At 39.2% G+C, this 100,344-nt stretch carries 93 protein-coding genes and 1 pseudogene (1 of these 94 cut by a window edge); 51 read left to right on the plus strand and 43 right to left on the minus strand.

Translation table 11 applies throughout. From position 1 onward, the window contains the following. From B9Y87_RS15695 to B9Y87_RS15750, 12 genes are all read right to left on the minus strand, one after another. Positions 1 to 393: the 5' end (the start) of a hypothetical protein gene (locus B9Y87_RS15695; protein WP_085499932.1), read on the minus strand. 531 nt of this gene lie to the left of the window's left edge; the window shows 393 of its 924 coding nt (coding positions 1–393); its start codon is at positions 391 to 393; its stop codon lies off the left edge, out of view. Beyond that, positions 390 to 1,694: a lipopolysaccharide biosynthesis protein gene (locus tag B9Y87_RS15700; RefSeq protein ID WP_085499933.1), complete on the minus strand. Its 1,305-nt coding sequence runs from the start codon at positions 1,692 to 1,694 to the stop codon at positions 390 to 392. Before B9Y87_RS15700 ends, B9Y87_RS15695 begins: the two co-directional genes overlap by 4 nt. Beyond that, entirely contained in the window at positions 1,687 to 2,901 is a 1,215-nt protein-coding gene (gene wecC / locus B9Y87_RS15705; protein WP_085499934.1) for a UDP-N-acetyl-D-mannosamine dehydrogenase, read from the minus strand. Before wecC ends, B9Y87_RS15700 begins: the two co-directional genes overlap by 8 nt. Positions 2,902 to 2,993: 92 nt before the next feature. Beyond that, on the minus strand, positions 2,994 to 4,151 hold the full coding sequence (gene wecB / locus B9Y87_RS15710) for a non-hydrolyzing UDP-N-acetylglucosamine 2-epimerase (protein ID WP_085499935.1): 1,158 nt from the start codon (positions 4,149 to 4,151) through the stop codon (positions 2,994 to 2,996). Between the two features lie 18 nt (positions 4,152 to 4,169). Beyond that, on the minus strand, positions 4,170 to 4,970 hold the full coding sequence (rfbD, locus tag B9Y87_RS15715; protein WP_085499936.1) for a dTDP-4-dehydrorhamnose reductase: 801 nt from the start codon (positions 4,968 to 4,970) through the stop codon (positions 4,170 to 4,172). Beyond that, complete coding sequence (gene rfbC, locus B9Y87_RS15720) at positions 4,949 to 5,494, minus strand: dTDP-4-dehydrorhamnose 3,5-epimerase (RefSeq protein WP_085499937.1); 546 nt, start codon at positions 5,492 to 5,494, stop codon at positions 4,949 to 4,951. Before rfbC ends, rfbD begins: the two co-directional genes overlap by 22 nt. A 30-nt stretch (positions 5,495 to 5,524) precedes the next feature. Continuing rightward, complete coding sequence (gene rfbA, locus B9Y87_RS15725; protein WP_085499938.1) at positions 5,525 to 6,382, minus strand: glucose-1-phosphate thymidylyltransferase RfbA; 858 nt, start codon at positions 6,380 to 6,382, stop codon at positions 5,525 to 5,527. Positions 6,383 to 6,439: 57 nt separating this feature from the next. After that, positions 6,440 to 7,447, minus strand: coding sequence for a dTDP-glucose 4,6-dehydratase (gene rfbB / locus B9Y87_RS15730; protein WP_085499939.1), 1,008 nt, complete (start codon positions 7,445 to 7,447; stop codon positions 6,440 to 6,442). Positions 7,448 to 7,450: 3 nt separating this feature from the next. Continuing rightward, positions 7,451 to 8,509 (minus strand): hypothetical protein, encoded by a 1,059-nt coding sequence (locus B9Y87_RS15735; RefSeq protein ID WP_085499940.1) that lies wholly within the window; start codon positions 8,507 to 8,509, stop codon positions 7,451 to 7,453. Positions 8,510 to 8,512: 3 nt separating this feature from the next. Further along, entirely contained in the window at positions 8,513 to 10,198 is a 1,686-nt protein-coding gene (locus B9Y87_RS15740) for a DUF6909 family protein (RefSeq protein ID WP_085499941.1), read from the minus strand. Positions 10,199 to 10,345: 147 nt separating this feature from the next. Beyond that, on the minus strand, positions 10,346 to 11,854 hold the full coding sequence (locus tag B9Y87_RS15745; protein ID WP_085499942.1) for a GH3 auxin-responsive promoter family protein: 1,509 nt from the start codon (positions 11,852 to 11,854) through the stop codon (positions 10,346 to 10,348). Between the two features lie 6 nt (positions 11,855 to 11,860). Continuing rightward, positions 11,861 to 12,730 (minus strand): M23 family metallopeptidase, encoded by an 870-nt coding sequence (locus B9Y87_RS15750; RefSeq protein WP_085499943.1) that lies wholly within the window; start codon positions 12,728 to 12,730, stop codon positions 11,861 to 11,863. A 198-nt stretch (positions 12,731 to 12,928) separates the two neighbouring features. Here B9Y87_RS15750 and B9Y87_RS15755 point away from each other — a divergent pair, with 198 nt between their 5' ends. From B9Y87_RS15755 to B9Y87_RS22380, 3 genes are all read left to right on the plus strand, one after another. Further along, positions 12,929 to 13,114 carry a Sec-independent protein translocase subunit TatA/TatB gene (locus B9Y87_RS15755; RefSeq protein WP_072860090.1) on the plus strand — a complete coding sequence of 62 codons (186 nt, stop codon included), beginning with the start codon at positions 12,929 to 12,931 and terminating at the stop codon, positions 13,112 to 13,114. A 559-nt stretch (positions 13,115 to 13,673) separates the two neighbouring features. Next, positions 13,674 to 16,322: an OmpA family protein gene (locus B9Y87_RS15760; RefSeq protein ID WP_085499944.1), complete on the plus strand. Its 2,649-nt coding sequence runs from the start codon at positions 13,674 to 13,676 to the stop codon at positions 16,320 to 16,322. Positions 16,323 to 16,736: 414 nt separating this feature from the next. Then, positions 16,737 to 16,907 (plus strand): DUF6747 family protein, encoded by a 171-nt coding sequence (locus B9Y87_RS22380; RefSeq protein ID WP_317045136.1) that lies wholly within the window; start codon positions 16,737 to 16,739, stop codon positions 16,905 to 16,907. Positions 16,908 to 17,134: 227 nt separating this feature from the next. Here B9Y87_RS22380 and B9Y87_RS15765 read toward each other — a convergent pair whose 3' ends face one another. From B9Y87_RS15765 to B9Y87_RS15775, 3 genes are all read right to left on the minus strand, one after another. Beyond that, complete coding sequence (locus tag B9Y87_RS15765; RefSeq protein ID WP_085499945.1) at positions 17,135 to 18,127, minus strand: DUF4837 family protein; 993 nt, start codon at positions 18,125 to 18,127, stop codon at positions 17,135 to 17,137. 12 nt (positions 18,128 to 18,139) lie between these two features. Further along, positions 18,140 to 19,777: a lytic transglycosylase domain-containing protein gene (locus B9Y87_RS15770; protein WP_139827259.1), complete on the minus strand. Its 1,638-nt coding sequence runs from the start codon at positions 19,775 to 19,777 to the stop codon at positions 18,140 to 18,142. 113 nt (positions 19,778 to 19,890) lie between these two features. Then, positions 19,891 to 21,081, minus strand: a complete 1,191-nt coding sequence (locus B9Y87_RS15775; protein WP_085499946.1) for a phosphoglycerate kinase — start codon at positions 21,079 to 21,081, stop codon at positions 19,891 to 19,893. Between the two features lie 231 nt (positions 21,082 to 21,312). On the opposite strand from B9Y87_RS15775, the gene B9Y87_RS15780 reads away from it, so the two are divergent. The 3 genes from B9Y87_RS15780 to B9Y87_RS15790 all read left to right on the plus strand — a co-directional run bounded on the left by B9Y87_RS15780 (position 21,313) and on the right by B9Y87_RS15790 (position 24,085). Further along, positions 21,313 to 22,464 (plus strand): DNA polymerase III subunit, encoded by a 1,152-nt coding sequence (locus B9Y87_RS15780; protein ID WP_085499947.1) that lies wholly within the window; start codon positions 21,313 to 21,315, stop codon positions 22,462 to 22,464. Between the two features lie 29 nt (positions 22,465 to 22,493). Further along, positions 22,494 to 22,892, plus strand: a complete 399-nt coding sequence (locus B9Y87_RS15785) for a DoxX family protein (protein ID WP_085499948.1) — start codon at positions 22,494 to 22,496, stop codon at positions 22,890 to 22,892. A 407-nt stretch (positions 22,893 to 23,299) separates the two neighbouring features. Then, entirely contained in the window at positions 23,300 to 24,085 is a 786-nt protein-coding gene (locus tag B9Y87_RS15790) for a patatin-like phospholipase family protein (RefSeq protein WP_085499949.1), read from the plus strand. Positions 24,086 to 24,132: 47 nt separating this feature from the next. On the opposite strand, the gene B9Y87_RS15795 is transcribed toward B9Y87_RS15790, so the two are convergent. After that, positions 24,133 to 25,182 (minus strand): ferredoxin--NADP reductase, encoded by a 1,050-nt coding sequence (locus B9Y87_RS15795; protein ID WP_085499950.1) that lies wholly within the window; start codon positions 25,180 to 25,182, stop codon positions 24,133 to 24,135. A 128-nt stretch (positions 25,183 to 25,310) separates the two neighbouring features. Here B9Y87_RS15795 and B9Y87_RS15800 point away from each other — a divergent pair, with 128 nt between their 5' ends. The 18 genes from B9Y87_RS15800 (at position 25,311) to B9Y87_RS15885 (ending at position 42,737) form a co-directional block, all read left to right on the plus strand. Then, complete coding sequence (locus B9Y87_RS15800) at positions 25,311 to 26,783, plus strand: DUF5687 family protein (RefSeq protein ID WP_085499951.1); 1,473 nt, start codon at positions 25,311 to 25,313, stop codon at positions 26,781 to 26,783. Positions 26,784 to 26,795: 12 nt separating this feature from the next. After that, positions 26,796 to 27,491 carry an ABC transporter ATP-binding protein gene (locus tag B9Y87_RS15805; RefSeq protein WP_085499952.1) on the plus strand — a complete coding sequence of 232 codons (696 nt, stop codon included), beginning with the start codon at positions 26,796 to 26,798 and terminating at the stop codon, positions 27,489 to 27,491. A gap of 246 nt (positions 27,492 to 27,737) precedes the next feature. Continuing rightward, positions 27,738 to 30,281, plus strand: coding sequence for a type IX secretion system periplasmic lipoprotein PorW/SprE (porW, locus tag B9Y87_RS15810; protein WP_085499953.1), 2,544 nt, complete (start codon positions 27,738 to 27,740; stop codon positions 30,279 to 30,281). A 19-nt stretch (positions 30,282 to 30,300) separates the two neighbouring features. Beyond that, the gene (locus B9Y87_RS15815) at positions 30,301 to 30,732 is read left to right on the plus strand and encodes a bactofilin family protein (RefSeq protein ID WP_085499954.1); all 432 of its coding nucleotides are present in this window, start codon (positions 30,301 to 30,303) and stop codon (positions 30,730 to 30,732) included. Further along, positions 30,710 to 30,940, plus strand: a complete 231-nt coding sequence (locus B9Y87_RS15820; protein WP_085499955.1) for an AtpZ/AtpI family protein — start codon at positions 30,710 to 30,712, stop codon at positions 30,938 to 30,940. The genes B9Y87_RS15815 and B9Y87_RS15820 overlap by 23 nt, the downstream gene beginning before the upstream one ends. Then, positions 30,940 to 31,326: a DUF6168 family protein gene (locus B9Y87_RS15825; RefSeq protein ID WP_072860079.1), complete on the plus strand. Its 387-nt coding sequence runs from the start codon at positions 30,940 to 30,942 to the stop codon at positions 31,324 to 31,326. The genes B9Y87_RS15820 and B9Y87_RS15825 overlap by 1 nt, the downstream gene beginning before the upstream one ends. 124 nt (positions 31,327 to 31,450) lie before the next feature. Beyond that, positions 31,451 to 32,527 carry a F0F1 ATP synthase subunit A gene (gene atpB, locus B9Y87_RS15830; protein ID WP_085499956.1) on the plus strand — a complete coding sequence of 359 codons (1,077 nt, stop codon included), beginning with the start codon at positions 31,451 to 31,453 and terminating at the stop codon, positions 32,525 to 32,527. A 31-nt stretch (positions 32,528 to 32,558) separates the two neighbouring features. Beyond that, positions 32,559 to 32,750, plus strand: coding sequence for an ATP synthase F0 subunit C (gene atpE / locus B9Y87_RS15835; protein ID WP_031446173.1), 192 nt, complete (start codon positions 32,559 to 32,561; stop codon positions 32,748 to 32,750). Between the two features lie 90 nt (positions 32,751 to 32,840). Next, positions 32,841 to 33,341 carry a F0F1 ATP synthase subunit B gene (locus B9Y87_RS15840; RefSeq protein ID WP_085499957.1) on the plus strand — a complete coding sequence of 167 codons (501 nt, stop codon included), beginning with the start codon at positions 32,841 to 32,843 and terminating at the stop codon, positions 33,339 to 33,341. Between the two features lie 10 nt (positions 33,342 to 33,351). Next, complete coding sequence (gene atpH / locus B9Y87_RS15845; protein WP_085499958.1) at positions 33,352 to 33,891, plus strand: ATP synthase F1 subunit delta; 540 nt, start codon at positions 33,352 to 33,354, stop codon at positions 33,889 to 33,891. Positions 33,892 to 33,949: 58 nt separating this feature from the next. Then, positions 33,950 to 35,524, plus strand: a complete 1,575-nt coding sequence (gene atpA / locus B9Y87_RS15850; RefSeq protein ID WP_085499959.1) for a F0F1 ATP synthase subunit alpha — start codon at positions 33,950 to 33,952, stop codon at positions 35,522 to 35,524. A gap of 108 nt (positions 35,525 to 35,632) precedes the next feature. Then, complete coding sequence (gene atpG, locus B9Y87_RS15855) at positions 35,633 to 36,493, plus strand: ATP synthase F1 subunit gamma (protein WP_085499960.1); 861 nt, start codon at positions 35,633 to 35,635, stop codon at positions 36,491 to 36,493. A 368-nt stretch (positions 36,494 to 36,861) separates the two neighbouring features. Next, on the plus strand, positions 36,862 to 38,325 hold the full coding sequence (locus B9Y87_RS15860; RefSeq protein WP_085499961.1) for a lipopolysaccharide biosynthesis protein: 1,464 nt from the start codon (positions 36,862 to 36,864) through the stop codon (positions 38,323 to 38,325). Next, a complete protein-coding gene (gene dut / locus B9Y87_RS15865) occupies positions 38,322 to 38,756 on the plus strand; it encodes a dUTP diphosphatase (protein ID WP_085499962.1) in 435 nt (144 codons plus the stop codon). Before B9Y87_RS15860 ends, dut begins: the two co-directional genes overlap by 4 nt. A gap of 163 nt (positions 38,757 to 38,919) precedes the next feature. Next, entirely contained in the window at positions 38,920 to 39,852 is a 933-nt protein-coding gene (locus B9Y87_RS15870) for a tetratricopeptide repeat protein (protein WP_085499963.1), read from the plus strand. A gap of 4 nt (positions 39,853 to 39,856) precedes the next feature. Further along, positions 39,857 to 40,642, plus strand: a complete 786-nt coding sequence (locus B9Y87_RS15875) for a lipoprotein insertase outer membrane protein LolB1 (protein WP_085499964.1) — start codon at positions 39,857 to 39,859, stop codon at positions 40,640 to 40,642. Between the two features lies 1 nt (position 40,643). Beyond that, positions 40,644 to 41,888, plus strand: a complete 1,245-nt coding sequence (locus tag B9Y87_RS15880) for a murein hydrolase activator EnvC family protein (protein WP_085499965.1) — start codon at positions 40,644 to 40,646, stop codon at positions 41,886 to 41,888. 12 nt (positions 41,889 to 41,900) lie between these two features. Further along, on the plus strand, positions 41,901 to 42,737 hold the full coding sequence (locus B9Y87_RS15885; RefSeq protein ID WP_317045137.1) for an aldo/keto reductase: 837 nt from the start codon (positions 41,901 to 41,903) through the stop codon (positions 42,735 to 42,737). Here the strand turns inward: B9Y87_RS15885 and B9Y87_RS15890 are convergent. Both B9Y87_RS15890 and B9Y87_RS15895 read right to left on the minus strand, forming a co-directional pair. Beyond that, on the minus strand, positions 42,734 to 43,246 hold the full coding sequence (locus tag B9Y87_RS15890; protein WP_085499966.1) for an acyl-CoA thioesterase: 513 nt from the start codon (positions 43,244 to 43,246) through the stop codon (positions 42,734 to 42,736). The genes B9Y87_RS15885 and B9Y87_RS15890 overlap by 4 nt on opposite strands. A 57-nt stretch (positions 43,247 to 43,303) precedes the next feature. Further along, on the minus strand, positions 43,304 to 44,251 hold the full coding sequence (locus tag B9Y87_RS15895) for an HU domain-containing protein (protein ID WP_085499967.1): 948 nt from the start codon (positions 44,249 to 44,251) through the stop codon (positions 43,304 to 43,306). Positions 44,252 to 44,355: 104 nt separating this feature from the next. Between B9Y87_RS15895 and dprA the strand changes: the two genes are divergently transcribed. Then, entirely contained in the window at positions 44,356 to 45,459 is a 1,104-nt protein-coding gene (dprA, locus tag B9Y87_RS15900; protein ID WP_085499968.1) for a DNA-processing protein DprA, read from the plus strand. 240 nt (positions 45,460 to 45,699) lie between these two features. On the opposite strand, the gene trpS is transcribed toward dprA, so the two are convergent. Next, the gene (gene trpS, locus B9Y87_RS15905) at positions 45,700 to 46,668 is read right to left on the minus strand and encodes a tryptophan--tRNA ligase (RefSeq protein ID WP_085499969.1); all 969 of its coding nucleotides are present in this window, start codon (positions 46,666 to 46,668) and stop codon (positions 45,700 to 45,702) included. 72 nt (positions 46,669 to 46,740) lie between these two features. On the opposite strand from trpS, the gene B9Y87_RS15910 reads away from it, so the two are divergent. Further along, positions 46,741 to 47,481 carry a lysophospholipid acyltransferase family protein gene (locus B9Y87_RS15910; protein ID WP_085499970.1) on the plus strand — a complete coding sequence of 247 codons (741 nt, stop codon included), beginning with the start codon at positions 46,741 to 46,743 and terminating at the stop codon, positions 47,479 to 47,481. 50 nt (positions 47,482 to 47,531) lie between these two features. On the opposite strand, the gene B9Y87_RS15915 is transcribed toward B9Y87_RS15910, so the two are convergent. The 4 genes from B9Y87_RS15915 to recA all read right to left on the minus strand — a co-directional run bounded on the left by B9Y87_RS15915 (position 47,532) and on the right by recA (position 51,296). Beyond that, positions 47,532 to 49,025, minus strand: coding sequence for an outer membrane beta-barrel protein (locus B9Y87_RS15915; RefSeq protein WP_085499971.1), 1,494 nt, complete (start codon positions 49,023 to 49,025; stop codon positions 47,532 to 47,534). Between the two features lie 38 nt (positions 49,026 to 49,063). Continuing rightward, positions 49,064 to 49,606 (minus strand): RNA polymerase sigma factor, encoded by a 543-nt coding sequence (locus tag B9Y87_RS15920; protein ID WP_085499972.1) that lies wholly within the window; start codon positions 49,604 to 49,606, stop codon positions 49,064 to 49,066. Between the two features lie 20 nt (positions 49,607 to 49,626). Continuing rightward, complete coding sequence (locus B9Y87_RS15925) at positions 49,627 to 50,100, minus strand: hypothetical protein (protein WP_085499973.1); 474 nt, start codon at positions 50,098 to 50,100, stop codon at positions 49,627 to 49,629. 188 nt (positions 50,101 to 50,288) lie between these two features. Next, the gene (gene recA / locus B9Y87_RS15930) at positions 50,289 to 51,296 is read right to left on the minus strand and encodes a recombinase RecA (protein WP_085500165.1); all 1,008 of its coding nucleotides are present in this window, start codon (positions 51,294 to 51,296) and stop codon (positions 50,289 to 50,291) included. Between the two features lie 576 nt (positions 51,297 to 51,872). On the opposite strand from recA, the gene trhO reads away from it, so the two are divergent. From trhO to B9Y87_RS15970, 8 genes and pseudogenes are all read left to right on the plus strand, one after another. Then, positions 51,873 to 52,904, plus strand: coding sequence for an oxygen-dependent tRNA uridine(34) hydroxylase TrhO (trhO, locus tag B9Y87_RS15935; RefSeq protein ID WP_085499974.1), 1,032 nt, complete (start codon positions 51,873 to 51,875; stop codon positions 52,902 to 52,904). 313 nt (positions 52,905 to 53,217) lie between these two features. Further along, positions 53,218 to 54,387 carry a PSP1 domain-containing protein gene (locus B9Y87_RS15940; RefSeq protein WP_072860059.1) on the plus strand — a complete coding sequence of 390 codons (1,170 nt, stop codon included), beginning with the start codon at positions 53,218 to 53,220 and terminating at the stop codon, positions 54,385 to 54,387. Beyond that, complete coding sequence (locus B9Y87_RS15945) at positions 54,380 to 54,862, plus strand: gliding motility lipoprotein GldH (RefSeq protein ID WP_085499975.1); 483 nt, start codon at positions 54,380 to 54,382, stop codon at positions 54,860 to 54,862. Before B9Y87_RS15940 ends, B9Y87_RS15945 begins: the two co-directional genes overlap by 8 nt. A gap of 7 nt (positions 54,863 to 54,869) precedes the next feature. Continuing rightward, a complete protein-coding gene (locus tag B9Y87_RS15950) occupies positions 54,870 to 57,212 on the plus strand; it encodes a penicillin-binding protein 1A (RefSeq protein WP_085499976.1) in 2,343 nt (780 codons plus the stop codon). 119 nt (positions 57,213 to 57,331) lie between these two features. Next, positions 57,332 to 58,033 (plus strand): CoA transferase subunit A, encoded by a 702-nt coding sequence (locus B9Y87_RS15955; RefSeq protein WP_085499977.1) that lies wholly within the window; start codon positions 57,332 to 57,334, stop codon positions 58,031 to 58,033. A 95-nt stretch (positions 58,034 to 58,128) separates the two neighbouring features. Then, positions 58,129 to 58,409, plus strand: a pseudogene (locus tag B9Y87_RS15960) (four helix bundle protein). A 186-nt stretch (positions 58,410 to 58,595) separates the two neighbouring features. Then, the gene (locus B9Y87_RS15965) at positions 58,596 to 59,249 is read left to right on the plus strand and encodes a 3-oxoacid CoA-transferase subunit B (RefSeq protein ID WP_085499978.1); all 654 of its coding nucleotides are present in this window, start codon (positions 58,596 to 58,598) and stop codon (positions 59,247 to 59,249) included. Positions 59,250 to 59,706: 457 nt separating this feature from the next. Next, positions 59,707 to 60,222 carry a GNAT family N-acetyltransferase gene (locus B9Y87_RS15970; RefSeq protein WP_085500166.1) on the plus strand — a complete coding sequence of 172 codons (516 nt, stop codon included), beginning with the start codon at positions 59,707 to 59,709 and terminating at the stop codon, positions 60,220 to 60,222. 27 nt (positions 60,223 to 60,249) lie between these two features. Here the strand turns inward: B9Y87_RS15970 and B9Y87_RS15975 are convergent, their stop codons facing one another. From B9Y87_RS15975 to B9Y87_RS16000, 6 genes are all read right to left on the minus strand, one after another. After that, on the minus strand, positions 60,250 to 61,407 hold the full coding sequence (locus B9Y87_RS15975; protein WP_085499979.1) for a methionine aminotransferase: 1,158 nt from the start codon (positions 61,405 to 61,407) through the stop codon (positions 60,250 to 60,252). A gap of 30 nt (positions 61,408 to 61,437) precedes the next feature. Next, entirely contained in the window at positions 61,438 to 61,911 is a 474-nt protein-coding gene (locus tag B9Y87_RS15980; RefSeq protein WP_085499980.1) for a very short patch repair endonuclease, read from the minus strand. Between the two features lie 103 nt (positions 61,912 to 62,014). Then, positions 62,015 to 62,761 (minus strand): succinate dehydrogenase/fumarate reductase iron-sulfur subunit, encoded by a 747-nt coding sequence (locus tag B9Y87_RS15985; RefSeq protein WP_085499981.1) that lies wholly within the window; start codon positions 62,759 to 62,761, stop codon positions 62,015 to 62,017. A 109-nt stretch (positions 62,762 to 62,870) separates the two neighbouring features. Continuing rightward, positions 62,871 to 63,233, minus strand: a complete 363-nt coding sequence (locus B9Y87_RS15990) for a four helix bundle protein (protein WP_085499982.1) — start codon at positions 63,231 to 63,233, stop codon at positions 62,871 to 62,873. Between the two features lie 38 nt (positions 63,234 to 63,271). Beyond that, positions 63,272 to 65,287 (minus strand): fumarate reductase/succinate dehydrogenase flavoprotein subunit, encoded by a 2,016-nt coding sequence (locus B9Y87_RS15995; RefSeq protein ID WP_085499983.1) that lies wholly within the window; start codon positions 65,285 to 65,287, stop codon positions 63,272 to 63,274. 12 nt (positions 65,288 to 65,299) lie between these two features. Beyond that, the gene (locus B9Y87_RS16000; RefSeq protein ID WP_085499984.1) at positions 65,300 to 65,977 is read right to left on the minus strand and encodes a succinate dehydrogenase cytochrome b subunit; all 678 of its coding nucleotides are present in this window, start codon (positions 65,975 to 65,977) and stop codon (positions 65,300 to 65,302) included. A gap of 388 nt (positions 65,978 to 66,365) precedes the next feature. Here B9Y87_RS16000 and B9Y87_RS16005 point away from each other — a divergent pair, with 388 nt between their 5' ends. Further along, a complete protein-coding gene (locus tag B9Y87_RS16005; protein ID WP_085500167.1) occupies positions 66,366 to 66,740 on the plus strand; it encodes a hypothetical protein in 375 nt (124 codons plus the stop codon). 61 nt (positions 66,741 to 66,801) lie between these two features. On the opposite strand, the gene B9Y87_RS16010 is transcribed toward B9Y87_RS16005, so the two are convergent. Then, entirely contained in the window at positions 66,802 to 68,523 is a 1,722-nt protein-coding gene (locus B9Y87_RS16010) for a M28 family peptidase (protein WP_139827260.1), read from the minus strand. Between the two features lie 185 nt (positions 68,524 to 68,708). Here B9Y87_RS16010 and B9Y87_RS16015 point away from each other — a divergent pair, with 185 nt between their 5' ends. Together B9Y87_RS16015 and B9Y87_RS16020 are read left to right on the plus strand one after the other, a co-directional pair. Further along, complete coding sequence (locus B9Y87_RS16015; RefSeq protein WP_085499985.1) at positions 68,709 to 70,007, plus strand: aminopeptidase P family protein; 1,299 nt, start codon at positions 68,709 to 68,711, stop codon at positions 70,005 to 70,007. Positions 70,008 to 70,259: 252 nt separating this feature from the next. Further along, on the plus strand, positions 70,260 to 70,937 hold the full coding sequence (locus B9Y87_RS16020; RefSeq protein ID WP_085499986.1) for a hypothetical protein: 678 nt from the start codon (positions 70,260 to 70,262) through the stop codon (positions 70,935 to 70,937). A 120-nt stretch (positions 70,938 to 71,057) separates the two neighbouring features. On the opposite strand, the gene brnQ is transcribed toward B9Y87_RS16020, so the two are convergent. Next, on the minus strand, positions 71,058 to 72,332 hold the full coding sequence (gene brnQ / locus B9Y87_RS16025) for a branched-chain amino acid transport system II carrier protein (RefSeq protein ID WP_085499987.1): 1,275 nt from the start codon (positions 72,330 to 72,332) through the stop codon (positions 71,058 to 71,060). A 266-nt stretch (positions 72,333 to 72,598) separates the two neighbouring features. Here brnQ and B9Y87_RS16030 point away from each other — a divergent pair, with 266 nt between their 5' ends. After that, positions 72,599 to 72,850, plus strand: a complete 252-nt coding sequence (locus B9Y87_RS16030) for a hypothetical protein (protein ID WP_072860043.1) — start codon at positions 72,599 to 72,601, stop codon at positions 72,848 to 72,850. 179 nt (positions 72,851 to 73,029) lie between these two features. On the opposite strand, the gene thiL is transcribed toward B9Y87_RS16030, so the two are convergent. Both thiL and B9Y87_RS16040 read right to left on the minus strand, forming a co-directional pair. Further along, positions 73,030 to 74,073, minus strand: a complete 1,044-nt coding sequence (gene thiL / locus B9Y87_RS16035; RefSeq protein ID WP_085499988.1) for a thiamine-phosphate kinase — start codon at positions 74,071 to 74,073, stop codon at positions 73,030 to 73,032. A gap of 301 nt (positions 74,074 to 74,374) precedes the next feature. Further along, a complete protein-coding gene (locus B9Y87_RS16040) occupies positions 74,375 to 75,829 on the minus strand; it encodes a Gfo/Idh/MocA family protein (RefSeq protein ID WP_085499989.1) in 1,455 nt (484 codons plus the stop codon). 309 nt (positions 75,830 to 76,138) lie between these two features. On the opposite strand from B9Y87_RS16040, the gene B9Y87_RS16045 reads away from it, so the two are divergent. The 11 genes from B9Y87_RS16045 (at position 76,139) to B9Y87_RS16095 (ending at position 87,811) form a co-directional block, all read left to right on the plus strand. Continuing rightward, positions 76,139 to 79,072, plus strand: coding sequence for a PA14 domain-containing protein (locus B9Y87_RS16045; protein ID WP_139827261.1), 2,934 nt, complete (start codon positions 76,139 to 76,141; stop codon positions 79,070 to 79,072). A gap of 394 nt (positions 79,073 to 79,466) precedes the next feature. Continuing rightward, entirely contained in the window at positions 79,467 to 79,796 is a 330-nt protein-coding gene (locus B9Y87_RS16050) for a HesB/IscA family protein (protein WP_072860040.1), read from the plus strand. Positions 79,797 to 79,894: 98 nt separating this feature from the next. After that, positions 79,895 to 81,340 (plus strand): Fe-S cluster assembly protein SufB, encoded by a 1,446-nt coding sequence (gene sufB / locus B9Y87_RS16055; protein ID WP_085499991.1) that lies wholly within the window; start codon positions 79,895 to 79,897, stop codon positions 81,338 to 81,340. Between the two features lie 132 nt (positions 81,341 to 81,472). Continuing rightward, positions 81,473 to 82,225, plus strand: coding sequence for a Fe-S cluster assembly ATPase SufC (gene sufC, locus B9Y87_RS16060; protein WP_031446219.1), 753 nt, complete (start codon positions 81,473 to 81,475; stop codon positions 82,223 to 82,225). A 60-nt stretch (positions 82,226 to 82,285) separates the two neighbouring features. Further along, the gene (locus B9Y87_RS16065) at positions 82,286 to 82,648 is read left to right on the plus strand and encodes a four helix bundle protein (RefSeq protein WP_085499992.1); all 363 of its coding nucleotides are present in this window, start codon (positions 82,286 to 82,288) and stop codon (positions 82,646 to 82,648) included. 48 nt (positions 82,649 to 82,696) lie between these two features. After that, on the plus strand, positions 82,697 to 84,013 hold the full coding sequence (sufD, locus tag B9Y87_RS16070) for a Fe-S cluster assembly protein SufD (RefSeq protein ID WP_085499993.1): 1,317 nt from the start codon (positions 82,697 to 82,699) through the stop codon (positions 84,011 to 84,013). A 40-nt stretch (positions 84,014 to 84,053) separates the two neighbouring features. Beyond that, on the plus strand, positions 84,054 to 85,280 hold the full coding sequence (locus tag B9Y87_RS16075) for an aminotransferase class V-fold PLP-dependent enzyme (RefSeq protein WP_085499994.1): 1,227 nt from the start codon (positions 84,054 to 84,056) through the stop codon (positions 85,278 to 85,280). Positions 85,281 to 85,386: 106 nt separating this feature from the next. After that, positions 85,387 to 85,809, plus strand: a complete 423-nt coding sequence (locus B9Y87_RS16080; RefSeq protein WP_085499995.1) for a SufE family protein — start codon at positions 85,387 to 85,389, stop codon at positions 85,807 to 85,809. A 61-nt stretch (positions 85,810 to 85,870) separates the two neighbouring features. Beyond that, complete coding sequence (locus tag B9Y87_RS16085; protein WP_085499996.1) at positions 85,871 to 86,203, plus strand: SUF system Fe-S cluster assembly protein; 333 nt, start codon at positions 85,871 to 85,873, stop codon at positions 86,201 to 86,203. 98 nt (positions 86,204 to 86,301) lie between these two features. After that, positions 86,302 to 86,805, plus strand: coding sequence for a DUF2480 family protein (locus B9Y87_RS16090; RefSeq protein ID WP_085499997.1), 504 nt, complete (start codon positions 86,302 to 86,304; stop codon positions 86,803 to 86,805). 73 nt (positions 86,806 to 86,878) lie between these two features. Beyond that, positions 86,879 to 87,811, plus strand: coding sequence for a DUF3078 domain-containing protein (locus B9Y87_RS16095; protein WP_085499998.1), 933 nt, complete (start codon positions 86,879 to 86,881; stop codon positions 87,809 to 87,811). Between the two features lie 709 nt (positions 87,812 to 88,520). On the opposite strand, the gene hflX is transcribed toward B9Y87_RS16095, so the two are convergent. Continuing rightward, positions 88,521 to 89,732 carry a GTPase HflX gene (gene hflX, locus B9Y87_RS16100; RefSeq protein ID WP_085499999.1) on the minus strand — a complete coding sequence of 404 codons (1,212 nt, stop codon included), beginning with the start codon at positions 89,730 to 89,732 and terminating at the stop codon, positions 88,521 to 88,523. Between the two features lie 77 nt (positions 89,733 to 89,809). On the opposite strand from hflX, the gene B9Y87_RS16105 reads away from it, so the two are divergent. Both B9Y87_RS16105 and B9Y87_RS16110 read left to right on the plus strand, forming a co-directional pair. Then, a complete protein-coding gene (locus B9Y87_RS16105; RefSeq protein WP_085500000.1) occupies positions 89,810 to 90,784 on the plus strand; it encodes an endonuclease/exonuclease/phosphatase family protein in 975 nt (324 codons plus the stop codon). A gap of 151 nt (positions 90,785 to 90,935) precedes the next feature. Further along, positions 90,936 to 93,140 (plus strand): S8 family serine peptidase, encoded by a 2,205-nt coding sequence (locus B9Y87_RS16110; protein WP_085500001.1) that lies wholly within the window; start codon positions 90,936 to 90,938, stop codon positions 93,138 to 93,140. A 26-nt stretch (positions 93,141 to 93,166) separates the two neighbouring features. Here the strand turns inward: B9Y87_RS16110 and B9Y87_RS16115 are convergent, their stop codons facing one another. From B9Y87_RS16115 to hemF, 9 genes are all read right to left on the minus strand, one after another. Next, positions 93,167 to 93,880 (minus strand): 3'-5' exonuclease, encoded by a 714-nt coding sequence (locus B9Y87_RS16115; RefSeq protein ID WP_085500002.1) that lies wholly within the window; start codon positions 93,878 to 93,880, stop codon positions 93,167 to 93,169. Between the two features lie 306 nt (positions 93,881 to 94,186). After that, positions 94,187 to 94,660: a methylated-DNA--[protein]-cysteine S-methyltransferase gene (locus tag B9Y87_RS16120; RefSeq protein ID WP_085500003.1), complete on the minus strand. Its 474-nt coding sequence runs from the start codon at positions 94,658 to 94,660 to the stop codon at positions 94,187 to 94,189. Beyond that, entirely contained in the window at positions 94,660 to 95,781 is a 1,122-nt protein-coding gene (locus tag B9Y87_RS16125) for a CNNM domain-containing protein (RefSeq protein WP_085500004.1), read from the minus strand. The genes B9Y87_RS16120 and B9Y87_RS16125 overlap by 1 nt, the downstream gene beginning before the upstream one ends. Before the next feature lie 48 nt (positions 95,782 to 95,829). Then, positions 95,830 to 97,149, minus strand: coding sequence for a serine hydrolase domain-containing protein (locus B9Y87_RS16130; RefSeq protein ID WP_085500005.1), 1,320 nt, complete (start codon positions 97,147 to 97,149; stop codon positions 95,830 to 95,832). Between the two features lie 10 nt (positions 97,150 to 97,159). Further along, positions 97,160 to 97,672, minus strand: a complete 513-nt coding sequence (locus B9Y87_RS16135; protein ID WP_085500006.1) for a DinB family protein — start codon at positions 97,670 to 97,672, stop codon at positions 97,160 to 97,162. Positions 97,673 to 97,742: 70 nt separating this feature from the next. Then, positions 97,743 to 98,717 (minus strand): porphobilinogen synthase, encoded by a 975-nt coding sequence (hemB, locus tag B9Y87_RS16140; protein WP_085500007.1) that lies wholly within the window; start codon positions 98,715 to 98,717, stop codon positions 97,743 to 97,745. A 75-nt stretch (positions 98,718 to 98,792) separates the two neighbouring features. Further along, the gene (locus B9Y87_RS16145; protein ID WP_085500008.1) at positions 98,793 to 99,179 is read right to left on the minus strand and encodes a YchJ family protein; all 387 of its coding nucleotides are present in this window, start codon (positions 99,177 to 99,179) and stop codon (positions 98,793 to 98,795) included. A 50-nt stretch (positions 99,180 to 99,229) separates the two neighbouring features. After that, complete coding sequence (locus B9Y87_RS21975; protein WP_176225649.1) at positions 99,230 to 99,406, minus strand: hypothetical protein; 177 nt, start codon at positions 99,404 to 99,406, stop codon at positions 99,230 to 99,232. A gap of 19 nt (positions 99,407 to 99,425) precedes the next feature. Beyond that, entirely contained in the window at positions 99,426 to 100,328 is a 903-nt protein-coding gene (hemF, locus tag B9Y87_RS16150; RefSeq protein WP_085500009.1) for an oxygen-dependent coproporphyrinogen oxidase, read from the minus strand. Positions 100,329 to 100,344: the final 16 nt, after the last annotated feature.

Genomic DNA, 100,344 nt, shown 5'->3' on the forward strand with positions numbered 1-100,344 from the left:
ATGTGCATTATATTCCAAGGGTTCTATAATAGACTTTCGAATAATAGACATATAAAGTTCGGGAATGCCAACGACACTACCCCTATTTACAATAAATTTATACATACTTCTGACACAGGCCCTAGGAATATTTATTTTGGTAATTCTAGTTCTAACCAATTTTTCGGTTATAATTCTTTGGTATGAAAAAAGGGTTGTCTTAACTATTTCAACATTCTTACTTGGCCTATCAAATTCTACCAGCACAGTTTTTTTTGAGGGTTTAATTTCGCTAATTGACCAGTTTTTGAATAGTAATTTAATATAAAAAGACATTAATATTCCTCCCTTTACATGGATTTCTATATTGCCACTGCTCCATTGTGTTGAAAATATTCCTTTATATATACTCATGATTCCTTCAATTTAAAATAGATCAATACTGATATTCCATAAACCGAAAGTGCAAAAAAGTAAGAATAGAGTTGTGGGCCGAACAAATATTTGGACCCAATAAAAATTATAGTCAATAGGCCTAAGGGAAAAGTATGTTTCATTCTATCCGTTATGAAATTCTTTTCATTTAAGGATTTGATGTTTAAAATTGACAAGGTAATTTCACCGATCAACACTGAAATAGAGATATATGCCGGATTGTGTTTCATGAAAACTGAAAATAATATGCCGGATATTACAGTAAGAAGCGCAGCGATAATTAAATTCCAACTATATGCCTTGTCTTTTTTTTGCAACAATAATCTGGTCCCTGAACTCGTCGTAAAAGATGATAGGAATCCGGCTAATCCAAGAATAATAAAAGTCGTGGTGTAGGATGAATATCTTTCACTAAATAGCAGTGATATTATTGCATTGGGATAAAAAAGCAATGTGCTAAAAAATACTAACCCGGCGACCATAGCAAAGGAGTCAACTTTAAGGGAAACGGAATCTTCCATAAGTTCTTTGAAAAATGTCTGTACAATAATTCTTCTTACACCTTTGAAAATCATGTAAAACTTTAAAGCAATATAGGCAATGGCTATAGCCTCGTCATCATTAAAATATGAAACCACATTGATTATACCAATACCAATAAAAAACATTGAAAAGCTGGCAATGCCTATGTCAATATTACCTAAATACTTTTTTAAACTCTTGAATTTAGGTCTTACAAAGTAATTGACCTTTAACGTAATGGACACTAATAGTCCTGTAATAAAATATGAGAAAACAATACTTGTTACAAATAGGAATACAATATAATTGGAAAAATAAACTGATGCAATTACTAGAACAATCGATGGAATCAGGACTCTTATTAAAGATACAAAAGCACCCATAATCGGCATTCCTCTTCCGTACAGTGCATAATCGGCATTCAAAGCAATAATTGGAGCGAAAAAACACACATAGTTTTTGGTATAAATAAAACCTGATAAACCTACAACTATTAAAAGCATCGAAAGAGTTACCCTTGCGGATTGTGCCTCAATCAACTCGGTTTTCCAATTCTCTAGCAAAGCAATATCCCTGGTTGACGATAATTGAAGCCCAAAGGCGATAATTGCAACAATAAGCAAAGTTAAAGAGTCAATTTCCCCTATCAAGGCAATAGTATCGTTTTGGATATATTTTGCTATATACTTTAAAGAAAGTAAGGTAGTTAAATGCCCAAGCCCTGTTAAAGAGGCTATTATTAATAGTCTTTTAATCATTTAATACACCACAAAAATCCAATACCATTTTGTCTTTTTTCAATTTTAATGTTTTAAATTCTTTATGGGCTACCAAAAACACAATAATGTCCCCTTTTTCAGCTGCATCCTGATAGGGTGTAAGTTTAAATACCTTATGTTCATGTATATTAGGCTCTACAATGAAATACTCCTCATTGTTTGCATTTTGTAGCACCTTTTGGGCAATATATTTTGCAGGAGATTCCCTTAAATCATCAATATTGGGCTTAAAGGCCAAACCCATAATGGCAATGCTGGGTTTACGTCCGTGTTGTATTTCAAATTGCAACTTGGCTGTTTGCACCTTTTCGGCGCACCAAAAGGATTTGTAGTTATTTATTTCCCTGGCTTTTCCAATAATTTGGGATTCCATAGGGTAGTCAGATACTATAAAATAAGGATCTACTGCAATACAGTGTCCTCCTACCCCACATCCAGGCTGCAGTATATTAACTCTAGGGTGCTTATTGGCCAAGGCTATTAGTTCCCAAACATTAATATCGGCCTTATCACAGATAAGTGATAATTCGTTGGCAAAGGCAATTTGTACATCCCTGGAAGAATTTTCTACCAATTTGCACATTTCGGCCGTACGGGCGTTTGTTTTATGTAATTCTCCTTTAATAAATCGTTTATAAAAAGCCACTGCCTTTTCTGTGGAAGCCTGGTTAACACCACCTATAACCCTATCGTTATGCACTAATTCGTACATGACATTTCCAGGCAAAACCCGTTCGGGGCAATAAGCGATAAATAATTTTCCTTCCAATTCTGGGCGTTGGCTATATATTAGTCCCATCATTTTTTCAGTGGTACCCACTGGAGAGGTAGATTCTATAATATACAGATCATTTTCCTTCAATAAAGGCAAAACAGCCTTTGTGGCAGCTTCTACAAATGAAATATCCGGTTCGTTTTTTCCTTTGAAAGGTGTAGGCACTACAATGAGGTAGGTATTGGCCTTCTTGGGTGAAATGGCTGCCTTTAAAAAGCCTCCTTTTACTGCATTGGCGACTGCCAAGTCCAACTCCGGTTCAATAATATGAATTTTTCCAGCATTTATAGTTTCCACCACCTTTGGATTAATGTCCACACCATGGACATGGGTGTTATTTTGGGCTATTAGTGCCGCTGTAGGGAGGCCAATATAGCCTAAACCCATCATTACTACTTCTGGTTTGTTCATATTAGAATTGTATTGTTTCAAATGTGTATTTTGTCCTTTTGGATTTTAAACCTTTTTAAACTTGGCTCGGTAAATGCCTTTCCTATTATAAATTAAGTGTTTTGTTCAGTTTTTAGTAGTAAATTTAACCTCAAAATATGGTCAACAATCCTTTTACAGGCTTTTCCGTCCCCATATGGATTATGTAATTTGCCCATTCTCTCATAAGCTTCGGTGTTGTTTAGAAGTTTGGAGGCCTCCTCAACAATTTTCCCTTTATCAGTGCCTACCAAAACTACGGTTCCTGCATTTACGGCTTCTGGACGCTCCGTTGTGTCCCGCATTACCAAAACGGGTTTACCCAAACTAGGTGCTTCTTCCTGTACTCCGCCACTATCGGTAATGATTAGATAGGATTTTTCCATCAGCCAAACAAAGGCAGGATAGGAAAGAGGAGCAATTAGTGATATATTATCGATATTTGCTAGCAATTCATAAACGGGCTTTTGTACATTTGGGTTTAAATGTACCGGATATACGATTTGTGTATCTGGATTTTCTAGAGCAATTTGTTTTAAGGCTTCGCAAATGTTTATGAAACCTAGACCGTGATTTTCCCTTCTATGACCAGTAACTAATATCAATCTTTTATTGTCATCCAAAATAGTTTTTAACTGAGCAACCTCTGAATCCCTAAAAGAGTTGTTCTTTACCTTGTTTACACTAAATAATAGGGCATCGATTACTGTATTTCCTGTTATAATAATACTTTTTTCCTGTTTATTTTCGCGTATCAAATTGTCCCTTGAGGTTGTCGTAGGCGCAAAATGTAGGTTGCTCAATACTCCAGTAACACTTCTGTTCATCTCCTCGGGGAATGGGGATTGCATGTTAAAGGTTCTTAGACCAGCTTCAATATGGCATACTTGCGCTCCCGCATAAAACGCAGCCAAACTGGTAGCCATAGTTGTTGTTGTATCCCCATGAACATACACGTAATGGGGTTGAAACGCCTCTAAAACCGGTTTTAAGTTGTTGATTATATCGGCCGTAAGAGTAAATAAATTTTGATTGGGTTTCATTAAATCCAAGTCAAAATCTGGAATAATTTCAAAGAAATCCAATACTTGGTCCAACATTTCCCTGTGTTGTGCTGTAATACAGACTTTGGTCTCAAAATTATCTTGAAATTTTAGAAACTCTTTTACCAAAGGTGCCATTTTGATGGCTTCTGGCCGGGTACCAAAAATTATTAAGTTTTTTATTTTCATTCTTATAAATGATTTTAGCTACATACTTTGTAACACACTAAATTTCGGTCGGTTGGCAAAACTACGATAATTATTGTCCTTAACAATATTTGTAGTATTTTTCAATCCGTTTTCTTCAATTATATTCTGTGCAAATCCAAACCAACTCATAGCTTGTCCGTCCGTGTAGTGGTAAATGCCATACTCCTGATTTTCAGTTAATATAAGCTCCATTAGAAATTTGGCAAGGTTAGCTGCATTGGTTGGGCTGCCAATTTGCTCATCTGTAATTCGCAACACTTCCCCTTTTTTTGCCTTTTTCAATATGGTCTTATAAAAGTTGTTGCCATATATTTTATGATACAACCAAGAAGTACGGACAATAAAATACTTATCCAATATTTCCTGTATGTACTTTTCCCCCTCCAATTTTGAACGGCCGTATGCGTTAAGGGGGTTGGGCAGGTCAATTACAGTATAAGGGGAGCCTTTTTCTCCGTCAAAGACATAGTCTGTAGAAATGTGTATTAGCGTTACTTTGTATCTACTGCAGACTAGAGCTATATCCTTAACCGCCTCTGCATTCACTTTAAAGGCCATTTCCGAGCTTTTCTCTGCTTCATCAACTTTGGTGTAGGCTGCACAATTAATACAATAGTGAAAACCGTCTGTTGAGAAAATTTTGTTGACCTTATTCTTATCTGTAATGTTTAATTCAGTGGAGTTTTTAAAAACGAATTCCATATCTGGATATTCTGAAGCCAAATCCTGGAGACTTAAACCTAATTGTCCAGATGCCCCAGTAACCAATATTCGTTTTAAATTTTGCGATCTTTCCATAATGGCAATTTTAGATCTTTTTCAGAAAGGATCATTCCGGCTTCATTAAATTCCCATTCAATATCCAAATCCGGGTCATTAAACAAAATTCCTGCTTCGGATCGTGGATCATAGTATTCGTCACACTTATAAGCAAAAATGACCTCTTTGGTCAAGGCAAGGAAACCATGTGCCATACCCTTTGGAACAAATATGGATTTACGATTTTCGGAAGAGAGCCTTAATTTGAAATGCGCTCCAAAGGTAGTACTCTGCTTCCTTAGGTCCACGACCACGTCCAATACTTCTCCTTTTAATACCTGCACTAATTTTGCTTGGGAATGTTCCCCAGTTTGATAGTGCAAGCCTCTCAACACTCCTTTTTTTGAAATGGAGATATTGTCTTGGACAAAATTGATTTTCTCACCAATATATTCTTCCAATTTGTTCTGGTGGTAGGACTCAAAGAACAAGCCCCTTTCGTCTTGGTGAACCAAGGGTTCCAAAACATAACATCCTTGCAATAAAGTGTTTGTAATTTTCACGATTTAACTTAGGGCTCTAAAGAATAGAACTTATTTAAGATTAAGTAAATACCTTCCATAACCACTTTTTAAAAGGGGTTCTGCTAAAATTTGAAGTTGTTCTTTTGAAATATACCCCATGGTGTAAGCAATTTCTTCTATAGCACCAATTTTAAGGCCTTGCCGTTCTTCGATTACTTCTACAAATTGTGAAGCCTGCATTAAGGAGGCAAAAGTACCAGTGTCCAACCAAGCTGTTCCCCTGTCCAAGATACTTACTTTTAGTTTACCTTTATCCAAATATGCCTTATTGATATCAGTAATCTCAAGTTCTCCCCGATTACTTGGTTTTATACTTTTGGTAATTTCTATGACTTCGTTGTCATAAAAATATATTCCTGGAACTGCGTAGTTCGATTTTGGATGGGTTGGCTTTTCTTCAATACTGATGGCTTTACCATCTGCATTAAATTCCACCACGCCATATCGCTGGGGATCTTGAACATGATACCCGTAGATAATTCCACCATCCGGATCATTATTAGCTTGTAGTAGATCAGCTAAACCGGACCCATAAAAAATATTATCGCCCAAAATCAGGGCTACTTTATCCTTTCCAAGGAATTCTTCCCCTATTATAAACGCCTCTGCAAGTCCTTTTGGCTCTTCCTGACAGGCGTACTTAAAATCGCAGCCCAATTGGTATCCATCTCCCAACAATTTTTCAAAGAGGTTCCTGTCTTGCGGCGTAGTAATAATCAGTATTTCCCTGATTCCGGCCGACAATAAGGTGGCCAAGGGGTAATAGATCATGGGCTTATCGTAAATGGGCATGAGTTGTTTGCTGATTGCCAAGGTAATGGGGTATAACCTGGTTCCTGAACCTCCTGCCAATATGATGCCTTTCATGTTTTTGTTTTTATGTTACTCAATCCTTTTCTGTGAAGGCCAAAAACCGAGTTATTTTTAATTATATTTATTAATATACCAACCGACTGTCTTTTCCATTCCAGTATTTATATTTTGCATTGGATTCCAACCTAATTCTTCGGATACCTTGGAGAAGTCTATGGCATATCTAAAATCATGTCCGGCGCGGTCTGTTACAAAAGCCAATTGATCCAGATAACTTCCTTGTTTTTTAGGGAGTAAACGGTCCAATATTTGACAAATTTGATTAACAATTTCAATATTGGTTTGTTCCGAGTTTCCACCCAAAAGATAAGTTTCCCCTGTTTTGCCGTGCTTAAAAATAGTTGATATTCCTATACAATGATCTTCTACATAGAGCCAATCTCGTACATTGGTCCCATCTCCATATATTGGAATATCTTCCCCTTTCAAGGCTTTTCTAATGATAGTTGGTATCAACTTTTCGTCGTGTTGATGTGGTCCGTAATTGTTGGAACAATTACTGGTAACAACATTTAGTCCATAGGTGTGATGGTAACTTCTTACCAAGAAATCAGAAGAAGCTTTTGAGGCGCTATAGGGACTGTTGGGGGCATAAGGGGTCTTTTCGGTAAAAAAGCCTTCAGACCCTAAACTTCCATAAACCTCGTCGGTAGAAATATGGTGAAAACGGGAATTTGCATACCCTTCCTTGGGTTGATTCACAGATTTCATCCAAAACTTTTTAGCAGTTTCCAAGAGTACAAAGGTACCTTCAATATTGCTTTTAATAAAATTTTCAGGATTTTCAATTGACTTATCTACATGCGATTCGGCAGCAAAGTGTATAACGTTATCAACTTTGTATTTTGTAAATACACCCTCAACTAAGGAAACATCACATATGTTACCCTTAATGAAGTGATAGTTGTCATAATTTTCTACTCCTTTGAGATTTTCTAGATTCCCTGCGTATGTAAGAAGATCCAAATTGATAATTTGGTCATTGGGATTGGCGTTAAGAAAATAATGGATAAAATTACTTCCTATAAACCCAGCCCCACCTGTAACCAATATGTTCATGGATTATTCCTTTTTGTAGTTCTTTAAGTAGGTATTTAAGTCCAATAGACTAAGGATTAATAAGGTAATCCCGATAAATCCAAGGGGAATCCAAAATTTATAGCTATTCAGTATTCCCTTTACCTCTACACCCCTTCTAGGGAAGGCAGAGATAACATTTAGTATGCTCGATTTATTGGCCCTTTCTTCATTGAGCAATACCAAGTTTTCCTTTAACTTATCCACTTGGTTGATCAAGGCTAATTCTTTATTTTCCTGGCCTCCGTTTTCCCCTAAACTAATATTGGTACCCTGTTGCGGTTTTTCAGCTTCCTTTTCCATCACACGCTTGTAAAGATGTTGTAAGGAATCTACCTCCATTAATTGTTTTTTGTATAGGCTGTCCTGTAGGCTTATATTTTGGTCACTAATACTTTGTTGCAACTGAAAATATTCATTTCGGGAAATCGATTTGATAATTGAAGGTTGTATAGCTTTGGCAACTGTGCTATTTGTTGCTGTGACAGATATGGTATGGAAACGGGCGTCCATGGAGTTGAAATTTTTCAAATAATTCTCCATGTCGATGGCCTTTTTTGTGGTGGAATCCAAACTGCGTACAAACTTGTCGAACAATTGCACCTTTTGGTTTTCATCCGAATAGGACTCCACTATAAACTTTTTTAGTTTGGAAGCTTCGGAGACGCTAACATCCAAAGCCTCTGCCAAGGCGGTGGAGTCTTCTGCCTCCGCCAATTCATTGTAGAAATTTACGTTGTTGTACAATTGTTGCACACTGTTAAAATTGGGTTCAACCACCATTGTGGAAATAAACTTAGGCTCTTTTACCATGTCTAGGTATATGCCTAAGGCTAATCCTACTACGGCTGCAACCACAAATTTTATGAAATGCTTTTGTAAAAAAAGCAGGAATAGTATAACTGTATGGAAAATACCTTTGAAAATATTACCTATAAAACGGAAGAATTTCTTGAACCCGTTACCAATTAATTGAAAAAGTTGACCCAAATCTACTTCATCGGAAGAGGATGAGCTACTATTCGTCGGTTGTTGATTAGCCATAAACTAGGAATTAAATATTTGTGTTAGTATTTTATCCGTTATTAAATAGGTAGGCTTTACCCCTGTGGTCCCCAAACCACCGGATGCCAAGGTACTCCCCGTTTCCAGAGGGTTATCGGAGGCATAATAGGCATAACGCACTTTAACATCTTCCCGTATACTTTTTCTAATTTTGGATGCGGATTGTATTGCCTTCTGATAATGCACTCCCTCCATTTCCAACCCAATTACGTTCCAAGTGGATTCATGAAAGAATTTCAGGATGTCCCTATTTTGCAAAGAGGTTCCCAAGACGGTCACCATAGCTCCCTGTAAAACTTTTAGTCCGTTGCCTTCAAAATCTTCTTTTCGCAATTCATTGTCAAAAGGGTAATTATCTGCCGTTCCTTCAAAAATATGGGCGTCGGGAATCATTATATCCCCTTTGCCACCTTCAAGAATTCCTGCCTTTCCCATTATGGTAATCGAAGCCACATTTAAAAATACCTCTTGGTTTTTTTTAACTCTATAAGGCTTCAATAATTCATCAATGGTTTCATAGGCCTGTTCCCCAAAGGCGTAATCCATAACAAAGATAACAGGTTTTTCATTTTCTGGACAGTTTGCGTGCAAATCGTAACAACAGGCACCTTTACCCAATTTTGACATGTCAAAAATTTGTACATCTATATTGGTACCGGAAACGTCATCAATGGCTATCATACCGTTTTTTTTAGCCTGGGCAATCACCTTATCCCTTAAGAGGGAATTTTTGGGGATACTCAAAGCCTCATATGTCTCCAATTTTGTCTTTCCTGCCAACGTCTTGGACAATGCTTTTTTGGCGAACAATGAATTCATTACGCTGTGCATATTGGCACTTATGATATGAATGGGACGTTCCATAAGTCCGTTTTCCTGTAATACCTCTTTTATCCTGTTGGCCCAACGTTCCCCATGAATGTGATGTCCTAAACGCTCCCGTAACATGGGACTAAAGGTAATGGCCCTTTTGTTTCCTGTGGTTTCTTCTTCTATGGCCAGTTTTCCCAACCAGTAGATAATCTTTAAAAATCGCTCTGGCTCCAAAGCCGTTGAGAGTTTTTTGTGGATCGCCATTACCTCAATAAACGGTCTTCCCAAAATATTGGCCATATGTATTAGGGCTACTTCCCTTTCCCTCTGGCTAAGTTCCTCCTTATTCGCGGCTTGTTCCAATTTTACCCAGTCACGTATAGTTTTATCCGTATCCTCTATAATAACCTTCTTACTAATTTTCTCGGATTCGATAAACAAAAAGGTGAGATGGGTTAGAATATCGTAAATATCAGATCTGCCTCGGGTAATCTCTATGTTCATCTGTTCATCATCGATCCTGTAACAGTTTCTCCGTCTTTTGGGTGGAATAATTGGTTTAAATTGGGAACCCGCATAGCCTTCGTCTGAGGTGAGGTTTATAAACCTACATTGTTCTATTCCTTCCGGCAATCTTTCCAAAACATACATAAGTCCGTTAAGTTCAGCCTTTTCCTCGGCAATGGAACCATATATTTCTGGGCGTAATTGTAAAAGGGATTGTCTTAAGGTTGCTCCAGAAACACCTGAAGGCTTGTAAAATCCACGGTTAAAAAGATGCCGCATTGTTATGTACAAGCGCTCAATGGCATTGGTGGAATCTTGTGCCCTAGTAGTGTTAACGGATTTACTCATAAGCGGATTTCGTGCAAAACTACAATTTATATTGTTTATTTTATTTCCTGTGTAGCTTTTATAAGTTTCTTGCCAACACTAAAATTATAAATTTAAACTTTTAGGGTATCAATAATTGTAAATATTGAAAAATAATGGCTGGCTTTTTTATGAGTTATTCATCATTGACCAGCTTTTCAATCCATCGGCTACTTTTCGGTCATTGGACAAGCGCTGTACCTTGTTCTGACCTCCCAACTTTCCAATGGACTTCATATATTCTTGAAACCCATCTTTTTTTATTTGGGTAATTTTCAAAGTTTGGAGAATTTTGCCCTCAATTAAATCAAAATAATAAGTGTTTTGCTGCTGCAAAGACTCGTCCAAGATGGTAATGAACTTTTTAATGTCTGATGGGGGGCGTTCAAATTCGATCAGCCATTCGTGATATGGAAGTTCTTTTTCTTCTGGATTAATTTGGGGGGCTACTGTAAATTCGTTTATCCTGGCATCTGTTGCCTCTATAGCCTGTTTCATTGCTTCTTCCACCTCCTTACCAATAACATGTTCCCCAAAGGCGGAGATAAAATGTTTAATTCTTCCGGAAACTATAATTTTAAAGGGCTTCAATGAAATAAACTGAACGGTATCTCCGAGATTGTAAGCCCATAAACCGGCGTTGGTAGAGATGATCATGACGTAATTTACTCCCAGTTCAACATCTTTAAGGGTAATACGTTTGGGGTTTTCCACAAAGAATTCATCGGCCTTGACAAACTCATAGAAGATGCCCGAATTTAATAACAAAAGCATCCCATTTTCCTTTTGGGAATTTTGGTAAGCGAAAAATCCTTCACTGGCGGGGAAGAGTTCTATACTGTCTACACGGCGCCCGATGAGGTTCTCAAATTTTGCACGATAGGGCTCGTAGTTAACCCCTCCATAAATGAATAGTTGAAAATTTTTGAAGAGATCTCCTATTTTTTTGTCCGTTTTTTTGTTCAGCTTTTCAAAATACATTTGAACCCAAGAGGGTATTCCCGCAATAACGGTCATGTTCTCATTTACGGTTTCCTCTACAATTTTGTTCACTTTGGTGTCCCAATCCTCCAAACAATTGGTTTCCCAACTTGGCAATCGGTTTTTTTGTAGATAATTGGGAACATAGTGCGCGGATATACCTGATAATCTACCAATCTTTATCCCATTTTTTTCTTTCATTTCGGGACTTCCTTGAAGAAAGATCATTTTTCCATTCACAAAATCTGCATTTCCTGTTTCATGGATATAATTCAAAATGGCATTTCGGGAAGCTTCAACCTGGTACTTAATGGATTCGTGGGTGATGGGGATGTATTTAACCCCGGATGTGGTCCCCGAAGTTTTTGCAAAGTAGGCAGGTTTACCAGGCCATAATACATCTTTCTGGCCTGCTACCACCTTTTCCACATATCCCTTTAACTCTTCATAGTCCCTTATGGGGACGTTTTCAATAAATTGGGCATGGGTTTTTATATTCGAAAAATGATGATCCTTACCGAAGTCGGTATTTTTGGCAGTAGCTAGGAGCGATTGGAATACTTTTTCCTGAGTTTGAATAGGGTTATTTACCCATTCGGCAGTTTTTTTAGCGATATTCTTGGCGAATATTTGTGCGGCAAATGATTTTAAACTCATCTAGAACTATTTAAAATCTATAAAATTTAGAGGGTCTATTGGGCTACCATTGCTCCAGAGCTCAAAGTGAAGATGTGGTCCCGTGGTCAATTCCCCTGTATTTCCTGCCGAAGCAATTACCTCTCCTGATCGTACTACATCACCCTGCGCCTTGTTTAAGGATCCATTGTGCTTATATACGCTTAAAAGTCCGTCCATATGTTCCAAGATAATTACATAACCGGTTTCCGCCGTCCATTCGGCAAAAATGACAGTGCCATTGGCTACTGCTTTAATGGGACTGTCCATTGGAGCCACCACATCTACGGCAAAATGCTTGTTTTCAGTATTAAATTCTTGGGAAATGGTTCCAGAAAGGGGAGAAAAAAGTACCTGTCCGGGATTATTGATATTTCTTTCAAACAAATTGTATTTATCCTCCAAGGCTACCTGTTCCCTTAGCAGGGAATCTTCCCTGATCGGTGTTAAATCTATGGTAGAGGGATCCAGTTTGTATTGATCGAATAAGGAATCCCTATTAATTTCATTATTTTCAATATCACCTCTGAGCACCTTTCGAATGTTATCTAAATACCTATTGGTATAATTTAATGTAGCAACCAAAGAATCAGTCCTATAGGTAAGCTCTGTGGCCTGTCGTTTTAATTTAGTGGAGGAGTATCCTGGAATATATTCCCTTAAAGGTGTAAACGCGATTAATAGTATAGTGAATCCAATAAGGCCAATTATGAACAAGGAACCCGTTACAAAAACATTCATCCTGCTCAGCTTGAAAGAAATTTTTTCCTCAAAGGTACTTTCATTCAAAATCACCAGACGATACTTATGGAGAAGTTTCTGTTTAATTTCTTTTCTTTTCTTTACCTTTTTGGCCATAATGAACAAAGATAAGCTTAGTATTTAACTTTAATTCTACTACTACTCAAATTGATTTCCTACACTTTTTATAGTACAAAAGTATCTATTAACGAAAGATATACTAATTTAGAATAATTAAAATATCTTAGAAGCGTTAAAATTAACAGCAATCTAACAACTTTTTTAGTACCTTTGTTTTTCTTAAATCATCATACTATGATATCTTTAAACACATTTTTAGCCATTGGGCCAATGCAAATCGCTTTGGTTGTGGCCATCGTCCTATTATTATTTGGAGGAAAAAAAATTCCTGAATTGATGCGTGGATTGGGAAGCGGCATTAAAGAATTTAAGGATGCTTCCAAGGAAGACGATAAATTGGAAGAGAAGAAAGAAAAATAGATCATCTTTAACATATTTTCAAAGAACATCTGGCATTAGTCAGGTGTTTTTTTGTTTATAGGGCTAATTGTATCACACTCCCAATAAATTTATGCATTTGCAAACCGAAATAGTAAATATTTTAGGATACTAAATTAAACCACTGGAAAAGGGGTATTTCATATAAACATGAAACTAAAATACCAATTGGAATTTTAAATTTGGATGTTCCCTTTAGCTATGTAAACAGAACTTTATTACCAAACCTTTCAAGTCTACATAAATGAACCAATAATAGGGAAACGACATATATTAAGAACTGGCTACATTAGAATTCCAATGTGAATGTAGTGGCCTTTTTCTTTTTCGAGCTATGTAAATCCCTGTAAATGGTAATTACACCATTGAAAACATTGCATTCACAACAAATAATTTTATAACGGTACTAAGCGCTTTAGTTTTAGCGTTGGTAATAAAATATATGGTGTTTGCAATTCACTATGGAAGGTAATGTCGATTTTACATTTGCCGCTATATTGTTTTGAATATTGGACCCCCAAGATTTTTTAATAGATTAAACATGAGACATCTTCTAACAGCCTGCTTGCTATTTCTTACTCTTATTGGCAGTGCCCAGGGAATTAGGAATAACGTTGCCTCCGATATGGATAAACGGTTTGCGGATTTAGATATAAGCATAAATAATAATTCCAATGCATTCAACACTAGGGTTACCCCTGAAATGTTTAGAAAGAGGGCTGCATCAAACCGCATAAAAAGTAGGACATTTAAAAACCTTGAAGGGATAGAAGAAGGCTTTTATATTGTCTCTGGTGTATTTTCCGATTTGGGAAATGCTCAAAATCTGGTACAAACTTTAAAGGGTAAGGGTTTTGATGCAGGTTATATTAGCAATCCCGGCAATGGTCTTAATTATGTCTATTTAAGTAAGTATGATAATTTGGATAGCGCTATTGCTGCTTGTAATTCCAAGTTGAATGGTACCTATACCGATCCATTTTGGTTAATGAATGTGGATAATGGGGGTTCATCAAAAAAAATAGAGATAAATGGCAATGGTACAGTTTCAAATTTGCCTTTACCCAAAACAGCATTGGACAATAATTCAGATCAAGAGGTAAAGGATTATCCTAAAGGGGTTAAAACTTTAGAACAAGATGAAAAACCCGAGCCTAAGACCAATAACACTACACCAAAGGAGGAATTATCCTTGGAAGAGGTTACTTATGACATGCTAAGTCCTGTTGAGGAGGAACCAATGGTAAATAGTATTGAAAGGGGAAACAGTTTAAATGAAAACTCAAACCCCAATGCATCAAGGCTTATAAAAAAAGCTGATGAATATTTTGATAAAATGTGGTATGCGGAAGCTGCCGAATTATACGAGGAGGCACTTAAAAAGGACTCCAATAATTATTCCCTCGAAATACTTCAAAAAGCAGGTGACTCCCATTATTACAATACCAATATGGAAAGGGCCTACTATTATTACAATATCATATTCGAAAGATATGAAGAGGAAGTGTCGCCCGACCAAATTTTCAAATATGCCCATACCTTAAAAGGTACCGGTAAATACGGCAAATCCAAAAGAATGATGCGGCTTTATGACAAGCAGGTGGAGAAAGGTAATATAGGTTCCAGGTTGGATTTTAGGGCAGACCAAAAAGAAGTCATCTTGGACAATATTCTGAATATGGAACTTAAATACGGACTCAAAAACTTGGCCATAAACACCAAGTATTCAGAGTTTTCCCCTATGTTTTATAAGGATGACGAGATTGTATTTGCATCGGCCAAAGACTCTTCCATATTTAATACCAGGCGGTATAAATGGAACAATCAACCTTATTTAGACCTGTATGTCTCTAAAGTAAATAAGGAAACCCAGGACCTTAAGGAAGCCATAAGGTTTTCAAAAAAAATAAATACCAAGTACCATGAGGCTTCAGTTACTTTTACCCCTGATAATTCAACCATGTACTTCACCAGGAATAATTATGGTAAAAAACTAAAAAGGGATAAAAATGGGGTCAATCATTTGAAAATATATGTTTCCAAGAAAGTTAATGGGGAATGGACCGAAGCCGAAGAAGTTCCCTTTAACAGTGATGATTATTCTACCGGGCATCCAGCCTTGAGTCCGGATGGGAAAAAGCTGTATTTTGTTTCGGATATGCCGGGAACCATTGGTGATACCGATATTTTTGTGGTAGATGTATTGGATAATGGTAGATATTCGGAGCCCAAAAATTTAGGTCCTGGTATAAATACGAAGCAGAAAGAAATGTTTCCATTTATCAATGATAAGAAGTTATACTTTGCTTCCAATGGGCATGTTGGACTTGGTGGTCTGGATGTATATGAAGTGGCTTATGACGAGGAAGGTTTTAAAGAAGTTGTTAATATGGGGCAGCCCATAAACAGTAATAAGGATGATTTTTCCTATATCGTTAATGAAGAAGACCAAAAAGGATATTTTGCCTCCAATAGGCGTGGCGGTAAAGGAGACGACGATATTTATTCTTTTGAAAGACTGGTACTGGAAGAAGTGGTAAAGAATGCCATTTCGGGTGTGGTTACCGAGTTGATTACGGGCGATTTAATGCCTAGGGCCTTGGTGACCCTCTTGGATGAGAATAACATTAAATTAAAGGAAATGGTTACGGAAGATGACGGTTCATTTGTCTTTGAAGATTTGGACTCCAATACCAAATACACCATTAAAGCAACTAGAAGTGAATTCTTTGAAAATGTAGTTACGGCCGAAACAAAGAAAAATGAGGTGGTAAATGTAGATATTACTATGAAAAAGTTAAAGGAACTCATAGTCATTGAAGACGGGATTAAAAAGCTTAAGACCGATATGATTTTCTTCGATTTTGATAAATCCTACATAAGAAAGGATGCCTCCCTGGAACTTGATAAATTGGTGGAAGTGATGACAGAGTATAAGGATATGGTCATAAAGATTGAATCCCATACAGATTCCCGAGGTCCCGATGTCTACAATAAGTATCTATCGGATAAAAGAGCCAAATCTACAAGGGCCTATCTTATTTCCAAAGGTATTTCGGCAGACCGGATTGAAAGTGCCATTGGATATGGTGAGGAGCGTTTAATCAATGAATGTGGAAATGGAGTTCGTTGTAGTAGGGAGAAACACGAACTTAACAGACGTTCAGAATTTATAATAGTAAAGATGTAATTTAGGAGATACACTTAAACATTAGCATTATAGCCGCCTTTCCTTTGGGAACAAGGCGGTTTTTTTGTACTTAATATTTCCTTAAATATACTTTTTGAGTATGATTATTGAGTTTACAAACAACGTCCTTTAAAGTAAACGATATCGGATTAATATGAATTTTCGGTTTTGGGAAAATGCATGGCAGTGTTAAGGATCTTGCCTCCAATACTTGTATAATGAAAAGGCGGAATCTATTAGTTTCCAACTGGCACAATGCTTTGTTTATGTGATGGTAGTTGTACTTATTAAAGGTTAAAGCCATTTTCACAACGTATAGGCGTTTATTTACAACAAAAAAGTCCGATGAAATACCTAACCGTAAGATTTTGAGTTATATATCTAATAACCAACCAAATAACCAAACCAAATATTATGAAAAACGTATTATTAGTCAGAGAGATTTATTTAGAGGCATTTAGAAATCTGGGTCATGCTTTTGTTAAAACCTTTTTTAAGGCGATGAGCTGGTTTTGTTTTGCAAGTTTCATAATCGTACTATATGCCTTTATATTCAGAATTACAACGGGCTTTGCCTTTGATTAAAACCATAACCAACCAACCAAACCAGAAAACGCCCGTGAGGGCGTTTTTTTTGTTGCTTATAGGCCATCATCCGCCTCACTCTATTTTAGATCGATATGAGGATTGGGCTTCAATGTTGTTTTGATAGGTTTTCTCGGTGTTTGTATTATGATCTGGAGATTGTATAGTGGCCAAAGAATAGGGCCCGTTAGAGGGCCCTTTATAACATATTTTTGTTGCCGATGTACTTATTTATCGTCCGAGAACTTCACGGTTTTTAAAATGGCTTCAAGCTGGAACATATCGTCCCTTTTTTCGGTAGCGGGAGCAAAAACAAAACCTTCAATAACCACCTTCCGATTGTTTTTATCGTCGTTGATGATATAAGTCAGAAAAGGTCCTGCCATAGGATATCCGTTGATTTCCCATATCCCCCTAACTTCGGCAGCCTTTCTGTTGGCGACTTCCACGGGGAAAACATAAGGGGCAAAGGCCTTTTCGGTCATCATATAGGTTATTTTTCCCGGTACATCAGGCCCAGGGATATATTGTTTTCCTATGGAATCACGCATGGCCACAATATCCTTGACAAAGGTGGAGTCGTTTTTAAAATAATCATTGGGAATATCATACGCTATAATGTTCATGCTCCCTTTTTGAATCTGCCTATCGATCCAGATAAAATTGTTCTCCTGCTTTCCTACTTTATAAATAGAGGGTAGGGACAGGGTTATTCCCAATTTATCGTTCAATACGGTTTCCTTGCTAAGCGATTTTAAGAAACGCTTTTGTGATTCTTGAATTTCGACCTCCTTAAAAGCTTTGATAATCTCATCGGCTTTGGCATCCAAATTTGAAATAATTTCTTCATCTGTACTTCCTTTAATGACACCAACTTTTTGGGGAGTGGCATAGACATCGGTTTTAATGTGGGCAAGGCTCAATGTATCCTTGTCGACAAAAAGTACAGAACGGGTTTGTAAAATAGTGCCAGAAAAGACTTTTTGGGGCATTTGATTGATAGTGAACAAGGGCTCCTCCCATGAAAGGCCCAAAACAGGTGCTGCAAAATGTTGCCTTACGCGATCCCCGACTTTTCCTTCCCAAAGTTCATTTTCCATTACCACGGCCAAAGAATTTATGGCACCAATGGATTCTGGCAGATATTTCTTTTTCTCTTTTTCTTCACAAGAGACAATAATTAAAGAAAGTAATAATACTACTGCGCCAATTTTTTTCATATAGTTATTTATTTACGAAGAACAATCGCACAATTTTAACTTTGTGCCCGGTTTTATGTCATTACCACTAATACCGTTCCATTTTCGTAAATTATCTATACTAATTCCAGGATATTTTTTGGAAATGGTCCAAAGAGAGTCTCCGCTTTTAACCGTATGTACCTTGGCACCTGCCGCGGCTACTGAATTTGTTGAGTTTTTGTTGGTATTGGATGAGCTTATTGACGAAGGAAATTTTCTTGGATAAATAGTCAACCTTTGACCAATTCTAAGGTTGTTGCTTCGTAGACCGTTCCAATTTTTGATTTGGCTAACACCCACTCCGTACCTTTCTGCAATTTTTCCCAAGAAATCGCCACTTCGTACCTTGTATGTAATTTGATCTTTAGACTGTACTATTTGCGGTAATGGCTCTTCTTTGGATTTTAGTTGATTCTGTACGTGGGCATAGATGGCCTCCTCATTGGCGACAAATTTCCCCAATGCATCAACGGGGAGTCGAAGGGCATAATTCTTGCCCTTTACAAAAGGGATTACCTTTAATTTATAGGCCGGATTCAAGAACATAAGTTCCTCTTCGCTAACATCTACCAATTCCGAAATTTGATTAAAGGTAATAGTGCTCTTCACATGTATGGTATCGGTCTCAAAATATGGACGATCTGTGACTTGTCTTGTAAAACCATGTTCTTCCGCATATTCAAAAATATACATGGTAGCCAAAAATGCCGGTACATATCCTGCAGTTTCCCTAGGAAGGTTTCTTCTTATATTCCAGTAATTCTTGTAGCCCCCAGATCTTCTAATAGCCTTGTTTACATTACCGGGCCCAGAATTATATGCCGCTAATGCCAAATCCCAATCGTTAAAGATGTCATGTAGCTTTTTAAGATATAAACTGGCAGCCTTGGTAGAATTTATGGGGTCGCTGCGCTCATCCACATAGCTGCTAACATCCAAATCGTACATTTTACCGGTACCGTACATAAATTGCCACAATCCAGTGGCACCGACCCGTGAACGGGCCCTCGGATTTAGTGCAGATTCAACAATGGCCAAATATTTAAGTTCCAGGGGTACATTTTGATTGTCCAATTCCTGTTCGAACAAGGGGAAATAAAACTGGCTAATAGTTAACATCCTGCTCATCATATCCCTTTTTCGGGTTAGAAAGTAGCGTATTACATTCTCCAACGAAGGATTGTAAACAATGTTGAAGGGTGTTTTTTGATTTAGGAGTTTCAGTCTGGCTTTTAAGGTATCCGTATCAACATTGAAGTGATAAGTAGAATCTATTTCCAGGGTAGTTATGTCCTGATATATGGAATCGAATAAGGAGGAACTGTCGTACAATTCCTTCATCCAAAGGCTATCGAACTTGGCAGTTTCCGGACGGTCCCTTAAATCGTATTTTTTTTGCCCTTTCACTAAAAGTAACGGGTTGTCCTGAATGTCATCCTGGGCCTCCATAGTTTCCATCTGTTCAACACCTTCCATATCCATGGCTGTGGTATCCACAGAAATTTCCTGTAAATTTGGAGCGTTTAAACTTTTTTTTGCAGTAGGTATTGAATCAAATTCCTGTGCTACACCAGTAACCAAGAAACCCATAGACAAAACCCCCAATAGCATATGTTTGGATGTTTTCATAAGGTTTGTTTTTTAAGTGGGGCGGACTAAAATCGTGATTTTTTTCTAAACTTTAAAATTTAATTTTTAAAAGCAGATAAAAAACAATTAACCCATATTAAATAACGTCGTATTTATGCCAATATTGCCGCTATTCCGGGAAGGGTTTTGCCTTCAAGGCTTTCCAACATGGCACCTCCGCCAGTAGAAACATAGCTTACCTTGTTTTCAAAACCGAATTGTTTCACAGCAGCGACAGAATCACCGCCACCCACTAAAGAAAAGGCGCCTTTTTTTGTTGCTTCATCAATATAATTTCCTATGGCAATGGTACCTTTGGCAAAGCTTTCCATTTCAAAAACGCCTATAGGACCATTCCATAAAATGGTTTTCGATTTTAAGATAACCTCCTTAAATATTTCCAAGGTTTTGGGCCCTGCATCCAAACCTTGCCAACCATCGGGAATCTCATTGGAATTTACAATCCTAGTGTTCGCTTTGTTGCTAAAGTCGTCTGCTGCCAATACATCTACTGGGATATGCACTTTAACTCCTTTTTTCTTGGCCTTGTCCAAAATTTCCAAGGCCAGATCCATTTTATCATCTTCACAGATAGAATCCCCAACCTTACCTCCATTGGCCTTCACAAAGGTATAGGTCATTCCACCACCAATGATGAGATGGTCCACTTTATCCAGGATGTTTTCAATGATCGTAATTTTTGAGGATACCTTTGCCCCTCCCAAAATAGCGGTCACAGGCTTTTCCCCTGTTCTCATTACTTTTTCTATGGCCTCGATTTCTTTGGCCAACAAGAAACCAAAACATTTTTTATCTGGAAAAAATTGGGCAACTATGGTAGTTGAGGCATGGGCCCTGTGTGCAGTTCCAAAGGCGTCGTTTACATAAATGTCCCCTAGTTTTGACAATTGCTCAGCGAAGTTCTTATCTCCTTTTTCCTCTTCGGCGTGAAACCTCAGGTTTTCCAATAGCAGCACTTCCCCGCTCTTTAATTCGGCCACAGCCTTTTCGGCAATAGGCCCAATGCTTTCCGTTGCGAATTTTACACTCACACCAAGCACTTCGGATACCTTATGGCAAATGTGTTTTAGGGACAGTGCAGGATTTGCATTTCCATCTGGCCTTCCTAAGTGGCTCATTAACACGGCACTTCCGCCATCTTCCAGTACTTTTATGATAGTAGGCTTTGCAGCTTCAATCCTATTGTCGTCGGTTACATTAAAATCCGCGTCCAATGGAACATTAAAATCTACCCTAATTAATGCTTTTTTACCTTTAAAATTAAAATCGTTGATGGTTTTCATTTGCCACTTATTTTTAGAGAGTGACAAATGTAAAGATTTATAGGTAGTGTTTAAAGAGACTATTCCATTTATTTACGCGTATTAGGACACAATATTGGTTTTAGACTAGTATATAATTGTATATCAGGTAAAATGTGGAGTGGTTTTATGAAAAGTAATGACCTTTGTTTCTATAATTTCCAAAGACTGCGCAGCAAGTGAATATCGGATAAAAACCGCTATATTTGGGCCATGCTATTCAAGGATATTTTAGGACTTTCCCATATAAAGAATCATCTGGTATCCAGTGCCGATGCAGGTCGTATACCCCATGCCCAATTATTCGTTGGCCCAGAGGGCTGTGGCACTTTGCCCATGGCTTTGTGTTATGTGCAGTACTTGCTTTGTGGCAATAGTGAGGGCGAAAATAGTAACGGCAATAGCGCCTGCAACGCCAAATTTAACTCCTTGGCCCATCCCGATGTGCATTTTGCCTTTCCGGTATCCAATTCGGACAAAGTAAAAAGTCATGCCGTTAGTGATCATTATTTGGAGGAATGGCGCCAGTTTATAAAAGAACAACCTTATGGAAATCTTTTTGATTGGTATAAATTAATAGGGATTGAAAATAAGCAGGGACAGATTGGCGTGGATGAGGCCCAGGATGTGGTAAAGAAACTGTCGTTGAAATCCTACGAAGGCGGATATAAGGCCCTGATTATTTGGATGGCCGAAAAAATGAATACCGCCACTGCCAACAAACTTCTGAAATTGATTGAAGAGCCACCGGACAAAACGGTTTTGATTTTAATTGCCGAAGATGAGGAGCAAATAATTCAGACGATACGATCTAGGTGCCAAATATTGCATTTTCCAAGGCTGTCGGAAGAAGCTATTTCACAAGCACTTATAGACAGGGGGGTTTCCAAGGAGGATGCCCATAGAATTTCTCATGAAGCCAATGGCAATTTTAATAAGGCCCTGGATTTCATGAACAACGATTCCGAGGATTTGGTATTTGAAAAGTGGTTTGTGCAATGGGTGAGAAGTGCCTTTAAGGCCAAGGGCAATAAGGCCGCGATCCACGACCTTATTTCATGGAGCGAAGTGGTGGCAAAGACCGGTAGGGAGACCCAGAAAAAGTTCTTGAGCTATTGCATGTCCGTAATGAGGCAGGCGCTTATGATCAACTATAATACCCGTGAATTGGCATTTATGAGGATACATGTGGAAGGGTTTCAATTGGAAAAATTTGCACCATTTGTGCATGAAAATAACATTGTTCCCATTGTCAAGGAATTGGAGGATGCCATATATCACATAGAAAGAAATGGCAATTCCAAACTAATATTGATGGATTTATCTATAAAACTAACGCGATTGCTACACAAAAAAGCCGCGTAAAGGAATTGTATAATCTTAAAGTCATTAACATGGACAACATATTAAACTATCCCACAGAGTTACTTCTTCTTCTTTTTCTAATTATAACCTTTCTTCAAAGTGCCTTGGACAAAATTTTGGATTGGAAGGGCAATTTATCATGGCTAAAAAGTCATTTTTCCAAAACGCCTTTTAAGAATATGGTTCCCTTTTTATTGGGTACGGTAATGGTAACGGAAATTGTTGCAGGAATACTGTGTGCCATAGGATTATTTTTGCTAATTGTTCAAGGAGATGGTTCCATTGCCTTGGCCGGTGCTATTCTTTCATGTCTGGCTTTGTTGATGTTGCTCTTTGGTCAGCGTATGGCAAAGGATTACGACGGGGCTAGAACCATAGCCATATATTTTATGCCGGCTATTTTCCTGGTGTTTTTGTTGCATTCCTAAATTTGTCTGCTCAAGTATTTTTTCCTGCTTGAGCCAACAAAAAAATACTGTATTCCACCAATTTAAACTAGTCATATATTATTTCTTGGGCACTACAGTGTCTTTTCTTAACCTAAAAATTGAATTATGGCAATACGTAAGCTAAACATACTGTATAGTCGGTTTTATACGCTTAAACCATGAGGTGATCACCATAAAAATCCGATTTAAGGACCTAATGGGTCGATTAAGAGTGAAAATTCGTCAAAATAGGCTTGGCCAGCGTAATCTTACCAACTTACTGGTTTGTGGAACAGTATTTATTTATAATTGCAATTTTTATAGTTAGGGTTGTTATAGGTAATTTTGAGCTAATGTTCGGCAGGGATAATCTTGTTCCAAAACAGCTGTGTTAAACTAGGACTGTAATGGATTTATCGCAAATTAAATCAAAATCGGTTGGACTGGTATTGTCCGGTGGGGGTGTAAAGGGTATGGCACATATAGGGATGATCCAAGCCCTTAACGAATTTGGCATTAGTACCCAGTCCGTTTCGGGCACTAGCGTTGGAGCCTTGGTCGGGGCTTTGTACGCCAATGGTAATTCTGTTGAGGAAATGCTACAGTTCTTTAAGGAAACACCCTTGTTCCGTTATAATTTTATGACGATTTTAAAGCCTGGTCTTTTGGATACAGAAAGGTATTTTGATCTTTTGGCTCGATACCTTCCCGGAAACACCTTTGAGTCTTTGGAACGCAAGCTTTTTGTAGTGGCCACCGATTTACAAAAAGGGGATGAAAAAATATTTTCTGAAGGGGAATTGATTAAACCCTTGTTGGCTTCTGCGGCACTGCCGCCTGTTTTTAGTCCGGTGTCTATTAATGGACGCTTATATGCGGATGGGGGTATTATGAATAATTTCCCCTATGATGAAGTTGCAGTTTCATCAGATTTTGTCATTGGCAGTAATGTTTCCGGTATCAGGGAAATTCCTAAAGAAGGAATAAAGTCGTCCCTACAGTTAGCCAATAGGACTACCTCTTTAATGATCTATGCCATAAATAGGAACAAGGTCAATAAATGTGACCTATTATTTGAGCCAAAAGCACTGGAGCTAATCGGTATTTTGGACAAAAAGGGAATTGAAAAAGCCTATACCATTGGTTACGAACATGCCGTAAGGGTAATGGAACAATTGTTTAAGCAGTCTTAGTTGTCCATATAGCGAGGCATTGGAATCAGCCAATCAACCCTAAATGTTTAGACGTCGTCGTAATCCACTGTTAAAGTAGGGGTTGTAGGGTGCGCCTGACAAGTAAGGATCAATCCTTCCGCTATTTCACTATCCGTTAGAATTTGGTTTTTTACCATGTCTGCCTTTCCTTCCTTAATACGGGCAATGCAACTACTGCACACACCACCTTGACAGGAATAGGGTGCGTCTATATTCTCCTTTAATACGGCATCCAGTACCAAGGTATTTTTGTCCATGGATAGGGAAAATTCCTCATCATCTACAATGACCTTGAGTTGGGTCTTTCCCTCCGGTTTCTCAGGGAGTTCGTCCTTGATCTCTGTGGAGGTAAACAATTCAAAATGAATCTTATCTTCAGAGATGCCCTTTTCCTTTAAATTTTCGGTTACCAACTGTATCATTGCTTCCGGCCCACAGAGATAGTAATCGTTAAACTCTAGATTTTTATGCTTGTTTTTAAGTACGTAATTCACCGTGGAGGCTTCTATACGACCAAAAATGGATTCATCCTCTTGGGTTTGACTCAATATAAAATAGATATGAAACCTATTGGTATATTCCAACTGAAGCTTAACCAAGTCTGTATAGAACATGGTTTCCTTATAGGATTTATTCCCATATACCAACACAAAATTGTTCTTGGAATTGGATTCCAAGACGGTTTTGGCAATACTCATGATCGGAGTAATACCGCTACCCGCCGCAAAGGCCACGATGTTCTTTGGATTAGGAGAGGGTTTAAAGATAAATCGGCCTTCAGGAGGCATTACCTCCAATACATCCCCTACCTTAAGTTTGTTATGTGCAAAATCTGAAAATCCCCCCTTATCCACTTTTTTTACACCAATCGTAATGCCCTCACATTTTGGAGAGGAGCTGATAGAATAGGCTCTTCGCAATTCCTTGCCCTTTATTTCCTTTTTAATGGTGATGTACTGACCTGCGGTAAAGGCAAAGGTTTGGATCAGTTCTTTAGGAATGGCAAAAGTTATTGCTACTGAATTTGGGGTAAGAGGTTTAATTTTTTGAACGGTAAGCGAATGAAAGTGGGCCATATTAAATCTTTGGTGCAAAATTAAGCAAAGCTGGTAGTATTTAAAACGGGAAACTAAAAAAATCAGAGTTGTTTGTAACAAATACCTTAAATTGAATACTAATTCGGCAGGTTTAACTATCCAAATACATGTTAAAGCACTTTCTTAGGCTTGAATGGAAATCCTTTTTTAGATCCGCCTCTTTTAGAGGCAATCTTGTCATAAAGATTTTTATGGTCTTTGGGGCACTTTATTTTATGGCCGTTTTTCTGGGCCTGGGCATAGGGGCTTTTTATATGATTGAAAATCAAGGTTGGGGAGATCCGCTCGTGGTAGTTAATCGGTATATGATTTATTATTTGGTGGGAGATCTATACATCAGGTATATGTTACAAAAAATGCCGATTACCAATATTAAGCCTTTGCTCTACCTTCCTATCAACAAAAGCAAGATAGTGGGGTATTCCTTGGGGAAAACGGTAGTTTCATTTTTTAACTGGGGGCATGCCTTTTTCTTTGTGCCTTTTTCTGTTGTACTATTGGTAGAGGGTTACTCGCCCATAGGAGTTATTGGTTGGCATTTGGGAATGATGGCGCTTTTTTTCTGCAATAATTTCATAAACGTACTGGTCAATAATAAAGACAATGTTTTTTATATGCTGCTGGGCCTTTTTTCTGTCCTAGGAATATGTCAGTATTACGAACTGTTCAATATAACTACCTATACCTCGCCATTTTTTGACGCGCTTTATGCGCAACCTTGGATGGCCCTTTTTACATGGGGTTTGCTAATAGCACTGGCCACTTCCGCTTTTACCTATTTTAAAAGGCATATGTATCTGGATGCCGGACTGGCAGGAAAAAAATCTTTGGCCAAAACGGAGGACTATGCCTGGCTCAACCGTTTTGGGAATTTGGGAACTTTTTTAAAGAACGATATAAAATTGATCAGGAGGAACAAGCGGTCCAAAACCGCTGTAATCATGAGTTTTTTCTTCATTTTTTATGGATTGTTCTTTTTTACTGGTGCCGTAGAGGCTTATGATGGTCCCGTTTGGAAGATATTTGCCGGTATCTTTATTTCCGGAGGGTTCTTATTCAGTTTTGGTCAGTTTGTACCCAGTTGGGACAGTTCCTATTATCCATTGATGATGAGTCAGAATATCAGGTATCGGGAATATTTAACTTCCAAATGGTATTTAATACTATTGGCCACTGTAGCAAGTACTATTCTAGCTTCCTTTTATTTATACTTTGGTTGGGATGCCTATTTGGCGGTCATTGTAGGGGCCATTTATAATATTGGGGTTAATTCCTATTTGGTGCTATGGGGTGGCGCTTATATTAAAACACCCATAGATCTTACATCCAATAAAAAAGCGTTTGGTGACAAACAGGCCTTTAATTCAAAAACCTTGTTGTTGACATTACCTAAGCTTATATTGCCCTTGGGAGTTTATGCACTGGGCCATTATATAATTAGTCCAACTGCGGGATATATTTTTGTAGGTATGGCGGGTGTTATCGGATTTGGATTTAGGAATAAGGTGTTTGCCATGATTGAGTCTATCTATAAGAGGGAAAAGTACAAGACGCTTGCGGCCTACAAACAAAAAGCATAAAAGAAAATAATCATGATCACAGTCCAAAATTTAACTAAAAAGTACGGGGATGCCATTGTTCTGAATATTGAAAGTTTGGAAATCCCAAAAGGTCAGAGTTTTGGTTTGGTGGGCAATAATGGTGCTGGTAAAACTACTTTCTTTAGTTTGATGCTCGATTTAATTCAGCCGACTACCGGACATATAGTTAATAATGGGGTGCAGATAGATTCCAGTGAGGCGTGGAAGCCTTTTACGTCGGCATTTATTGATGAAACATTTTTGATAGGGTATTTGACCCCGGAGGAGTATTTCTATTTTATCGGGGAAATTAGGGGACGGAACAAGGCCGATGTAGACCAGCTATTGGAGGGGTTCGAGGATTTTTTTCACGATGAAATTTTGGGCCAGAAAAAATATTTGAGGGACTTGTCAAAAGGAAATCAGAAGAAGGTAGGTATTGTTGCTTCCCTAATTGGTGATCCCGAAGTAATTATATTGGACGAACCTTTTGCCAACTTGGATCCAACGACCCAGATTAAGCTAAAAGGAATTATCAAGGAATTGGCATCCAGTAAAGAAGTTACCGTTTTGGTTTCCAGTCATGACCTTATTCATGTTACTGAGGTTTGCGAGCGAATCGTAGTGCTTAATAAGGGAGAACTGGTAAGGGATATACAGACTTCTAAGGAAACCCTTAAAGAGTTGGAGGTTTTTTTTGGAGGATAATATGTCTTGTCTTCCATGACGGTATTACCAATCTTCCCAATTTTCGCTTTCACCTTTCAATATGGTTACTGTCCGTTTTAAGTACGGCAAGTGCGAGGAGCATTTTTTATCAGAATATTTTCCCTAATGATTACTTTGGCCATGTTCAGAATTGCCCAATAACTTAAAATATTACCTTTTTTGTCGACCAACTACATAATAATCCGACTGTTTTTAAGTTAAGGATACGTACGAATACATAGAATTTTGAAGCTTCGCAATAGACTTATATTTTCAGTTGTTTTTGGAGGATTGGTTTTTAATGCCTGTTCCACCAAGAAAGATGCCTTTTTAAACCGTAATTGGCACGCCCTAAATACCAAATACAATACCCTGTATAATGGTAACATAGCTTTTGAGGAAGGGCGCGAAGGTCTCAATGCTGTTTACCAGGATAATTATTGGGAAATATTACCCGTAGAACGGCTGGAGGTTACTGAGGATATAAAGTTGGACTCCGAGGATAACAATCCCAATTTTCTTATTGCCGAGGAAAAGGCTACCAAGGCCATACAAAAACACAGTATGGATATTAAGGACGAGGAGCGCAATCCCCAAACCGATGAGGCTTTTCTGCTTTTGGGCAAGGCCAGGTATTTTGACCAGCGTTACATGCCCGCCTTGGAATCGTTCAATTATATTCTAAATAAATATACACAGAGCGATAAGCTTAACGAGGCAACCATTTGGAGGGAAAAGGTAAATATTCGTCTCGAAAATGAAGAGCTCGCACTGAAGAATTTAAAGCGTTTAATAAAGCAGGAGTATTTAAGCGACCAAGAATATGCCGACGCCCGTTCCATGATGGGTCAGGCTTACATCAATCTTAAAATTCCGGATACCGCCATTCAGCAATTGAAGATTGCATCGGTTTATACTAAAAAGAATCCAGAAAAAGGACGCTACCTTTATATCATTGGTCAATTGTATAATCAATTGGGATATAAGGATAGTGCCAACTATGCCTTCGACAAGGTCATCGATCTAAATAGGAGATCGCCCAGGGTTTATATGATCAATGCCCATCTACAAAAAATTCAGAATACAGAACTTACCGATGACAACAGGGAAGAAATGTACGAGTATCTTACGGAATTGGAAGAGGACAGGGAAAATAGGCCTTTCCTGAATAAAATATACCGTCAGGTAGCAGAATTCCATTTGGCAAATAAATCCGATAGCTTGGCCTTGGTGTATTTTAACAAATCATTGAGGGCCACTCAGAATATGCCCCAATTGAACGCCCTGAACTATGAAAATTTGGCGATTTATAATTTTGACCAAAACCAGTATAAACCTTCAGGGGCTTATTATGACAGTGTATTGCAAAATTTGAAAGAAAACACCAAAAAGTATCGGGAGGTTAAAAAGAAACTGGATAACCTGGAAGATGTCATTAAATATGAAGAGGTGGTACAGTATACGGATAGTGTAATCACCTTGTATGAGTATTCAATTGATGATAGGATAACCTATTTCGAGGATCATATTGCCCAATTGAAGGCGGTAGCCGAAAATGAAAGAAAGAAAGAGGAAAATATGGCCAATGCCGGGTTTGCGGCCTTTAATAAAACAAAGGGAGGAAAGGAAAACAAAGGAAAGTTCTATTTTTATAACATAACCACTTTGGGTTACGGCAAGAACGATTTTAAGGCCAGATGGGGGAAGAGGGCCTTGGAAGACGATTGGCGCTGGTCCAACAAATCCAAGGCACAAAATCTGGAGATAAATGGTGAAAACCTTTCAAACGCAGTAGGGAATAATATTGCAGCAGTAGGGGAAGAGGAAAAATATAGCGTTGAGTACTACCTTAGTCAAATACCTACGGATCCTATGTTAATAGATAGTTTAAGGACCGAGCTTAACTTTGCCAATTATCAATTGGGCCTGATCTATAAGGAAAAATTTAAGGAAAACCTTTTGGCGGCCGGTAAATTGGAGAGCGTCTTAAAATCCAATCCGGAGGAAAGACTAATAATCCCATCAAAATACAACCTGTACAAGATCTATGAGGAGTCTGGGAGTTCGTTGGCAACGGATATGAAATACAATATCATTAAAAACCATCCCGAATCCAGATATGCGGAAATCCTTTTAAACCCACAGGCCATATTAACGGGAAGTGCCGATAGTCCGGATGCCAAGTACCAACGCCTGTACAAGATGTTCCAAAATCAGGAATTTTTACAAGTAATTACAGGGGCCGAAGAAAATATCAGCAAATACACTGGCGACCCTATTGTGCCAAAATTTGAAATGTTAAAGGCCAATGCCATTGGAAGGTTACAGGGGTTCGAGGATTTTAAGGAGGCATTGAATTACGTGGCTCTTAACTACCCCAATAGTCCCGAAGGCAAAAAGGCGCAGACCATGGTTGCGGAGCAATTGCCAAAGTTGGAACCAAAGGTATTTTCCACCGAAACCGAATCTACGGGTACAGGAAACTGGAAGGTAGTATTTCCGCTTAAAATTAGGGACGATAAAAAGGCGCTTAGACTAAAGGAACTGTTGGAAAAATCTATAGAGGAGCTTAAGTATAAGAATGTAGTATCCAAGGACATCTATAATCTGGAAGATCAATTTGTAGTGGTTCATGGATTTAAATCCAAGGACTTTGCTCTGGGCTATGCCGAATTGATAAAAAACAACAAGGATTACCGGATCGATGACGAGAATTTCGTAATTTTATCCAACAACTATAAAATAATACAAGTACATAAGAATATAGCAGATTATAAAGCTCAGCAATAAACCCCAAAACCTTAGCAAAATGTTTTCAGACAACAAAAAACCTCGTGTTATGACAGAATTAGGCGGACAACCCAACAGAATTGAAAAAAACACCAAAATAAAAGGCGACATTGTTTCCGAGGCCGATTTCCGTATTGATGGAAAATTGGACGGTAACGTAAAAACCTCTGGAAAAGTGGTGATTGGTATAGACGGTTATATTCATGGCAAAGTGGAGTGTGTCAATGCCGATATTGAAGGTAATTTTAATGGAGAGTTGATCGTGGCCGATCTCTTATCCTTAAAGTCTTCCGCTGTAATTGAGGGTACAGTTATAGTCTCCAAATTGGCGGTTGAGCCCGGTGCCACTTTCAATGCATCCTGTACCATGAAGGGCAAGGAGGGGAAAGGTGCTGTCCATAGCACAACAAAACACTCAGCAACCACCAATGAGCCAGCAAAAGTCTCCTAAAAACAATAATGGATTAAAAAATGCGGCAATCCTTACCGGTGTTGCCATTGAAATGGGTGGAATAATTTTTTTGGCGGCCCAGGGTGGAAAATGGTTGGATGAATATTTTGAAATGGACTCCAAAACCTTTGTTATCGTGCTAACACTTCTGGGAGTGGCCATTGCTATTTATTTGGTTTTACAGCAATTGAAACGCATAAAGTATTAATGTCCAAGAATAAATTTCTTTTTACTTTTTACCTTTCCTTGATACTGTTGAGCCTGTTGGTATTTTGTCTTCACCTTCTCATACTTTATTTTTTCGGATTTCCTTTATTGGACCATATGATCGTTTTGGCCTATTTGCTCAATGTGGTGCTTGCCTTGATCATATTTTCCGTGCTTTATTGGTTCCGGGAGAAATGGAGGGATCAGATAGGATTTCTTTTTTTAGGGGGAAGCATGCTCAAGTTTTTATTTTTCTTTCTCGTTTTTTATCCCTTCTATAACGCTGACGGGAACATGGAATCCTTGGAGTTTACCACTTTTTTTGTTCCCTATTTGGTTTGCCTTCTTTTGGAGACATTCTTTACAGCCAGAATGCTAAATAGTTAGCATCAATTTTGTTTTCCATATTACTTTTAAGTTATGGTCCAAAATAAACCGTTTAATGCTTTTTTCTTTTTGAGATAAAAGCGTACATTTGCACGGATTTTTTGAGACCGATATTTTAAGCGATATGCAAAAACCATTTTACGTCAAAGTTCTTTTAGTTGTTACACTTCTTCTGGGTATCAATGCTTTCGCACAGGAAAAGGACCATTCGTCCAGCGAGGAAAAAGGAAGCCTAAAAACCGAAATCAAGGAATTTATTGGACATCACTTGTTGGATTCCCATGATTTTACCCTATTTACCATAGATGAAGAAAATAATGAGCATGTTGGTTTTCCATTGCCGGTAATCATCTGGGATGACGGTCTAAAGGTGTTCTCGTCCTCCAAATTCCACCATGGGGAATCCGTGGCCGAAGTGGATGGCAACTATTATGCCCTATATCATGGAAAAATAGTAAAAACGGATGCAGAAGGAACCATCAATTATGATGAAGATCATCATGCAACCAATGTAAAGCCATTGGATTTTTCCATTACAAAAAATGTCGTTTTTATATTTTTGGTGTCTGCCCTGATGTTGTTTTTGTTTGCCAGAATGGCCAAATCATACAAAACCAGCGCATTGCCCAAGGGGATAGGACGTTTGTTGGAGCCTATTGTACTTTATATTCGTGATGATATAGCTATTCCAAACATAGGCGAGAAGCATTACAAGAAATACATGAGTTATTTGTTAACGGTCTTTTTCTTTATTTGGATCATTAACCTTTTGGGGCTTACTCCGTTAGGGGTGAATGTTACCAACAATATTGCGGTAACCTTTGCTTTGGCTATCCTTACCTATTTGATCACTACGTTTACAGCAAATAAGAATTACTGGAAGCACATTTTTTGGATGCCGGATGTACCTGTATTTATGAAGATTGTTTTGGCGCCGATAGAGCTTTTGGGAACCTTTATTAAGCCTTTTTCCCTAATGATTCGTTTGTACGCAAACATTACGGCTGGTCACGTGGTATTGATGAGTATTTTGGGAATGATGTTTATCTTCAAAAACTGGATAGGAAGTCCATTGTCATTTGGTTTGGCATTTGCGCTTTCTTTACTGGAATTGTTGGTGGCGGCTTTACAGGCTTATATTTTTACGATGTTGTCCGCGCTATATTTCGGTTCGGCCGTTGAGGAGCATCACGATCACTAAATAGAATGTTTAATAATTAATTATATATATTATGGAAATCCCAACTATTGTAGGAGCTGGTTTGATCGTTATCGGTGCAGGTTTAGGTATTGGTAAAATTGGTGGATCTGCTATGGATGCCATCGCTCGTCAGCCAGAGGCTTCAGGTAAGATTCAAACAGCAATGTTGATTGCTGCGGCTCTTATTGAAGGTATTGGTTTTGCTGCGCTTTTCGCATCTTAATCAAACACAACAAAGCAACAGCTATAACGGTTGGTTATAGCTGTTCTTTTACAATTAAAAATTAAACGTTTACATTTCATATATTAGGACATGGAAAAATTAATAGAGCAGTTTTCATTTGGATTGTTTTTTTGGCAATTGTTATTGTTTATAGCAGTGCTTCTCTTGTTGCGTAAGTTTGCGTGGAAACCAATTCTTGATGCCGTTGAGGATCGTGAATCGGGAATTAAGGATGCCTTGGCTGCTGCGGAGAATGCCAAAAAAGAAATGCAGAATGTTACTGCCGATAGCGAAAGACTTTTGCAAGAGGCAAGGGTAGAGCGTGAGGCTATGATCAAAGAGGCCCGGGAGATGAAAGAGAAAATAGTTGCCGATGCTAAGGATTTGGCACAGGCAGAGGCCGATAAAATGATCAAGCAGGCTCAAGTTGCTATTGAAAGTGAAAAGAAAGCTGCGGTTGCCGATATAAAGAACGAAGTGGCTACCCTATCTTTGGAGATTGCGGAAAAAGTAATTAAAGGACAGTTTTCCGATAAGGCCAAACAAATGAAGTTGGTCGAGGACATGATCGGGGATATCAAGCTAAATTAGGAACTGGAATATGAACGAAGCTAGAGCAGCCGTACGTTACGCAAAAGCAATATTGGATCTGGGGGTAGAGAACAAGGCTATCGATCAGGTGGAGAAGGATTTTCGGAAAATAGTGGCTACTATTTCCGACAGCCCTGAACTTAAGGAGATGTTGGAGAGCCCCGTTTTAAAAGGCGAAGTAAAAAAGAAGGCATTGTCCGAAATTTTCTCCGGGAGCCATGCTGTTACAGAGGGACTTATTTCCACCTTGGTGGATAATAAGCGAATTTCAATTCTGAACGATGTTGCCGAGAAGTTCATTATTCTAAATGAAGCTCGTAAGGGTCAAGGTGTTGCTATGGTAACCACTGCGGTTCCACTGAGCGCCGATCTTGAGAAAAAGATATTGAGCAAGGTAGTTGAACTAACCGGTAATGAATCCACTATAGAGAACAAGGTGGATGAGAGCATTATAGGAGGGTTTATTTTGCGTGTTGGGGATTTGCAGTACGATGCAAGCATCGCCAACAAATTGAGTAATTTGAAAAGAGAGTTTACAAATAGTCTATAAATAATTTTTTTGGACGACGTTGGGTTTCAATGTGGTCCTAATCTTATATCTATAACAAATGGCAGGAGTAAAAGCCGCTGAAGTATCAGCAATATTAAAGAAACAGTTATCGGGGTTTGAAGCATCGGCTTCATTAAACGAGGTAGGTACCGTTCTACAAGTAGGTGATGGTATCGCTAGGGTTTATGGATTGTCTAATGTCCAATACGGAGAATTAGTGGAATTTGAAGGTGGACTTCAAGGGATCGTTCTTAACTTGGAAGAAGATAACGTTGGTGTGGTATTGTTGAGCCCATCCAGAAATGTAAAGGAAGGATCTGTTGTAAAGCGTACCCAGACCATTGCCTCCATTAAGGTAGGGGAAGGTATTGTAGGACGTGTTGTAGATACATTGGGGGCTCCAATAGATGGTAAGGGACCTATAACAGGTGATTTATATGAATTGCCGTTGGAGCGTAAAGCTCCTGGGGTTGTTTTCCGTCAGCCGGTAAACGAGCCATTACAAACGGGTATCAAGGCTATTGATGCCATGATTCCGGTTGGTAGGGGTCAGCGTGAGTTGGTTATTGGTGACCGTCAGACTGGTAAGACTACCGTTTGTGTGGATACCATTTTGAATCAAAAGGAATTCTATGATGCAGGCGAGCCTGTATATTGTATATATGTTGCTATTGGCCAAAAGGCCTCTACGGTTGCAAACATTGCAAAAACCTTGGAAGATGCCGGAGCCTTGGCTTATACTACCATAGTTGCTGCAAATGCTTCCGACCCTGCTTCCATGCAGGTATATGCACCATTTGCCGGAGCCGCAATTGGTGAATATTTTAGGGATACAGGTAGACCAGCTTTGATTATCTATGATGATTTGTCAAAACAAGCAGTTGCCTATCGTGAGATTTCATTATTGTTAAGACGCCCACCGGGACGTGAGGCGTATCCTGGGGATGTATTTTACCTTCACTCCAGATTATTGGAGCGTGCTGCAAAGGTAATTGCCGATGATACCATTGCTAAGAATATGAACGATTTGCCAGAGGTTTTAAAACCAATGGTAAAAGGAGGAGGATCCTTAACTGCCTTGCCAATTATTGAGACCCAGGCGGGTGACGTATCTGCATATATTCCTACCAACGTAATTTCTATTACTGATGGGCAGATCTTCTTAACCCAGGATCTTTTCAACCAAGGGGTTCGTCCAGCGATCAACGTAGGTATTTCAGTATCGCGTGTTGGGGGTAATGCCCAGATAAAATCAATGAAAAAAGTAGCAGGTACCTTAAAATTGGACCAGGCACAATTCCGTGAATTGGAAGCTTTTGCAAAGTTCGGTTCGGATTTGGATGCAGCTACTTTGAATGTTATTGAAAAAGGGCGTAGAAACGTTGAAATTCTTAAACAGGCACAGAACGATCCATTTACTGTAGAAGATCAGGTAGCTATTATTTATGCAGGTTCCAAGAACTTGTTGAGCAAGGTTCCTGTAGAGAAAGTAAAGGAGTTTGAAAGGGACTATATTGAGTTCTTGAATGCCAAGCACAGAGACGTTTTGGATCAGCTTAAGGCAGGCAAGTTAACTGATGAGGTTATAGATGTTTTGAGCTCGGTAGCCAAAGATCTATCCGCCAAATATTAATACAGTAGTTTTTCTGTCCTATTCCTGGTCCAGGAATAGGACAGAAAAAATTGAATAAATAAATGTCTAACACAGTATTCCTCTCCTAGGGGAGCTTAAGTGGAGCCTATGGCCAATTTAAAAGAAATACGTAATAGAATTGCTTCGGTATCTTCAACGATGCAGATAACCAGTGCCATGAAAATGGTATCTGCCGCTAAGTTGAAGAAGGCTCAGGATGCCATTACCGCAATGCGTCCATATTCCGATAAATTGTCGGAGCTTTTGCAAAGCCTTAGTGCTAGTTTGGATGCGGATTCCGGAAGCAAGTTTGCCGATAATCGTGAAGTAAAAAAGGTTTTGATTGTTGCCATAACCTCAAATCGGGGTTTGTGTGGTGCCTTCAATACGAACATCATAAAGCAAAGTACACTTTTGGCAAAGGAAACCTATGCTGGCAAACAGGTAGATTTTGTTGCTATTGGTAAAAAAGCTAATGATATTTTAAAGAAAAAGAATAAGGTTATTGCAAACCATAGTGCGGTATATGATGATTTATCTTTTGATAATGTAGCAGCCATTGCAGAGGAATTGATGGATCTGTTTACCACAGGGGCATACGACAAAATTGAGATAGTTTATAACAAATTCAAGAATGCCGCTACCCAAATAGTGATGACAGAACAGTTTTTGCCAATTGTTCCTATAGAGGAGGAGGCCAATTCGGCGGCTGATTATATTTTTGAACCTTCCAAGGCCGAGATTGTGGAACAATTGATCCCTAAATCATTAAAAACCCAGTTGTACAAAGGGGTGCGTGATTCGTTTGCCAGTGAACATGGTGCACGTATGACTGCAATGCACAAGGCCACGGACAATGCAACTGAGTTGAGAAATCAATTGAAACTTACTTATAACAAAGCAAGACAAGCTGCCATCACCGGTGAGATTTTAGAAATTGTTGGTGGAGCGGAGGCTTTAAACAATTAAAAAACCGGTAGGTTTTTAAATTTGTCTGCTGCGAAGTGGACAACAATTAGGCGCAGCGATAGCGGAGCCAAATTTGAACAAATCGGAGGCTTTAAACAATTAAAAAACCGGTAGGTTTTTAAATTTGTCTGCTGCGAAGTGGACAACAATTAGGCGCAGCGATAGCGGAGCCAAATTTGAACTAAGCGGAAGCTTTGAACAACTAAATATTATTATTGGTCTTATCATTATTGATAGGTTTCAAAATATTTAACCCCACATTATTGTGGGGTTTTTATGTTTATGGAGTTATTTGTCGCATAAGCTAATTTACTAACTTTGCCCGCATCGATTAAATGCCTAATTTTAAAGCTAATTCATAGATTTCTTTGAATCCACTTAAAAAACTATTTAAACAGACGTTTATCTATGGCTTAGCTACGGTCTTGCCCCGGATGCTATCGTTTCTTTTAACGCCTTTATATGTCACTGTCCTACCCACGGATGGATATGGGGAGGTTTCCATTATTTTTGCCTGGTTTGCTATTTTTAATGTGTTACTGGCATATGGCATGGAAACGGCCTTTTTTCGCTATTACAACGATACATCCCTTAATAAGAAAACAGTTGTTACCACTTCCTTGATTTCCATTGGAGTTTCTTCCTTTATTTTCATGCTCCTAGCTTTTATATTCAAAGGGGCTATTTCATCAATAAGTGATATAGACCCACAGTTTATTACATATGCCATATTGATTCTTGTTTTGGATGCTTTGGTAATCATTCCATTTTCCTGGCTTAGGGCCAATGAAAAACCGATGCGCTATGCACTGGTCAAGATTGCCAATGTGGTAATCAACTTAGGGTTGAATTGTTTTTTCTTATTGATTCTTCCAATTCTGGCGGAAAGCAATCCTAATGCCTTTTTAAGCGGCCTATACAAGCCTAACTTTGAAATCTCCTACATATTCATCTCAATGTTGATTGCAAGTGGCATAACCCTTCTTTTAATGTTGCGACTCTATTTAAGAAGGCCTTACGTATTCGATAGGTTTATATGGACCAACATGATGAAATACGCTGCTCCTGTTCTAGTAGCTGGTATTGCATTTACCATCAATGAGGTGTTTGATCGGATTATGTTGGATTGGCTCTTACCAAATGACATTGCCGAGAGTGAGATTGGTAAATATTCTGCCTGCTACAAGCTTACCTTGTTCATGACGCTATTTGCCACGGCATTTAGGATGGGTATAGAGCCCTTTTTCTTTAGTCATTCCAAAAGTGATAACCCGCAAAGGGCCTATGCACAGATTACAAATTATTTTGTAATTCTAGGAAGCGTTATTTTACTATCCGTTGTGGTCTATGCAGATGTCCTTAAGCTTTTTATTGTTCCCAATTCAGATTATTGGGAGGCCATGGCTGTAGTGCCGATTATTATTTTGGCCAGCTTTTGTTTGGGAATCTATCACAATCTTTCGGTATGGTATAAGGTAACAGACCGTACAAAATTTGGGGCCTATATCTCCCTTATCGGTGCAGTGCTGACCATAATTATCAATTTTGCATTTATTCCCTATTTTGGATATGTAGCCTCTGCAGTAGCTACTTTGGTAGCCTATGCCTCTATGGTAATACTTTCTTTCTTTTTTGGCAGAATGTATTATCCAATACCATACAACCACAGAAAGATAATTTTTTACCTAGTGGTTTCCATCTCATTTTCCATGCTATCTTTTTACGTTTTCAATCGTAATTTGATTATTGGCAGTATATTATTCATTATATTTTTGGGCATGGTATATAGGCTTGAAAGTGATAAATTAAAACAAATATTTCTAAGAAAATGACTATAAAAATCATCAATAAATCGGTCCATCCCTTACCTAACTACGAAACCTTGGCTTCTGCCGGAATGGATCTTAGGGCCAATCTTACAGAATCGGTTGTATTGCAACCCATGGAAAGAACTATTGTAAAGACTGGTTTATTCCTGGAGCTTCCAATAGGTTATGAGGCACAGGTTAGGCCACGTAGCGGGCTGGCGGCGAAAAAGGGAATTACTGTTTTAAATGCTCCTGGCACGGTTGATGCTGATTACAGAGGGGAAGTAGGGGTAATATTGATAAATCTTTCCACAGAGGCTTTCACCATAGAAAATGGGGAGCGTATAGCCCAATTGGTCATTGCCAAACATGAAAGGGCGGAGTGGGACTTGGTAGAGCAGCTTTCCGAAACCTCGAGGGGTGAAGGTGGTTTTGGTAGTACAGGGCTAAAATAATTCCTAGGGACAAACCGGGTGGGCTCTGGCATTATCACTAATTTTACGATGGTTTTTTGCTTGTCAATTTGTTTTTGGGAAAGGATACTGTTGGAATAAAACTAATTTTGGTGCAATTCAATGTTGATTTTAGTCTGTTTTTCCTTAAGGTGAGATTTTTGATATGAGAAAAAGGGGATACATATTTATTTTTTCATTGGGGCTGGTTTTGATCCCTAGGCCCGGTTGTGCCCAAGAAAATGAAATTAAGGAAGAAGAGAGTGCCGAGGTCTTTTTAGAGGAATACACCGATGAGTTTCAGGAAAAATTCTTTGAAGCCTTAAAGCAAAAGGGGATTGAAAACTACGATAGGGCTATAAATCTTTTCTTGGAATGCAAACGACTGGACCCTAACAATACTACATTGGACCATGAACTGGCCAAGGCCTATTTGGCTTCAAAACAAGTGGTATTGGCACAGCAATATGGTATTTCGGCCTTGAATGCCAGACCTGATAATTTTTGGGTATTGAAAACCTTGGTAGATATAATGCAAGGACAAGGCTTGGGCCTGGACGTAGTGAGGGATAAGATACCTTACACTAATGTACAACTCCAAGAAAATCTGGTTTTGATTTATTTTGGGCAGGAAAATTATGATAGCGCCTTAAAAATACTGAAAGGTATGAAGACCTCAACCTTTTCCAAGGAGCTAAGCTCAAGAATTAATAGCTCCATCAAGACAAGGGAAAATACTGAAATTAAGGAGGATACTATTATAGTAGAAGTGAAAAAGGAAAGCCCAATGGATAATTTTATATTCAGTATTTCTGATTATTTGGCAAAGGGCGACTATAAAAATGCCTCTTCCGTTAGTGAGGAGGCCTTAGAGAATTTCCCGGCGCAACCTTATTTTTATTACGCATACGGACTTAGTTTAAATAAGGTGAAGAAATATAAGGAAGCTATAATGGCCTTGGAGTCCGGGTTGGATTATATACTGGATGATATTGATCTTGCCAATAAGATATACAAAGAATTAGTGGATGCTAACAATGCTTTAGGAAATTCTTCCAAAGCAAATATGTATCTTAGTAAATTAAAATCCGGGTCGTAAATCTATGGTATACAGTTTTAAAAGACTTCAAAAATGGGCTCTACTTGGCATTTTTGTGGTATTGGTGTTTTCATGTAAGTCTACAAGCGTAATTAAAAGCGGTACTGTGGATGAAAATATGGCCGCAAAGGCGGTCATAAGAAATCACTATTACTCCCATTTCAATTTTAAAACCCTAAGTGGAAAAATGAGGATAGATTATTCTGACGGGGAGAGTACACAAAGCGTAAGTGTAAGTTTTAGGATGGAAAAGGACAAGGCCATTTGGCTAAGCGCGCCCTTGGGAATCGTAAAGGCCTACATTACTCCGGACAGGGTATCGTTTTATAATAAGTTGGATAATGAGTATTTTGACGGTAATTTCTCCTATTTGAGTCAATTATTGGGAACCGACCTTAATTTTCAAAAAGTACAAAACCTTCTTTTGGGAGAGCCCCTTTTCGATTTACGGGATGAAAAGTATACGGTGGAAATTGCCAACGACAACTATCAGTTAAAACCAAAAAAGGCCGGAGATCTATTTAAAACATTGTTTCAAATCGAGCCCTTGAATTATAAAATGGCTGCCCAACAATTGTCGCAAACATGGGAGAAACGATTGCTGGAAATCAATTATAAAAACTATCAAAAGGTCAATAAATGGATTTTGCCAGGAGAGATAGAAATATTGGCGGTAGACGGGGACAATACCAATAATATTACGGTAGAGTTTAGGAATATGGAATTTAATAGAGCTTTGAATTTTCCATATAATATACCAAATGGTTTCAAAGAAATAGTATTAAATTAATATGAGAAGTAATCACTCGTATATAGTTTATTTTCTTTTTATTATGGCCTTTCATTGGGGCTATTTTTCCATGGCACAAACCAATGAACAAAAGGCATTGGAATCCAAAAGGGAGCAACTTCAAAAGGAAATATCGGAAATTAACCGATTATTGTTCGCAGAAAAAAAGGAAAAGGGAAATGTCTTGGAGCAGATGGAGGCCATGGATCAAAAAATCAATGTTCGACAACAATTGATCAGGGTTACCAATCAACAGTCCAATTTACTTAATAGGCAGATAAATACGAATGTTAGGAACATTGGAAAACTGCGTAACGATCTTGCTTTTTTGAAGGAAGAATACGGGAATATGATCCAAAAGTCCTATCAGAATAAATCCAGACAGAGCAGGTTAATGTTTCTTTTGTCCTCTGAGAATTTCCTACAGGCTTTTAAGCGTTTCCAGTACATGAAGCAGTATACCCAATACAGAAAAGAGCAGGGGGAGCAAATTGTGGCCAAAACGGAAGAGCTAACCCAATTGAACAAAGACCTTTCCGAACAGCGTAAGGAGAAGGACAAGCTGGTGGCGGAAAATACACAGATCAAAAATCAGCTGTATAAGGAAATCCAATCCCAAAAGGAATTACTCAAGAGCATAAGGAAGAACGAAAGCAAATATGCTGCTGCCATTGAAAATAAGAAGAAAGAGGCCAAGAGGATAGATGAACAAATAGAAAGATTGATACGTAGCGCTATTGCCGCCTCCAACAGGGAGGCAAGTAAATCTTCCAGTACCACTGCAACAAGTAGCAGTAAGTTTGTATTAACTCCTGAAGCGACTATAGTGGCCAATAATTTTTCCGCCAACAAGGGTAAATTGATCTGGCCCGTGGAAAAAGGAATTAAAAGACAGGGGTTTGGGGTTTATAATGATGCCGTTTATCCAGGTATAAAACACGAAAGTAATGGGGTAATTATTGCCACGGATGAAGGATCCAAGGCAAGGGCAATCTTTGAAGGCGAAGTTATTGCCATACTCTCTGTTCCAGGAGGGAATAAGGGAGTACAGATTAAACATGGAAACTATATAAGTACTTATTACAATCTTTCCAGAGTTTATGTAAAGAAGGGGGATAAGGTAAACACCAAGTCGGATTTGGGGGATATTTACACCAGTAAATCCAGCGGTACTACCCAATTGAAGTTTTATCTTTATAAGGATACTACCCGCCTTAATCCCGAAGAATGGATTTATCAACTATAAAATATTTTAAAATTGAAGAATTTAACGGATTTAAAAGGAACTTTTAGACTTCACAATGGCGTTGATATGCCCTATTTTGGTTTAGGGGTCTATTTATCTGAAGATGGAAAGGAAGTGACCAATGCTGTAAAATGGGCTTTGCAGGACGGATATCGACATATAGACACGGCTTCGATATACAATAATGAAGAGGGTGTGGGCTTGGGTATCAGGGAAAGTGGTGTTGACCGTAAGGACATATTTGTGGTGAGTAAGGTGTGGAATAGCGATCAAGGCTATGAAAGTACTATAAGAGCCTATGAGTCCAGTTTAGAGCGATTGAATTTGGACTATCTTGATCTATACCTGGTGCATTGGCCTGTAAAGGGGAAATATAAGGAAACTTGGAGGGCCATGGAATATTTGTACAAGCATAAAGGGGTGAGGGCTATTGGAGTAAGTAATTTTTTGCAACACCATTTGGAAGATTTAATAGCTGCCTCTGAAATTGTTCCAATGGTGAACCAAATGGAATTTCATCCCTATTTGGTGCAACAGGATTTGATCGATTTTTGCCACAAAAATACCATTCAGTATGAAGCTTGGTCCCCATTGATGCAAGGACATATTTTTGAATTGGAGATTATGAAGGACCTGGCCGCAAAATACAAAAAGTCCATTGCCCAAATTGTATTGCGTTGGGATTTGCAAAAGGGGGTGATCACCATTCCAAAATCTGCCAAAAAGGATCGAATTAGAGCCAATGCGGATATTTTTGACTTTGAGCTTGCTCCTGAGGATGTCAAAAAATTAGAGAATTTGGACCGCGGAAAAAGATTTGGTCCCGACCCAGATAATTTCGATTTTTAATCCAAAAACAAAGCCTTAAGCTCTGTAGCATCTTTGGGTTTCATCTTGCCGGCAAGTACCAAACTAAGTTGTTTTCTTCGTAAAGCAGCTTCAAATCGCTGTATCTCCAAGTCGGTCTCTGGCCTTAATTCCGGAACAGTGGTAGGTTTTCCGCTATCGTCCACGGCCACAAAAGTGTAGATAGCTTCATTTACCTTGGATTTCTCGCCGTTAAAGCGGTCTTCCATCCAAACGTCTATGAATACTTCCATAGAGGTCTTGAAGGCTCTGGAAACGGCCGCCTCTACGGTAACAACACTTCCTACAGGAACAGCTTGGTTAAAGGCTACATGGTTTACGGACGCAGTAACGGTTATTCGCCTACTGTGGCGCCTGGCGGCAATACTGGCGGCACGGTCCATTCGGGCCAACAATTCACCGCCAAACAAATTGTTTAAAGGATTGGTTTCACTAGGAAGGACCATGTCGGTCATTAAGGTGCGCGATTCACTGGGCGTCTTTGGCTCCATAAAATTCTTTTGGGCAAAGATACATTGGTAATATTAAGCTAAAAAGTAGAGAGGTAATTATTTTACGGAACGCAACCAAGCCTCGGGCGATTCGGACTGTTTAATTTTCCTTAAATAATTTAGTGCTTCCTTGGCATCGTCAAAGCTGCCGTAGGCTACCATATGCAAGCCATATTGGTTGACACCTAGATAAGAGGCATCATATCCTTTTTCTTTAAGTTGAAGGACTTTCTTTTCGGCATTTTCCTGAATTCTAAAAGCGCCGGCAATAACTTGGTGAACACCACTTTTTTTGTTGGTGATGACATTTAAGGATACGGCCGGTAATTCTAAGGGAGCAGTATTGAAAAAGGTAGCTTCCTGGATATTTTTGGAAACTTGCTGATTTGCTTCCTGCCTTACCAATTCTTGGTCGTATACTTTTTCGTTATAAAGTCGATAGCCGGTAAAACCAGTTGCAATGGCCAATAATATTACGGCTGCATATTTTAAATAAGGCCTAAGGGTAGATTCTTTTCTCGCCTCAGGGGTTATCATAAATGGAATTTTTTCTTCCAGTTCAACTACTTCCTCCTTTAAAACTTCCCTAGAGATCGGGGTAGATACAAAGGTAGATAACCCAAACGAGGAGGTAAGGTAATTTACCTGATAAGAAGGCTGAAACTGGGTTTTTCCTTCCTTGTTCAGCCACAATTCACCTATGTTGGGCAGATTCAATCTGTGTCCTTCCTTTAGGAGTTTTTTCCACTTTAGCGATACTGTCGCTATTTGCTTCTGCATGTCCTCGTAGGACATTTTTTCGGCATCGGCCATATAGGATACCAACAATCCGTCATTGGAAGTCAGTTGTTCGTTAAAAGATATTACTTTCGAAGGAGGATAGAATGAATTTGTAGCGTCATTGATAACGGCATATTTCATCTGTGTCAAAAAAGCGCCGAATTCAGGCACCATTACACAATTGTATCTATAAAGCAGCTCCGCTATGTAATGTTCGGTTCCCATAGGGACAAAGATTAGAAAAAATACACAAGTTCAAAACTCTTCACATAACTTTTTATTAACATTATATTTTGTGTATTTTGTGAACAACTAAGCGGGTTCCATAAATGACTAGAGATGAAATAATTGCTATTCTTCGGTTGCAGAACGTGCCGAATATTGGTGACATAACGGCAAAAAAATTAATATCCAGTTGCGGGAGTCCATCAGCAATTTTTGATGAAAAAATAGCTCGTTTGTTAAAATTGGACGGCATTGGTACAGGGATCCTGAAAGGGCTTATGGACAGGGAGCATTTGGAGGCAGCAGAATTGGAATATGAATTTATAAGGAGTCGGGAAATACAGCTACATTATTTTATGGAGGACAACTATCCGGCATATTTGAAACACTGTATAGATAGTCCTATTTTACTTTTCAGCCAAGGGAAGATAGATTTGAACCGCCAGAGGATCATAAGTATTGTTGGGACCCGAAATATTACCAGTTATGGTACAGCATTTTGCGAGCAGTTCATTGAGGAATTGGCACCCTTGGATCCAATTATTGTAAGTGGCTTTGCCTATGGGGTGGATATTTGTGTACATAGGGCAGCGGTAAAACACGGGTTACAGACCATAGGATGCCTGGCCCATGGTTTGAATCAAATTTATCCAAAAATGCATGAAAAATATGTGCCCGATGTAAACAGGAACGGTGGTTTTTTTACGGAATTTTGGAGCACTAGTCAGCCTGATAGGGAGAATTTTTTAAAGCGAAATCGGATTATTGCGGGTATGGGCGAAGCTACCATTGTAGTGGAATCTGCTGAAAAGGGAGGTAGTCTGGTTACCGCAGATATTGCCAACAGTTATAATCGAGATGTTTTTGCCGTACCTGGAAGAACCCAGGATAAGTACAGTAGCGGATGCAATAACCTCATAAAGCAGCAGAAAGCACAACTACTTACCTCGGCCGCCGATTTGATTTATATGTTAGGTTGGGAATTGGAAGAAAAGGAGCCCGCTACCATACAAAAGCAACTTTTTGTGGAGTTGGACGATACCGAGAAGGAAATCTATGATTATTTATTACAGGGCGGCAAACAAATGTTGGACCACATTGCACTGGACTGTAAGTTGCCTATTTTTAAGGTTTCCTCTACCTTATTGAATATGGAAATGAAGGGAGTGGTGAGGCCGCTCCCAGGTAAATTGTTCGAGGCTATTTAAAAATGTACACCTTCACTTTTTCTTGAATTCAATTGGTGTGTTTATGCCAATTTTCGACCTTAAATGGGGGTTTGTTTTTTAAAATTTACCGACCAACTGGTTTGTAAAATGGATTTTATGAATGAATAACGAAGTACTTTGGGTATTTCATCTCCCATAAACTACTCCTCAGCCCAATTATTATTTTGGGAAAATATCACTGAACGGCACGAACCGACCAATGGGTATATTTCCTGATAATTAATAACCAACTTTAGCCCTCACCCTTTCCAGGACACCATCGGCCACTATTTTGGCTTTTTTGGCGCCAAAGGCCAAGGCTTCATCAAGCTCATTTAGATTGTTCATGTAATAGTCGAACTTTTCCCTAGCCTCACCAAAGCGATCCAGGATAACTTCATATAGCGCTTGTTTGGCATGACCGTAGCCATAATTGCCGTTTAAGTAATTGGCACGCATTTCTGCAACTTGATTTTCCGAAGCCAGAATTTTGTACAGGGCAAATACGTTATCGGTATCAGGATCCTTGGGGTCCTCCATGGGCGTACTGTCCGTCTGTATGCCCATGATCTGTTTGCGCAATTGTTTATCGGTCTGGAAAAGGCTTATCAAATTTCCCTTGCTTTTGCTCATTTTAGACCCATCGGTACCCGGAATATACATGGTTTCTTCCTGTACCTTACCTTCCGGTATAACAAATGTTTCTCCTAATTGGGCATGAAACCTAGAGGCCACATCCCTTGTCATTTCCAAATGCTGCATTTGATCCTTGCCAACCGGGACTATCTCAGCATCGTATAGAAGTATGTCCGCAGCCATAAGCATTGGATAGAAAAACAAACCTGCGTTTACATCTTCGAGTCGGTCTGCTTTATCCTTAAAAGAGTGTGCAAGGGTCAATCTTTGGTAAGGAAAAAAACAGCTAAGGTACCATGCCAGTTCCGCGGTTTGGGGTATATCACTCTGCCGATAAAAGGCGGTTTTATTAATGTCGAGTCCAAAGGCCAACCAGGTGGCCGCTACGGCATAAGTGTTGTTTCTCAATTGCTCACCATTCTTTATTTGGGTCAGTGAGTGCATATCCGCAATAAATAGAAAGGAATCGTTTGCTGGATTGTTCGCCATTTCTATCGCTGGGATGATCGCTCCCAAAATATTCCCTAAATGAGGGGTTCCCGTGCTTTGTATACCGGTTAAGATTCTTGCCATTATTTTATTTTCAAAGAAGGACAAAGGTAAAAGAAATTCTAAAGAAGCACTAAAATTATTACTTTTGACCGCATGCTATCATTCCTTAAAAAAATAGGCCATACGCTCTACCGGATCTGGTTCTATATTTTAGTGGTTTTGCCCATTTTAATAATGCTTCCTTTTCTGGTAATTTTCACCCTTTCAGAGAGAACGTACCCACAATTCTTTTGGATGGCCCGTAATATCTGGGCCAACTTTATTCTTTATGGGATGGGGTGTTTTCCGGTAATTAAATGGGAGGAAAGGCTCAAAAAGGGTGAAAGTTATATGTTGGTTTCCAATCACACCAGTATGTTGGATATTATGTTGATGCTAAAAGTTAGTAAAAATCCTTTTGTTTTTATAGGGAAGAAGGAATTGGTGAATATTCCCTTATTCGGGTTCTTCTATAAAAGGGTATGTATTTTGGTGGATAGGGAGAGTGCCAAAAGTAGGACGGCAGTATACAGAAGGGCACAAAAAAGATTACAACAGGGCTTGAGTATTTGTATTTTCCCAGAGGGTGGGGTGCCCGATGAAGATATTGTTTTGGACGACTTTAAGGACGGGGCATTTAAAATGGCAATTGCTCATAACATTCCTGTAGTGCCCATGACATTTTATGACAACAAAAGGCGGTTTTCATTTACTTTTTATAGTGGTGGTCCTGGAAGGTTACGTGTTAGGGTCCATAAATTTTTTGCAACGCATAATCTTAAAGAGGCAGACAAGATAATGCTTCGTGAATCCGTAAGGGAAGTAATTTTGAATGAGATCCAGAATTCCCGTTAGGCTTGTAAATTCCATTGGCGCTATGCCGGTTTAATCAACATGCCTTAGGATTAGAATTTTAAAGTAAACCCGCTGTAAACTCCCAAGGAATATGGGTTAAAACTGCCAGAGGTATTCGAAAAGGTATTTAGTTGATATTTAAATACCGGCTCTACATTAAATTTAAGCTTAGGGGTAAACTTATAATCCAACCCAAGACCAAGGTTGGTACTAAAATTAATGGAATTGATATTATTGGCTTCCCCAAACTCTGTTGTCTGTCCACTGGATTCCAATACTACCGAATTATCCGTTAGAAAAAGGGAACTTACTCCTCCTATAATATTAACACCGAATTTACGATCCAAAAGGGCATAATTTAGTTCCAAGGGTATCTCCAAATATCCCATTTGTTGTCCCATTGTGCCTAAACGGGTAGGGTTTTTACCAGTGACGTCCATAGCAAATACGGTTCCGGGCTTAGGGATTACATTTTCGCTGTTTGGATTATTCAAAATAATGGATTGGGAGTCATTGGAATACTTAATATTGCTTATTTGATTCCCGGTTGAAGCGTTAAATGAGGATGTAAAAGAGACATCGTTGGTGTCATAGCCATAATCTACCTTATGGATACCGGAACGTACACTCAGTTTTTTAGAAATTTCATAGGCCACCGTAATACCGTAACTCAGCGTTACACTTCCTGTTTTGCTGTTGGAAGCAAGAATGGAGTTGATCGGGGACCCCTCACCCAATCCATTAAAGTAAACCGGAGCAATGCTTGGGCCAGCGGACCACTTTCCTTTGTGGGCTTCCTCAACTTCAGCAACCTCATTTTCCTCTATGGCCTCTAATATGGACTTTTTATTTGATGGAAGGTCCTCAGAGCCAACTTCAGGAGTTTTTTCAATAGGCTTGTTGGCGTTATTGTTTTCTTGATGTGCAATGGCTTCCTCAGTAGGAATAGGCAACTCCTTGGAGGGTGATGTGTCCTCTATGGGTTGTACTAAACGGGTCGGTTCTTGGCCTGTATTATCATCAAGATTCTTTGTTCCCGATCCATTTGCCAACAATTCCTTGGATGCTGTGTGGGTTGGAATAGGGTGCTTTTGTACTTTTCCTGAGTTATCGCGTTTTGGGTTACTTTCGGCAACTATGCTTCCATTGTTGGCAAGGGGATCTGTAATTTTGTCCCCAGCCGTTTGGGAGCTTGTTTCAATTTTATTTTCCTCCGTAGTTTTTCCTTCATTATTGGTGATGCCGGTAGCTTCGGTGGAAGATTCCAGAAAGTTATTGGAGTCTTGGACACTTCGGGTTTTATTTTCTACATCCGTTATAACAGGTGTTGCCAAATCGGAAGTGGAAAACGGATTGATCGCAATAAATAGGATGGCCAGTATTGCTGCCACACCGCCAACCTTCCACCATAGGGGAACAAGTTTGCGGGATCGTTTCTCATTATCCAAGGAAGCGGCTATGGAATTCCAAACTTTTTCGTCAGGAATTTCTTGGAAGTTTGCCAACTTCTCTTGAAATAATTTGTCTAAATTATTTTCACTCATGTTTTTAATTGTTCAGCAGGGATTATAATCGGGAGGGTTTACCCTTCCATAATAATTCCCGCTTTATTTGCCTCAATTTTTTCTTTTAATATCATTCTTGCCCTGGCAAGATTGGATTTGGAAGTCCCTAGGGACGTTCCCAACATTTCACTAATCTCTTTGTGGCTATAGCCGTCCAACACATAAAGGTTGAAGGTTAAGCGGTATTTATTGGGAAGCTCTTGCACATAATTGAGCAAGGTGGCCAAATCCAGGTTTAAATAGCCCGAATCTTCTGGCAATTCATCCTCAATGTTATCGGTGACCAGTGTTAAGGTTTCCTCTTTCCTATATTTTTGAAGTACTGTATTTACGGTAATACGTTTGATCCAGCCTTCAAAAGAACCTTGGTGTTTAAACTGATCAATTTTGCTGTAGATAGTCATAAAACTATCATGCAGATTGTCTTCGGCCTCCGTTTTATTGCGCGAGTATTTGAGACAAATTCCGAACAAAATCCGGGAATAGTCCCGGTATAGCTGTTCTTGTGCTTGTCTGTTCCCCTTTTTGCAATTATTTATGAGCTCAACCAGGTTACTCAAAATATGGATTGGGTTATTTACTAATTCTTTAAATTGGACGTGCCCATGTTACTTTCGGGCGCTGAGATGGCCGAACTATCTTCGTTTACCGGCACGGTAATTTCTAAATATGTTGGCTCTCCATTCGCATCCTCACCGGTCCAATATCTAAATAAATACGGTTCATCGTACAATACTTCAAAGTTAAATGTTGCCACTAGGTCTTCACCGCTACCGGTGCATTCCTCTTCATCTTCAATAACAGTGCCAATGGTAACCACTTTTCTGGTTGTCAACGCTTCTTTTACTACGTCAAAACCTTCGAAAAAGGTACAATTATTCGGCCTAAAGTAAGTAACTTTTATTTTATAGATTTCACCATAATCAAATGCCTCGGGCATTTCTACAGATTTGACCTGTAAGGCTTCAAAATGATAGTTAACATCATCATCTATATCACATGATGTGAATAGGGTAAAAGAGGCAACAAGCAGCAAAATGAATACTCGTTTCATGTTCTTAAAATTTAATTTGTTTTATAATGGTTTTGGAAACCTTTATTCCCTAGAAATATGTACACATATTTTTTATTTTTTTGGGGCAAGCCGGTTTCATAACAATTGCTTTTGTTATTAAGATGTAAAGAGGAAATAAAGGTTGCGTGTAGAAATGAAAAATCCCGATGAAATCGGGATTTTTATATTTATGATTTTACTGTTTTGATGGCTTCTTTAATTTTGCCTTCCAGTTCTTCGAGTAGTTCGGGATTGTCCAGCAGTAAGCTTTTTACGGCATCCCTACCTTGGCCCAGCTTGGTATCGCCGTAGCTAAACCAGGATCCACTTTTCTTAATAATTTCAAATTCAACCCCTAGGTCGATTATTTCCCCAACTTTGGAAATGCCTTCCCCGTACATAATATCAAATTCCGCTGTCTTAAACGGAGGTGCAACTTTGTTCTTTACCACTTTAACACGGGTCTTGTTACCTTGTACGTCACCATCGGTATCTTTGATTTGGGTAGATCTTCTTATATCCAAACGTACGGAAGCATAAAATTTAAGGGCGTTACCACCAGTAGTCGTTTCCGGATTACCGAACATTACCCCAATTTTTTCCCGTAATTGGTTAATGAAGATTACTGTACAATTGGTTTTACTGATAGAACCGGTTAGTTTTCGCAATGCCTGCGACATTAATCGGGCATGTAGTCCCATTTTGGAGTCGCCCATTTCACCTTCAATTTCACTTTTTGGGGTCAATGCGGCAACAGAGTCGATAACAACAATGTCGATGGCACCAGAGCGAATTAAATTATCGGCAATCTCCAAAGCCTGTTCTCCATGATCGGGTTGGGAAATGATAAGGTTATCAATATCCACGCCAAGTTTTTGGGCATAAAATCGGTCGAAGGCATGTTCCGCATCAATAAAAGCGGCGATACCTCCTTTTTTTTGTGCTTCTGCCATGGCGTGCAGTGTAAGAGTGGTTTTACCAGAGGATTCAGGACCGTATATTTCAATTACCCTGCCTCGTGGATATCCTCCAACGCCTAGTGCTACATCCAATCCCAAAGAACCCGAAGATATCACTTCTACGTCTTGTACTACACTATCGCCCATCTTCATTACGGCCCCCTTGCCGTAAGTTTTATCCAATTTATCCAGGGTTAGTTTAAGTGCTTTTAATTTTGCGTCTTTTTCGGAACTCATTTTCATATCTTATTAGGGAGGCTAAAATACCAATTCTTTTCGCATAAAACCACCTATGGTAAGGATTTTATATGAAGAAATTAATACATTATTTAATTTCAATTGAATTTTTTTCTTTTTCCCTAACTTGTGTAATTCCCTAATTTACAAGGGTTAATGGCGTGTTAATCTGCAAATTATGTTGCGCAGCTAGCATTTTGAGCAATTATTTTCGACTTTGCACGCAACCTTTTTGCATTTGTGTCATCTAAAAAATAACTAACTCAAATTAGGTTGCTTATTGTTCTGGTAAAACAATAAGGGTTGTGGGTCAATATTTTGTTTTAATTCTATGAAAAAGAAAAAATGATATTGACCTTAAAAAGGGTCTTGATATTTTCAAGATCCTTTTTTGCTTTAGATACTTAGCTGGTTTTATTTCTGAGCCAATAGTTTTTCGTATTGGTTTAATTGGGTTTACATGTTGGGCTGGACCTGGCTGGAATTCAAAAAACGGGCATTATTCTTTTAATCCCGATCTATAAGTCCTATTTTTGCCCCCATAAATTTTTCTTTAACTTAAAATATTAGTATAGCATGCAACTGTACAATACCTTAAGTGCAAAGGAGAGAGAGGCCCTTATAGAGGAGGCGGGATTGGAGCGCCTTACCATTTCTTTCTATCAATATGCACGTATTGGCAATCCGTCAATTTTTCGAAACCATTTATTTATTCATTGGAACGAACTGGATGTTTTGGGCCGTATTTATGTAGCCCATGAAGGCATCAATGCCCAATTATCCGTTCCTGCCGTAAATTTCAATGCCTTTAAGACTCACCTGGATAGTATCACCTTTCTGGAAAATGTTAGGTTGAATATCGCTATAGAACAGGATAACAAATCATTTTTAAAATTAAAGGTCAAGGTTCGTGAAAAGATAGTTGCCGACGGATTAAATGATGACTCTTTTGATGTTACCAATAAAGGTATACATGTAGATGCCGTTAAGTTTAATGAACTTATAGAGGATTCCGATACTATTTTGGTAGACATGCGCAATCACTATGAAAGTGAGATTGGGCATTTTAAAAATGCAATTACCCCTGATGTGGATACGTTTAGGGATTCTTTGGATATCATTGAAAAGGATCTGGCAGACCATAAGGAGGATAAAAAATTGGTCATGTACTGTACCGGTGGTATTAGGTGCGAAAAGGCCAGTGCCTATTATAAACATAAAGGTTTTAAGAATGTATATCAGCTGGAGGGCGGAATTATAGAATATACACGTCAGGTTAAAAATCTGAATTTGGAAAATAAATTTTTAGGCAAGAATTTTGTTTTTGATCATCGTAGGGGGGAGCGAATTACGGATGATGTCATTGCCAATTGCCATCAATGTGGCAACCCGTGTGACAACCATGTTAATTGCGCCAATGAGGCATGCCATTTGCTTTTTATTCAGTGCGATGCCTGTGCAGAGGCCATGAACAATTGTTGCTCGCTAGAATGCAAGGAGATTCATGAACTGCCTTATGAAGAACAGAAAAAATTGAGGAAAGGAAAGGTGGTGAGCAATAAGATTTTTAAAAAAGGTCGTTCCGAGGTCTTGAAGTACAAGAAGTAAACCCCAACATATATTCGTAGCCCGGACCTTTTAGTCCATAGCTCTTGATTCCATATCCCAGAAATGGTTTTCCTAGCAATTAATTAGGCTTGGGATACCATTCCTCAACCCTGGGCTATTTGTCATTTTTAAGGTAAAGATTAAGTTAAAATCTGCTGCCTAAGGCTGTTTTTCCTTGTTTTAAGGGTGCTTTACGCGGACAACGAAACTCTTTCTTTTCATCGCATTAAAAAAACACTATCTTTACGTTTAATAATTTTATGAACCTTTTTTAGTAAAAGTGTTACATTTTTACTAAACCAAGATACGAAATATGGGTTGTAGCAGTTGTTCAACCGGTAAGGACGGACAGCCTAAAGGATGCAAGAACAATGGTACTTGTGGCACTGATGGCTGTAATAAATTGACGGTATTTGATTGGCTTTCCAATATGTCACTGCCAAATGGTGAAAAACCATTTGATTGTGTGGAAGTCCGTTTTAAAAATAGTAGAAAAGAATTCTTTAGAAATTCCGAAAATCTTTCACTTTCCATTGGCGACATAGTGGCTACACAGGCCACTTCCGGTCATGACGTAGGAATGGTTACCCTTACAGGAGAATTGGTGAGGGTACAAATGAAAAAGAAGAAGGAAGATTATAATAATCCGGAACTTCCAAAAATTTACCGAAAGGCTTCCCAAAAGGATATCGATATTTGGCAAAAATGTAGGGACAGGGAAGAGGAAATTAAGAAAAGAGCCAGGGAAATTGCCATTGTACTTAAGTTGCAGATGAAAATTTCCGATGTGGAATTTCAGGGAGATGGTTCCAAGGCTACTTTTTATTACACCGCTGAGGAACGGGTAGATTTCCGTCAGTTGATCAAGGATATGGCCAAGGCTTTTGGTATCCGAATAGAAATGAGGCAAATTGGCTACCGCCAGGAAGCCCAACGTTTGGGAGGAATAGGTTCTTGCGGAAGGGAATTGTGCTGCTCTACATGGTTAACGGACTTTAGGTCTGTAAGTACTTCGGCGGCCCGCTACCAGCAGCTTTCGCTTAATCCTCAAAAGTTGGCAGGACAATGTGGTAAACTTAAATGTTGCCTAAATTACGAATTGGACGTTTATTTGGATGCCCTAAAGGACTTTCCCGGACAGGACACCAAGCTATTTACAGAAAAGGGGATGGCTTTTTGCCAAAAGGTAGACATTTTTAAAGCTTCACTTTGGTTTTCCTATAAGGACGAACCCGCCAATTGGCATGTCTTGTCCAAAGACCAAGTTTTGGAGGTGTTGGAAAAAAACAAAAAGAGGGAAAAAGTAGCCAGTTTGGAGGAATATGCAGTGGATAATGTTCAAGAAGTTGAAAAAGTTTTTGAAAATGTGGTAGGGCAGGATAGTTTAACACGATTCGACACTCCTAAGAAAAGAAGGTCCAACAGGAATAACAAGAAGAAAAAGCGAAGCAATTATAAAAAAAGGCCTACCAAAAATGCTTAAGAGTTTAGGTGTATTTTTATTAGTAATTTTTATGGTTTCCTGCGATAAGCAAACCGTAAAGTCCGATTATAGTCCAACACAGAACGGACGATGGAACAAGGATAGCGTTGTAAAATTTTCCTTTCAGGAATTGGATACCCTTCAAAAGTATAATATGTTCATCAATCTGAGAAATGATGGTACATATCCATACAGCAATCTTTTTTTAATTGCGGAGTTAAAATTTCCCAACGGTGATGCAGTGCGGGATACCTTGGAATATGAAATGGCTAAACCGGACGGACAATGGTTGGGGACTGGTTACGGTAGTTTAAAGGAAAACAAATTATGGTATAAGGAAAACGTCGTTTTCCCATCTTCTGGCGTATATACCTTAGAAATCTCCCATGCCATGCGCAAAAATGGCCAAGTAGAGGGAATTGTGGAATTGGAAGGTATTACCGATGTGGGTTACCTAATCGAAAAAAGTAATTAGTAGGCTTATGGCAACAGCTACCAAAAAGAAGAAAAAAAGCAACAACAATTTTTTCAAGTTCATTAAATGGTTTTGGGTACTGTTCTTTTTAGGCGCCCTATCCGTGGTTTTGATCTTCCTTTTGGCTTCATGGGGAGCCTTTGGGGCCATGCCGGAATATGAGCGTCTGGAGAATCCACAGACCAATTTGGCCAGTGAAATTATTTCCTCGGATGGTGAGACTTTGGGCAAATTTTATTTGGATGACAATAGGACCGATGTGGCCTATGAAGAGTTGCCGAAAACTTTGGTTCAGGCATTGATAGCTACCGAAGACGCAAGGTATTATGAACATTCCGGAATAGATGCCAGGGGAACTCTAAGGGCTTTTGCCTACTTGGGCAAAAAAGGAGGGGCCAGTACCATCTCCCAACAATTGGCGAGACAATTATTTGTAGGGGTACGTTCCAAGAATATTTTTGAAACCATTACACAGAAAATAAAGGAATGGGTGCTTGCCATAAGATTGGAGCGTAGCTATACCAAAGAAGAAATCGTTAAAATGTATCTTAACATTTACGATTTTAATTATAATGCCGATGGCATTAGGTCTGCTTCGCGTATTTATTTTGGTAAAGAACCAAAAAATCTGAAAATTGAAGAATCGGCTGTTTTGGTGGGAATGTTAAAAAACTCTTCCTATTATAACCCTATACGACGTGAAGAATTGGTCTTAAATCGTAGAAATACGGTTTTGTCCCAGATGGCAAAATATGATTATATCACGGAAAAGGAAAAAGATTCCTTACAGGCCTTAAAAATGGATATTAATTTTAGTCCCGAATCGCATAGAGAGGGCTTGGCTACTTATTTTAGGATGTATCTACAGGGCTTTATGCGCAGGTGGATTGAAAAAAATCCCAAGCCGGCTTTAAAAGGCGAGAGTGATAAATGGAATATTTATTTGGATGGGCTTAGGATATACACTACCATAGATTCCCGTATGCAAAAAAATGCAGAGGATGCAGTGGCGGAGCATATGAAACGCTTACAGGCCGAGTTCTTTCATCAAAATACCCCAGACCGAAACAAAACAGCCCCTTTTATTGAAGAAGTACCAGGTGAAATAGCAGGTATTATGGAGAGAGCCATAAAATCCTCGCACAGGTGGCATAACCTAAAGGACCAAGGAAAAAGTGAAAAGGAAATAAGGGCTTCCTTTAATGAGCCGGTGGAAATGACCGTTTTTGATTGGAACAGCGAAACCAAGGAGAAGGATACGGTAATGACCCCTATGGATTCCATTAAATATTATAAATCCTTTCTGAAGACGGCCATGATGTCCATGGAGCCGCAAACTGGACATGTAAAGGCCTGGGTAGGCGGTATAGATTATAAGCACTTTCAATATGACAACGTTATCCAAGGAGCCAGGCAAGTAGGGTCTACCTTTAAGCCTTTTGTATATGCAGCCGCTATAGATCAGCTGCGGCTTTCGCCCTGCGATGTGCTACCGGACAATCAATATTGTATTGAGGCCAATAAACATGGAAATCCAGATCCTTGGTGCCCAAAGAATTCCGATGGTAAATATTCCGGGGAAATGCTTACCCTTAAAAATGCATTGGCAAATTCCGTGAATACCGTTACTGCTCAATTAATAGATAGGGTAGGTCCCAAAGCAGTGGTATCCATAGCCAAAAATTTGGGAATTACTGGAGAAATACCGGAGGTTCCTTCCATAGCCTTGGGAACAGCAGACCTTAATGTGTATGAGATGGTGGGGGCCTATGGCACCTTTGCCAATCAGGGAGTATACGTTAAACCGGTCATGGTAACCAGGATCGAGGACAAAAATGGTACGGTACTCTACGAGTATGTACCCGAAACTAAAGATGTATTGAGCAAGGATGTGTCCTACGCTATGGTCGATCTTATGTCCGGGGTAACCCAAGGGGGTTCGGGAACTAGATTAAGGACTACTGGAGCAGATAAATATAGAGCGGAATTTAAGGAGGTTATTACTGGTTATCCGTATGAATTTAAAAACCCGATTGCCGGTAAAACCGGTACTACCCAGAACCAGAGCGATGGTTGGTTTATGGGGATGGTGCCCAACTTGGTAACCGGTGTGTGGGTAGGTGGCGATGACAAAGCGGTTCATTTTAGGACCATTACTTACGGACAGGGGGCTACCATGGCTTTGCCAATTTGGGGCTTGTATATGAAAAAGAACTATGCCAACAAGGAACTGGGTATTTCCGATGGGGAATTTGAAAAGCCGGAGGAAATGTCCATTAACGTGGATTGCTCCAAGGCAGCTATGGAGGAAGATAATAAAATAGATATAGAAGACGATTTGGATTTTTAGTACAATAATAAATCAATGCCAAAATGCCCTTGCTTTTATGTAAAAGTTAAGGGCATTTTTCGTTAAAAACCCGTATTTTAGAGAGAGCAAGGAAATAAGTTAAATTAAGTGGGATTTATATGATACGAAAAACAGTTGCCAACGTGGAGGAGGCCTTAGAGGGCGCAAAGGATGGTATGACTTTTATGCTCGGGGGATTTGGATTATGTGGTATCCCTGAAAATGCAATTGCACATTTGGTGAAGATAGGGGTTAAGGATTTGACCTGTATTTCCAATAACGCCGGAGTGGACGATTTTGGTCTTGGTCTATTATTGCACAAAAGACAGATAAAGAAAATGATCTCTTCCTATGTGGGGGAAAATGATGAGTTTGAAAGGCAAATGTTGAGTGGGGAATTGGAGGTGGAACTTACCCCTCAAGGAACTCTGGCAGAGAAATGTAGGGCGGCACAGGCCGGTTTTCCTGCCTTTTATACCCCTGCAGGTTATGGAACCGAAGTGGCTGAAGGAAAAGAGACCAGGGAGTTTAATGGGAAGATGTATGTACTGGAAGAAGCCTTTAAGGCCGATTTTTCTTTTGTGAAGGCCTGGAAAGGGGATGAGGCAGGGAATCTAATATTTAAAGGTACTGCCCGCAATTTTAATCCGGCCATGTGTGGAGCGGCCGGGATTACGGTTGCCGAGGTGGAAGAATTGGTACCTGCAGGGGATTTGGATCCCAACCAGATCCATGTCCCGGGAATTTTTGTGCAGCGTATCTTCCAAGGTAAAAATTACGAGAAAAGAATTGAGCAGTTGACGGTACATAAATCTAATTAATCAATTGCTTAATTTGAAAATATAACAATTGGGTTTTATAATTTAAGTGCGTTGTTGTTTAATAGCAAATTGGTCACTTTAACTTCATATACAATATGATTTATAAGGAAAATGCTGTTGTTCAAAAATCAGTTGATTTTGCTATTAGAATTGTTGAGTATTGTGAAGTGTTGGAGGAGAAAAGAAAATATGTCATTGCTACTCAGTTGTTAAAAGCGGGAACGAGTATTGGTGCTAATATTCATGAAGCTCAGAATGCCGAAGTAGGGCCGACTTCATTCACAAAATGAAAATTGCGGTTAAGGAGCTCGAGGAAACCAAGTATTGGTTGGTTTTATGCGAACGTTCAAAATCGAACCTTTTGAAACTGATTTAAAAGAAAGCATTGATGAGTTAGGGTTAATACTGTATAAAATAATAAGTACGAGTAAGAAAAATTCAAGGTCGTAATCAAGGAACCTTAAATTGAATCTTTGGTTTATTGACCAATTATTTAATTAACAAATTATTACATTATTACATTATTACATTATTACATTCGTAAATTATAACATCAACAATCATGTTGGATAAAAACGGAATAGCAAAGCGCATTGCAAAGGAAGTCAAGGATGGATATTATGTTAACCTGGGAATAGGGATACCTACCTTGGTGGCAAATTTTGTCAGGGATGATATTAGTGTGGAATTTCAAAGTGAAAACGGGGTGCTGGGAATGGGGCCTTTTCCTTTTGAAGGGGAAGAGGATGCCGATATCATCAATGCAGGTAAACAAACCATAACCACCTTGCCGGGAGCCTCGTTTTTCGACTCTGTAACAAGCTTTGGAATGATACGTGGGCAACATGTAGACCTGACCATTTTAGGGGCCATGGAAGTCGCGGAAAACGGAGATATTGCCAATTGGAAAATTCCAGGAAAAATGGTGAAGGGAATGGGTGGGGCCATGGATCTAGTGGCTTCGGCCGAGAACATCATTGTTGCTATGATGCATACCAATAGGGCAGGCGAATCCAAGTTGTTAAAGAAGTGCACTTTACCGTTGACGGGAGTTGGATGTGTGAAAAAAATTGTAACCAATTTGGCGGTACTGGATGTAACTCCAGAAGGATTTAAATTGTTGGAAAAAGCACCTGGCGTTAGCGTTGATGAGATAGTGAAGGCTACTGAAGGAAATTTAATAGTAGAAGGGGATATCCCAGAGATGGATATTTAGCTGGGATATTCAATAATTTGTGTCGGAATTTATTGATTTTTTAAATTATGATGCATTTGAATAAACAGTCACTATTTAACATTTTGCAAAGTACATATATCGATCGAAATAACTATTTTTATACGCATACAACAATTACTGTATGTTTCACAACAATTTTTTATTTAATACGTTAATCTGAGTTATATTGCCAATAATAACAGAAGTTAAACCCCAAATTTAACAACTACTAAACCTTAATTACTATGGAAGCCCAAATTAACCACAGTCGCACACAAAAAGAAATTCAGGTCTATCGCAATGACTTTTTCACAGGCATTGTAAGATTGACAAAAAAATTATTTATGCTGTAGCATAAATCAATAGTTTTTAAAGGGAGCAATATTTTAAAATATTGCTCCCTTTTTTTGTTTTCGATCTAATTGATAATTGTATTTTTAAGGAGGAAAGCAAAGCTATGAAACTACATTTGAGGCCGTGTAGCATTACCGATTTGGAGGTTTTGATTAATCTAGGCAGGCGGACTTTTATAGAGGCATTTGAAAAGGATAATAAGCCGGAGGATTTTAAGATATACCTGGATTCTGCTTTTAGGGAGGAAACACTATATAAGGAATTGCAGGATATTAATTCAGCTTATTATTTTATTTATATGGGATCCAGTTTGGTGGGATATATAAAATTGAACGAAAATGAAGCCCAATCAGATATTAATGACATTAATTCCATAGAGTTGGAACGGATCTACGTTCTGGCAGAATTTCAAGGCCATGGAATTGGGGAGTGGGTACTGCGACAAGTAATATCCATTGCAAAGGTAAAAAACAGGTCTTATGTGTGGCTTGGTGTTTGGGAACACAATCCCAAGGCTATAAAATTTTATCAAAGACTGGGGTTCTATAATTTTGGGACCCACCCTTATTTTATAGGAAATGATGAGCAGACCGATTGGTTAATGCGGCTCGACATTTAGAGGTATATTTCCTAATAATAATGTGGATTAGAGATTCCTCAGAATTTCCGTTGCCTTTTCCAAAGTTTCGTTGGTTTTGGCGAAACAGAATCTTATTAAGTGATTGTCGGCCCCTTTGGTGTTGAACCCCGTTATGGGAATGCTGGCTATACGGTGTTCTGTTACTAAACGTTCGGCAAAGACTTCGTCCGGTTCTTGGGCAATATCACTAAAATCTACTAATTGGAAATAGGTACCTTGGGAAGGTTTTATTTTAAATCTTGAGGTAGATAGTCCATCAAGGAATAAATCCCGCTTTTCTTGATAGAATTGATTTAAACCCAAATAGTGTTGAGGTTCTTTTAAATATGTAGCTAGGGCTTTTTGAACGGCATGGTCAGCACTAAATACATTAAACTGATGGGTTTTTCGGAATTCGTACATCAGTTCGGCCGGACCTGCACAATAGCCCATTTTCCAGCCGGTAATATGAAAGGTCTTTCCAAAGGATCCACACACAAAGGTACGGGAGGCAAGGCCGTCATATTTTGACGCACTTTCATGCTCTTGGCCGTCAAAAGTGATATGCTCGTAGACTTCATCGCTTATAACAATGATGTCGGTATTTTCGAGACTTCTTTGCAATTCAAGCATATCCTCTTTGGTGAAAATAGTACCGCTGGGATTGTGTGGAGTGTTTATAATGACCATTTTGGTCCTTGGCGTAATTTTGGATCGGAAAACTTCCCAATCTATCCGAAAATCGGTATTGTTTAATTGAACAAAAACTGGAATTCCCCCATTGACTTCAATAGCGGGCTCATAACAGTCGTATGCCGGTTTAATTACTATGACCTCATCACCACTGCCAATAAAGGCCGTAATGATGGTAAAAATGGCCTGTGTGGCTCCTATGGTGACGGTTATTTCACTTTCTGGATGATAGTGCCTGCCATATAGCTGTTCAATCTTTTCTGAGATTGTTTCGCGCAGTTCCATGACCCCTGCCATAGGCGCATATTGATTGTACCCTTGTTTCATAGCCTGTGTTACCAAATCGATCAAGGAAGGATCGGGCTCAAAATTGGGGAAGCCTTGGGAAAGATTTATGGCACTGTGTTTCTGTGCCAATTGGCCCATAGTGGTAAAAATCGTAGTTCTTACCCTGGGAAGCTTGGAGAATATATGGTGTTTATACCTGGGCATCGAAGCGTGTTTAAATTGGTTATAGGTAGGTTAGGATTGCTGTGATCTTAAATGGCGAATTACCTTGTGGATACATTGGTCCAATTCTTTCTTTATTTCCCGTTCCCAAAATCTAAAAACGGTGTAGCCCAATTGTTGTAGTTCTTGGTTTACTTCCTTGTCCCGTTGAATATTGCGTTCAATTTTTGGAATCCAGAACTCTTTGTTGGTTTTAATCTTTTGTTTCCTTTCCTCCCAGTTATAACCGTGCCAATATTCCCCATCTATAAAAATAACGGTTTTGTACTTGTTCAGTACTATATCTGGCTTTCCGATCAACTTTTTGTAGTCTATCCTATATCTATAACCCTCCGCCCATAGTGCCTTTCTAAATTTCAATTCGGGTATGGTGTTCTTTCCCCTGATTTTTCCCATTATCTTGGAGCGTTCCGGTGTAGTATAGAAACCAGACTCTTCGTTAAAACGTGGAACTATTATCCGTTCTTCATTATAATCTTTTGGCATACTTAAAGATACTGGTTTTCTGAGACCTGGGTAAAGAAAAACCCCATTCCTAAAAAGGGATGGGGTGTGCTTCAAAAGCTAATATATTATATTTTTATCCGTGTTATCCTTTTATACTTGCCGCAAAGAACTCCCTGTTCATACGGGCAATGTTTTCCAAAGAAATTCCCTTTGGACATTCTACCTCGCATGCACCGGTATTGGTACAGTTTCCAAAACCTTCCAAATCCATTTGGGCAACCATATTTTTCACTCTGTCCGTTGCTTCAACCCTTCCTTGTGGAAGTAAGGCGTACTGGGATACCTTGGCCCCAACGAACAACATGGCAGAAGAGTTTTTACAACTGGCTACACAGGCGCCACAACCAATACAGGTAGCGGCATCCATGGCCTCATCGGCGGCATGCTTAGGAATAGGGATGGCATTGGCATCTTGGGTATTTCCAGAGGTGTTTACCGAAATAAAACCACCGGCCTGCTGAATACGGTCAAAAGAACTTCGGTCTACGACCAAATCCTTTATAACAGGAAAGGCTTTTGCCCTAAACGGTTCAATGGTAATGGTGTCGCCATCCTTGAACATTCTCATATGCAACTGACAGGTAGTAACCCCCCTATCCGGGCCATGGGCTTCTCCGTTAATATACATAGAGCACATACCGCAAATTCCTTCACGACAGTCATGGTCAAAGGCAACAGGCTCTTCCCCCTTATTGGTTAGCTGTTCGTTTAAAACGTCCATCATTTCCAAGAAAGACATGTGTTCTGAAATATCAGTCACTTTATAATCGACCATTTTACCTTTGTCCTGTGGTCCTTTCTGTCTCCAAATTTTTAATGTAAGATTCATATTGTTCTTGTTAATAAAAAGCTCCTTTCGGAATCTTCATAATTAAGTTTTGTAATCAAAGTTCAGTTACGGAATACAGAAATAAGAGTTAAGAAAATAGACCTCTATATCACTGCAAACTATTTTGGAATCCCATTGTCATTTTTTGGAATTCCTCATTCTTTACTTCTAACTTTTCTAAAGTTTGTTCGTCTATATAATTTCTGTGGCGTGCAACTAATAATTGAGTGCCAAGTTCAAATGATGAACCTAAAGAAATATCGAGAAAATAAGAAAATGACTTGTCTGTTCTTGCTGATCCTTCCGCTATATTACTCGGCATCGAAATTGAACAACGGCTTAATTGATTACTCAAATCAAATTTTTCGTGCTTGGGAAATTCCTGCAAAATATCAGAAATATCATTTGCGATTTCTAACCCCAATTGCCAGATTTTCAAATTTTTATAATTATGTCGCTGACGAAAGGCCATTAAGTCTTTTTTCTCTTCTCTTTTTTCTTCACAATCACCTATTTATAACTTCTTTGTTTTAATTCTATATCCTTAAATTCCAGTTGCTCTTTGTGCAATACGGCATCTGCAGGTTCCCCTTTGTATTCCCAGGCTGCTACGAAGGCATAGTCCTTATCGTTACGCTTTGCCTCCCCTTTTTGTTCTCCGTCAATTTCTACCGACTCTTCACGGAAATGTCCACCGCAGGATTCTTCCCTCATAAGGGCATCTTTTGCAAATAGTTCTCCCAACTCCAGGAAATCTGCCACACGTCCTGCTTTTTCCAATTCCGGATTCATTTCATTGGCCGATCCGGGTACATTGACTTCTTTATAAAACTCTTCACGGATTTCCTTGATTTCCGCCATAGCTTCTTTTAATCCCGCTGCGTTACGAGACATGCCACATTTATCCCACATGACCTTACCAAGGCGTTTATGGAAGTAATCCACGGAATGGGTACCTTTATTATTGATAAAGAAATTGATTCTTTCTGTTACTTCTTTTTCGGCCTCGTCAAATTCTGGCGTATCAGTAGGAATTCTACCAGTCCTAATTTCATGGGATAGGTAATCCCCAATGGTGTAGGGCAATACAAAATATCCATCTGCCAAGCCTTGCATTAAAGCAGACGCGCCCAAACGGTTGGCACCGTGATCGGAGAAGTTGGCCTCGCCTATGCAATATAAGCCTTCTACGGTGGTCATTAGGTTATAATCTACCCAAACACCGCCCATGGTATAGTGGGTTGCAGGATAGATCATCATAGGGGTCTTGTATGGATTTTCATCTACGATCTTTTCGTACATCTGAAATAGGTTACCATATTTTGCCTCAACTACAGCTTCTCCCAATTCAGTTATTTTTTCTTTGGAAGCATCTTGGATACCGTGGATTTTTGCTTGTTCCAAACCGTATCTTTCAATGGCGGATTTAAAGTCAAGATATACCGCTTCCCCAGTAGCGTTTACCCCAAAACCGGCATCACATCTTTCTTTTGCTGCTCTGGAAGCCACATCACGTGGAACCAGGTTACCAAAGGCAGGATATCTTCTTTCCAAATAGTAATCCCTTTGATCTTCGCTCAATTGGGTAGGTTTTAATTTTCCTTCCCTAATGGCCAACACGTCCTCCATCTTTTTTGGAACCCAGATACGGCCATCGTTACGCAATGACTCGGACATTAAGGTCAGTTTGGACTGATAGTCTCCAGATCGTGGAATACAAGTAGGGTGAATTTGTGTGTAACATGGGTTGGCGAAAAAAGCACCTTTTTTGTGTATTTTCCATGCCGCTGTGGCATTGGAACCCATGGCATTGGTTGAAAGGAAATATACATTTCCATAACCTCCCGAGGCAATTACTACAGCATGTGCCGAATGGCGCTCTATTTCTCCGGTAACCAAGTTACGGGCTATAATACCACGTGCCTTGCCATTTACTTTAACCACATCGAGCATTTCGTGGCGGTTGAACATCTCTATCTTCCCACGGGCAATTTGTCTGTTCATTGCCGAATAGGCACCCAACAATAATTGCTGGCCTGTCTGTCCTTTGGCGTAAAAAGTACGCGACACTAGAACACCACCAAACGAGCGGTTGTCCAATAACCCACCGTAATCACGGGCAAAAGGCACGCCCTGTGCCACACATTGATCTATGATATTGGTGGACACCTCTGCCAAACGGTACACGTTGGCTTCACGGGAACGGTAATCCCCACCTTTTATGGTATCGTAGAAGAGGCGATAGGTAGAGTCCCCATCCCCCTGATAATTTTTAGCAGCATTAATACCTCCTTGGGCCGCAATGGAATGCGCCCTTCGGGGGGAATCCTGATAGCAGAATGCTTTCACCCTATAACCTAGCTCTGCCAAGGTTGCAGCAGCAGAACCTCCTGCAAGACCGGTACCTACAACAATAACGTCGATGTTTCGCTTATTGGCAGGATTAACTAAGTTTATTTTATCCTTATAGGTAGTCCATTTATCCTTTAATGGGCCTTTTGGTACTTTAGAATCCAATACAGACATAGAATTGTATTATTAATGGTTAAAATGGTGAAAAAGTGCAATGAAAATAAATCCTAACGGAATTAAAATAGCGTAAGTCTTTCCAAATCCTTTTAACCCTTTTACATATTTATTGTTGGCACCCACAGACTGAAAGGCTGAACTAAAGCCGTGAAGTAGGTGCAATGAAAGAAAAACAAAACCTATACAATATAGGGCAACCCTCCAAATAGGTTCAAATTTATGGACCAGTTCTTCGTAATAACGGTAACCTTCCCCATCGGCTAACAAGCCGGACATGTCTCCCTGAATATACTTTGTGTTTATTTCGGGAAACCAGAAGTCCAAGAAATGAATGACAAGGAAAACAAGGATAAATCCACCGCTCCAGATCATGTTTCTGCTCATCCAGGTGGAATTGGCAGCACCGTTGTTTTTGGCATACTTGATAGCACGGGCATTTCTATTCTTTATTTCCAACACAAACCCCATAACAAAATGATAAACAACCCCAAAAAGAAGTACCGGTTGCAACAAGTATTGTACAAGGGGGTTGGTCCCCATAAAATGAGAGGTTTCATTAAAATTATCCGGGCTTAGAACAGATAGGATATTAATGGCAAAATGTTGAAGGATAAAGATCATTAAGAAAAAAGCGGAAAGGGCCATGGTGTACTTTCTGCCTATTGAAGAGTTTAAAAATCCACTCATTAGTTATTTGTTTTGGTTGCAAATTTACTCCACAAACGAGTTACCAACAAATTTTGTTGAATTTATGTACAGTATTTAGAACCAATTTAAAGAATTCCTCAATTCTGGAATGGAAATAATAGTAAATCTTTTATTGCTCCAATTCTGAAATAGTTGGATAGAGGAAATGTTTTTCGTGAGTGGTTATTTTTTAATGCTTTGAATTACAGTAAATAAAGGAAACTAAAATGTTGGTTTTAAGTAGTGTTTGCGTTCAAAATATAGACGCTGGCGACATTTATTTTGAAGGATTTTTCGTGTTAAATTGTTTAGATCTATGGGGAATGTCTATACTTTTATTGGTTTCTGTGCGTTAGAACCTAACCTATATTTAAATTGTAAAAACCGGATGGTGTACTGGAAAAGCTGGTCCTTTAACGTTAAATTCTCTTTAATTGCCTTTTTTACAACGGCAGTATTGAGCCTTATCAGTATGGGGGCTCTTGGAGCTTTATTATATTACCCGGTATCTTTCCTGTTCGGGTCCAATCCCAACCTAATGGATTGGGGAGGCGATTGGGTGTGGCCCAGTGTTATAATGGTGGGAATGTTATGGTCCTTTGGTTTTGTATTTGGCGCGGTGGCCTGGTACTACATCCAAAAAATTACCCAATCCAAAGCATTGCTAATTGCCGCTTATCTGTTAATACTCTGGTTGTGGGCGGCATTACTATGGTGTTGGATGATTAAGGTAAATTTGGATCAAATGTCCCAGGTGCATTAAGTGATAGTGGTAATACGAATATTAAAGTCTTTTTCTAATTTTTAGGATTATGGTATTAGGCTTATTTTTCCAATTCTGCTGCAAACATTTTTGCCTGGGATTCGATGATGGCCTGGGCCTCTAAAATTGCTTTATCCAAAATTACCGTATTGTCTGGAGAAGCTAAATCCGTTGTTGATGCAATGGCCTTTAAATACCAATCTTCCCATGCTTTTAATATGGCTATCTCAATTTCCGCTGGGTTTCCGGATTTAATGGATTTTTCACTGAGCAGAAATTCCTCTGAAAGTCGATTTGTTGCCGCATCCCGGACTATTTTAACGATATCCATCGCCGTATAGGAATCACCATTTATTAAGGTCAAGGCACTTGCCAAGGATGCAATGCCCACATTTTTAAGTGTTTCCTGTGAGACCTTATCCAATCTATCGCCATCGGTATGGTAAAACTGATCTGTAAAATGCCAAAATAATAATCCGGGGATATTGTTGTCCAAAAATGGGGTATGGTCACTGCCACCTTCATAGGGATTGGTATTTACCTCCCAATGGGCCACCTTTCCCTGCTTCAAAAAATTATGGATCATATAGTCATTTAGGTAATGGGGCTTCATATCTTTTAAGGTAAGCGGATTACCGCCCCAGTCCGTATGTTTATCTTTCCCCCTGGTCCAGATGGCACTTGGATCTGGCATTTTTTCTATTAAAAACGTCCCCCCGGTAATAGCCGTGTTTTCTCCGACCATATCCAAACTTAGTCCCCATTTTATACCTTTGGTCCTTTTTTCATTTTCTTGAAGGTATCTTTTTGTGGATATAATTTCATCACCCCAAATAAATGTCATGGTACGTTGAACATCAATACTTCCATTACTGATTAATTTTGCGGCCACTGTGGCCATTTCCAATTGGACACCCACTCCACTGGCATTATCGTTGGCGCCCGGTTCCTGTACATGGGCGCTAAACACCAAGCGTTCCACGGGTATTTCGGAGCCCTTTATATTGGCAACCAGCGTTAGTTCTTCAGAAGGGTAAACTTTGCTGGAAATATTTACTTTGGCATATACAGGTCCTTTTGCCAATGCCGCCTTTAGCCTTTCTTTGGCATTATAGGAAAGGGCAATGCCCCAAGTGTTTTTGGGATCGAATGTCAAGCTTCGGAATTGGATGGAATTTACATTTACATCAGGCTTTAAATAGTCGGGGTTATCATAAGTGATTATACCCAAGGCACCTTTTTTTAATACACCTTCCTTATAAATGTCGGTGGCGTTTGTTTCCGTAAAAATAATTTTTCCCTTTACAGAAATCCTTTGAAGCTCATCAATATCCTCAACATAAATTACCTCTGCGGTTGTTCCATTTTTTGGAGTCGAAATGGAATTGATATAAACCATGTTCCTATTGGAGGAGAAGGACACCAAAGGGGTATTTTCCCCAACCAGGCTAATGCTTGCATCAACAATTTCCCAAGTAGGATGAAGCAAGGGCCTTTTTTCCAACCTATAAGTGAAACGATCAGCATTGGATGCATTTTCTTCCAAAACATAGCCTGCGGCTTTTAAGGATTCTGCCACTTTATGGATGCTCTTATTAAAACCTTCATTGCCTACCACTCGCCAAAATTGTTCTATGAATGCGGTGGTTTCATAGGCCTGTTCCCCGCTGAGGTTGTCCTTTAGGATATCCAAATAATCGTCTGTGGTAACTGCAGAATTTTTTGTTTGTGCCCAGCTTAGGGTAATCAGGCTTATAAATAAAAAGAGTGGAATTTTAGTCATAACAATAGACAAATTTAAAGACCATATGCATAAAGGTACATGTCTCTTCTTCTCTAGAAAATTGAAGGGCGAAGATATAATAATTTGGAGTTTCCCTGCTTGATAAGGGCGGTTTTTAAAATTCATTTAACGGTTTGTGGGTAAAGCATTTCCTAATTCTTAAATTTGACAATAAAAGTAGAAAAATGAAATATCAGCAAATAGATCATAACTTGTTTGTAAAGAACCGCAAGAAATTTATGGACAGAATGAAGCCAAAAAGTATTGCCGTTTTTAATTCCAATGACATTTATCCTATAGGTGCCGATAGCACCATGCCTTTTGAACAGAATAGGGACCTGTTTTATTTAAGTGGTGCCGACCAGGAGGAAACCATTTTGTTGTTGTTCCCTGACGCTCATGAGAAAAAGCATAAGGAGGTCTTGTTCGTAAGGGAGACCAATGCACATATTGCAGTATGGGAAGGGGAAAAATTGACCAAGGAAAAAGCCACTGAGGTATCTGGTATCGAAACCATTTATTGGTTGACCGATTTTGATAAGATCTTTTATGACCTAATGACCGAAGTGGAAACGGTATATTTTAATACCAACGAGCATTACCGTCAGGCAGTGGAGACCCAAACTAGGGAAGATCGGTTTATAATAAAATGTAAACAGGATTATCCTGCGCATCTATGGGCCAAAAGCAATCCGATTTTGCAGGAGATTAGGGGGGTGAAGGAGCCAGAGGAAATCGCTATCATGCAGACGGCCTGTAATATTACCGAAAAGGGATTTAGGCGCCTATTGCAGTTTGTAAAGCCAGGCGTAATGGAATATGAAATTGAAGCCGAATTGCTGCACGAATTTATCCGCAATAGGTCCAAAGGCTTTGCCTATACCCCTATTATTGCTTCGGGCAATAATGCCAATGTGCTACATTATATAGAAAACAATAGGGAATGCAAGGATGGGGATATGTTATTGATGGATGTGGCAGCGGAATACGCCAATTACTCCAGCGATCTTACCCGCACCATTCCCGTTAACGGTAGGTTTACCCCAAGGCAGAAAGCGGTCTATGAAGCAGTGCTGCGAGTAAAGAATGATGCTACGGCCATGTTGGTGCCAGGAACCATGTGGGGGGAATACCATAAGGAGGTAGGTAAGTTAATGACTTCGGAGTTGTTGGGACTGGGCTTGTTGGATAAGGCCGATGTGCAAAATGAGGATAAGGACTGGCCCGCCTATAAAAAGTACTTTATGCATGGCACCAGTCATCATATAGGGTTGAATACGCATGATTATGGAGCCTTAAAAACACCTATGGTGGCCAACATGGTCTATACGGTAGAACCTGGGATATATATCCCCGATGAAAAAATGGGCATACGGTTGGAAGATGATGTGGTAATACAAGAAAATGGTGCTCCCTTTAATCTAATGGCAAATATTCCTATTGAGGTTGAAGAGATTGAAGAATTGATGAATTCCGGGAAGTAGATTTTTAGGTTCCAGAGCTGGGATAAGTTAAGCGAATATTGTTTTTTGGGTTTCGATGACCTCTCCTGGGGAGAGTTCGAAACTGCCATTTAAGGCAGATTCGGGTGAGGTAGAATACAGGGTTAAATTCTTGGTTCCAAAGGTCATGTAATTGGTAAAAGAGAAATTGTATTGTCTATTTCTATAAGTTCAAATACAAGAATTGGAATGAAACTTTATTTAGTCATATGAAGCGAATATTTAAAAATTGAAATGACTTTGAAATCGAACGGAAAGTGGTTAAATGTAAGTGGAATTAGATTTTTTCGAGGTTTAGATATTATAAAATTTCATGACGATATTATCGCATACTCCCTTTTGGAAAGGACAAATGATGGATTGATTTTGATGGAAAATAATGCACAAGATCACTATGAGAAAATATTCCATTGTACCTACGAATCTGTAAATCCTAATAGAATAAGATTTTTTAGAAAAGCCAATGGGCATAAGATCATTATGGAAACAAAGGAGTCAACATCCTATGAAACAATACTTGAACAAGATTATGTAAAATTACTTCCGACAATCTCAAAAATCTCTGAAAGTAGAATACAACTAATGAAATACAATTTTGTCTGGAACAACGAAAAGCAGGTTATTGAGTTCAACAGGATTTTGAACCCGCCAGCAAATGTAGGAGCACAGGAATCATATAAAGAGGAAGCTCAGAACTTTCTACAGGAGGATATAAAGAACCAAAAGGATGAGTTTAGGTTCGAGGGCATGAAAATTTTGTTGGAGAAGTTAGATCAAACTTTATTAGTATCCATTTTCAATAATAACCAAAGAGGATTGGTTATGCCAATTAAGGAGATTGACGAAGATAAGATAGTGTTGTACGGGCTTCCAAAAGAACCTTTTGAAATTATTGCCGAAAGAATATGGTAATTGTATTTCCTAATACTGGGATTATGTAAAGTAGAATACCTAATTGCAACAATCACCCTATTTGGGTAAAAAGGTTAATATTATTTAGATCTGAAGGTTGTTTTTAGGCCAATTTAAGTATCAAAAATCTCTTCCTTTTTTTACCATATTTGATATTACAAATACTGCCACAGCAGGCAATACCCACCCCAAACGGTATTCACTTAGGGGTATCCATTCAAAATATTCTTTTCTGGGTGCCCAATTTCCCAAACTGCCCATAAAATCCGGGATACTAAAAATGATGGTAGTGATTACCACACTTTTAAACACCTTTGGTGAAGCCCATTTTTCTGGCAATACATTCATGAGGATCAATATTATGGTGATGGGGTATATAAACATAAGTGCCGGAAAAGCTACGGTAATAATATAGGCCACATTAAATTGCCCCATTACAATCCCAAGAAGGCAGCCCAATACAGCCGTTAGCAGATAGGCATGTTTGTATTTCGGGAGTCGGTCCTTGATAAAATCAGCGGTACCGGTAACAATGCCCACGGCAGTGGTAAAACAGGCAAGACTCACTAATATGCTAAGGAAAATATTGGCGTTATTGCCCAAGCTTTGTTTACTTAATCCGGTAAGCAATTCTATTCTGTTGATATTCAATTCAAAATTGTTGTGGTTCATGGCTCCCGTAAGGATAAGGCCCGTGTAAATTATAAAAAGGCTTAACCCTGCCAACCAACCTGCATTGCGCACCAATGTTTTTTTGTCCTTAAAGGATGCGTCCGACTTTAAATTAATGGAGACAATGATTACACCCCCGACCACAACGGCACCAATGGCATCAAAGGTTTGATATCCTTCCAAAATGCCACCGCTAAAGGGATTGGTAATTTCAGTGGCCCCAAAGTTGAAGTCGAGCGTAAAAAAGCTTGTAACAATTATCAGAAGCAAAATAAATATGATGGCAGGGGTGAGAAATTTGCCGAGTATGTCCAATAGTTTGGAACGATTTATCACAAAAATAAAAACTAAGGAAAAGTAGATGATACTACTTAGAAGGGCGGGAGTATTGAAAAAGGGCTGCACCGCCATTTCGTGGGTTACGGCAGCAGTGCGGGGGGAAGGCAGGCTTACGGAAATGACATAGATCAATAAAGAATAAACAAGACTAAACTTGGGGGAAACCTTTTTTCCAAAGTCATATATGGTCCCCTGTAATTTGGCATGGGCCAAAATTCCCATTATAGGTACTAAGACCGCAGACATTGCAAACCCCAAGGCCACTAGCCACCACCAATTTCCAGACTGAAACCCTAGTAGGGGTGGGAGAATTAAATTTCCTGCCCCAAAAAATAAGGAGAATAATGCAAAGGTGGTGACAAGGGTATCCTTAGTATTTGGCATTTAAGGTAATTTAAGATGAAAGATAGTTTAAAAACCGTTTAGTTTAAAAGGGTATATAAACGCCCAATAAGTGCCGTTGGTCGAAAAAATCAAATTTTGCTAAAAAAAAACGAAAAAAAAACAGGTGGCACCCAATAAATGGAAGGGTGTTGGCGTTAATTACCTGAAAGTCATTTAATAAGTGCTTTCACCTATTAATCTAAAGTTTAATTTTTGCATTTTACGGTCCCCTAAACCTTACCAATGCCACCTAAAAAACCTGCATTATGAAGAAAGTTATAACAGACTATGGAACAAAACTCAGCGCCCTTTGCTGCAGTATTTTTGGACACCACTACATAGTATCCAAAAAGGTTACCTTACATATCAAGGAATATAAATGTGTTCATTGCAATAAGGAGGTGACTACGGATGTAAGTGGAAATCTATCTAACTTGACCCCGGAATTGCAGGACATCAACAATACCTTACAAGATATTTATCAAAAAAGACATAGGGCCACCCAACAGGTAGCCTAAACCATGCTTGGCAACTTAATTCCGACCTTAAGCGGTATCGGAGTTTTTGAAGTTATTCCCGTAAATTAGAAGAACGCCCATATTCTTGGCTGTCTTGCGCCCCACGACAGTTAAGTAAGGAACGTCCTTGGTTTTCGGGAATTCTTTTTTTTAAACTATACTAACAAGATTTCTTTACTTTATGAAAATGAATTCCAACCCTGCGCGGTAATAGGAATTTTAGTATTGCTCCTACTAATTAGATGAACGCCTTCACCCTTATCCGTCATATGGCCTACCACCGTAAAATGTGGATTGCCCTTTATTTTTGGAAAGTCCTTTTGGTCTATGGTAAACAATAGTTCGTAATCTTCACCGCCACTTAAAGCTACCAATGTGCTGTCCATTTTAAATTCTTCACATGCCGAAATTACCGTTGGATCCAGCGGAATTTTATCCTCGAATAAATTACAGCCCACCTCACTTTTATCACATAAATGCAAAATTTCGGAGGAAAGTCCATCACTGATATCGATCATGGAGGTGGGGAGAATCTCCAACTTTTCCAGCAAGCCTTTTATATCCCTTCTGGCTTCTGGCTTCAATTGACGTTCTACGATATAGGTGTAGGGAGATAGGTCTGGTTGATTGTTTGGATTTACCTTGAAAACTTCCTTTTCCCTTTCCAAAACCTGTAAACCACAGTAGGCACCGCCCAAGTCTCCGGAAACAACTAATAGATCGTTGGGTTTGGCCCCATTTCTATATGCTATATTCCCCTCTTCGGCTTCCCCTATGGCAGTTATGCTGATCAACATTCCTTTGGTAGAGGAAGTAGTATCTCCGCCTACTAGGTCTACTTTGTAGATTTCACAGGCTAAAGCAACCCCGCTGTAAAATTCTTCCAAGGCTTCCAATGGAAACCTGTTGGATACGGCTATTGAAACAGTTATTTGGGTGGCCGTGGCGTTCATGGCGTAGATATCGGATAAATTTACCATGACGCTCTTATAGCCCAAGTGTTTTAAGGGCATATAGCTTAGGTCAAAATGTACTCCTTCTATCAAAAGATCCGTAGATATAACGGCTTTTTTATCCTTAAAATCCAATACGGCTGCATCATCACCTATACCTTTTATGGTTGATTTATGTTGTAAAGTGATATTTTTGGTAAGATGTTTTATCAATCCAAACTCTCCCAATTGATCCAGTCCCGTCTTTTCTTGATTCTTGTCTTCTATCATGCTGCAAAAATAAGGAGTAAATCCATTATATCCTTAAGAAAGAATTTTTAAGTAAACAATCTTTGGGTTCTCTTAACTATATGGTTGGGCCAGTGAGTAGGATGGCAGGATGGGATGTGCCATTTTAGGCAATTCGGTAAAAGGTAAAACAAGTATTCAGATAAATGGGAGTTCCAGAGGCAAGTTATAGAGTTAGTTTTATCCTGTGTTAAGCCATTTCAATTAAAAAGCCGGACCCAATTAAGCATGCAAATGTATACTTAAATAGTCCGGCGTTTTAAATTAATAGCTAATAATTTATCTATCCCAAAGAATATCCTGCCCTGTAATTACGTTTTACGTATTTGTTTGCAGCTTCAAAATTGGTAACCCTCATATTTTCGGCATCCCATAACAAACGTTTTCTTCCGTTGTATTTTGAGCCTCCCCAGAAGCTGGTTTGATCGGCATTGGGGTCTACTTCAAAATAAGCCTTTAAGGCCAAGTTGCCTATAAGGATACTTTCGGTAAACGGACCGGCATAATCAAATGAAGAACTGGTTTCGGCATTGCCATAACCGGCAATACAGGCATTTACCCATTGTAGGTAGTGGCCTTCCGGTACTCTGGCAATGGTTTCTTCAACTTCGAATTGCTCGTTTAAAGACAATGGTAGCAACCTTGGGTTTGCACCATAACAGTCTGCCAATAATTTACCCTTGGTACCAATAAACAGTACGCCACCATCCCAGTTGCCCAAAGCCTCGTCATCGCCCATTTCCTCTGGTCTTTCCGGTAGAAGTCCGCCGTCCATCCAAGTAACTTTTACAGTGCCTTTGCCATCGGTTCTTGGATAGCTCAGATGTATTTTACTGGAATTGGGGAAACTCTTAGGATAATCAGCTGTTTCAAATTTTCCTTTAAAGGAATCGGAAACACTACATTCCACTTGGTTAGGATATAATATAGGAAGAATTCTGTAAACCGGATCCATAATATGGCAGGCCATATCACCTAATGCCCCTGTTCCAAAATCGGACCAGCCCCTCCAATCAAAAGGAAGATAGGCATCGTTATAATCGCGCATTTCAGCAGTTCCCAACCAAAGGTCCCAGTTTAAGCCTTTTGGAATTTTGTCTTTTTTAGTTGGTGTTTGCAAGGCTTGTGGCCATATGGCCCTGTTGGTCCAACATTTCACCGTGTGGACATCGCCTATAATACCTGTATCATAGAGTTCTTTCATTTTACGGACTCCATCACCAGATCCACCTTGATTGCCCATTTGGGTAACCACTTTGAATTTTTTTGCTGCTTCGGTAAGCATTCTAGCTTCCCAAATATCGTGTGTCAAAGGTTTTTGAACGTAGACATGCTTGCCCATGGACATGGCCATATAAGCGGCAACGGCATGGTTGTGATCTGGAGTAGATACCGATACGGCATCAATATTATCCTTTTCATTTTCCAACATTTTCCTAAAATCGGCATAGTATTTTGCCTTTGGGAACGATTTTCTGGACTCAACAGACTGTCTGTCATCCACATCGCAAAGTCCAACAATATTAACATTGGGACTTTCTGCAAAAGATGCAATGTCACTTCTACCTTTACCACCAGCACCAATGCCAGCAATATTTAGTTTGTCACTTGGGGCAACATAACCCGGACCACCCAAAACGTGTCTTGGGACGATCATAAATCCGGCAGTTGCCAAGCCGGTACCTTTAATAAAATCTCTTCTCGAATTGTTACTAAATGCGGTCTTTTTTTTGGACATAATTTTTGAAAGTTTTCTATTTTTTTAAAATGGATTTGAATTTAAATTAATTTTCTGTAATCTACATAAAGATGTTTTAATAAAATTCTATATATTTTGTTAATTTATCAATTATTGCCTTGTAGCAGTTTCTCCGAGTAGGATTCCAAATAGGTTTAAATAGTAGTTTAACCGTAAAAATATGGATTGGAAATGTATTTTATAGCATAAATTTACTTCAAATTTTAATCGTTTAAGCAAATACCTTCTATTTGGCAAACTTATTATATCTTGTATTTTTATTATACTTAAAGTATTTATAGAATAGAAATGAAAAACACTATTTTCCCCCGCCTGCCTATTATCTTATTTCTGACAGTTCTTAATTTTTCATGTGAGCATAAGGTGGACTATGATCGACCCGTTGACACGTGGGTGTTTAGATCGGTCATGGATAAACAGCCACGAATGTTGACAGTGGCCTTGAACAAGGATTTGTATACCTGTTACAACCTGCAGTCCGGGAATTTATACAAAGTTTGGAAAGGAGGGGTTAATTATGAGGGCGCCGTTTACACCACCGCACACGGTATTCAACCCACAAGTTTTGGTTTTCCCTATGTGCAGGATGATTCCCAACAAACACAATGGCGGATAAAAGGCCCTGATGGGGTGGAAATTCCAGAAATCAATTATTTGGGTTATTCCCTTATTAATGGTCAAGTTGGAATAAACATTGAATTGATATCTAAAGCGGGGAAGTCGGTAAAGATTCGTGAAATTCCGGAGTACGACTTAGAAGAAGGTCGTTCGGGATTGGTAAGGAGCTTTACGGTATTTGAAGGTACTTCCAATGATCTGGTACCGCTTTTGCTTTATAACACAGACAATGAATTGGTGTATAAAGAGGTCCTGAAAGGGGGAGAAAGGGAGGAAGATTACAATGGATTGCTACTTTCCAAAAATACCGTGGTAAAGACGTATTTTAATCCTGTACCTGAAGATTGGACACCAGCAGCAGTAGATGACCTGGGAATGATCTCGGTTGGCAGAAAAATAGTGGAGGGTAGCGATTGTAGTGCCTGTCATCTCCAAAAAGAAAACTTGGTAGGACCTGCATATGATTCCATTGCCAAGAGATATCCTTTTAATTGGGCATCTGTTGATGCCCTGGCGGATAAAGTTAGACTTGGCGGAACTGGTAATTGGGGCACAACGGCCATGTCTGCCCATCCTGATATATCTAGGTCCGAAGCACAGAATATGGCCTATTATATTTTATCATTGGATGGTGAGCCCGAACCTGAAGAAAGGGTGGTGGATATTGCCTTGAACACGCCCGATATCATTTTTGACTTGGATAACGAAGATAGAAGGGGTGCCAATAAAAATGTAAAACAGGCCGGGGCGGCAGTAAGTTTATACTTGGTAAATGACAGTGGGGATCTGTATGAAGACCTTACCAAGAGTACCATGCCCATTTTAAATGGGGTAGCACCAGCGATTCATTTACCAACTTCAGGGGTGCTGGGAGAAATTAATGAACATTTCTATATGGAGTTTAAAGGGTTTATAAAATCTGATGAAAGGATTCATAAAACCTTTAGGCTTATAAGTGATGATGGTTCGGTATTAAAGCTTAATGGTTCAGAAATAATTGATAACAGAGGTGATCATGGTGCTGAGGCCGTAAACGCTAAGGCAATTTTGGAAAAGGGATGGAACGAATTCTTGCTACAATTTCAGCAAGGTGGCGGAGGTTATGGACTTTCGCTGCAATGGTCAGATGATGGGGAGCAGTTTACGGTGGTCCCGGATTCCGTATTTTATCACGAAGCCAGTGCTTTTCGGAAATTATTGCCCTATGTTTCAAAAAGAGCCAGTACTGTTCCCGGAGACCAAATGCCTTTGAATGCAGTGCACCCCTCATTCGACATGTTTCAGGCCAAACCCTCGGAATTTCATCCACGGATAGGAGGTATAGATTTTATCGATAAGGAGAAAATGGTCATCTGTACCTGGGATGCCTCCGGCTCCGTGTATATTTTGAAAAATTACAATACGGAAGACCCTGAATCTATTGAAGTTAAGCAAATAGCCAAAGGTTTGGCCGAGCCTTTGGGCATTAAAATGGTAGATGGGGAACTATATGTTCTGCAAAAACAGGAACTTACCAAGTTGATAGATACCGATGGTGATGAGATAATAGACGAATACCAAAAAGTATGTGATTCCTGGAACGTTACCTCTCATTATCATGAATTTGCCTTTGGATTGGTCTATAAAGAGGGTAGTTTTTATGCTACATTGGCAACGGACCTAGGTTCGGAATTTAAAGAAGTAAAGGATAGGGGAAAGGTAGTAAGAATAAGTAAGGACGGAAGTGAAGTGGAAGTGATAGCCGAAGGGTTTAGAACCCCCAATGGTATTGCAGAAGGACCCGATAGTGCCCTTTATGTGGCGGACAACCAGGGTAATTGGATACCCACAAGTAAGATTGTACGGGTGGAAAAGGGTAAATTTTATGGTTTTAAACATGCAGATTGGGAGCGGGTAAAGGATTATAAGGAAGATCCTCCACTGGTTTGGCTTCCACATGGCGAAATTAGCAATTCCCCTAGTCAACCTGCCATTTTGAATATCGGACCGTATAAGGATCAAATGATCCACGGGGATGTTACCCACGGAGGCATTAAAAGGGTATTTATTGATGAGGTTGACGGTGTAAAACAGGGTGCTGTTTTTCGTTTTATTCAGGGATTGGACGCCGGGATCAACAGGACGGTCTGGGGACCCGATGGCAATCTGTATGCCGGCGGAGTGGGCTCTGGTGGAAATTGGAGGCATGAGGGGCGACTTTGGTATGCCCTACATCGTTTTAAGTACAATGAAAAATCCACTTTTGAAATGTTGGCGGTCAGGGCCAAAGGCAATGGTATGGAAATTGAGTTTACGGAACCCATAGCCAATGATGCATTGGTGGATATTGATGCTTTTGAGGTGGATCAATTTTATTATGAAGCAACGGAGGACTACGGTGGACCAAAATTGGGATTGGAAAGGCTCAAAATCAAATCCATTCAGCTTGCCGGGGATAGGAAAAAGATATTTTTGGAGATTGATGGCATAGAAGAAAACAGGGTGGTTTATATACATATTACAAAGCCCCTTAAAGACGAAAAGAACCGGTCGCTGTGGTCAACGGAAGCTTGGTACACCATGACCAAAAAGCCTTTGGATAGCCCTGGAAATATAAACCCATAAAATTTAGGGGCTAAGGAGCCTAGGGATTTGGTGCCTATAGAAGGAGCAATCTGGGTTAGTCTTTACAGAATGGGGTCTATGGGTCTTTAACGGAGGTCAAAAAATAATCTTCAATAGATAATAAATAGTTTCCATAAGGGTTAAAATTGCACATTTTTTTTATGGGGAATCACGCAACTTGGGCCGTGATAATGGGTTAAGGACCATAGTTTCCAATAAAAATTCCCGACATGTTACCCGGAACGTTTTACCTGAAATAAAAAGTCTCCTGTAATTATTCTATCGGCCATAAGAAATTTTGATTTGGCTATTCGTTATATTAATGTTAGGAAATATGGTAAAACCCTACTTATGTACTATATTTGTAAACTATTTAGATTAAATCCAATTAAGAATGATTAAAGTATCTGAAACAGCTAAGCAGAGGGTTATGGCCCTAATGGCCGAAGGAGGCTTTGATGCCAGCAAGGATTACGTGCGGGTAGGTGTTAAAAGCGGAGGTTGCAGTGGATTGTCCTATGAGCTTAATTTTGATAATAAGACCACGGAAACCGATAAAATTTTTGAGGATAACGCAGTGCGTATTGTAGTGGATAAAAAAAGTTTTCTTTATCTGGTTGGTACGGTGCTGGAATATTCCGGGGGACTCAATGGCAAAGGATTTGTTTTTAATAATCCCAATGCCCAAAGGACCTGCGGATGTGGAGAGAGCTTCTCTCTTTAATGTAACAATGATGTAAAATTTTATATGTACCCATGTGTACATAAGGGATGTAAGTAATTAACCAATTGTTACATTGAACAATTGTTAAATTAGGAAGAATGGCATATACAGAGGAAGAATTAAAGAAAGAACTGGAGACCAAAGAGTATGAATATGGTTTCTACACGGATATAGAATCGGATACCTTTCCCAATGGTCTAAACGAGGAAATAGTAATCGCTATTTCCAAAAAGAAGGAAGAACCCGAATGGATGACCTTATGGCGATTGGAATCCTTTAAGATTTGGAAGGAAATGGTAGAGCCCGAATGGGCAAATGTTAAATATAAGAAACCTGATTTTCAGGCCATTTCCTATTATTCCGCACCAAATAAGAAACCGAAGTACGATAGTTTGGACGAGGTAGATCCGGAATTACTGGACACCTTCAAAAAATTGGGTATTTCTTTGGACGAACAAAAGAAGTTGGCCGGGGTGGCCGTAGATATCGTAATGGATTCTGTATCGGTTGCCACCACATTTAAAAAGACGCTTGCCGAAAAGGGAATTATATTTTGCTCCATTTCAGAGGCCATTAAGGAGCACCCTGAACTGGTCAAAAAATATATAGGTTCTGTAGTTCCGCAAAAGGACAATTTTTATGCAGCTTTGAACTCTGCGGTTTTTTCCGATGGGTCTTTCTGTTATATCCCAAAAGGCGTTCGGTGCCCTATGGAACTTTCCACTTATTTTAGAATCAATCAGGCTGGAACAGGACAATTCGAAAGAACTCTTGTAATTGCCGATCAAGGCAGTTATGTAAGTTATTTGGAAGGCTGTACCGCCCCTTCTCGAGATGAAAATCAATTGCATGCCGCAGTGGTAGAATTGATCGCATTGGACGATGCCGAAATAAAGTATTCCACAGTGCAAAACTGGTTCCCGGGAAATAAGGAAGGTCAAGGTGGTGTTTACAATTTTGTAACCAAAAGGGGATTGTGCGAAAAGAATGCAAAAATATCATGGACACAGGTAGAAACCGGTTCTGCAGTTACTTGGAAATATCCATCATGTATACTTAAAGGGGACAATTCCATTGGGGAATTCTATTCCATAGCCGTAACCAATAATTATCAACAGGCGGATACCGGTACCAAAATGATCCACCTAGGAAAAAATACCAAGAGTACTATTATTTCCAAGGGTATCTCGGCCGGGAAGTCCCAAAACAGTTACCGAGGTTTGGTACAGGTGAACAGTAGGGCGGATAATGCCCGGAACTTTTCCCAATGTGATTCCTTGCTTATGGGTAACGAATGTGGGGCACATACATTCCCATATATAGAAGTAAAGAACAAGTCCGCACAAATAGAACATGAGGCCACAACCAGTAAGATAGGGGAGGACCAGATATTCTATTGCAATCAACGGGGAATAGATACGGAAAAGGCAATTGCCTTGATCGTAAATGGTTTTAGTAAGGAAGTACTCAATAAATTACCAATGGAATTTGCGGTGGAAGCCCAGAAACTATTGGAAATAAGTTTGGAAGGTTCTGTAGGATAACAGAAATCCCGTAATAGATAAGTGGGATCTTTAGACATAGGGAGAACACTACTATTTCTTTACACATAAAAAGAAGATTATAATAAAATGCCGAAGGCGCCCAATTATTTTAAATAATTAGAATTAAGAACAATGCTGAAAATTAACAACTTACACGCTAGAGTAGAGGATAAGGAGATATTAAAGGGAATAAACCTAACGGTAAATGCAGGGGAAGTACATGCCATTATGGGACCGAACGGTTCAGGGAAAAGCACCTTGGCGGCCGTAATTGCCGGGAAGGAAGAATTTGAGGTTACCGAAGGAGAGGTGTTTTTGGAGGGAGAAAATCTGGAAGACACATCACCAGAGGACAGGGCACATAAGGGAGTATTTCTATCTTTTCAGTATCCTGTTGAAATACCAGGTGTTTCGGTCACCAATTTCATGAAAACAGCTATCAATGAATCCAGAAAGGCCAAGGGATTGGAAGATATGCCAGCCAAGGATATGTTGAAATTGATTCGTGAGAAATCGGAATTGTTGGAAATTGACAGAAAATTTTTGTCGCGCTCTTTAAATGAAGGCTTTTCAGGAGGAGAGAAAAAGCGTAACGAGATTTTTCAAATGGCCATGTTGGAACCCAAATTAGCTATTTTGGATGAAACGGATTCCGGTTTGGATATTGATGCCTTGCGTATCGTGGCCAATGGGGTAAATAAATTAAAGAGTAAGGATAACGCGGTTATAGTTATTACCCACTACCAGCGTTTATTGGAATACATTGTACCTGATTTTGTGCATGTATTGCACAACGGAAAAATCGTAAAATCGGGGAACAAGGACCTTGCTTTGGAATTGGAAGAAAAAGGGTACGATTGGTTGAAACAGGAAACTGTGATATAGTTATAAGGTTCAATGTTGAAAGTTTGAAAGTCAAAATTGCGTTCTACTTATAGAATTGAAATGGCCAAGATAAATTCGTTTGAGGAAATAAATGCTTGGAAAGAGAGTAGAGATTTCAACAAGGTAATTTATGGCTTGACGAATAAGGGTGAATTTGAAAAGGATTTTGATTTAAAGAGACAGATTAGGAGAGCTTCAGTATCAATAAGTTCCAATATTGCGGAAGGGTTTGAAAGAAATACAAATAAGGAATTTATTCACTTCCTGTACATTTCAAAGGCCTCTGCGGGAGAGGTGAGATCACAATTGTATTTAGCAATGGATTTGGGGTATTTGGAGGAGAAGGAGTTTATTTTATTAAAGGAAAAAATTGAAAACATATCTAAAATGTTAAGTGGGTTTATAAAGTATCTGGATAAGTAAACAAGGCACTTTATAACGTTTAACATTTAGACATTACAACTTGTGAAAATGGATTTAAAAGAAAAATTAGTTTCCTCATTCTTGGCTTTTGAAAATAGTGTGGATGTAGATCATCCGGTACACGATATACGATCGGAGGCCATAAAGAATTTTGAGACAAAGGGGTTTCCTTCCAAAAAGGAGGAGGCTTGGAAATATACTTCCTTAAATACACTACAGAAAATAGATTTCAGCATCTTTCCGAAAAAGGAGAGCATGTTGGAATATAGGGATGTAAAAAAATATTTTCTTCATGAAATAGACACCTTCAAGATTGTTTTTGTGGACGGGGTGTATAGTTCCTTTCTGTCCGAGACTACCCATGATGGTGTAGATGTGTGTTTAATGAGCTCTGCCTTGAACAAACCTATGTACAAGCAGATAATAGATGTCTATTTCAATAAAATTGCATCGAAGGTTGATTCTATGACCTCATTAAATACTGCTTTTAGCAGGGAAGGGGCTTATATTTATATTCCCAAAAATAAGATTCCGAAAAAGCCTATAGAGATTGTTCATTTTTCCACTGGTAATGAAGCAGCGCTATTATTGCAGCCCAGAAATTTGATCATCGCAGAGGAAAATGCCGAGATGCAGATTATAGAGCGCCATCAGAGCCTTACGGCTAATGAGGTGTTTACCAACTCGGTAACCGAGATTTTTGCGGCCAAGAATGCCAATGTGGATTATTATAAGGTGCAGAACGATTTAACAACTGCCTCTCTAATAGATAATACTTATATAGATCAGAAGGACGGAAGTGTTGTAAAGGTTCATACCTTTTCTTTTGGGGGTAAATTAACCCGTAACAATCTCAATTTCTACCAAAATGGGGAACGTATAGATTCTACCATGAAGGGGGTTACCATTATAGAGGAAAAGCAGCATGTGGATCACCATACTTTGGTGCACCATATACAACCCAACTGTGAAAGCCACCAAGATTATAAGGGCATTTATGGAGAAAATGCCACCGGTGTTTTCAACGGGAAGATTATTGTGGACAAAATTGCCCAAAAGACCAATGCATTTCAGCAGAACAATAATATTTTGGTTAGTGATAAGGCTACGATTAACACAAAACCACAGTTGGAGATTTTTGCAGATGATGTAAAATGTTCCCATGGTTGTACCATTGGACAATTGGATGAGGAGGCCTTATTTTACCTTCAATCGCGAGGGATTCCAAAAAAGGAAGCGAGGGCATTGTTGATGTACGCTTTTGCTAACAACGTTTTGGAAAGTGTACGGATTCCGGAACTAAAAGTGAGGATCAATAAGCTTATTGCCAATAAATTGGGGGTTCGTTTAGGATTCGACCTATAAAGTCCGTGTTCAATTCTATTCCCATCATTGAATTTTTATCATGATACAAACTGTTCTAGATATATTAAGTATACGAAAAGACTTTCCAATACTAAATAGAAAAGTCAATGGGTATCCCTTGGTGTATTTGGATAATGCCGCAACCTCCCAGACACCGCAAAAGGTAATAGATACTATTGTGGATTATTACAGCAGGTACAATGCCAATATCCACAGAGGGGTACATACCCTTTCACAAGAGGCAACGGACATTTACGAACAGGCTAGGCAGAAAATACAGAAGCATTTTAATGCTGCCAAGCCCCAAGAAATTATTTTTACTTCAGGAACGACCCATGGTATAAATTTGGTGGCCAATGGTTTTGCCTCTTTTTTAAAAAATGGGGATGAGATTATTGTTTCCGCCTTGGAACACCATTCCAATATTGTGCCTTGGCAAATGCTCTGTGAACGTACCGGGGCTGTTTTAAAAGTGATTCCAATGGGTTTGGATGGTAAATTGATTATGGAGGAATACCATAAATTACTATCCCAGCGTACAAAATTGGTTTTTTGTAATCATGTTTCCAACGCTTTGGGAACCATTAATCCCATAGAGGAAATTATAGAGGCTGCCCATAAATTGGGCGCTGCGGTCTTGGTAGATGGTGCGCAGGCAGCTCCTCACCTCAAGGCCGATGTACAAAAATTGGATGTGGATTTTTACGTGGTTTCCGCCCATAAAATGTGTGGTCCCACTGGAGTGGGCATGCTTTATGGAAAGGAGGAATGGTTAAACAAATTACCACCTTACCAAGGCGGGGGCGAAATGATTGCGGAAGTAACTTTTGAAAAAACTACCTATGCTGATCTTCCACATAAGTTTGAAGCAGGAACTCCCAATATTTGTGGTGGTATTGCCTTTGGAGCGGCTTTGGATTATATGAATGCCATCGGATTTGATGCCATTGCCCAATATGAGCACGAACTATTGGAATATGCAACCAAAGAACTTTTGGCAATAGACGGATTAAAAATTTACGGGGAATTAAAGGAAAAGACCGCCGTTATATCGTTTAATATAGAAGGGCTGCACCCTTATGATATTGGAAGTATATTGGATAAGTTGGGGGTAGCCGTAAGGACTGGGCATCACTGTGCACAGCCTATCATGGATTTTTACAAAATACCTGGTACGGTAAGGGCGAGTTTTAGTTTTTATAATACTAAGGAAGAAGTGGATATATTGGTGGCCAGCGTAAAGAGGGCAAAATCAATGCTTTCTTAACTTCATAAGGTTCGTTTTCAATCTTTTAAATTGTTGATAAGCACAATTACTTGTTGTATTTTTGTTGTGAATTGTTGTCATTGTACAATGGGTACAAAATATAGATATGAGTATAAAGGAAATACAGGAAGAAATCGTAGATGAGTTTTCTATGTTTGAGGATTGGATGCAGCGCTATGAATATATGATAGAGCTCGGAAAATCCCTTCCGATCATTAAGGAGGAATATAAGACAGAGGATAATATAATCAAGGGTTGTCAGAGCAAGGTATGGGTCCATGCTGAATTGGAAGGCGATAAGTTGGTTTTTACCGCCGATAGTGATGCCATCATCACCAAAGGTATCATTGCTATTTTGATCAGGGCCTTTAGCAATCAAAAGCCTAAGGATATCATTGATGCAGATACCAGTTTTATTGATGAAATTGGCCTAAAGGAACATCTTTCCCCTACAAGGGCCAACGGTCTGGTAAGTATGATAAAACAATTAAAGTTGTACGCTGTTGCGTACCAAACACAATTAAATTAATTCCCTATACTTGGGAAATTTTTGGATAAAGCCTTTGAGCAAACCATAAAGATTTAAAATAATGAGCGAAGAATTAGAAACTATAGACACCCAGGAATTGGGCGAAAAAATAGTAAGGGTACTAAAAACAATTTACGACCCCGAAATACCTGTGGATATCTATGAATTAGGGTTGATTTATGATGTTTTCGTCAATGAGGACTATGAAGTTAAGATCTTAATGACCTTGACCTCTCCCAATTGTCCTGTTGCGGAATCACTGCCAATGGAAGTGGAAGAAAAGGTTAAATCCATTGACGAACTAAAAGATGTGGAGGTTGAAATTACATTTGATCCGCCATGGACCCAGGAATTAATGAGTGAAGAGGCCAAATTGGAACTGGGAATGCTATAGTTAAGGCTTCCGATTTTTAATGGGATTGCTGATATATTATTGTTAAGAAACCTTTAGGACTCGTTGGAATTAATCCAATATTGGAAAACTGAAAATTTATGTCTGAAATTATAAATCGTGTCTCCCAAAGTAAATTGGTAACCTTTAATCTTGAGGATTATTATCCCAAGGGAAACAGGGTGGTTCTGGATATTAAGGATTGGTTGTTTGAAGGTCTAATTCTCAGGGAAAAGGATTTTAGGGCACAATTGGAGAATTGTGATTGGAGTCAATACAAAGATTGTTTTGTGGCCTTAACCTGTTCTACGGATGCCATTGTACCTGGTTGGGCGTATATGCTAATTTCCACTAAATTACAGCCATACGCTAAGAAAATTATCATAGGGGATTTGGAAATGCTGGAATCCTCGATTTATCAGACCATCATAGAAAATTTGGATGTATCCGAATTTTCGGACAAGCCTGTCATTATCAAAGGTTGTTCCCACAAACCTGTTCCGGCCAATGCGTATTTGTGGGCCACCATGAAGATTCAAGCGGTGGCAAAAAGTGTAATGTACGGGGAGGCCTGTTCTTCTGTACCCCTGTTCAAGACAAAATAATAGGCCATATCAACTCGAATTTTTGGCCTGTATTCCTTATTTTTGCTGCATAATAAATAAAACACTAACTATAATGAAGAAAATTGTTTTAGCAATAGTCGCTATGCTGGCTATGAACATTACTGTGGCCCAAAGCCTAGAGGAATTAAAGGCGGAGAAAGCCATTAAAAAGGATTCCATTGCGGCAATTCAAAAAAGGGTAGACGCCATTCAAGGGAAAATTGATGCCATACCTGGTTGGAAAAAGGGCGCTTTTGGAACCATTGGAGCCAGCCTTTCCGGATTTAATAACTGGTATGCCAAAGGAGCACCAAATTCGAGTGCAGGGAATATAGGTGTTACCGCCAATGCTTTTGCCAATCTTAATCAACCAAAATATTTCTGGAGAAATTCATTGAATATAAACCTTGGATGGGTAAAAATCGATGACAAGGATATTGATACAGACGATGATAGCTTTCGTTCGGCCACAGATGTTTTTACCATAACCTCTTTATATGGTCAGAAGCTGAGCGATAAATTCGCTATCTCTACCTTAGGGGAATATAGGACTACTATTATAGATAATTTTAATGATCCTGGTTATTTGGATGTAGGGGTTGGAGCAACTTGGACCCCGATTGCGGATCTGGTAGTGGTTATCCATCCTTTGAACTACAACTTTGTTTTTAGTAATGAGGATACCGTTTTTGAGTCTTCCCTGGGTGCCAAAATAGTGGCCGACTATACCAGGAAATTGGGTAAAGTAAACTTTAAGACTAATTTGTCCATGTTTCAAAGTTATAAGAGTGCGGATTATTCCAACTGGACCTGGACCAACTCTTTTGGATACACCTTGTGGAAAGGTATTGGTCTAGGGTTCGAATTTGGCCTAAGAAATAATAGGCAGGAAGCCTTAAGTTATGCCATTGATAATCTTGATGTGGGTGACCCCACGCCTACTTTCGATTCCATTGATAATGATTTACAAACCTATTGGTTGTTTGGGTTAAATTATTCTTTTTAGAAACTAATCGACTTATTATAAAAAATAAAATGGCCCTTTAAGGGCCATTTTTGCTAAGTAGGATTTGTCAATTTTGGTTAGGTGATATATAATTTTACAGCCCTATAAAAGGTTAAAATTTCCAACGATTCTTCCGCTAAAATATAGTATAGTTACCTGGAATATAAATTTTTGTTGGCAAAGGCAGACTTTATGTGGTAAATCCCTGTTTTGGTGGGGATCATTAATTTTCACAAATAATATCCAATTAAGTGTCCAAATTTATTAAAAAAAAGCCCCTCTGTTGAGGGGCAATTTTTTAGTTAAGTAGGTCTTTCAGTAAAATTTGGTTTATTATTATAAAGCGTTACTTTAAGGTTAAGTGCTGATTTGGGGAAAAAGCACTTGGAATTAAGTTTCGCGTTTGATTTGGGGTGAAACACTATCACTTAAATACAATGTAAAGATAGAAGGATTAGGTAGTTCCTCTTAATTTTTGTTGTAAACACACTCCATTATGTTGTGAAAAAAACCAAAGGCATACTTTCTTCGATGAACGGCAATAGGTTTATTCAGTATTGGTTGCAGCATTAAGGAAAATAATTCCTTACAAGGATGTTTTTGACCGCTATTGAATGTCCCTGAACATTGTCCTCCAAGCCCGTAATTAGACGGTTCCTCCCAGTTATTTAAGATGGTAATCGCTAATTAGCCCCTGTATGGTATTAATTCAATACTCATCCAAATGTTCTGGATATAGAAAATTATTATAGGGAAATCTGGTTATGTGAATGTCCCGAACCTCGTCATAGACACGTTTTCTGAATTCTTCCAAGTTCTCCTTGTTCAGCGCCGAAATAAATAGGGCCCTATCCCCAACACGGCGCATCCAGGTATTCTTCCACTCTTCAATAGTGAAGTGTTTGTTTGTTTTTTCTGTAACCAAATCATCGTCATCAATAGTCTTGTGTTCGTATTGATCTATCTTGTTAAAAACCATAATGGTTTTTTTGTCCGAACTTTTTATTTCGGTAAGAATTTGGTTTACAGAATCTATATGTTCTTCAAAATTGGGATGGGAAATATCAACTACGTGCAATAAAAGGTCTGCTTCGCGCACTTCATCCAAAGTACTTTTAAAACTTTCTACCAATTGTGTGGGCAGTTTTCTAATGAATCCCACCGTATCACTCAATAAAAAGGGAAGGTTGCCGATCACCACTTTCCTAACCGTTGTGTCCAAGGTTGCGAATAACTTGTTTTCGGCAAAGACGTCGCTTTTACTAATAACGTTCATCAGGGTAGATTTGCCTACGTTGGTATACCCAACAAGGGCAACACGTACGAGTGCCCCGCGATTACCTCTTTGGGTTTCCATCTGCTTATCTACCTTCAATAATTTTTTCTTTAAGAGCGAAATTCTATCACGGACAATACGTCTATCGGTTTCGATCTCCGTTTCACCTGGTCCACGCATTCCAATACCCCCCTTTTGCCTTTCCAAGTGGGTCCAGAGACCGGTAAGTCTTGGAAGCAGATATTCGTATTGGGCCAATTCTACTTGGGTACGGGCATAACTGGTCTGTGCCCTTTGGGCAAAAATATCCAGGATTAGACTGGTGCGGTCCAAGATTTTACATTTTAATTGTCTTTCAATGTTTCGCTGTTGTCCCGGTGTTAGTTCATCATCGAATATTACGGATCCAATATCATTGCTCTTCACATAGGCCTCCACTTCCAACATTTTACCGCTTCCAATATAGGTTTTGGGGTTGGGCAGATCTATTCGTTGAACAAAGCGTTTACAAACTTCACCTCCAGCAGTATAGGTAAGGAATTCCAACTCATCTAGATATTCGTTTACCTTTTCCTCATTTTGGTCCTTGTTCATTACCCCTATGAGCACTGCCTTTTCATATTCTATGGTCTTCTTCTCTAGCATATACTTATTTAAAGTACAAATCTAATCAATACTTGCCAAGGGTTTTTCGTATTTTAGCAATGGATTAAATATTTTGGATGAAATTTTCATTTTTTAAGAAAAAATCTATCAATACTCTCCATACGGTGGCTTTCTATAATCTAGAAAACCTATTCGACTCTAAGAACGACTACAATACCTTGGATGATGATTTTACCCCCAATGGATCCAAAAAATGGACTCCAAAGCGCTATCAGAACAAATTGTCGAGACTTGCCAAGACCATTAGCCAAATTGGGCGGGAATCTGCAGGATTTCCTCCTGTTTTGGTTGGGGTAGCAGAGGTTGAAAATGGAAAGGTGGTTCAGGATTTATTGTCCACAGATCCCTTAAATGGGTTCAACTATCATTATGTTCACTATGATTCCCCGGATGAGAGGGGAATAGATAACGCCTTGCTTTACAATAGGGATAATTTTGAAGTAATTAGATCGGAAGCTATTCCATTGATCATACACAATGAGAATGGCCAACGCGATACTACACGGGATATTTTATATGTAAACGGCGTTCTAAATGGAGAGGAGGTCCATATTTTTGTAAACCATTGGCCGTCCAGAAGGAATGGGGAGGTAGAAACCGATTATAAGCGTATTGCTGCAGCGAAAACCATTATTACCTATATGGAAAACCTGGAAGCTAGTCTTGAAAATCCCAATTATATTGTAATGGGCGATTTTAATGATGGTCCATCATCTGCCAGTATCCAGACCCTTATGAGTAGGAGTTGTTTGCATAATCCCATGGAGATATTAAAGTCGCCAGATCGGGGAAGTGCCAATTATAATAGATCTTGGAGCCTTTTTGATCAAATTATTGTGTCCCATAATTTTTTTAATTTTGAACGGGGCACCCATAGTTTTACCGAAGCTAATATTTTTGATGAGGCTTTTCTCACGGAATACAAGGGAAAGTACAAAGGTAACCCTCATAGAACCTATGTAGGAAGGCGATATATGGGAGGTTTTAGTGATCATTTTCCTGTTTACGTTCAATTTAAGTTGAATATTTAGAATTATTCTTTTTATAAAGTGAACCGTTCATGTTGCTTTTTTGACAGTTCACAACAAAACCATGCATTTCATCGAATTAAAAGGTGCGTTAATCGATAATATTTGCTTGTTGTAGTATATTTGTAGTCCGAATCTTACTATAAACTTTATCATGGCTTACGCAAACCTTACTTTGTTAAAGATTAGCAGGACTTTACTTCCAATAGCTTTTTGCTTTGCTAGTTATGGCTCGTTTGCTCAAACCGAGAAACAAATCCACATCATTAAGGATAAGTACCGCAGTTCAAAATTAGGGGTGTTTACCAATGACCTAAAAAGGAATTTTGATAAAGAAAACAACAACTTGTTACAGGCCGCCAAGGCCAATGGCTGGAAATTAAAGGAAAGATTGGCGGATGGAAATTTTAGCGAACTTACTGCTATTGGCGATGATGGAACCCCTCTTTATTACAGTACTTTTAGCACAGAGCTAAATACGGCTACTAGGGCCAATGCCTTACATGATAATGGTTTATTGGATTTAGGTATTAACGGAGAGAATATGTTGGTAGGGGTTTGGGATGCGGGAGCAGTCCTAACAAATCACAAGGAATTTGGCAATAGGGTACAGACTTTGGATGAAAGTGAAATTATGGATTCCCATGCCACTAGAGTGACAGGTATTTTGGTTGCGGAAGGTTTGGATAAAAGGGCCAAAGGAGTCGCTTACAAGGCAAAGGCCGTTTCCAATGACTGGAGAAGGGATAAGATTGAAGCAGCTGAAATGGCAGCAAATGGCCTATTATTATCCAACCATTCTTACGGAATTATGTCTGACCGTGTGCCGGATTGGTATTTTGGATCTTATATACAAGTTTCTAGGGATTGGGACAAAATTATGTACAATGCGCCCTATTATTTAATGGTGACCGCTGCTGGAAATTCCCAAAAAAGCAAGGATAATGAGTCTCCTATTTTTGGGTCGGCTTCAAATGGTTTTGATTTGATGTTGGGATTCGCAACTTCCAAAAACGGAGTTACTGTTGCTGCGGCAGATATTGAGACCAATGATCAAGGGCAATTGTTAAGAGCGTCTGTCACTACATATTCCAGTTTCGGACCTGTTGATGACGGCCGTATTAAGCCGGACATTGCGGCATATGGCACCAATATTTATACTACTGGAATTGCCAATGACACCAAATATGAGACCGCTAATGGAACTTCGGTAGCTGCTCCGGGTGTAACCGGATCTATGTTGTTGATCCAGGAATATCACGAACAAATGGAAGGTAGTTTTATGAGGGCCGCCACTTTAAAAGGGTTGGTTCTGCATACTGCAGACGATGTTGATGCTCCGGGCCCCGATTACAAAATGGGTTGGGGAGTTATTAATTCGAAATCGGCTGTGGAGGTCATAGCAAACAAAGGATTTTCCTCCATTATTTCCGAAGAAACACTTTTAGAGGGTGAAACTAAAACCTACAAGGTTGTGGCAAATGGAACAGAACCATTAACAGCCTCTATTTCTTGGACAGATCCTGCTACGGGAGCGGTAAATTCAGGAACTTTAAATGATATGTCAGCAGCCTTGGTCAATGATTTGGATATTCGTATCACCAAGGACGGTAAAACCTTTTTACCTTGGAAGCTTAATGCGGCCAAGGCCGATGCTCCAGCAGTTAATGGAGACAATAGGGTGGATCCATTTGAAAAAATAGACATAGAGAATGCCCAAGGGGATTATACTATTACGGTAACCCATAAAAATACCCTTAACCAAGGACCACAGAATTTTTCCATCATCGTTACGGGGGTTGCCCTTACCAACTGTGTTCTTGTTACTCCTGAAGATATTGAGCTGACCACTTCCGATGAAACTGCCGTAACGCTAAACTGGACAGCCAACACGGATGCCCTTTTTCAAATTGAATACAAAGAGAAAGCTAGTAGCGAATGGAATGTGGAAACAACTTTCGATAACTTTATTAGCCTAAATAATTTAGTTGAGGGAATGGATTATAGCCTTAGGGTGAAAACATTTTGTTCCGAAAATATAAGTTCGGAATACAGTGAGGAATATGAATTTACCTTTAAGGGAAGCGAAACCGAACTTTTAGACTATATGGAGTATGAAACCTTAACTTTGGAGGTGCAGTTTTCCATTTTCCCCAATCCGGTACAAACCTCAATGACCATTAATGGCGATGTTTCCGAAGATGCCATGTATAAAATAGTTTCCCTAAACGGAATTGTGGTGAAATCTGGGAAGGCCGAGCAAAAACAAATTTATATTGCCGATCTGACTACCGGCCTGTATGTGCTGACCTTAGCTGATCTGGAAGGATCAAAATCTATTAAGTTTTACAAGTCCTAGTCTTGAAAATACCCCTTGTAACTACCTTAAATTCTTTTAATATCACTTTCATCCAATAGTTCATCATTCCGTAAGCGTAGGAATACCTGCGCTGTTGTGATCACGTCCAATTCGCAATATTTTACAATGCGGTCCAGGTCCTTATCCTCATAGTAAACGGTTTTAACCATGCTACCGTCTATATCCTCTTTTGGTGAGGGAATGCCTAGGATATTTGCCATAAGCTTAAGTGAGGTATAATGCTTGAAGTCTCCAAATTTCCACAGCTCCATAGTGTCCAAATGTGCTATTTCCCATGGCTTTTTGCCAAAAAGATCCAACTTGTTGGGCAATTCTACCCTGTTGATGATCATGCGTCTAGCGATATAGGGAAAATCGAATTCCTTGCCATTGTGACCGCACAATAAGTGGTGGGGACGATTGAAATGCGTATCCAATAAATTTTTGAAATCTTTGAGGATCTTAGGCTCTTCCCCAAAAAATGAGGTAACCCTAAACGTTCGTTTGTTTCCTTTATAATTAAAATAACCAACGGAAATAGTAATGATCTTTCCAAATTCGGCCCAAATTCCCGCTCTGTCATAGTATTCTTCGGCCGTAAACTCATCTTTTCGTTGATAGTGCGATTTATGCTCCCAAAGTTCCTTTTTAACGTCGTCCAGCATATGATAATTCTCTTCCTCAGGAACTGTTTCTATGTCCAAAAAGAGTATGTGCTCCAAGTTGATTTTATGTAACATCCAAAGTTGATTATGATGTAAATGTGTTGATTATAATTTTGATAAAATACGGTGAATTATAAATATACAAACAAATTTAGAACTGTTGTGCAGGGTATTTTACCTATTGTTTGGCAGCACTTTGTGCTAAATATGATTGGAATAACAAGAAGGTATTAACCAACCACACGGTTGGTACACAACTTGGAATTACCGTGGCGGATTGGGGATGCTTCCATAAAGAACACAGATATATCGATGTAAGTCGGCAATGCAATAGAAATATGCCTATAAACGATGATGTACCGACCGAAGGGTCTGTGAAAATTAAAATAGGGTCTGTTGTTTTACGGGACTTTCGTGTTCCAAAAGCCATTTTTTACGATGTAATCCGCCCGCATATCCCGTTAAGGAACCATCGCTGCCTATAACCCTGTGGCACGGGATTACTATCCATAACGGATTTTGGCCATTGGCCGAGGCAACGGCCCTAATAGCTTTGGTGTCCCCTAAGGTTTTGGACAGTTCCAGATAGGAAATTGTTTTTCCATAGGGTATCTGTTGTAAGGCCTGCCAAACCTTTTTTTGAAAATCTGTTCCTTCTGGATTAAGTGTTAAGCTGAATTCCTTTCTTGTACCTTCAAAATACTCCCGAAGCTGATATACGGCATCTTCGAGCAATTCTGGAATAATATCTGATAGTTCTTCCTCACTATCATACACAGTGATGGAAGTTAATCCGTCTTCATCACCTTCAATTTTTGCAATACCCAAAGGCGTATTTATATAAACGGCCTCCATTACTCCTTGTTTTTATTTCCTTGAATGATTCCTAAACGTTTGGCCCTTTCGTTCCAATTTTTCCGCGCCAGATGTTGTAGGTTCTCAACATTATCGCTTTCGTCCATTATTTCAAGGCCCAATAAGGTCTCCAATATGTCTTCCATAGTTACCACCCCACTAATGGATCCATATTCATCCACAACTAGGGCTATATGTTCCCTTTTGGAAATAAAGGTTTCAAATAACTCGGGTATCGGAGTTTGCCGGTTACTTACCAATATTTCCCTTTTAATACTGGACAGTGGCGCGCTCCCATTTTTTTGAATTATTTCCTCCAAAATCATGTCCTTTAAAACAAAACCGGTTATGTTGTCCATTTTTTTGCTATAAACGGGAATTCTAGAAAACGGCATTTTGGGGTTGGCATTATAAAATTCCTTGATGGTGGTGGATTCCGAGGCAATTTTTACCACCGCCCTTGGGGTCATGATGTCCTTTACCTTAATTTCGTTAAAGTGAAGAAGGTTTCTAATTATCGTGGATTCTGATTCTTGAAATACCCCTTCCTCGTGGGCAATATCGGTCATGGCGCTAAAATCTTCCCGGCTAAATACACTTCCATGAACGCCTTTTTTTCCTACCAGTCTTGTAAAAAGTTGTAATAGCCATAGAATTCCGGTCCAACGAAGGGCCCAGACCATTATTTTTAGGGATGTTGTTGCGGCGTGCGCTAATTGCTTCCAATAGGTGGCACCTATGGTCTTGGGAATTATTTCCGATGCCACCAATATTAGGATGGTCATGATGGTAGAAACCAATCCTACCATAGCGGCTTCTGTAAACTCCAAACCTAAAATGGAGTTTACGGTATTTCCATATAATTCGGCATAAGCCACTTTTGCCTGCACACCCACTAAAATTGCCCCAACAGTGTGCGCTATGGTGTTTAAGGTGAGAATGGCAATAAGGGGCTTGTCCACATCTTTTTTTAAGGTTTCCAGCTCCTCGGCAAAGGATTTGCCTTCTTTTTTCTTTAGATTGATAAACGTTTGCGGAACACTCAATAATACAGCCTCCAAAATAGAGCATAAAAAGGATACGAGGATGGATATTAACGCATAAAATATAAGTAACCCCATAAAAAAGTATAAAATACTAATGTACTAATAAAATAAGAAATTCTTAACTCAATCGATTATAGAGTCGTAAAACACCTGCTGCACCGCGGAGCGAATATTAAATTTATAAATATTGGCATGGGCCCTACTAGGGTATACCCGGTTGGATAGAAATATGTAAACCAATTGGGTTTTAGGATCGGCCCAAACAAAGGTTCCTGTAAACCCACTATGTCCAAAACTGTCGGGACTGGCACTTGGAGCAGGATAGGAATCGGCCAGGGTGAGCTCATGATTGTTCAGATCGGGCTTGTCGAATATTAGACCTCTTCTATTTTCGTTTTCAGGATATTGTACTTTGGTAAATTCCTTTACCGTGGCTTCGGACAAATACCGCTTACCACCATAACTACCATAATTCATGTACATCTGCATCATTTTAGCCAAATCCGTTGCCGATGCAAACAGACCCGCGTTTCCGGAGACCCCACCCATTAAGGCCGCGTTTTCGTCATGGACCCAGTCTTTGGTGAGCTCATGTCGGAATAAGGTGTCTATTTCCGTGGGCACTATTTTATTTTGATAGTTTTTGGTTTTGGGATTGAATCCCATAGTAGTTGCCCCAATAGGAGCATAAAAGTTTTGGGTTACATAGGATTCGTAATCCATACCGGTTGATCGTGAAATGATTTCGGGATAGAGTAAAAACGTAAGTCCGGAATATTTGTATTTTTTAATATCCGATACTTTAGACCTGTTGATCTTTCGGTATATTTTGTTCCTAAACCTATCTTTGATATATATATTATCATAGGCTCTAGTACTGAATCTACGACTGGGTTCATGTCTTACAAAACGATTTTTTACCGAACCATTCTTCTTCATCACCTCTTGAAGAAAAATGATATAAGGAACCAACCCAGCCTGATGCGCAAAGACTTCCCTTATGGTCAGTTCCTTTTTATCCTTTCTGTTTTTCCATTTAGGCCATAAGGTACTGAAAGGCGCATCCAAATCCAGTTTTCCTTCATCATGTAATTTCATCAAGGCGGGTAGCGGCCCCATTATCTTGGTTACGGATGCCAAATCATAGATATCCGTAAGACTTACAGCTTGTACACTGTCATAGGTATGAAATCCATAGGCCTTATGAAAAATGATCTTGCTATTTTTGGCTACCAAGACCTGTGCTCCCGGGAAGGCTTCCTCTTTAATGGCAAAGTTCATAATGGAATCTACCTTGGAGTGTATGAACAGCGAATCCATTCCTACAGCAGAAGGATGTTCATAGCTAAGTGCCTCAGTATTGAGTGATTGCGCGGTGGATAGTTGTACGTTAAAAAATATACTTAACAGTATAATAATGGCATCATAATTACTTTTTTTCATAGCGAATCAGTTACCAGCCCACATATTCTGGGGGTTCAATATTATTAAGGTTTAAATATACAATTAATTGTCCCCGGTGATGGGTTACATGGTCCTGTAACAGATTTAATATTTGAAGTTTGGTTTTTTCACCGGCGAAGAATTCAACCTTTTCCGAAAGTGCATTGGAAGGAAGGTTTTTCAAAATAGCGCTGACCCCATCAAATGCGTTGACCAATAATTTTATGGTCTCTTCTTTTGTTAATTTGGAATTATTGTCATTTTCCTTGCCGCTCAACTCCCCTCCAAAATAAGTACTGCCTAACCAATCCATATTACTTTTAATATGTAGCAGTTGATCTTGAAAACCTTTTTGTCTATCGGTAGGCTTAAAATCATATTTCTCTGGCGGCATGGCTTCCGCAATGGCCACTAAATAGGATTTGGAATTCTCCCATTTTTCCAAAAAAGTGGGAATCACAAAGTCTTGGGATTGTAGCGGGTTTATAAGTAGAAAAATAAGAATAAAAAGTAGATTTTTCATTTAACTATAGCATAAGCTGAGCGTAATAATAACTTTTGGCAGCTCTTAGGTGAAATTTTAATGATTTTCCTTACCCCAATACACGGACTACATCCTTGGCAAAGTAACTGGCAATGATATTGGCACCGGCCCTTTTAACGGCGGTCAATTGCTCCATCATTACGGCATCGTGATCCAGCCATCCTTTTTCGGCTGCGGCCTTTACCATGGCATATTCCCCTGAAACCTGGTATACCGCTACCGGAACATCCACCTCATTTTTTATTTCCCTTACAATATCCAAATAACAAAGACCTGGTTTTACCATTACGATATCCGCGCCCTCATCAATATCCATTTCAGTTTCCTTTATGGCTTCGAACCTATTGGCATAATCCATTTGATATGTTTTTTTATCACCAAAACCGGGAGCAGAATCCAAGGCATCCCTGAAAGGACCGTAAAATGCACTGGCATATTTGGCACTATAGCTCATGATTCCAGTGTCTATAAATCCTTCGTCTTCCAAGGCTTCCCTGATGCTCAAAATTCTACCGTCCATCATATCACTGGGCGCTACAAAATCGGCTCCAGCTTGTGCGTGGCTTACGCTCATATTGGCCAAAACCTCCACAGTGTCGTCATTCACTATCTGTCCGTCCTCTACAATACCGTCATGTCCATACGAGGAATAAGGGTCCAAGGCTACGTCGGTCATTACCAGCATCTCGGGACAGGCATTTTTAACCGTTTTAATGGCCCTTTGCATTAGGCCCTTGGGATTTACGGCTTCCTTGCCTTTATTGTCCTTTAAATGGTCTGGGACCTTAACGAAGAGTAGTACGGATTTAAGCCCCATGGCCCAAAGGTCTTTTACCTCCTTTTCCAATAGATCCAAGCTATATCGGTAATAATTGGGCATGGACGCAATTTCTTCCTTAACCCCATGGCCTTCCACCACAAAAAGGGGCACTAAAAAGTCGCTAGGTGAGATAATGGTTTCCCTGACCAGTGATCTAATGGACTCATTGGTGCGCAGTCTTCTATTTCTTCTTAATGGGTACATTTTATGTTTGTTTTGAAATTCAAAGATAAAGGAACAAGTCCTAAAATTTATAAATTGAATTGGTAAATCCTTATATTATTTTGCTAGGCCTAAATACATCCATAGGCCGTTTTCCTTTACGAATTCCGACTTTTCATGAATCACATCCACCTTGCCATTTTCAAAGAAATATGCGTTAAAGGTAACGGTGCCCCTTTGGTCGTTTATTCCTCCCTTTTCCTTATCCAAAATTTCCAATCTGATCCAACTTACGGATTTTGCCCAAGCTTCTATAGATTTCTTTTCCTTAACAGGCCTGGTAGAGGTGTGGTGACTATCCATTAAATAATTTCCATTGCCCATTACAAAAGCAGAGTATCGGGAACGCATTAATTGTTCCGCTGTCCTGACGGATTTGAGGTCTATATGTGCCAATTCACAGCAATCGGTGTAGGATTTATGGGATCCACAGGGACAGTCCATGGTTTTTTATTTAATGATTTAAACTTAACTAAAGACTTATGCACAATAGATTAGTTATTGATCTGCTCTTCCTCAGACTTTTGTTGTTCCCGATGATTGGCCATGATGGTCTTTAGTCGCTCTTTACGGGTTTCCTTCTCTTTTTTGAGTTTGTTTTTTTTCCTGTTAAGGAGTTTGGTATGTTTTGCCTTGTTGACCGTATTTTTTTCCTTGCCTTTTTTGCCCATAGCTATATTTTTAGCTTTGTTAAACCCAGTCTTTGGGTTGGGCAAGTACTTTTAACAGTCGCTCTTCTTCACTCCCTTTAACGGGATGATGGTCATAAACCCATTGTACATGTGGTGGTAAGCTCATTAGGATGCTTTCTATTCTGCCATTGGTCTTTAGTCCAAATAAGGTGCCCTTGTCATGAACCAAATTAAACTCTACATAACGGCCACGACGGATTTCTTGCCAATCCCTCTGTTCTTTGGTATAGGGCAAGTCCTTTCTTTTCTCAACGATTGGCACATAGGCTTCCAAGAAGCTATTGCCCACTTCGGTTTCAAAATTGTACCAATCTTCCATACTCATCTTTTCGGTGGCTTTGCAGTAATCATAAAATAATCCCCCCACACCACGTGCTTCATTCCTATGTGTATTCCAGAAATAATCGTCGCATTTCTTCTTATAGGTAGAATAGAAATCTGGGTTGTGTTTATCGCAGGCCTTTTTGCAAACCTCATGAAAGTGCTTGGCATCCTCATCAAATAGATAGTAGGGAGTAAGGTCTTGTCCACCGCCAAACCATTGGTCCACCAATTTTCCTTGTTTATCGTACATTTCAAAATACCGCCAGTTGGCATGCACTGTGGGTGCCATGGGGTTTTTGGGGTGGATGACAAGGCTTAGGCCACAGGCGAAAAAATCGGCATCCTTTACACCAAAATAGTTTTGCATACTTTGCGGGAGGGCACCATGGACTGCAGAAATGTTAACACCTCCTTTTTCAAAAACAGCGCCATTTTCAATGACCCTGGATCGTCCCCCCCCTCCTTCCGGCCTTTTCCAATGGTCTTCCCTGAATTTTGCAGTTCCGTCCAAAGCCTCCAATTTGGAAGTAATCGTATCCTGCAGTTGTTGAATGTAAGCGTAAAATTTATCTTTCATGTTTTTTGTTTTCGGT

The organism is Arenibacter troitsensis, assembly GCF_900177645.1.
Classification (GTDB): domain Bacteria; phylum Bacteroidota; class Bacteroidia; order Flavobacteriales; family Flavobacteriaceae; genus Arenibacter; species Arenibacter troitsensis.

Coding starts and splice junctions, on each gene's coding strand:
- B9Y87_RS15700 (WP_085499933.1), bottom strand. CDS start 1,694: ATGATTAAAAGACTATTAATAATAGCCTCTTTAACAGGGCTTGGGCAT.
- wecC (WP_085499934.1), bottom strand. CDS start 2,901: ATGAACAAACCAGAAGTAGTAATGATGGGTTTAGGCTATATTGGCCTC.
- wecB (WP_085499935.1), bottom strand. CDS start 4,151: ATGAAAATAAAAAACTTAATAATTTTTGGTACCCGGCCAGAAGCCATC.
- rfbD (WP_085499936.1), bottom strand. CDS start 4,970: ATGGAAAGATCGCAAAATTTAAAACGAATATTGGTTACTGGGGCATCT.
- rfbA (WP_085499938.1), bottom strand. CDS start 6,382: ATGAAAGGCATCATATTGGCAGGAGGTTCAGGAACCAGGTTATACCCC.
- rfbB (WP_085499939.1), bottom strand. CDS start 7,447: ATGAACATATTGGTTACAGGTGGGGCTGGGTTTATAGGAAGTAATTTT.
- B9Y87_RS15735 (WP_085499940.1), bottom strand. CDS start 8,509: ATGGCTAATCAACAACCGACGAATAGTAGCTCATCCTCTTCCGATGAA.
- B9Y87_RS15740 (WP_085499941.1), bottom strand. CDS start 10,198: ATGAGTAAATCCGTTAACACTACTAGGGCACAAGATTCCACCAATGCC.
- B9Y87_RS15745 (WP_085499942.1), bottom strand. CDS start 11,854: ATGAGTTTAAAATCATTTGCCGCACAAATATTCGCCAAGAATATCGCT.
- B9Y87_RS15750 (WP_085499943.1), bottom strand. CDS start 12,730: ATGGCCAAAAAGGTAAAGAAAAGAAAAGAAATTAAACAGAAACTTCTC.
- B9Y87_RS15755 (WP_072860090.1), top strand. CDS start 12,929: ATGATATCTTTAAACACATTTTTAGCCATTGGGCCAATGCAAATCGCT.
- B9Y87_RS15760 (WP_085499944.1), top strand. CDS start 13,674: ATGAGACATCTTCTAACAGCCTGCTTGCTATTTCTTACTCTTATTGGC.
- B9Y87_RS22380 (WP_317045136.1), top strand. CDS start 16,737: ATGAAAAACGTATTATTAGTCAGAGAGATTTATTTAGAGGCATTTAGA.
- B9Y87_RS15765 (WP_085499945.1), bottom strand. CDS start 18,127: ATGAAAAAAATTGGCGCAGTAGTATTATTACTTTCTTTAATTATTGTC.
- B9Y87_RS15770 (WP_139827259.1), bottom strand. CDS start 19,777: ATGAAAACATCCAAACATATGCTATTGGGGGTTTTGTCTATGGGTTTC.
- B9Y87_RS15775 (WP_085499946.1), bottom strand. CDS start 21,081: ATGAAAACCATCAACGATTTTAATTTTAAAGGTAAAAAAGCATTAATT.
- B9Y87_RS15780 (WP_085499947.1), top strand. CDS start 21,313: ATGCTATTCAAGGATATTTTAGGACTTTCCCATATAAAGAATCATCTG.
- B9Y87_RS15785 (WP_085499948.1), top strand. CDS start 22,494: ATGGACAACATATTAAACTATCCCACAGAGTTACTTCTTCTTCTTTTT.
- B9Y87_RS15790 (WP_085499949.1), top strand. CDS start 23,300: ATGGATTTATCGCAAATTAAATCAAAATCGGTTGGACTGGTATTGTCC.
- B9Y87_RS15795 (WP_085499950.1), bottom strand. CDS start 25,182: ATGGCCCACTTTCATTCGCTTACCGTTCAAAAAATTAAACCTCTTACC.
- B9Y87_RS15800 (WP_085499951.1), top strand. CDS start 25,311: ATGTTAAAGCACTTTCTTAGGCTTGAATGGAAATCCTTTTTTAGATCC.
- B9Y87_RS15805 (WP_085499952.1), top strand. CDS start 26,796: ATGATCACAGTCCAAAATTTAACTAAAAAGTACGGGGATGCCATTGTT.
- B9Y87_RS15815 (WP_085499954.1), top strand. CDS start 30,301: ATGTTTTCAGACAACAAAAAACCTCGTGTTATGACAGAATTAGGCGGA.
- B9Y87_RS15820 (WP_085499955.1), top strand. CDS start 30,710: ATGAGCCAGCAAAAGTCTCCTAAAAACAATAATGGATTAAAAAATGCG.
- B9Y87_RS15825 (WP_072860079.1), top strand. CDS start 30,940: ATGTCCAAGAATAAATTTCTTTTTACTTTTTACCTTTCCTTGATACTG.
- atpB (WP_085499956.1), top strand. CDS start 31,451: ATGCAAAAACCATTTTACGTCAAAGTTCTTTTAGTTGTTACACTTCTT.
- atpE (WP_031446173.1), top strand. CDS start 32,559: ATGGAAATCCCAACTATTGTAGGAGCTGGTTTGATCGTTATCGGTGCA.
- B9Y87_RS15840 (WP_085499957.1), top strand. CDS start 32,841: ATGGAAAAATTAATAGAGCAGTTTTCATTTGGATTGTTTTTTTGGCAA.
- atpH (WP_085499958.1), top strand. CDS start 33,352: ATGAACGAAGCTAGAGCAGCCGTACGTTACGCAAAAGCAATATTGGAT.
- atpA (WP_085499959.1), top strand. CDS start 33,950: ATGGCAGGAGTAAAAGCCGCTGAAGTATCAGCAATATTAAAGAAACAG.
- atpG (WP_085499960.1), top strand. CDS start 35,633: ATGGCCAATTTAAAAGAAATACGTAATAGAATTGCTTCGGTATCTTCA.
- dut (WP_085499962.1), top strand. CDS start 38,322: ATGACTATAAAAATCATCAATAAATCGGTCCATCCCTTACCTAACTAC.
- B9Y87_RS15870 (WP_085499963.1), top strand. CDS start 38,920: ATGAGAAAAAGGGGATACATATTTATTTTTTCATTGGGGCTGGTTTTG.
- B9Y87_RS15875 (WP_085499964.1), top strand. CDS start 39,857: ATGGTATACAGTTTTAAAAGACTTCAAAAATGGGCTCTACTTGGCATT.
- B9Y87_RS15880 (WP_085499965.1), top strand. CDS start 40,644: ATGAGAAGTAATCACTCGTATATAGTTTATTTTCTTTTTATTATGGCC.
- B9Y87_RS15890 (WP_085499966.1), bottom strand. CDS start 43,246: ATGGAGCCAAAGACGCCCAGTGAATCGCGCACCTTAATGACCGACATG.
- B9Y87_RS15895 (WP_085499967.1), bottom strand. CDS start 44,251: ATGGGAACCGAACATTACATAGCGGAGCTGCTTTATAGATACAATTGT.
- dprA (WP_085499968.1), top strand. CDS start 44,356: ATGACTAGAGATGAAATAATTGCTATTCTTCGGTTGCAGAACGTGCCG.
- trpS (WP_085499969.1), bottom strand. CDS start 46,668: ATGGCAAGAATCTTAACCGGTATACAAAGCACGGGAACCCCTCATTTA.
- B9Y87_RS15910 (WP_085499970.1), top strand. CDS start 46,741: ATGCTATCATTCCTTAAAAAAATAGGCCATACGCTCTACCGGATCTGG.
- B9Y87_RS15915 (WP_085499971.1), bottom strand. CDS start 49,025: ATGAGTGAAAATAATTTAGACAAATTATTTCAAGAGAAGTTGGCAAAC.
- B9Y87_RS15925 (WP_085499973.1), bottom strand. CDS start 50,100: ATGAAACGAGTATTCATTTTGCTGCTTGTTGCCTCTTTTACCCTATTC.
- recA (WP_085500165.1), bottom strand. CDS start 51,296: ATGAGTTCCGAAAAAGACGCAAAATTAAAAGCACTTAAACTAACCCTG.
- trhO (WP_085499974.1), top strand. CDS start 51,873: ATGCAACTGTACAATACCTTAAGTGCAAAGGAGAGAGAGGCCCTTATA.
- B9Y87_RS15940 (WP_072860059.1), top strand. CDS start 53,218: ATGGGTTGTAGCAGTTGTTCAACCGGTAAGGACGGACAGCCTAAAGGA.
- B9Y87_RS15945 (WP_085499975.1), top strand. CDS start 54,380: ATGCTTAAGAGTTTAGGTGTATTTTTATTAGTAATTTTTATGGTTTCC.
- B9Y87_RS15950 (WP_085499976.1), top strand. CDS start 54,870: ATGGCAACAGCTACCAAAAAGAAGAAAAAAAGCAACAACAATTTTTTC.
- B9Y87_RS15955 (WP_085499977.1), top strand. CDS start 57,332: ATGATACGAAAAACAGTTGCCAACGTGGAGGAGGCCTTAGAGGGCGCA.
- B9Y87_RS15965 (WP_085499978.1), top strand. CDS start 58,596: ATGTTGGATAAAAACGGAATAGCAAAGCGCATTGCAAAGGAAGTCAAG.
- B9Y87_RS15970 (WP_085500166.1), top strand. CDS start 59,707: ATGAAACTACATTTGAGGCCGTGTAGCATTACCGATTTGGAGGTTTTG.
- B9Y87_RS15975 (WP_085499979.1), bottom strand. CDS start 61,407: ATGCCCAGGTATAAACACCATATATTCTCCAAGCTTCCCAGGGTAAGA.
- B9Y87_RS15980 (WP_085499980.1), bottom strand. CDS start 61,911: ATGCCAAAAGATTATAATGAAGAACGGATAATAGTTCCACGTTTTAAC.
- B9Y87_RS15985 (WP_085499981.1), bottom strand. CDS start 62,761: ATGAATCTTACATTAAAAATTTGGAGACAGAAAGGACCACAGGACAAA.
- B9Y87_RS15990 (WP_085499982.1), bottom strand. CDS start 63,233: ATGGCCTTTCGTCAGCGACATAATTATAAAAATTTGAAAATCTGGCAA.
- B9Y87_RS15995 (WP_085499983.1), bottom strand. CDS start 65,287: ATGTCTGTATTGGATTCTAAAGTACCAAAAGGCCCATTAAAGGATAAA.
- B9Y87_RS16000 (WP_085499984.1), bottom strand. CDS start 65,977: ATGAGTGGATTTTTAAACTCTTCAATAGGCAGAAAGTACACCATGGCC.
- B9Y87_RS16005 (WP_085500167.1), top strand. CDS start 66,366: ATGGTGTACTGGAAAAGCTGGTCCTTTAACGTTAAATTCTCTTTAATT.
- B9Y87_RS16010 (WP_139827260.1), bottom strand. CDS start 68,523: ATGACTAAAATTCCACTCTTTTTATTTATAAGCCTGATTACCCTAAGC.
- B9Y87_RS16015 (WP_085499985.1), top strand. CDS start 68,709: ATGAAATATCAGCAAATAGATCATAACTTGTTTGTAAAGAACCGCAAG.
- B9Y87_RS16020 (WP_085499986.1), top strand. CDS start 70,260: ATGACTTTGAAATCGAACGGAAAGTGGTTAAATGTAAGTGGAATTAGA.
- brnQ (WP_085499987.1), bottom strand. CDS start 72,332: ATGCCAAATACTAAGGATACCCTTGTCACCACCTTTGCATTATTCTCC.
- B9Y87_RS16030 (WP_072860043.1), top strand. CDS start 72,599: ATGAAGAAAGTTATAACAGACTATGGAACAAAACTCAGCGCCCTTTGC.
- thiL (WP_085499988.1), bottom strand. CDS start 74,073: ATGATAGAAGACAAGAATCAAGAAAAGACGGGACTGGATCAATTGGGA.
- B9Y87_RS16040 (WP_085499989.1), bottom strand. CDS start 75,829: ATGTCCAAAAAAAAGACCGCATTTAGTAACAATTCGAGAAGAGATTTT.
- B9Y87_RS16045 (WP_139827261.1), top strand. CDS start 76,139: ATGAAAAACACTATTTTCCCCCGCCTGCCTATTATCTTATTTCTGACA.
- B9Y87_RS16050 (WP_072860040.1), top strand. CDS start 79,467: ATGATTAAAGTATCTGAAACAGCTAAGCAGAGGGTTATGGCCCTAATG.
- sufB (WP_085499991.1), top strand. CDS start 79,895: ATGGCATATACAGAGGAAGAATTAAAGAAAGAACTGGAGACCAAAGAG.
- sufC (WP_031446219.1), top strand. CDS start 81,473: ATGCTGAAAATTAACAACTTACACGCTAGAGTAGAGGATAAGGAGATA.
- B9Y87_RS16065 (WP_085499992.1), top strand. CDS start 82,286: ATGGCCAAGATAAATTCGTTTGAGGAAATAAATGCTTGGAAAGAGAGT.
- sufD (WP_085499993.1), top strand. CDS start 82,697: ATGGATTTAAAAGAAAAATTAGTTTCCTCATTCTTGGCTTTTGAAAAT.
- B9Y87_RS16075 (WP_085499994.1), top strand. CDS start 84,054: ATGATACAAACTGTTCTAGATATATTAAGTATACGAAAAGACTTTCCA.
- B9Y87_RS16080 (WP_085499995.1), top strand. CDS start 85,387: ATGAGTATAAAGGAAATACAGGAAGAAATCGTAGATGAGTTTTCTATG.
- B9Y87_RS16085 (WP_085499996.1), top strand. CDS start 85,871: ATGAGCGAAGAATTAGAAACTATAGACACCCAGGAATTGGGCGAAAAA.
- B9Y87_RS16090 (WP_085499997.1), top strand. CDS start 86,302: ATGTCTGAAATTATAAATCGTGTCTCCCAAAGTAAATTGGTAACCTTT.
- B9Y87_RS16095 (WP_085499998.1), top strand. CDS start 86,879: ATGAAGAAAATTGTTTTAGCAATAGTCGCTATGCTGGCTATGAACATT.
- hflX (WP_085499999.1), bottom strand. CDS start 89,732: ATGCTAGAGAAGAAGACCATAGAATATGAAAAGGCAGTGCTCATAGGG.
- B9Y87_RS16105 (WP_085500000.1), top strand. CDS start 89,810: ATGAAATTTTCATTTTTTAAGAAAAAATCTATCAATACTCTCCATACG.
- B9Y87_RS16110 (WP_085500001.1), top strand. CDS start 90,936: ATGGCTTACGCAAACCTTACTTTGTTAAAGATTAGCAGGACTTTACTT.
- B9Y87_RS16115 (WP_085500002.1), bottom strand. CDS start 93,880: ATGTTACATAAAATCAACTTGGAGCACATACTCTTTTTGGACATAGAA.
- B9Y87_RS16120 (WP_085500003.1), bottom strand. CDS start 94,660: ATGGAGGCCGTTTATATAAATACGCCTTTGGGTATTGCAAAAATTGAA.
- B9Y87_RS16125 (WP_085500004.1), bottom strand. CDS start 95,781: ATGGGGTTACTTATATTTTATGCGTTAATATCCATCCTCGTATCCTTT.
- B9Y87_RS16130 (WP_085500005.1), bottom strand. CDS start 97,149: ATGAAAAAAAGTAATTATGATGCCATTATTATACTGTTAAGTATATTT.
- B9Y87_RS16135 (WP_085500006.1), bottom strand. CDS start 97,672: ATGAAAAATCTACTTTTTATTCTTATTTTTCTACTTATAAACCCGCTA.
- hemB (WP_085500007.1), bottom strand. CDS start 98,717: ATGTACCCATTAAGAAGAAATAGAAGACTGCGCACCAATGAGTCCATT.
- B9Y87_RS16145 (WP_085500008.1), bottom strand. CDS start 99,179: ATGGACTGTCCCTGTGGATCCCATAAATCCTACACCGATTGCTGTGAA.
- B9Y87_RS21975 (WP_176225649.1), bottom strand. CDS start 99,406: ATGGGCAAAAAAGGCAAGGAAAAAAATACGGTCAACAAGGCAAAACAT.
- hemF (WP_085500009.1), bottom strand. CDS start 100,328: ATGAAAGATAAATTTTACGCTTACATTCAACAACTGCAGGATACGATT.